We start from the raw sequence: 82,839 nt of genomic DNA, 5'->3' as shown, positions 1-82,839 counted from the left end.
AACACCGGCCAAGATTGCACCAACAATTGGAGCAATCCAAAACAATCCATAATTGAAGTATCGCCCAACCCGTCAGCAAAGAGTGCCACTCCTGTACTTCGTGCAGGATTGACTGAAGTATTAGTTACAGGAATACTGATAAGATGAATCAGAGTTAAACCAAGACCAATCGCAATAGGCGCAAGACCCTGCGGTGCTCTCTTGTCAGTAGCGCCTAATATGATTAATAGAAACATAAAAGTCATAACAACTTCTGTCACCAATGCTGCTATCAAACTGTAGCCACCTGGAGAGTGTTCACCATAGCCATTTGAAGCAAACCCACCAACCTCAACACCTGCTTTTCCTGTTGCTATAATATATAATACCGCGGCTCCGGCAATACCTACAGCAACCTGAGCAATAATGTATGGACCAAGTTCTGAACTAGAAAACCGACCTCCAGACCAAAGACCTATTGAAACTGCAGGGTTAAGGTGGCAGCCTGATATATGCCCAATAGCAAATGCCATGGTCAAAACAGTTAAACCAAAGGCTAAAGAAACTCCTAGCAACCCGATACCAACATTTGGAAAGGAAGCAGCAAGGACCGCACTACCACAACCGCCTAGAACAAGCCAAAATGTGCCAATAAATTCAGCACCCAATTTTTTTTACAATGACATAATCACTTCTCCTTAATTATTCCATAAATAAAATCAAATTGAGTGAAAGCATATCCTTTTAATTATAAAATAAAAGTATATCGATGTATGATATGAAACTACAATTCGATGGATTGTCGTATTCTAAAATATAAATTGCTGATTATCGTAAACTTAAACCCCTCTCAATTGTCTATACAAAGAATATTAACTTTTTTAGATGTACGTATCACCTGAAACTATCTCTTTAGAAGTTTGTTGTCCTGGATGCAAGAAAATATGATATTTCTAAACTGGCTTAACATTTCTGTTAAGTTACTTGACAAATTATATCATTTAACTTATATTTTTAACAGTATTTAGCTAGAAATATTTTGTCATCAACTGGTTGTAATCTGTGGGTCAATTATAAAAACCGACCCCACAAGGCATGGTTTGTAAAGGGAGTCAGAAGCTTGTCAGAGAACTTCCTTTTCGGTTTTGAACTTTAATTTCACTCGATTTAGGTTAAAGATTTTTTTATAAAAGAAGATTTAGGGTTAAGGATATTATATAAAGATGGAAAGTGAAAAAAAAGACATTAAAAAAATAAAAAAAACTTTTAAAATTACTATATCTGTTTTGTTATTAATTGCTGTCGCTGCTTGCATCCTGAGTTTTCATAGTGTCCCTAGTATTAAAGTTATTCCAAGCTCTTTGAATTTTAAAGACGGAGAAAATGAGAAGTTAATTACAGTTAGTAATAGTTTTAAGAAAAAAGGTGTTTTTGGGATCTTTAATTTTGGAATTTTTGATTTTGGAAAAAAATCGTCCACATTTAGAATAGAAACTGGTGAAGGTAGTTCCTGGTTTTTAGTTTATCCAACGTCAGGTGTTATTTCTGAAGAACCAGAGACTATAAATATAAGAATAGACAGGACCAAGCTATCCATTGGTAGTCACAAAGGTGCAATCAATATTAAATCAAATGGAGGAGATAAAACTATTACCTTATTGGCGGAAAGAGGAGAAGACGCTATAACCATTAATAATCCTTCAGCGAATACCGCACTTGAGATTGGAAGTGAAGTTACTATAAGTTGGAATGCGTCTATGGGCATATTTGATTTTGTTAACATTTATCTTCTTTCGAATGGTTGTGTAGTTGAAAATATTGCAGATTATTACCAATTTAGAAATGATGATGTAAGTCCTGGTGAATTTAAATGGCAGCTAACAAAAGACCTTCTTCCGGGTGGTCAGGAATATACTATTAAAGTTGAAGATGCTCAGAATAGTGAACTCTCTGATGAAGTATCACCAGTGGCGATTGAATATCAATTTGATAAGATCGTATTTAAGAATATTTATAGAGCACACCAGACTCCCAGCAATGTTCAATATATTTTTTCTCTACGAGATCAATATAATCATGCCATAATTATTAATCCGCAGGAGCTTGATTTGAACTCCTTGAAAATATGGGAAAATGGAAAAGAGATTGACTATTCAGAAAGCCGTGCTTTTCTTTCTTCTCAGGATGATTTTCAACTGCAAGTTATGCTGGTCTTAGATTTCTCTTCGTCAATGAAAAAGAACCATCATGGTGTTGAAACTATGATTGTGGGGGTAAAATCCCTGATAGATAGTCTCAAAGAAACTCATCAAATAGGTGCAATAGAGTTTCACAGACCTGATGCTGAACCATCAATTCTACAGTCATTTGTGACTAGCAAAAATGTGGCGAAAGACGCAATTACTAATTTTGCATCAGAGGAAATATATAGCGATTTCTCAAATTGCTGGGATGCCGTTTATATGGGTTTAGAGCAGTATCCTTCTAAACATAATCCCAGAGTTTTTCGATCTTTACTGTTTTTGTCTGATGGGTTTGATAATGGTAGTGTTGTTACTCCAGAAGACATAATAGAGCTAGCACTCATACGGAATATACATGTTTACAACATTGGGGTTGGCGAAGTTCATGAAGAAAATGTATTAAAAGATATATCTAGTCAGACAGGTGGGACATATGTCCATGCTAAAGATATATGTGTTTTATTGGAGCGTTTTCAAAATATTATTAGAGATTTGGGGGGGGCAATATAAAATAAGCTATATTACTCCAAAGAAACCGAAAGATGGAGTATTTAAAATCAAGTGTGACATTTTTTATAAGGGGCTAAAGAGTACTCCTCCTTTAATTGGTAAAATTGATGCCGCAAAAATATATGGAGATACCAGTAACGGCATTATCGATTTCTCAACTAGCTTAAATGTAAAACAAAAAAGTGCTGAAGTTTTTATGTGGTGTGAGCATACACCGAGATATGTCCACGAGTTTCGTTTTTATCTGGATAAAATTAAACCATACACCGTTGCACTGGTACCGGAAAAAGAAGGTGGACTGTGTGGAAATTGGAAAATCGTTGATGAAGGAAATGGTTGGTTTAAATTAACTTCACCTGATCCAACTGATCCAAAATATGATTTAGAATTTGGTAATTCCGGGACTGTATGCAAAATCATTGTTGACAAAATTAATGAAGCTAAAACAGTAATCCCTTTCAAGTTAGACAATTCAGTTTACACTTTGGGGCAATCCTTTTGCGGCAGACATGATTTTGAAGTTGATGCAAATGGAAATTGCAATACAAATATAAAAATTGTTGATTCTCATGAAAACGATGATCTTAAAATGTGGTAATTCTGGGGCCAGATGAAAAATAATTTTTCACAAATTTTGGTAATCTTAAAGCACTCATGATATTCTTGTCATCAATTTTACCGATCATCTTTGCTGGTTCTTCCTAACTTCTCACGGAATAAACCAAGGATGTATTGTAAGGCTTCATAGTCCAAAACAATTCCACATTTACTATCTTCAAGATGTTATTTTAATTCTTAATCAGGAAACTCTTTTCCCTAAATAGCCTTTAAAAACTCTACAGTATGAATACTATATATAATGAGAACACCTGCAAAACAAATTTCTCACAAGAACAACCCAGATAAACCGCTTTCATATCGATACTTACAACCTCAATATTTCATATACCAAAAACCCCTCAAATACACTTTTGGCATGGTTTGAGATCGGCTATAACGCTGAAGAAAAAATATATCCAAGAAATAAAATAGGAGTCAAATCTCCTCTTGGCTGCAAGTCGCTCTTGATATTACATAATTACATATTGTTTTTTTAATTTTTCTATTTTTCTTCATTCTCTTTTTCAAACGAAAATTACTTGAAGCTATCGTTTTGTATGATTTAATCTTATTTTTTTGCTATTTCGGTGAAACTCAATCCTGATAGCTCACGTGACAATGATATTGCAAATGGTCAAGGTACTTCACCACGCATCTTTTACATTTTATACTATATCGTTGAGTGTAAACTCCGTACAGGTTTTTCGAACTAATAGTCAATTCATAATTTCAGATTCAACTAGAAATTTTAGTCGACATACCATGAAAAAGCTAATTGACACTTTTTAAATAAATGGTATATTCCTTTGGTCTAATAGAAGTTGTGTTTCCGATGTTTGATGAGTGAGGAGCCGTTTCTGAGATTATCATGCAGATCCACACTCTTGTATGCTGCAAATGGGTGACTGAGGAGCGGTACTTACTCAATCCTGTTTTTGTAAATATAATGGAATCGATTGATTAATTAGTAACTGATTTAAAGGAAAGAATAATCTCCTTCATCCTCTCTTATTGTGAATGATAAAAGAGATTATTACCTGGTTAATTGATTGCGGGACCATCGTGGAGGGATACTATTTTTGCTTTTGATTATTATCCCTTTTGGTAACCCCATGATATATTCATTTGCTTTATCAGCCACTTTTCTGCATTATACACGGCAATCTTTACGGGTAATAGATTTTGTATTGAGGTCTTCATTAAAGATATAGTATCCATGGGAAAAGTTATTTCATTTATTAACTATAAAGGTGGTGTTGGCAAAACGACGACTACCTACCATATCGGTTGCGCACTTTCTCTTTATCATAATAAGAAAGTTTTACTTGTTGATGTTGATCCCCAGACTAATCTGACTTTTCTGTGTGTTGTTCCCGAACGATGGGAAGTGTTCAAAAGCGAGGATGGAACAACTGCCAGCCTCTTTGAGCATTATCTACAGGATAGTTTTGAAAAGTTTCCATCAGAAAGTATTATATGGAAATCGCCAATTGAATTATTTTCCGGCAGCAAGATCACAAAACATGTGGTAAGGGACCTGGATCTGATTCCATCGGATATAGATTTATTAGGTATTGATATTGATCTGGCCGCAAAAGTCTGGAGAAAAATAGAATCCGGTTTCATGCAGGAACCGATTTTTGTACTCAAACGAACATTGAAACGGGTAAAAGAAGCTCTGGGCCTAGATACGTCAAGCGAAATAAGGGATGCTCTTTTCTATGTGGACCAGCGCCGTATCCTCAGAGATTTTATCAACAGGGTTAAAGACTACTATGATTATGTCCTTATAGATTGTCCGCCAAATCTTTATCTTGTTACTCAAAACGCACTTGCTGCAAGCGATTATTATCTAATAACATCAATACCGGATCACATGTCAACTATAGGGATAAATATACTCATGGAAAAGATCAGGGAGTTGAACGCTACGATGCAGAGGAAATGCGACCTGGCCGGTTCTGAAATACATAATATCACCCTCAAAGGAATACTGTTTACTATGGTAAGAACTTTTGGACAGGGTGTGGTGAATACTCATAAAGACAAAATGAATGAACTTCGAAGGGATCACAGCGATCTGTGTTTTGAAAACTATATTTCATGGGGTGCAGGCTATACAGAGGCTGCGGCACAGGCTGTTCCGGTCTTTCTGCTGAAAGATGACAACTCAAAACGTGTAGCCGGGCAATACAAACTGGTAACTGAAGAATTTCTGGATAAAGTTGGTGGTTAAATATGGCAAGGGCAAAAAAGAAACTGAATATTCATGACGCATTGTCAAAAATACAAGAGTGTATCTCGCTGCTGCCCGGAGAGGACGATAAACAGAGGATCAGTAAGGACATACATGATATAATTACAGAACTTAATACATTAAAAAACAATATTTATCTCCTTCCCGACGAATCAGAGAAGCACCAACTCTCTCAGGCGGTCCACACACTTATCTCTTTTCTGGATTCATTAAATGACAAACCACATCTAGCCGATACTATTTTCCCAAAAGTGAAAAAGGCTGGTAAAGCAAAAATAAGTACCGTTAATTTTGATGATCTGCGGAAACATCTTGAAGAATTGCCGACAGATCAGCTTATGAGTGAGCTTTCAAAACATAAAAAAAATACTCTTCTCGAATTATGTTCAAAATTAAACATTACAACCAGTTCCAGACAAACTAAGGATATACTCATTGATAAGATATTCAAGCTGGGATTTGCAAACAGGAGAGGTTATGATTTGCTGAGTAACAGGCAGTCTTGATTTAGCGAAGGGGCGGGGGTATTCATAATGAAAATGTCTCCAGTGTATTGTTAATCAGCACATTGTCCCATCTATTCGGTTTCATCCACTCGGTACTGTTATATACCCATCACGAATTGGTTTTCAATCTTCTGAAAACCCTTTTTTTGTTCATACCTCTCTGTGAGGAACTTCTGGTATTAATCCATAACCGAATAATGTTTACCAAACCGGTGTCTGAATAACCGTATAGTTTCGTCCTTTTCAGACAGGTTTTTCTGGTATTCATTATCGATCTCAATCTGTTTATGAAGCCGCGATTTGAGGAGATAAATGGTTTCGTCTTTTTCAGACAAATCCTTTTGAAGTTCTTCCAGCTTTGTGGTCAGTTCATTATCACTGCATAACAGTTTATCGACTTGTTGTGTCAGTTCACTTATACGTTGACGTAGATGGACAGTGTCAAGTCTGTTCCTTATATTCTGTCCGTAAATGGCAAGAAGAGTACCTGCTGCAACCAGAGTGATACTTAAGAGGGTAATCCAATGCATAATTGCCTCATGAAAAAATTTTATAATAGTTTTGAAAAAACATTATTAAAGACGCCTGACTAATTCTGCCTGCTTACAGGAATGATGTCGAACATTTTCCTGTTTACTATCTGTTGGTGTAATATTTTATTACAATATTCCTGAGCGGTTGAAGATTGTTCAGTAACATCAGCTCTCTGTACAAATAATGATCTTACCGGCCTCACAAAGGTCGCGGCTGATCCAACATGACTCTGATTCATTGTACCGTTTACAAAGATTACAATCCACGCATTACTTCTACCGCATTTATCACCCGTCCACATTCCCCATTGCTTTTTGTCAAAGACAGGGTTTATAAAATTATTGTTCACCATTTTCTGCTCCAGTAATGATGACGCTTCCTCCAGAGTAGGCAGGCGCCAGTCATTATAACCTGCGTAGTTTTTCTGATTAGCCTTTTTTATCCATTTAATTGCTTTTTTCAAATTGATATAATCCTTTGATCCAGACTGGTGCCACATAAGTTCGGTAGTGTGATCAATGATTACCTTGCTTTCATTAATAGTTTTCTGTTCATAATCATGCTTGATTGTACTATGACAGTGAAATATCTGTTTATTCGTTTCATGTATTGATAAATGTGGTAAGGAATATACGTGGGAAACAGGTAATTGATCATAAATTGAACGTAGCCTGACTAATTCGTATTTGAGCATTGCAGATATAAGTGTTTCATTCCCTGATTTAACCGAAACAACTTCTTCCCAGGGTTTATACCCTTCCTTAACAATTCTCACGGTATATCTATCCGGTTTTAAATCTGTTATCCTGTGAGGAGTCAGACCGAGCGCATTACCATTGAAATAAATCGAGGCCATTGAAGGGTTACTCATGATTCTGATAGAGTCGATATACTTTTGAAGTGTTGCGGTCAAGGCATTCTCTTCACCTGCTTCAACCGTTATCTTTTTTCTCCAGGTATAGTACCCGTCCGATGTTAATTCCACCTCATGAATACCGGGGACTATATCCCGAATAATAGCAGGAGTTATACCAATTGCATTGCCATTTAAGAAAATCTTTGCCATTGCTGGTTCACTTACTATACTGACGACACTGGCACTTTTTTCAAGTACCGCGGTTAAGGCATTCTCTCGTCCTGCCTCAACAGTCACCTCTTTCCTCCATGTATCGTATCCGTCCAATGTTATTTCCACCTTATGACTGCCGGGAGGTATATCCCTGATAATATCAGGAGTTAAACCAATTGCATTGCCATCCAAGAAAATCTTTGCCATTGCAGGTTCGCTCTTTAGGCTGACAGCACCGGTTCTTTTTTGAAGAACCGCGGTTAAATCATTCTCTTCACCTGCCTCAACAGTCACCTTTTTACTCCAGGTATTGTATCCGCCAGTTTTGATTTCAATCTCATGAATGCCGGGGGTTACATCCCTGATAATATCCGGAGTGTAGCTGATGTTATTGCCATCCAGATAAATTTTTGCTGTTGATGGTTCACTCTTAATTCTGATGGAACCGGCACGTTTTTGAAGCAACACGTTTAAGACAATCCCTTCATATGCATCAACATGTACTTTTTTACTCCAGACATCATATCCGTCCAACCTGATCTCCACCTCATGGATTCCAGGAGATACGTTCCTGATACTATCCGGACTGTAGCCATTAGCTTTTCCATCTAAATAAATCTTTGCCGTAGAGGGTTCACTCTTTATTCTGATGGAACCAGTACGTTTACGAAACATTGCGGCAAAGAAATTTTCATCACCCTCCTCAATGTCCACATTTTCTTTCCAGACTTCACATTGCCCCTTTGTTATTTCCGCTTTATGAAAACTGGTGGCAAGACTCTTTATACGTTCAGAAGAGGTACCGGATAAGAGTCGGTAAAGAGGCTTTGGTTCGGTCTTTTCAACTGGCTGTTCCCACTGTCGTTTAATCCGTGATTTCTCTTTCAATATTCCCATTTTTTTAACCTCTGATAAAAAACTGCTTTAAAACAGCTGAATCCTCTTCAATTCTCGTATCTCAATAATATATAAGTTAGCGGTCTCAGTTAACACCTTCAGTTTTGCATTTTAACATGAGCAAATTGGTTGCCATACTTTGCTGTTTGTAATGTATTTTTACATGGTTTTTTTAACATAGTTATGATTTCGAGCTGAAACGTCAAACTATCTGCAGTGTGGAATAATGTATATTTGATGATAAGAAAAATGATTTGTCATATAAATACTTGATTAATCGTTGCTTATGGTTATCAATACAGAGGAAATGATTTCCAGTTTTTGTTTATCTTCATGAATAATGCTCTATGGTTTGTATTACTTTAGAGATAATAAATAGTAAAATTGTACCTTAACTGTCATACAGGTTATTAACAAAAAAGAAAACTCTGGCATCATATGTTGCTATTTTATACAGAATTTCACTGTTACGTCCAGCATGTTTTCTTCTTAGTGTAAACTCTGTTTACATGGCTCATGAGTCTGGAGAGATTCCCTTCTGGGGTGTGAATAACCAGGTGAAAATGTTATGGTGTAGTAAATAATTATGTGAAGCTTCACATAAATAATGCTTTCTCATAAGACAATAAGCGGAAATTTACACATTGAATAGGTCACACGCTTCTTTAAGTACATTTATGAGAAGCTCGTAATCGTCAGATTTAGAAAAAATCCAATTACGGTTTGCTCCCCGATTTATTACATGATACCATGCACCCGGATATTCAATTTGTAGAGGTCTTACCATGAAGAGTATTATAAAGGATTAGAAACATGCAGCCAAGAGGAGGGGTGACCCCTATTCTTTCTTTTGTGAATGTGTCGTGCCGGTTTTAATCACTTCTTCCAATAGATGTCTGCCAGTTGCTGATTCCAAACAGGTAGAAACTATTTTGTTGTCATAAGAGGTAGAAGCAGAAAACGTTGTTATTGTCGCCATGCCGGCAATAAACCAACGGATATTAATTGTATATACTGCAAATTGTAAAATTCCTACTGCTCCTTTACGTAACCAATGCCATTTTATTGTCAATGTCTGCGCTAATATGACCCTCCATACCGGTATCACTATCAGGTGCCAAAGAGTGAAGGCAGAGATAAAACAATAGAAAACAGCACCGGCAATCGAAAAATAAAAAGCAAATACAAAAATAAAACGTTCATCGAATAATCCGGTTAATTGTTTTGTTGCGGCGGCATATAAACCTATCGCAAGTGCAATTTCCCAATATCCCACGGTAAACGGCATTGCCCAAGCACCGTTAACCTGTTTTCTTATTACCAGGATAATAAGAAGCGGTAACCACCATAGCCCTATGGACCAGAAAAGCAGAGAAAATCCTTTCAAGAACGGAAGCAACTCTACAAATGGGCCTCCCGTCATCTGTACCTGTTGATGTAATGCCGCAGATACAATTGTTGTAATCGCCGCAGCTCCGATATTCATCCAATACGATGAAATCTCTGTATTGTGTGTAACCGGATAAAATAAAAGCCTCCATATCATGAACGTCATAAATATAAGATACAAAAATGTCCCGGCAGACCACAACGCAAACGAAAAGAATTGTATAAGCAGTGTTTGTTCTGTCACTTGTCCCGCAATATCTATACTCAACAAGGCCGTAAACTGTGTGCCTATCGTAACAAAGAACCAGCTTCCATTCAGGATATCTTCAAAGCTTCTTTCTTCCGGTTTACGGTATACAAACAAAATGGTGAACGAAGAGAGTGTGATACCTGCCCAGAGAACAATAGCGGCAAACCAGAAAACATATGCAATGGTATGCCAGCCAAACAGCCGGGAAACGCAGATGCCCGTGAGGCTTACCAACCCGACAAGAGAGTGAGAATACAGCATCTTTTCAGGATCGAGCAATTCGCTCAAGAGATCTTCATAGTATAGAACAGCCTTTATAATCATAAAAACTGTCACGATAAAAAATACTCCCAGGCCTGTAATAAAAAGATAGGGAACTACCGAGCTATAACCATATGACGAAGAACTGAGCGACATCATGGCAGTAGCTATGGCGACAATAAACCAACGGGTGTTTACCGAACACGATACAAGTTGTAAAATGTTTATTGTACCTCTACTTAGCCAATGCCATTTTATTAATAATGCCTGTAACGGTATTGCTTTCCATACGGGTATCGCTATCAAATGTGCAAGAGTAAAGACGGATACAAAACAATAGACAGCAGCACCGGCAATCGAAAAATACAAAGCAAATGAGCTGATGAAATTCTCATTAAATACACCGGTTAATTGTTTTGTACCGGCAGCAAATAAACCTATCGCAAGCACAATTTCCCAATACCCCACCGTAAATGGTATTGCCCAACCACCGTTAACCTGTTTTCTTATTGCCAGAATGATCAATAGTGGTAACCACCATAACCCTATAGACCAGGAAAGCAGAGAAAACCCTTTCAGAAACGGAAGCATCTCAACAAGCGCCCCCCCAGTCACCTCTAACTGTTGATATAATGCCACAGATACAATTGTAGTAATCGCTGCGGCTCCTATGTTCATCCAATATGATGACAGCTCTGTATCATGAGTGACTGGATAGAAAAGGAACCGCCAGATCATAAGCGTCATAAATATCAGATATAAAAATGTTCCAACTGACCAGAGCGTAAACGAACAAAACTGGATAAGCAGTGTATACTCTGTCAGCTGTCCAGCCACTTCTATGCTCAACAAGGCGGTAAACTGCGTACCTATCGTAACAAATAACCAACCTCCGTTCAGGACCTCTTCAATCCTTCGATCCTCAGCTTTACGGTACAGAAACAGAATCGTAAATGTCGACAGCGTGATACCGGCCCAGAGGACAATAGCCGCATACCAGAGAATAGATGCGACGGTATACCAGCAAAACAACCTGGATGCACAGATACCCGCCAGGCTCACCATCCCTACAAGCGAGAAAGAATAGTGAAGCTTTTCAGGATCAAGCAGATCGCGTAAGAGATCTTTATAGTACAAGGCAGTCTTTATGATCATAAAGACTGCCACAATAAAGAAAATTCCCAAACCTGTAACAAAAAGACAGGAAGAGACTTCGTTGTAGCCATAAGACGAAGAGCTGAGCGCCATCATGACCGTAGCCATGGCCGCAATAAACCAACGGGTGTTTACCGAATTTGACGTAAAATGTAATATACTCATACTATTTCTGCATTACCGGTTTCACTTTTTCATCAATACCTGTAACGATATTTTCATCCACATTCATTATACTATCAACCTCTGTAAAACCATTTTCCTCCTCTGCTATTTTATTATTAGTCTTTTTAAATGTCTTCTTTTCCATAAAAGAGAGGCACATCAGGCACACCAGAGATATGAAAATGAATCCTAATGAATTGTTGTTGGTATAATCTTTGATTGTACCCGTTATTATCGGGAGAAAGAAACCACCAAGCCCTCCGGCAGCTCCCACCATCCCTCCTGCCGTACCTGTGTCTTTTGGAAAATATTCCGCAACAAGCTTAAAAACAACACCATTACCTATACCTAATAAACATGCCATACAATAAAAAGCTGCAAGGGCAAACGTCAGAGAGCTGTTCATATTGAGATATAAGAGCACACCAATGAGTGAAAGGGTAAGAAGTGTCAGAAGATTCCTTCCAGAAAAGATGTCCCCCAGATATCCACCTAAGATCCTCATAAAAGTTGCAAGAAATACAAAGATCGAAGTTAACGTTCCCGCCTTTACCGGTGTCACATTAAACGTATCCAGGAGATACGAAGGCAACATCAAGGCAAAACAGACAAAAAAGCCGAAGGTCATAAAATAGAAAAGAGAGAAGACCCAGATTAAATGAGAAGATTTATATACCTTCAACTTATCATCCAATGTCTGAGGTTTCACATTCTCTGGTTTCGGTGCGTCAGTAGCAAAAAACCAGTAAACTACGGCCATAAAAAGTAATGGAATGGAGTAAAACATAAACGCCTTGTTCCATCCAATAGATTGTGCGATAAAAGGCGCTCCAAAAACTGCCAGAGCTGTGCCCACATTTCCCACACCAAAAATTCCAAGCGCCAATCCCTGTTTTTCTTTGGGATACCATTGTGATACCTGTGGTACACCAACCGAAAAAGATGCACCGGCAACACCAAAAAAGAAACCGCATACCAGTAAAAGCGGGTAACTATGTGCAAAACCTGCTAAGAACATGGGAAAGAAAGTAAATAGCATCAGCAAGCTGAAGACCTTTCTCCCACCGTATTTATCTGTCAAAATACCAATAGGCACTCTGACAATCGAGCCGAGTAAAACCGGTGTTGCAAGCAACAATCCTACTGCCGATGAAGACAGATTGAATTCTTCCTTCATATATACTGCTAAAGGGCCAAACAGCGACCAGCCGGCAAAGCATACAGCAAAAGCTAACGTAGCAAGTACCAACACCCTTGTGTTTCCTTGTAATGTGTCTCCAGGGTTATTCATAATACAATGTCTCCTGTAATCTATAATATATGGTAAAAAAAATATTCAAAGTAATCATAGTCTGGAATTACTATATGGACAGGGAAAGTTCGAAACTGGACTGAACCTTTGCAGGTAAATTGTAATGATGATGATCAACAATAATTTTACTGTCTTGTTTTATATAAAACAACCTGTCGTCTTTTCCTTTCATCAGAGTAAAAAATCCATTGACCTTTCCATCTCTTACCAGCATTGATAATGTCTTCTCATGATCATATGGATGTGCGTACAGTTCATTAATCTTTCTTCCAATTGCATCATTGGGAGACGCGAAACCGAGAAGTTTTGCGCCTTCAATATCAATATTCAACATGACACCATCATATGATGACTCATATTCAATCCATCCTTTCTTTATGTCTTTTACTGTAACTTCAGTTTTTGCATCCTGTTTTTTTACTTCTTTCTTTGTTGACAAAGTTGCATTGTCCATGAATTATTCCTTTCATAATAAAATAGTGTTCTAAAAATAGTAATGACAAACGTAACCATGCCCCACATCATTTTTAAAAACTTTAATCCCACAGTGCTAATTGTTTTTCTAGAGGGAAATCGTCTCCTTTTACAAACGCTTCTTCTCTCTTCTCCGGTAGAAGAAGATTTTCAGATTTCAATTTACGATACTCTTTCTTGAACTCTTGAATATTGTCTTCAACAAAGTCTCTTCCTTTTTCGGTAGAAATGGTACCGATTTCTCCAAATACACTGAAAGGATTGGCTATCTTGTATTGCTGCTCTCTACCATATCCACGCTCTTTATTCAGTTGATATGCATCCAGAATAGCGGTTAAGAAGCCTACCATTACAACAACCGCTACGCCAATTAAGGTTTTCTTGGGGAGTGCCATATTTTTTATCATGTAACCAAAACTCATCTTTCTATGTAACAATGATGCGATAACTATTGCAGGGATAATAATTACGAACATGAGGGACTTTATCATGGTATTAATGTTATTTACGGTAACAAATGCTTCATCCGTATCTATTTCCACCATGATTCCCATATCCAGATCTTGCAGCCACGACCATGCGCCGACAACCTTGATCCCACCATAATCACGATACCCTTCCAAGTCGTGACCGGTGCTCTTTTTTGTTACGCATGCACCTACCCCTTTGGTCAGCATATTTATGTCTGGGTCTTCAACAACGTGACATGTTCTGCAGGTATTATTCGTACCTTTCATATGATGGCGGGAAAATCGTGATTCTGTAACCATGATACCGTCTTCATTTACCAGATAGGCTTCTCCTGTCTTCCCTAAAACAAAGTTCTTCATTACATCATTCAGCTTTGACATGTCCATCCAGAGTAGAACAGCCCCAGCGACTCGATGGTCCTGTTTTTTAATGGGGTACGATATAAAAAGAGAAGGTGCTTCGGCATGTTGTCCTCTGGCGGTAATGATATCCGATGTATTTGGTGTGCTCTGCCATGGAATGTATGGTCGAGAAGGCATTTCCCTGTCGATATTATTGACAGAGAAGTGAGTAATACTGGAGATATATGATTCTCCATCATACAGAGTTTCCCTGACATTTTTAAAGATGTCCTCCCTCTCGATATCCATATCCATGAATGATTTTTCAGATGCGGTAGTCATATGTATTTTACCTGTAGCATCACACACAAATATTCCTTTATAGCCATAATCTGTCTTTGCACATTCCAATTGAGTTTTTAATCTTAAGTACTCCTTCTCGTTACCTTCATTTATTATGCTCACGAAATCTTTGTGATCGTAAATTAACTCGGTACTTTGAATAGCTTCAGAAATAGAACGCGCGTGTGATCTTCTCTCCTCAAGAAAGAATGTAAGAAGATTTTTCTGTTTATGCATCGCTTCATTCAGATTTGTTTTAATGTGTCGCTTCAATTCCCCCTTCGCATTAGGAAATGCCACGAATCTAAATAACATGAGTGGAAATAAAGCAAAAAAGACAAGGGTTATAGTAACGATGACTATACTTTCTTTAAATAACCTTTTCATATTCACACCTCTTCCAGGATTAAATTTCTATGGCAAACGTTTTATTCTTGCCAGGTTTTAAAAATCAATTATTTCGTTCAGGCACAACGTTATATCTTCCATGCTGAACGGTTTTCTGATTACCTTCCTTGCGCCTTTACCGATTGCTTTACTTTCCATAACTTTGCACGTATAAGCAGTTATAATTACGATATTACTTCCATCGCTTGCTTTATTTATTTGCTCTAATAACTCAATACCATCCATACCAGGCATCTTCATGTCTAATAATATCACTGTGTAGTTTTTTTCTTTCATTGCTTCTAACGCTTCAACTCCATTTGTCGCTACCGTGGTTTCAAAGCCTATATTAGACAGGGAATTTGACAATACCTTTCTATACCCTTCTTCATCATCAACAATCAGTATTCTTTTTGTTACCATTTTCATTGCCTTTATATCTTCTGTTCTTTATGGCACATTCGCAATTCTTAACCACTAACTTTAGCAACCAATATGCCTGAAAAAGTTATGAAAGCATAAATTCCCCATAAGTGTTTCATTTTCATGGAGATATATTTTTGAAATAATTAAATGAATGCTGTGTTTGAAAATAGTACTGTAACCTTTTTGTTTCGTGTTTTTTTTAAAATAAAGATAACCGCTTAATATAAAAAGAGATAGAAACAGAAAACAGAAAGACAATAAGTGGAACCAATTTGGTTGCAATTTTTGGATTAAAAACAAGAATTGAGCTGCAGGTTTATCCATAAATTATGAGTTTGCAAAAATATTTAATATTAGCTACTCTTTTGTCTGCAAATAAGACGAAGTTGAATTTAAGGAAAGAATCACAAATAAATATACTATTCAATAAGGCTTATGCAGTATTGAAAAGGTTGTTCGAGATTAGAGGTTTTAACCGATTTCTGAGTCATAAACTCATTACCGTAAACACAATTTTTGCTGGTTTCTATTCTTGAACAGTTGGTCAAGATGAGACATCACATTTGTGATGGTATTTGGCTCGCAAAGATCAAAATAAAACGAATATGAATTCAGATATTGCACAAACGATAGCAGATATCATCCTCAGAGAAGAGATAAAGAACGAGAAAAAGATTTACTTTGCTCGAATGATGATATTGGCCTTAATGGTAACTATGATGACGATCTCACGTCTGTGGATAGGAGAACCGGCGCATGAAACCTTTTTGGTGATTGCGCCTACTTCTCTTTTCTATTTGCTTTTTAGCTTCCTCTTACGGCATAGTTTTGTAAAGCAGGAACATCAGTCCATGGGAAAATATATTCATACTTCGTTGGATTTAATCTACGTGGTTGTAATACTTGTAGGGGTGTCTCGAATGGGCAAACCATATGTTTTTACTGGATTATTAGAGGCGCCGCCATTTTTTATCATATTTTTACTCAACGCTCTCAGCGGTCTCCGCTTTGATTTCAAGATCTCTCTCTATTGTGCCGTAGTCAGCATTTTAGTCGTCTTTGGACTGGGATTTTATGATATTTACAGCGGCTATCTCATTATCATAGGAGGGATCATGCATACTCTGTTCAAGGCCTCACTTGTAGGGGGGACTGCCCTGGTCTCCGGCTATATCGGTCATCGATCAAAAGAGTTGGTTATTCAGGCCATCACAGAAGAGGAGGAAAAAAAGTTTATCAAAAGCATATTTGGCCGTTATGCCACTGGAGAGGTAGTGGAAGATGTGCTAAGAAGAGATTTAAAGCTAGGTGGAGAGGAAAGGGAAGTTACGATCCTTTTCTCAGACATTAGAAATTTTACCAGTATTGCAGCGAGGTTACAGCCAAACGAAGTAGTAAGCCTGCTTAACGATTACTTTTCTGAGATGGTAGAAGTGATCTCCAGGAACGGAGGGACTTTGAACAAGTTTATAGGTGATGGTATTCTGGTTATCTTTGGGGCTCCGATACGTCATGGCAATGATGCTGAAAGAGCGGTAATGACCGCTCTGGAAATGATGAAAAAATTGGAAAAATTCAATCTAAAGCAAGCAGAAAAAGACAGGGAGGAGTTAAGAATTGGTATTGGTATTAACACAGGACGAGTTATTGTAGGAAACATCGGTTCTACAGAGAGGATGGAATACACGATTATAGGTGATGCCGTAAATTTTGCGTCACGTCTTGAGTCTCTTAATAAGGAATTGGGAACCAGTATAATCATCAGCCAGAGCACTTATCAGCATGTAGAAAAAATTGTTCATGCGAAAAAATTAAAACCGGTGAGGGTGAAAGGCAAAGAAAAAAGTGTCTGGGTTTATGAAGTGGTCAGATGAGAAAGGGACTACCCTTAAAATATTAAAAAAACGGGAATGAGTAAGGTGATTATTTTATAGAGCATGCACAAGTGCTCCTCTGTCTCTATATGTTTTTAGACTTCTTCTTGAAATCTCTAAGAATCTGGGTATGTGTAAATTTACGGGAATACGTTTTGTCATTTATTACCGGACTCTATGTTTTATTTGGTTTTTTTCTCTCATGAATAATGCTGATTATGCCTTCAATAAGTACAGATTTGCCGTCCTTATCCCTTGCCAGATGAGCAGTACTTTCGGTATAAAAACGTTCACCATTTTTCTTCTTACAAATAGAGACAAAGTTCTTCCATACACCATATTTTTCAAGTTTCTCAGCAAACAGCCATCTCTCTTCCTTGTCTACATAAATATTCTCTACCTTTGTGCCAATCATCTCCTTGGGATGTTTATAACCAAACATTTCCGCTCCGACCTGGTTTACCCAGGTAAACGATCCCTCTGCACCGGGTTCACATTGGTACACACATTCATTAAGAGAATTAAATAAATCTCTATAACGTACTTCATTTTCCTGTAACTCTTCCTCAAGCCGCCTTCTTCCTGTAATGTCCCTTATTATACCTTCAATAATAACAGGCTTGCCTTCTTCATTACTAACCAGATTCGTGGTTTGCTCTGTATACATATGTTCACCGTTTCTCTTCTTACAAAAAGAGACAAAATTTCTCCATATCTCATATTTTTTCAGTTTCTCTTTAAGTCGTAAACTATCTCCCGGGTTTACGTAAATATCAGTAACCTTTGTTCCTGACATCTCTTGAGGGGAATTGTAACCAAACATTTCAGCACAGGCATGATTAACCCAGGTAAAAACCCCTTCAGCTCCGGGTTCACATTGATATACACCTTCTTTGAGAGTATCAAACATTTTCCTGTACCTTTTCTCTGATTTTGTTGTCTCTTTCGTCCTCTCGAAAAAATTCTTTGTCATAGTATTGAAGGACGTTGCCAATGCTCCGATTTCGTTATTACTCTTTATCTCTGCCTTTTTGGTTAAATCCCCTTCGGTGATATCTTCAGTTATTTCCTTAAGCTGAATAATAGAACTGGATAGTTTTTTCCCAAAGAAATAAGCCACGAACAAGCAGGGAAACACGACAATCAACATCAATGCTATGACAATGTATTTAAGATTGTAAGCGGCACCATAGGCTTCAGCTCTATCGATTTCGGTAATAACGCCCCAATTAAATTCAGGTAACCAGTCCCATACTCCCAAAACAGATATGCCCGTGTAATCATTATATCCTTTAGAGTTAGAACCCACATTACCCGCCAGACATTGCTTAACACTATAGGTTAGTTCTCCGGTTTTCGGTTCAATTAATTTCAATTCCAAAGCACTTCTTTTTCTTACTAATCCGGTTTTTTTCAGTTGTTTTGTGAATCTGGATTCAGTAAGCATGCAGGCTTCCTTATTAATAAGATAGGTCTCACCGGTTTTCCCATACGTTTGACCATGTATTAAATTACTCAGTATGTCCACATGAACCATTAAGGTAACTACACCAATTACGGCCTCGTTCTCATCCTTCAGAGGTGATGCGATAAACATGGTGGGTAATCCAAATTCTTCCTTATCAAACTCATTTATAAGTGGAATTTCTGAGGGTATGATGCTTGATACAAAAGTCTTTCCCTGAGTTGCCTGTTTGAAAAAATCCATTTCTGATATATTTTCACCGAGACGATCTCCAGACGCAGCAATGGTAACCACCCCTTTATCATTGCAGACAAAGGCTCCCTTGTAGCCGCACTCAGCGACAAGCATATCCAGGTACCGAACAGTTTTTTGATACTCGCTATCCTTTAATGTGTCATTTACACTGTTAACCATACTGGGATTGTCTGTAATTAATTTCAATCCCAAAGCGCTCCTTCTTCTTACCAGCTCTATTTTCCTCAGCACTTTTATAATCCTCGATTCATCAAGCATGTGTGCGTCCTTATCAACAAGAGAGATCTTACCGGTTTTCCCATAGGTTTGGCCTTGTATTAAATTACTTAGCATCTCCACATCAACTCTTAAGGCAACAATACCAATTATGTCCTCCTTCTCATTCTTCAGAGGCGACGCGACAAATATGTTAGACAATCCCAATTCTTCTTCAAAGCAGTTTATAAGCGAAACTTTTGAAGGTATGATGCGTGATACAAAAGTTTTTCCCCTAATTGCCTGTTTGAAAAAATCAATTTGTGATATATTTTCACCGACACGATCTCCAGACGTAGCAAGTGTGATCACCCCTTTATCATTGCATACAAAGGCTTCCTTGTAACCATACTCTTCCACAATATTTTCCAGAAACCAGATAGTTTTTTGATACTCACTATCCTTTACCGTAAAATTTTTGCAGTTAATTATATAGGGATTGTTGGAAATCAGAATGAGATCCTTCTGTCTTTCATGCATCCAGGTATTCACTAAGTCTGTCTGCTTGTGACCGATGACTTTGAGGTTATCCATAGCCATAGTTTTGAAATCAGATTGTATTAATGGATACATAAAACATCTGAGTAAGGCAACTGGAAGTAATGTAGCAAAAATTAATAACAAAATGATATGTGTCTTTATCGAAATAAACACCTTGTCTCTCCTCGATTTAAATATAACATGGATAGCTCTTATTAATCCCTGATATTCTGTTTCATTATCATTCTGTCAAATGCTAAACACCACTTCAATTATTATCAGTTATAACGATTTTCATATGTCGATTTTAATACTTCTATCTCGTCTTCAGAAAGGCCCTTAACCCATGCGTGCTCCGGCTGCTGCAGCAATTTCTTAATTTTTTGTTCATATTTTATCTTCATCTTATCACTCTTCTGGGCAGCAGCTTTAATAACAGAAGGTAAAAATTTCACATAATAGTGTTTTGCCACCTCATATAATCCGTGCCAGTGAGCATAATCAGGACCCATCATACTTGCTCCATGTCGTGCTCTTCTACCTTCATGGTGCCATAATTCCCAAAAAACCCATTGTACTTCATGTTCAAACGGGGCATTTGTATTTAAGACTTCATCTTCAATCAGCGAATTCATCATTGCCTGTGCAGGTTTTGCAAATTTCTCGTTGTAAAGGTTCACGAAATTATCAAATTGATGGTAAAAATTATCGACGTGAGTTTGGTTATGGCAATTCCTACATACACCTTTCATTTTTTCGCGCCGTTCCTGCCAGGTCACAATTTCAACAACCCGTTTTGAAACAATTTTCGTAACTAACTTTTCCTCCTGTAAGTTTTTTTCTGTCACCAGAACCTCTTCGCCAATCTCAGGTAATTGCCGGGTATCAGGATAATCTTCCTTAAATCCATCTTCATATACAACCATATTTATCTTTGTACTGACTACCGGCCGAAGTGTCCAGCTTATTCGTTCTCCAACATCATGATTACTGGCTTTATGCTGTCCTTCAGACGTCATATAGCTGCTGATATGGCAGGTAGTACAAGTCGGGGCCGCCGAATAATCCTTTCCCAGCACCCAGCCGCCTTCTTTATCCAGTGCCATGTGATCAATATTAGCGGTATATGCAATTCCATGCTTTGACTCTCTATAAATTTCTATCTGTGGATGATCAGGGCCCATATGGCACTTACCACAATTTTCAGGTGCTCTGGACAGTTTTGCCTCAAATGAATGTCTCGAATGGCATGCGTGACACGAACCTTTTGAACCATCCGGATTTAACCGGCCTATCCCACTGTTTGGCCATGTATCAGGGTCAAATAAAGGTTTTCCTCCTTCCCGCAATATTTCACCATTATCATTACGTTGAAATCTAATTATACTTCCATGACACTGCCAGCATCCATTAACAGCATCTGCATTATTCCATGGAAGACCAATAACCTGTTCAGCAAGTACATTATCCATGCTGGCAAAGATTTCTCCAGCTTTTGCGTGATGGCTTCTTGAAAAATCTTTATACTCCTCTACATGACAGCTTGAGCAGTCTTTAGGTGTAACTAATGTAGAAATCAAGGCTCCCATGTGCTGCCAGGCGTCTATTTCTCCCTTGTCAGCATTGTGGCAATCAACGCACCCTACCCCTTCTTGAGCATGACGTGATCGCTCCCATTCCATTACCAGAGCCGGTGTCAGATTTTTATGGCATTCGACGCAGAATTGATTTGCCGCTGTTATGATCGGACTTAGCTTTACATCGGGCTGGTGCTGTTTTTCCTCTTCAACTGTTTTCTGCTGTACATATGCAAAACTCCCGGCCAAAGCCTGATTCTCTCTGTGCAACTCATGAGCCCCCGCACGCACGGTACCAAAAACTAACAGTCCTGAGAATGAAAACAGATAAAAAATCTTCAGCACGTTTGATTTGTTGCACATATGTTTAATTCTCCTATGATAAATGTCTACTCTAATTTTCAAACCGTCGACGACGAATATAACAATATTTGAATGAACCAACAATAGACTTCTCGTTAAAATCCGGTAGCAGTATACATTATATTAAAAACCATATCAATAAATCTCAACACAGAAGAATTTATTTGACTGAGGAAACAAATAAAAATAGATTAGTTAAACAAGCGTTTAGTTGATATAATACTAAAATCTGAATTATTTGAAAAATGTAAAAGGAGCGAGAAGGTGGCAGATAAAAAAAGTCAAGAGACCCAAAAAAACAGTAAGGAAATTATCCTCAGGTCTGCCAAAGTACTGTTTGCAAAGCAGGGTTTTGCATTGACTACTGTAAGGGAAATCGCCGGGAAAGCAGGTATTAATATTGCAATGGTCTATTATTACTTCAATACCAAGGAAGAGCTCCATCAGAATGTTATTGATGATGCTTTTAAAAGTTTTTTTCAGTCCCTGAAGGAAGGAGTTGCTCAAGGAAAAGAACCTGAAGAGAAGATATACGATATTATAAAGATATATATTACCTTCCTTCATCACCATAAAGACCTTCACAGGATTATTCTAAGAGAGACTATATCCCAATCAAAACACATTGATATCATTGTAAAAAAATATATTTCAAAGAATTTCGACCTTGTACATGACATAATCAAGGAGGGCATTCAGAAAGGGACCTTCAGGAAGCACGACTCAACGCTTTCAACATTCAGTTTGATAGGTATGATCCTTTACTATTTCACTTATGAACCCATCTTTACAAGACTGATCTCACCAGAAAAAAGGAAAAAACCTATTACTGAATTTCTTCCAGAACATATCTTTACCTTGTTTATGGAAGGAGTAAAAAGTTGAAACAAGTCATGAAACAGATTCTATGTAGTGTAAGTTTTCACAAGGATAATGTCAGGGGTGCATTAATGTTTAAAGCATTAATTATCAAGGTGTCGAATATACTTTTGGCGATAACCTGCACAACTCTTTTAACAACGATCACATTCGCTCAAGGTCAAGCTTCTGCAGTAAAAGTCAAACCGGTTGAATTCAAGAGCGCCGAAATACGCCGTACCGTTACCGGAAACCTGCGCGCATACCAACGCTCAGATGTTGCGAGCCAGGAGTCAGGTCTTGTCGTTACGGCTGACAGGAGGGAAGGGCAGATAGTAAAAAAGGGTGATATATTGGCAGAGCTCGATTCCCGGAAGCTTAAACTTGAAGTGGAACAGGCAGACCATGACGTTCAAATAAAACTGGCCACCATCGAACAGCGAAAAGCTGAGTTGGCAACCTATCAGGAAGAGTTAAACCGGAGAACCAAGTCGCAGAAATTAGCTGTAGGAGCAGTCAGTAAGGAAGCTATCCGGCGCGCAAAAATGGTTCTTGCCGTTGCAAAATCAGCACAAAAGGCAGCGGAAAGTGATTATGAACTTGCCCGCGCACGTCTTTCTCTCCTTAAGGTCAGAGTGGATGATACCGTGATACGCGCGCCTTTTGACGGAAATATTGTCAGAAAACACGCAGAAACAGGTGAGTGGGTTAATCCGGGCAGTCCCATAGTTACACTGATATCAAGCGGCTCTATTGAAGCCGTCTTCGAGGTGTCTGAGAATTTTTCAATGGAAAGGCTTCAATCTTTGAAAACAATTACTGTTAATTTGAAAGAGCGGAATATTCAGGTTGAAGCGGAGGATATTAAAGTCATTCCGGATGTCGACCCTCGTTCAAGACGTTATATTCTGATAGCCGTGCTGAAATCGAAGAAATATTTTTTTGCTCCGGGGATGAGCGTAACAGCCACAATTCCAACAAATGAAAAGGGTGATTATCTGGTTATTCCCACCGACTCTGTTATGAGGGATTCGGGAGGCGAGTTTGCATACAAGATAGGCAAGGGAAGCGATGGGAATTCTGTCGCCGTTCCCGTTTCTCTGCGCGTGCATTTTGCAATAGATGATGGCCTCTGTATTGAATCAAGCGATCTCAGGAAAGGAGATTTAATTGTAGTCGAAGGCAATGAACGTTTGCGTCCCATGTCACCGGTAACCATCTTAAAAGCGGATAAAAATGAATCTTATTAAAAAAGCAATTGAACAGCCCATTACCGTTGCCGTTGGTATTATACTGATAATCATTGCGGGTATTATTGCAATTACAAGAGTTCCTGTTCAAATGACTCCGGAAGTGGAGGATACCGTCATTGCAGTTACTACCCGTTGGGAGAACTCAAGTCCCCAAGAGGTCGAATCGGAGATCATTGATGATCAGGAAGAAAAACTTCAGGGATTGTCAAACTTGCGGAGTATGAGCAGTGTCAGTCAGCGTGGACAAGGTCAAATTCGTCTGGAGTTCGCAACAGGCGTTGACAAAGACACCGCTCTGCGCGAAGTAAGTGATAAGTTAAGAGAGGTTCCCAATTATCCTGTGGATGTTGACGAACCGGTTATAGATGCTACAGATCCTGAAAGTAATGACTACATCGCATGGTTTCTGATGAGAACCCCTGACCCTGATTTTGATATACAAGCCCTGAAAGATTTTGTCGAAGACAGGGTAAAGCCAATACTGGAAAGAGTGCCGGGGCTTTCAGAAAGTAATGTTCTGGGGGGAAGAGAACGAGAGACCCAGATTCACTTTGACCCGGTGCTGATGGCTCAACGCCGGATAACCGTTCCGGATTTCATTCGCGCTATACAGGCAACAAACCGTAACTTTTCAGCAGGCGCCATGGCACAAAGTAAACTGGATATCCGTGTTCGCGCCCTGGGCAGGTTCAGTTCACCTGATCAAATCCTTGATACTATAATAAGACAGGATGAATCAGGGTCGGTTTACGTACGGGATGTTGCAACGGTAGTAGAAACGCTCAAAGAGAAGACAGATTTTGTTCGATCCAACGGGCAAAATATATTGGCAATGAATTTCCAGAAAGAGCCTGGTGCCAACGTAATGGAGGTTATGGCAAAGCTGAAAGAAGAGGCAGAAAGGATTAAAGCCAAAGGCGGAATTCTGGATAGCTATGCAAAATCGTATGGAATCAAAGGAGGGTTAGAGCTCTTTCAAGTCTATGACCAGACCGATTACATCAATCAGGCATTTGATCTTGTCAAGAGTAGTATTGTTATTGGAGGAATACTTGCCGTGATCGCACTGCTCACCTTCCTGAGATCTCTTCGATCGATTGGCATTATCGCCATTGCTATTCCAATTTCAATAGTTGGTTCTATAGTAGTCATGGTCGCTCTGGGTCGCAGTATTAATGTTATAAGTCTGGCAGGAATGGCTTTTGCCGTTGGGATGGTTGTCGATAACTCTATCGTTGTGCTGGAAAATGTTTTTCGGCACATGGAAATGGGAAAATCTAAAACCAAAGCGGCTCTGGACGGTGCGACAGAGGTAAGCGGCGCGGTATTGGCGTCTACACTGACAACCTTGCTGGTCTTTATCCCCATCCTTTTAATACAGGAAACATCAGGGCAGCTTATGCGGGACATCGCATTAGCCATTATTGCCGCGGTAGGGCTAAGCTACATAGTGTCGATTACCGTAGTGCCATGCGGTGCAGCGCTGTTTTTGAAGGTGGGTGTAAAAAAGTACGTAGAGCAGAAAAAAACACAAATCGAAAAACCGATGGTTGTGTCACCCGGAAAACTTGCGGGAATCACCAACCTTTTCAGGACTGTCTACTACTATCTCTCTAACTTTTCCCGATATCTGTACAAACTGGTATATTGGTTGAATGGAAGCATGATGAGAAGAGTTTTGATAATTTCTGTTTTCATCATTGTGACTCTGCTGGGAATCATTGTAACTATTCCCCCTATTGATTATTTGCCTACCGGAAATAGAAATTTAACGTTCGGAATTATGATACCTCCTCCGGGATATAATGTGAAAAAACTTAGAGAGCTTGGAGAGCGTGTCGAAAAAAAAATACGCCCTTTTTGGGAAGCGGGAGCAAACCCGAATGGCATGGACAGTCAGTTGTATAAAGTACCTTCAGATATTGTTCCGAATTCTCCCTCTATCACCCCTCCGCCGATCAAGCATTACTTTCAGGGAGGAGGAAGAAAAGGAGCGACGCTTTTTCACGGGTGTATCAGCGCAGATCCCAGACGTGTCGTGGATCTGGTATCGTTATTTAAAGCTTCGACAACACAGGACACGCTTCCGGGTGTTTATTCCTTTGCGTTTCAAAGTCCACTATTTCGTATGGGCGGCAGCTCGGGAAGCGCCGTAAAGATTGATCTGGTTGGCTCTGATCTGGAAGATGTCAGTCAGTCCGCGTCAGCTTTGTTTGGGACATTGGTTCAAGAGTATGGATCCTTTGCCGTCCGTCCTGATCCGGTAAATTTTAATGTGCCGGCTCCGGAGCTGCAGATAATACCTGATCTTGACCGGATGACAGATCTTAATCTGACCGTTGAAGATCTTGGACTGACAATCCAGGCAAATAGCGACGGAGCACTTATTGGTGATTATGATCTTGGCGGAGATATCATAGATTTAAAATTGATTTCTAAGGACGCCATTGATCAAACCACGATTACAAATCTTGGTGACGCGAAAATGACTACTTCTGACGGGGTTATTCTGGACCTGGACACGATATCAGATTTTAAGTGGAGAAGAGCACCTGAACAAATTAAACGAGTAGACCGCCAGAGAGCCGTAACGCTCGAATTTACTCCACCGAAAGGCATGCCGCTTCAGAAGGCAATCAACGGGATAAACCAGAAGGTGGCTGAACTAAAGAAGGCAAATGCAATTCTGCCCGGTGTAGAGATTCAATTGGCAGGTGCCGCAAGCAAGTTGACCGAAGTGAAGGAGGCGTTGCTTGGAGACGGAAGCGCATCAGGAATGCTGTCAAGCGCGTTATTCCTCGCCGTTATGATTGTATACTTGCTCATGTGTATTTTATTCCAGAGCTGGATATATCCATTTGTGATCATGTTCAGTGTTCCGTTAGCCACTTTTGGTGGATTTCTGGGCTTATCATTAGTTCATTACTGGAGTGAAGTTGACCGTTACATGCCTGTACAAAACATGGACGTTCTTACTATTATCGGATTCGTCATTCTGGCGGGTGTGGTTGTTAACAATGCGATTTTAATTGTCGCTCAAACATTGAACTTTTTGCAATATGACAAGAAACTGGAACCACGCAAAGCAATTTCAATGGCGGTTGAAAGCCGTGTCCGTCCTATCTTCATGAGTATGTCAACCTCGGTGGGTGGTATGCTGCCATTGGTGTTAATGCCTGGTTCCGGTTCAGAACTTTACCGCGGATTGGGCGCGGTTGTGGTGGGGGGGTTGTTTATTTCCACTATATTCACATTGATTCTTATTCCAATTTTATTAGGCCTGATGTTTGATCTGAAAGATAAAATGAGATCTGTAACACGTTTTCAACATGTCACAGGGGCATTGCTGCTCATATTCACTTTCAGCGGCTGTGCGGTTGGGAAAAATTACATTCAACCTCGTACAATGGTGAGTGAGGATTGGCAGACCGGCCTGGAACGTGGATTGGTCTCAAAGCCATCTGAGCTGAAACATTGGTGGACAAGTTTTGAAGACACGCAACTAAATAAATTGATAAGAGAGGCGGTTGACGGAAATTACGATATAAAAATCGCGGTTGCCAGAGTAAGAGAGGCACGAGCCCGGCGTGCTGTCGCCAACGCTAATCTGTTTCCGTTAATTGATGCGTTAGGGTCGTACTCAAAAACCAGAAATTCAGAGACTACTGATACAGGCATTAAGAATGTCTCTTTTAACAAGAGACAAACGATTCCCATGGAAATCTATTCTACCGGATTCGATTCCGCGTGGGAACTTGATATATTTGGAGGCGTAAGACGTTCGGTTGAAGCAGCCACTGCAGAAGTGGACGAAATCCATGCCGAGCTGCACGATATTATGGTAACCCTGCTTTCGGAGCTTGCGGTAAATTATATAGAGTTAAGAAACACTCAGAACCGTTTAGGGATTGCCAAAGCCAATGTCAAAACTCAGGAAGAAACCTTGAAATTGACAAAGGCACGTTTTGATTCGGGGCTTACGGATGAACTAGATACCGCGCAAGCTGAAACAAATCTGGAAAACACACGCGCACAAATTCCTGTTCTTGAAGAACAACTGAATCATGCGTTAAATCGAATAGCCGTCTTGACGGGAAAACAACCGGGCGCGCTCAATATCCGATTAACCGGAATAGGTTCAATTCCGGTACCGCCAAAAGAAGTTGCGATCGGCCTGCCTGCCGCACTTTTACGAAGAAGACCTGATATCCGTATGGCTGAGCGGGCTTTAGCAGCGGAAACAGCCCGTATAGGAGTAGCTGAATCTGATCTCTATCCTAAGTTCTTTCTCAAAAATTCCTTTGGATTTAGCGCGTCTAATGGAGGAGATGTGTTTAAACCAGGGAGTCAGACCTTTGGAGTTGGCCCGTCAGTGACATGGCGCATATTTTCTTCCGGTCAAATCAGAAATAACATCAAGGCTCAAAACGAGCGGGAAAAACAGGCACTCTATCGTTTCCACAATACAGTTCTTTCCGCCCTGGAAGAAGTTGAAAGCGCTGTTATCTCATATTCCCGTGAAATGAACAGAAGAGATACTCTCCAGAAAACAGTCAAAGCTGCGGAAAAGACAGTAAAGCTGGCAAAGATTCAGTACACAAACGGATTAACTGATTTTAATAATCTCCTGGATGCGGAACGAACTTTATTTACCTTTCAGGATCAGCTTTCCATTAGCGAAGCCAGGGTAAGCAAGAATCTTATCTCATTATATAAGGCGTTGGGTGGTGGTTGGGACCTGGACAACCAGGGTTGATCTACATAAAGAAATTGGAAGAAAAGTATAATCATAAACAATAAAGGTCAATTCTGATCTTAAAAATACGCACGAATGCATTTAACGAGATAGAAACCCTTTCTTTTATTTCCACTGTCTCAGTTCAATATCAAATCCGTCAATGTCTTTAAACTCTGCCCTCACTGAATTTCCCAAATCCAATGGGGGCCCCAGGTTATCTCAACTCCTTTGCTTTCCAGGTATTCTGTCGCTTTCTCCCTATCTTCTCCTTCCAGGGCCATTGCCCGATAACCCGTTATTCACGGCGGTGAAGATTTTAAAGATGAGTTTTCTACTTTCGGTTCTCCAATTAACCTATACAATTGCAAGCCTCGGCTTTTTCGTAAGCATCCTTCGCGCTCTTTATCAGATCGTCGAATGGGGTGTTAAGCATTGACAGAACGTTTGCCTTGAATGTCTCAAAGCCTAGACGGGATATAGTCTTCGCGATCCTCTCATTTGGTTGAGCCTCCTTGTTGTAAACTCTCAGTACCGCCGCAAGGTACTTCGGCACATCATCAGGCTGTACTCTCGAAGCAAGTTCCTCCGCAATTACAGGAGATGCGCCCATCTTACCACCAACGAAAATCTTCCACCCATCAACCGTTCCATGAATACCAAAGTCGTTCAACTTGGTGTTTGCGCAACAGTTTGGGCAACCGGAAACACTAGTTTTGAACTTCATTGGCGTGGGAAGGCCGCGAAACATTTTTTCCAATTCGGTTGCCAATGGCATCGTACGCTGAAGTCCAAATGGTGAAAAATCCGCTCCCGTGCAACTCTTTACCTGACGAACGTCTTTGCCGATGGAACGAATTTCAAAGCCTGCATCAAGAACTGCCCGCTTGGCCTCGTAGTACTTGTGTTCCGGAATTCCAACGATAATCAGGCTTTGAGCTGTTGAGAAATGTCCAACGGAAGCAAATTTCTCAATAATGTCTGAGATTTTGCGAAATTGCGCTGCTGAAAAACAGGCTGTCGGGACACCAACGCACAGTGAATAGTTTCCGTCTCTCTGTTTTCCGAGACAACGATAGCCAGATTGTTTTTTGCGCTGAAGAGTCTCTTGCTTCAGTTCCGAATCAGAATTCACAGTGGTTTCCATCCATTTATCCTTTCCTTTAAATTATTTTCTACATCATTCATCATTCATCGTATAATCGTGTTTCTGTTTTCTCAATTTTGATCAGTAGCATTCGGTCATGTTTTTGGAGAAGTGTTTGTTATTTTATTAACTTTCAATTCACCTTCTAATTCCTTTTTAAATATCTCATGGCATTCATCACAAGACTCTTTCAGCATATCATAATCTCGTTGTGAATTACTGTCGTCATGATTTTTGCTGCAAAGTATTAGATTGTCTACCGCTTTGGCAAATTTATCACGCGAAGCTACGAATTCACTTGGAACATCATTGTTTTCAGCCCTATAAAGCTCCACACACTTATCGCCGATACCTTCTTTAATTTCATGTGTCCATATATCTATTTCCATCCAATCATTATCTTTTACCCCCCGGCTTAACCTCTTCATTGCCATGGCAGCTTTTTTCATTTCCTTGACTAATCTGAAATCTGTAAGATATTCATTTTGTCCGCTCTCAACGCTCTTAACATTCACTTCCTCTGGCTTTTTACAGGAAGTAATGGATATAGTAACCGCTATAATAATTATTACTGCTATCAATGATTGTTTCATTTCAATCCTCTCAAATTTTTTCAAAAAATAAACCAACAATACAATTTAACTGACTCTTAATACTTGTGATAAAATTCCAAAGCAGAGGTGGGGGTTGCTATTTAAAAAAAGCAGAAATATGAATGACTTCAACTCATTCGTTTCAGGATTAAACCATCGTCTATTTCCCCTCTCCTTTAATCATCCTGAACGCACTGTCGCCGCAAAACGTACTCGGGCATGACACGAGTTAAATGCTGCAAATCATTTTTTCAACTAAGGCTGCGGGGTCGTTTAAGACGCCTCTATTCATTGGCGCTTCACGCCAACAAATGGGTTAAAAAGTGTAAGTCATCATCAAGTAGAACCAATCGGAATCTTCACTGAGTGCGGCATTGTCCAGAAAATCACCTGTATAGAAGTGGCTAAATCCCGTTTCAATGTCAGTATGACGATTAAGCCGATGCTTTAAAGTCAGATCCGTTTCCGTGCCCACATACCTGTTGCTTCCCGTCCTTCCAGGGGCGATCACGCCGCCGGATACGCTATAGAGCGCATCCTGTTTTTCACTGCGCCAAAATATATGCTGATCAATGCGGAAAGTCGTGCGTTTTCCAATGCTAAAATCGATGCGGGGGCGCAGGTCCATAATATTGAAGCGGCCAATGAAATCCATAAATCCAAAAAATTTATGACGAGTCTGAAACATAGGGTCAAATGTCTGAACATCACCTCCCGGGTTGTTATCACCGCTCGCATAGTCAAAACCAATCTGAATCATTTTGAGGTCAACCGGGCCAACCGCGAGGGGAGTTCTCTGCGTTGGTTGATAGTTCAGCGCGACGGTAAACATACTGGCGTTGATATCCGCGTCCTGGCCCTGCCGGTGTATATTGCCAAACTCATACGCCCCTTCAATCTCATAACCAAACGAAGCCATGGGAAATTTGCCGTGAAGGCGTCCGCCAACAGCATAACGGTCAGAATTTCCGCCAGTTCCGTTAAAAACCTGATCATCATCTCTTCTAAGCACGTATAGATCGAGGCCCATAGGGCCGAAACCGATCGCATTACTTAGCAAGGAGGGAACGAAACCCTCACCATAAATTCCAAAGAATCCCGAATTGCTGTCGGGTAGGTTAAAATTATTGAAAGAATCGGGTTTGACTTCTCCAAGAGACAAGTCTCTGACAATGCGAAGCCCGAAGGCTGAAAACCTCCATCCACCCGCATACAGCATTGCGTTAATCCCATCAAAGGATTGACGTACATTGGCGAAATTTCTGCTGCCAATAAACCGCTCACTACCACGCGCCATTTCCTGACGACCGACACGCAGGACAATCCGATTGTCACCGGATAAAACTGCCCCTAAGGGTGAGGTGAAGTCCGCAAAGAGATTCTGTAGATCGATCGTGTCTCTGTCTTGCCTTCGCCTGTTACTGGGCAAACTTCGAAAGCCTTCGATCGCGCTTTTTAATTCTGCAAACAGGCGCAAATTGGGTCCCAGGTGCAAATCAACATTTGTACGAATACGATTGAGAACAAAGGCATCTTGATTATCTTTCGTCCCCGAAGGGTCAAACTGGAAATCGCTCCATTTTTCTACCCGAACCCGTTCTTCAAAGCCAAAACTCAGCCAGTTCGAGCCACTTTGGTTTAAAGGAATATATTTAACAGGGTCAAAAAAATCAGTTGATTTGAGTTGCTCTTTGTGGGCAAGTTCCGACCAGTCTTCATTGTAACGGAAGAGATTATAACTGGGGTGTTTGTCATCCGCCTCTGCTGAGAGCATCGATACTAACCCCATCATGATGATAATAAGAAATTGATTTAAATTATTTTTTTTATCGTATTCAATTCCAGATAATCCTGACAGGTTTAAAATTCGCAACTTAAAATTAATACTCGATAATATTTGAAATCTTTAAATTCTCTCAAACCGGTTATTCTTTAAATAGTTCTATGATGTGTTGAAATAATAATCAGATCGGTAACCTGTTTCGTTTTTGGCTCATTTACAGAGACTATTGGTGAAGTTAAGTTGTTCCGCGACGAAATACTATCCTTCGGCTCCCCGGCCGTACCGGCCGGGGAGCCGAAGTGTTATCAACAATGAAATTCATATACATTAAATCAGGAAAAAACAATATTGATTTATTTAAAGGAATCAATAATTTCCTTTGTGTGAAACTTGTTTCTCTCTTCTTCTTTACTGGAGATGCAAGCATTCAAATCCTTTAATAGACCAATTTCAAGGTTGTACACCCAGCCATGAACTGTCAACTCCTGTCCAGCGTCCCACGCATTCTGAACAATTGTTGTGTGACATATATTGTTTACCTGCTCAACTACATTAAGTTCACATAGCAGTTGATGTTTCTCGTTATCACTTAGATATAAGTCAAATTTGTCTTCATGAATGCGGTACACATCTTTAACGTGCCGTAGCCAATTATCGATCAGCCCATGTTGGTTATTATCCATAGCGGCTTTAATGCCTCCACAACCGTAATGACCACAAACTATAATATGTTTTACCTTTAATACATCAACAGCAAATTGAATAACTGATAAACAGCTCAGGTCGGTATGTATTACGAGATTAGCAATATTACGGTGTACAAAGATTTCACCGGGTAACAAGTCAATAACTTGGTTTGCGGGTACACGGCTGTCAGAGCAACCAATCCATAAGTAGTCAGGTTTTTGTTGTTTAGAAAGCGTTGAGAAAAAATCAGGATCGGTTTCTATTATTTTTTCTGCCCAGCTCCTGTTGTTATCAAAAAGATGCTTTAATACTTTCATATGAAAATTCTCCTATTTAGTTTTCGAAAATAACACTTCTCACCATTTAAAAAATGCGACTGAAGCTTCTGTTCGGTATTAAGTTTTGTACAAAACGTGAATTTTTTTTCTCACAACATTTCAAACGATCTTTATACCGGCTGTGCTTTCTTATTGACTGGTAGAGCTAATATCCATTTATCAAGTTTTCAGAATAGATATCTTCTTTACCATAAGTTTTCACCAATGGCGGTTTCAGTCTTACATTAATACCTCTATCGGTTGCTGATTTAATGAAATCTTCTACGACTTCTCTAACATCATAATCAATGCTATAGCATTTGCTCATATCGATGGTCAGATCTGTCTCTTTAGGTATTCTGGCCAGTTCTTTTATAATTGCCCCTTTATTGAGAAAGTTGACATCTTCAGCCATGGTAATTATTAACTGCTTTTCTCCTTCACCTGGGTGTATATGTAAGAAATGAGAATTTTTGTAGTTACGGATTAAGACAACAACAGCGCCTACTGAACACCCAAGTCCAAGCCCCACGAGTAGATCAACAAATACAATCCCAAGAATAGTGACGATAAACGGCAGAAATTGATCCCATCCCAGTCTATATGTCTCTACAAATATACTGGGCTTAGATAGTTTATATCCGACCATTATTAAAATGCATGCAAGAGCGGATAAGGGTATAAGATTAAGTACACTTGGAAGTAGCGCTACACATATCAACAGAAAAATCCCATGAAGAATGGTAGATAGTTTCGTTCTTGAACCGGCTTGCATATTGGCAGAGCTTCGAACGATTACCTGTGTAATTGGCAACCCGCCAATCATTCCTGAAAGCATGTTTCCGGCACCTTGGGCAAACAACTCCCGGTTGGTTGACGTAACTCTCTTGTGGGTATCCAGTTTATCAGTCGCCTCCACACACAAAAGTGTTTCTAAACTGGCAACAATCGCAATTGTGACAGCTAAAATATAAACGGCCTTATTGCCTAACTGGCTGAAATCAGGAAAGGTAAACAGGCCAAAGAATGATGATAAACTGCCGGCAACCGGCACACTTACCAGGTTCTCTGAACCTAAAGTAAATTGAGGAAAGTAATTTTTTGTTATCAACTGACAACAGATAGCAGCCGCTACTACGACGATTGGTCCTTGTATTAATTTAAACACATTTTGATATTTTTTTGTCAGATACAATTCCCATAACAACAAAATCGCTACTGAAATAGCAGCAATTAATACTGCTCCAGGTGTTATATGTCCAAGAAGAACTTTTCCAATTAATGTAAACGTGTTTTCACCGCCCAATTGGACAAAAGCATCATTACCCATCCACTCCTTATCATATCCAAACGCGTGAGGTATCTGTTTCAGGATGATGATGATACCGATACCGGAGAGCATCCCTTTTATAGCCGCAGAGGGGAAAAAATATCCGATAATTCCTGCTCTAGATAAACCCAGTATTATTTGCAGCGCTCCCCCTATGACAACGGCAAGTAAAAATATCTCGAAAGACATTGAATGCAGCGCTTCAAACACAACTACAGCCAGGCCTGCCGCCGGGCCGCTGACTCCATGGGCGGAGTCGCTTATAGACCCCACAACTATACCACCAATTATTCCGGCAATAAGACCTGAGAACAGAGGCGCTCCACTTGCCAATGAGATTCCGAGACAAAGCGGCAGTGCTACAAACAGTACTACAATACTTGCCGGAATGTCTTGTTTGAGATGAGAAAAAATCCCATGCTTTATTGTTCCTCTTTCAATCTTAGCCATTTATTGTATTACCTCCAAAAAGTTATCATTTAAATTTATAGCAAACGAAGTGATAAATATTTTGAAAAACTCAACCAGCAACAGGTTAATCTATGAAATATGTACCGCGGCACCAGGTTTACCCATTTGTTCACACACTGAAAGATTACGACATTTAACACTTATAATGTTCTTCCTTGCTTCATCTCTATGTATGTTCATTAATGTAATCAACCGCATCACCAAAAGTAAGTATCATTTCAGCATCTTCGTTTGATATTTCCAAATCAAATGCGACCTCAATTTCCATATGAAGCTCCGCTAAATCAAGTGAATCAGCTCCCAGATCATTTATAAATGCTGTTTCATGAGTAATACGTTCCCTGTTCACAGACATTTGTTTTTCAACTATTTCCATTATCATCTCTTCTATATTTGGTTTCTTCGCAAACATGTTACTCATCGGTTCAACCTCTTAATTATTCTGGTCGTTTTTTTATTATACTTGTAACTAAATCCTCATTTCTCTGCCAACTGAATGAACCCTTATGGCATTGTCAGCCTGTGGGTATAAAAAACTCGTTATGCTGTCTGTTACATGCTTTTAAGATAACTCTTTATCTTTTCCGCCTCTTCTATCGTTATAAACTTTCTTGCAGCCTTTGTATCGTGTGTGTAGTCAATAATGCTTGTCCACTCATCTGAGGTATATTCATTAATTTTCGGCAGTTCGTGGCATAGAACACATTTACTCTGGTAGAGATTCCTGCTAACCAAGTCCACTTCTGTCTTATGCATATTATCCTTTTGTAAACTTTTTGTCACTGTTGTCGAACAACCGGAAATAACCTGTTGTATAAACAATAAAAAAACAATCATAATAGCGTAAGCGGTACGGCTCATCATCAATTTAATTCACCTTTCTATAATCATTAATATTCATTATCAAATAAACAACCCCAGCACAGTAATGGATGAGGACTTATAGAGTGTCTATTCTCGTACATCACCCTTTTTCTTTAAACCGTTCATGGCAATCATCGCATGTTTTTTGTAATTTCTCGTATTCTATATTCATCTTCACCATTTCTCTTGATTGTGACGCTTCTGCCACCGCAAGTGACTGAAAATGGAATAAGGCATCCAGCATAACGAATTCTTTTGGTAGTTCTGTTTTGCCCTTACCGGTAAAGAGCAGTGGGGAAGTATTCTTAAGAAGCATTGCGTACTTGCCGATATCATCCCAACTTTGCCTTTCGATTGAAATTGCCAACTCATCATCATAGTCACTGAGAGATTTCATATGCATCCTGAATTTTGACGCACTGGTATAAAGTGACTCATTGTCATCATCTTTTTCTTCAACAATATTCATTCCTTCGTCTTTATCAATAGGAATTAGTTCTGATGCATTTTCTTTCTGGCGAACAATCTCTTCTTTTGCTTTCTTATCTCTTTTTCTTTTTGCTTCACGAGAAAACATAAAAAGTGGTAGAAGTATCAAAATCATAGCGAATATGATCCAGAATCCCTTTGTGCTTTTGTCCTCATTCATGTTTTGTTCTCCATATTGTAATACCAACTATTAAAATGGCCCGGCACATCTCCATGTTATGTACAAAATTTCAGGATATGCCATTCTTCAATATCTCTTGATCGGAGAAGGGTGTATCTTAATCAAGATTATTACTCGCAATGGATCCAGGGATCTTCCACCTAACATGTGAGAGGTAATTTCCGTACAAAAACATTTCTTATGCCGGGCAATAATTGGTATCAGCTACTTAACAATATCAAATCAACTTTTCTTTTATCAATTGCTCTACAATTAGCTAAAAATGTATATCCAATGTATATTCTGATTTTTTAAAGCTAATATTTTTCATTCAGTATATATATCGAGTATAAGCGTTATATTTTTTTGACTTATTTACCCCTTGTTACTATATTACACCAATTAATACAATTTTGTTTCCAATTGTAAAAATTTATTTCTTGTGGCTATGAATGAAACAAAAATCAGCATTAAGCTTGTTTTAGTAACAAACTTATATATTATAGAATTAAACTTTGTATTAAGCAGGCTACTAACTACAAAGAAAGACCATATAAAGCAATAAAATCTTCTTAAAAGTGCCAGGAAAACCTAATCATTGGTAGATATCTGCCAACTATCTTAAAAATTTAAGAACAAATTATTTTTGCCAGCAGAATAAAAAATATAATTCCATAATAATTTCATACGGTACATTTCAAACCAGCCTTTCTACTATATTTTTTTAAAGTATTATTTTATATAGACTTAAATGTGTTCTGGCAGATACCAACTTCTTAAACAAAAGTTGCCATAAGCATTTTTTAACATAAACAGGTTTAATTACTTTTGAGAATGGTATTTAATTCGCTAGTTTTGTACAAAAAGGAAACATGATTTTATTATGGTTTCAAAATGAAATTATTTTTAGATGAATAAAGCTTTATTCCATAATTATGAAACTAACGAAGAATGAAAAGGGCGTACTTAAACTGCTGGTAAAAGACCCTTTAAGTACCAACAGTGATATTGCAAATAAGCTTAAATTAACAGCACAGGGAGTAGGCAAGATAAGAAACCATCTCAATGAAAAGGATCTTATAAGAAGTTGTGAAATGCATTTAGACTATGAAAAACTGGGATTAGGTATACATGCAGTTGCCTTGATTAAAATATTACCAAGCGCATTTAATCGGTTCAAAAACAATGAATTAGATAAAGTTATTAAACCAAAAAATGCGATTAGATCTTATTCAATACAAAAAACTGATGTAACACACATAATAAAATACGCATTTAAAAATTTAACCGAGTACGACACGTATTTCAGATCTATCTTATCTGAATTTAGAAATTATGTTGAAATAAAAGATACTTTTATCTTGTCATCCGAAGGCATTATGAAGTCGTCATCTGCTGATCTGTTTTCAGATGTACTTGATGAGTTAGCAACTTGATAAAGAAAGAATTCAACGAATCTATAAGGAGCTACGTTAGCATCTCCTCATTCTTTTTGTTTTCTGAATCGTTCAACTGCTGTAAGAGATCATTCTTATCTTTTAATTCCTCAATTCCTTTTCATGCCAATATATATTCATTATTCAATCTATCAACATCCTCTAGTTTTAAGCTCCAACCCATTGCATCAAGATTCTCTTTCAGGTGGCCGGTTTTTGATGATTTCGTTACGGCAACAATCCCTTTTTTCGAAATCAGCCAATTCAGGGAAATTTGGGCCTGAGTTTTATTGTATTTTTTGGCTAATTCATCCAGGAGTTTAAACCCGGGCCTTGCCAGCTCACCTTTTGCAAGAGGCCTCCATGCAATAACGAGAATATTATTTTTCTGACAATAGGGAATTATCCGAGATTCCATATCATTGGTAACATGACCGCTATTTCTGGTAAGCAGGTTGTATTCAACCTGGTTAGCGACAATTTTGTTTTTTGTGTATCTCTGTGCTTCTTTTATCTGTTCAACAGAAAAATTACTCACACCGATAAAACGAATGAGTTTTAGTTCAATCAAATGATCCAAAGCCCGCATGGTTTCCTGGATTTGAATCTCCGGATTAGGCGAATGAATCAGATACAAATCAATGTAATCGGTCTTTAACCTTTTCAAACTCATTCTGGCAGATTCAATGAGATCATTATGTTTCAGGTGTTCAGGAGAAACTTTAGAAATAATAAATAAGCCGCTTCGATCAAAACCCTGAATTGCATTGCCAACCAATTCTTCTGCATGACCTTTTGCATATGATTCTGCGGTATCAATAAGAGTTATTTCCAACTTGATTGCAGTTTTTATTGCAGAAATATGCTCTTTATTCTGGGTGGTATCTGCTTCAACATTTCCTCCTATACGCCACGTACCGAGGCCTATTGCAGGTATTTTAATTTGATCTGTTAATTTTTTGTATTTCATGCCAGCCTTCTATTAAAGTATTACTCTATAAAAAATTCTTTCCCTATTTGCATGAGGACATGTTTTTGTAATTTTTTTCGCATCATTTGCAATAAAGATTGCCCCTTTTTAATCTCACACACCAAACTCTATAACTGGCCTCTTGATACCAGATAAAGATGTTTGGTTATTTTGCCTCCCTAGGATGCTGGAGGATAATATCGGATTTTCTTACGGCGGGTCAATGCCAGATCATAAGCCCGTCCAATGTCAGTGTCGCGCAATAAACCGACTAAACGGTTTGGATTATTGCGTGATACAACGGGTAATTGGCCAATGTTGCGTATTTCGATACGCTGCAGCGCTTCCGCTATCGTCTCATCGGGATAGGCAAGAAGCAGGTCTCGCGTACAGAACTCGCCGACGGTAGAAACCGCTTTATTCTCCTCATTGCTGGCGCGATCAATGTCTTGCGCGGTAAGAATACCGATTAATTCATCTGTGTTATTTACTACAGGCAAACCGCTGTTCCGTGTTCGTATAAATAAATCTATTGTTGTTTCTAACGAATCTGATTCTTGCAGGGGAACAACATCCGTAACCATAACTTCCCCTACGGTGATTGTGTCCAGGATGTCAATATCCCGTCCCTGTTTCAGACGTATACCTCTGCGTGTTAGCCCCAGAGTGTAAACCGAGTCTTTTTGTAAATGCCATGACAGGAATAAACTGGCATTTACTGCAAACATCAATGGTAGAATAATTCGATAGTCGTGAACCATTTCAAAGAGCAGGATGAAAGACGTTATTGGCGCATGGATTGTTCCTGCCAGAACAGCAGCCATCCCTACCATTGCAAACGCTGGCGGGGAAATATCGAGAAATGGAAAAAACTGTTGAATAACAAGCCCATATGCTCCGCCAAGCGCAGCACCAGAAAAAAGAGCGGGGGTGAACACTCCGCCGTAAAAGCCGCTGCCAATGCAAACAGGAGTTAGCGCTAGTTTTGCAAAAACCAGAAAAAGCAATAATGAAACAGAAAATGACTTACCGTTTAAAATATCTTCAATGGTTACATAACCGGTACCAAAGATTTGTGGTAAAAAAAATCCGGAGATCCCGACTGCCAGGCCCGCAATTCCTGGTTTGATCCATCGGGGGATATGCCATTTATCGAACATAGCCCGGGTAAAATGATGTAGGTAAACATAGAATGCAGCACAAGGTCCGGCCAGTAAGCCTAGCCCCAGATAAAACGGCAGTTCATATAGTGAGTTCAATTCATAAGCCGGAATCTGAAATGCAGGCTGATTACCCGATATCGCTTGCGTAACTGCAGAAGATATTACTGATGCCAGAGCGACAATACCAAACGCGTTAACGTTCAATTTACCTATGATAATTTCCAAAGCGAAAAAAAGACCGGCAATGGGCGCATTGAAACTGGCGGCAATACCCGCTGCTACACCCGCGGCAGCAAGCGAACGCACACGTTCATCAGAAAGCCGCATTAATTGTCCAGACATTGAGCCCAGTGTCGCTCCAATTTGTACAGATGGGTCCCCATGGCCAACTGACGCCCCGGAGCCGATTGACAAGGCAGAGGCAACTGTTTTTACCGGCATTTTCCTGCACTCCAGCCGTCCTCCATTTAATGCCGCTGCTTCCATGACCCCTGATATTCCGGGATATCGCTCTTTGCCGATAATAAATTGTGCGATTAATCCCACACTGATACCGCCAAGAACAGGTAGAAGAATGACTATCCAATTATGATGCAAGAGTTCAACAGGGATGTTAAATCCGCCAAATACCGTTCTAAATGGCAGACTGAACATCTGTTTAAAAAGCCATACTCCTGCTGCGCTGGCAACACCCACGATTATCGCTATGCCAGCAAGTGTGACGGGTTCTGAGAATGGTTGATGATTGAGACATTGTTTGGTTTTCCGCGCGAAAAAGAGCCTTAAGGATAATACTATTTTCTTCCGGGCTGCCTCTATACGATCATCAATGTTTTTGTTTTCAATGTTTTTCATGATAAAAACCGGGAAGACCAGGCAAGAGTTGTCTGTTTATTGTTGAAACATAATCTCCATTTAATTGGAGGAAACATATATAATTTCAACAAAGAATACCCTTGGATCTTTACACAAACGATGAATACTCAGTGCTAAATAGTTGGTAACTCCATTATTCCGGTATGCATACAATTACGGCACAAACTGTTTATCCATTCGTATGCAGATCCAATATAGAGAAACAGATATACCCTCTCCATAGATCTGGTTCTGTTTTTCAACAATGCACGTGACACTTAGATCAGTAACCCTTATATGAGATAACCAAATATTTTAAGTCGCATACGCTTATTGAGAGGAGCCTTCACTAATTCTGTTTTTTCAGGATCAATACAAATGCTTTCAGAACTGGTATTATTTTTTTTAAACAGAAGCTTCTTCATAAGAAAAGGACAGATCGTTGAGGTGAATACGATCGACATAATAATAGAAGAAAAGACCGTATCGTTAAATATTCCAACATCACGCCCTATGCCAGCTAAAATCAGAGTTCCCTCAAGCTTCATCGCCATTCCAAAACCAATAAGAAGACGATTTGTACCTTTCTCAATAGGGCAGATACCGCAAAACAGCTTTCCTAAGATAGCCGCACCTGTGATATTAAGACCCAGAAGTATAGCGTTCAAATTTAAAAAACTTTGTAAATCTACCTGTGCCCCTACTCTTAGGAAGAGTATCGGTACGAGAAGCGCGTAAAATGGCCTGATAAATGATTCAACGTTACGGTGTTCGTCTTCGTCACTGTTTCTCAACTTTACATTGCGCAGAAACAAACCGGCAATAAATGCCCCTATTACCGTATGGAGCCCGATCGATCCGAACATAAATGCCATTAAAAGAGACAAAATTACAATGATAGGTATGTTCAGTCCCTCTGTCAATCTGTTTGTCAGGAAATTACCAAATCTCTCACCGTACTTAAATATAATTATTACCGCAGTTATCAGCAAAAAAGTTGCGATGCCAAAGCTGATTGATATACCGAGCAGGGAGACACCGCCTTTAACAACAATCCCACTAACTATACCAAAGCTTAATATTACAATAATTTCAGTAAGAATCGTTGCGCCTGTTATCACTCTTCCCTCTATAGTATTCATTATTTTTAACTCATTTAAGATTGCAAATAACAACCCGGTACTTGTACTGCAAAGAATAATCGCTAAAAGTACCTTTGAGCCGGTAGAGCTGTCGGGGAGAAGGAAATGGCTTACGACAAGTCCCAGTCCGGCAGGAACAACCATGCCACCTAAACACACAAGAACAGAAGAGGGGCCTACACGAAATATTGCCCTTAGATCTGTGTGAAGGCCGGCTGTTAAAAGAAGTACCAATGTTCCAAAGTAAGATAACATCATCAGAAAAGGCATTGTCTTGAGAAAATCAAAATAATCGGAACCGGTAAGGAGATAAATATTTCCCAGGATCATTCCCAGTATTAATTTTCCCACAACTCCAGGAAACCCCAGCACCCCCGCTATCCATCCACCTAATTTTGCTGCAATAAGGGCTATAACAACCGCAAGAATGATACTTTGGGTTGGGTCAGTATGCCAGATTTCCCAAGCAGGCTTCACCTCATCACTTTCTGTTTTTTTCCTAACCTTTTCCTGTGTATCTCCTTCCTCACCAGCTGCTTGTGCACCTCTATTCAGTGGCATTGAAATATCCAACTTTCTGTAATCCGGAGATTCGTTTATTTTAGAAGTGATAGGAGGAGTTTCCTTTTCTTTAACGTCAGAAAGCAATTCCTTATCTGAAACAATCCCTTGTTTATCTTCACTGCCGGGAGACGTATCGTCTGTAATTTCACTATCATCTAAAGTCGTTAACGATACTCCACTTTGCTCTACAGGTAGCGCTTGTATCTCCGAAGTTGTTATTTCTCTAGGCGGTTCTTGCGAATCTGTTTCCTCATCGGATGTAATTACCTGCTGCTCACCAAAATCTTTAGACGTTTGCCACTCCTCTTCTTCTTCTTGAGCCAACGACTCTCTTTCGTCAAAAGAATGAGCGGGGATTTCTGCTCTGGATGAGGCAGAAGGGTTTTTCTTTTCTTTAACGTCCGAAAGCATATCCTTATCGGCAACAACCCCTTGTTTATCTTCACTCTCAGGAGACGTCTCGCCTGTAATTTCATTATCATCGATACCAAACTCAGAAACTGTTTTCTGTTTATGAACGGTTACCGGAAAAGATTCTGAAAAGGGGGAAGAGATATCGTCCTCTTCTCTATCCTGAGATTCTTTCTCTTCGGTGTTTATCAGGTGACTGATTGACGATCTCTCTTCTTCCAGAGAAGATGACTTTTTCTCATCAAATGAATTCTCCTGTTGTTTGTTATCTGTAACAGATGCATGATTATCCATTTCTTCCTCAACAGAGGGCATCTCTTCATTGTTAGCAAGTTTGGGGGGCGTTATCGGGGACGCGGCAGAAGAGGTTTCTTTCTCCGCAACAAACTTTTCATCCTCCTCTTTGGCAGAGGGATTCTCCTGAAGGTTCTTCTCATCTACAGCATCAGAAGAAGGAGTTTTATCCTCAACACTATCCGGATAAGGTCTATCATCTAATGTCGTTAACGATATTCCTCTTTGCCCTACTGGAAGAGCGTGTATCTCTTCTTTATTATTTACAGGAACCTGTTCCAAATCCTTCGTTATTGAGCCGTTTTCTGCTTTTCCCTGGGGTATCCATATCCCATAAGAGTAAAACAGAAATATTAGGAGCATGGTAAATACCTGCTTTAACTTTATCGTATGCTTGAATATAAAATAATCTAAATAGCTCATTGGTGTTGTAATTTTTTTGTAGTTGTCGGCAATTCAGCCAACCGCAACCAGGAATTAGAACGCTTAACATGAGTGTAATCCGGCATGACAACCGCTACATTCTCGACGAATGTCCTTATTCTATATTTTTTTCCGAATTTCGGCAATATCTCTTTGCGGAGTTGATCAAGAATATGTTCAGCTTTCTCCGGCAGAGCCAGGACTTCTATACGCACTCTATCTCTTTTTGAAGAGCCTAAGTAGCCACCGCAGACAATGGTAGTAAAGTCCCTTACCCCATGATAGTTCAATTCATGTTCAAGCAGAGATTGAAGGCATGAATCCGTAAATATAATTATACGTCTTATCTTCTCAAAGCCTCTCCTGTGAATACAAAGTGGATGGCTAGACAACGGCTTGTGATCGTCTAATCCAATTACTTCCAACTTGAGCCCCTCCTGTCTAAATTCATCTGTCATCTCATGAAGTTTTTTCATTACACTGTGATCTACCATTACGGTATCTGCCAAATCAACTTCAACGTTTTTGTTTTGAGCTAATCCTGCCTTTTCGACCAGCCTTTTAAATGGGAGCCAGTTACTGAAGTTAATCGACTGAGCGACCTTAATAGTGCATGTATCATCATTAATTTGAACGACATCAAGATAGAGTTTGAAAAATGAACGCAACGGTGTCCCATTTAAATAATGTATCAGTAACTTTATTCCTATCCCCACAGCAATACCGATAATCAGATCTGTTGCAAGAACGGCAATTACGGTAACCACAAATATAAATAACTGTATTCTTCCTATTGAGTAGACGTGAAAATACTCCCGGGGTGCCGTTAATTGAAAACCTGTGTATACGAGCATTGCCGCCAGGGCCGCGAGTGGGATATGATGCAACAAAAAAGGCACAGATCCCACAAAAAGAAGGAGAAAAAGCCCGTGATATAAATTGGCAAAACGGGTACGCGCACCGTTATCAATATTTGCCTTGCTGCGTACAATTTCAGAAATTACAGGAAGGCCTCCAACAAACGCACAGACGGTATTCGCGATTCCGACGGCAAGCATGTCACGATCAAGGTTGGTTTTGCGTTTCCAGGGATCTATGATGTCAATCGCCTTGGCGCTGAGTAGGGATTCCAGGCTGCCTATCAGGGCGAACATGATTACCCATTTCCACCCTGAAAAAGTTAATAATGACGAAAAATCAGGATGGGTCATTGCCTTAAACATATTACCCGGAACAGTGACAAGAAACTCTTCATCGACTTTGTATTCATGTCCTTCAAAAGAGTAAACATGTTCATGGGAAATGTTAAAATATATCCCTAACGGTATAGCAAACAACAGTACAAGCATGGGGGTAGGTATCATCTTGACATAGCTGTTCTTGATCAGAGGTATCCCGAACATAATTGCCAGGCTTCCGGCTCCAATCGCCGCGATACACGGATTCATATGTATTATCTTCGCGGGAACTGAAAAGAGTAACTCAAAAGGTTCTCCGTCGGCATTGCCGCCCATCACTATAGGAAATTGTTTGAGTATGATGATGATGCCTATTGCGGCGAGCATTCCGTGTACTACTGACAGGGGAAAAAATTCACCCAGAGATCCAACACGGAGCAGGCCAAAAATGATCTGGATACAACCCGCCGCAACACCAATCCCGAGAACGAGCTGGTAGGCGTGTAAATCTGCCGCAGGGTCCTGTCCTCCGGTAAATCCAAATTCTGTTATTGCACCGATAGCAATCACGATCAGGCCGGCAGCAGGCCCTTTAATTGTTAGTTCAGAGTTACTGATAAAGGAAGCAAATACAGCCCCTATTATAGCGGAAAATATACCTGCAATCGCCGGATATCCACAAGCCATGGCAATCCCCAGGCATAATGGAAGCGCTATTAAGAAAACCAGAAATCCGGAAACAATGTCTTTCTGGAAATTTTGCTTTATTCCCGCAATGCCTGTTTTTGGGGCTTGCAATTCAGTATCTAATTTTGACATAATTTGACTTTCTCCTCATTTTACCCACTAAGTATGGTAAATACCCGTTTCATCTTTATCGTATGCATAAATAATGAATAGAATTTATAATTATTTTCTACGGTTTTTGTAATTATATGCATTTTGCCAGACAGCAGACATAAGTATACTATTGTTTACTTATCTGTCAAGATAAAGTAAATGATCGTTTACTTATCAATGGGAATTTATATAATGAAATAACACAGATCATTAAGAAGTTGTTCCTTTAAAAAAGATTATGGGTATGCACTTGACCGAAGCTGTCCCAATATGTAGTATGAAGGATCACGGAGAATTACCCAAGAAACATCCTGGAGTTTGAGGAGCAATTTGCTTCGGAAGATGCATACCGAGGATATTTGTTTCAACTTCGGTGGTCTGATGGTTTTCAATGTCAACACCAGGAAGCATGGAAAACCAGCGAATATTTGTATAGTTGTGAATGCAGAGACATTGAAATAATATGACAGAAAACACGTTACGTTTAAAAAACAACTCAAAAATTGCTATAATTGGCGGTGGTCCCGCAGGAAGCCTTTTTGCAAATAAAGCCATACATTATGCAAAGAAATCTGGTATAAAGATACAGATAACAATCTTTGAGAGCAAAGATTTCAATCTGAAAGGCCCCAGAGGCTGCAACATGTGCGCCGCTGTAATAGCCAGTTCACTCCATGCAAAGCTCACCAGAGACGGCATTGACATACCTGGAAATATCGTACACCAGGAAATAAAAGGCTATTATTTTCAAACGAAAGAATCTGGTATTGAACTCTACAAACCGAATCAAAGTTCAAACAGAAAGATTATAACCGTTTATCGAGGTAATGGGCCTCTTTACAGCCCCAATACACAAAGCTACAGTTTTGATGATTATCTGTTAAAACACGTCATAGATAAAGGCGTAAATGTAATCTACGAAACGGTACAGAAGCTAATACTGCCAACTGATCGTGACTCTACAGCAACCATAATCTATGGGAAACGCAAACCTTATAATGAAATGAGTGTAGATCTTGTTGTTGGTGCTTTTGGTGTTAATTCCAGAATGGTTACGGCAGTCGAAAACTTACATTTTGGTTACTTGCCGCCAAAAACGATTAAAACGTGTATAGTGGAAATACCATTAAGTAAAACGTTTATAAAAAAGTCTTTTAATAACCGTGTGTATGTGTTTGCGCTGGGATTAAAACCCTTCAGATTCGCTTCAATAGTACCGAAAAGAGACTATGTTACCATAATTCTGGCAGGAAATAGAGATTTGAAAAAGGAAGATCTTATTAATTTTTTAAAGCATCCAACTGTTAGAGAGAAACTTCCTGAAGATTGGCAGTTACCTGATAAATTTTGTATGTGCATACCAAAGATAACACTTTCACACGCAAAAAAACCATTTACTGACAGGTTTGTTATTGTAGGTGATGCCAGCATTTCAAAGATTTACAAGAACGGCCTGGAATCAGCCTATATAACTTCGCAACTGGCTGCGCGTTCAGCATTTGAGAAAGGCATTTCAAATAAAGATTTTCAAAAATATTACTATAAACCAGCCAGGAAATTGCTTGCGACAGATAATGCACTAGGCACACTGATTTTGATTCTCAGCGATTTCGTTACAAAGCGTAATTGGCTGGTGAAAGCACGTTTATCATACGTTAAAGGGAAAAAAGATTCCTGGATTGCAAACCACCTTAACGCACTCCTCTGGAATATGGTTACGGGTGACGCTTCATATAAAAAAATATTGATACAGGCGCTTCATCCTCTTTTTCAGATTAAATTAATACCTGTTACGATAAAAGCTTTTTTCATAGATATCATTAAACGTATGGTTCGTCACAAAAATTTAATGTAAACGCATGTGTAGCTGATTGCCGGTAATCAGAAAAACTCATATCCATTTATTAGAAAAGGAGGTGCTGGGTGCAAACGAGAAAATCTACCGAGATCAGAAGGGAGCAGATTGTAAATATTATTCGAAATATAATTTCCTCTAAAGGTATTCAAGACGTTACCATAAATGAAATAGCTATACATATGGGAACCACCAAAGGGGCGATTTACCGACATTTCAAGAGTAAAAGAGATATATTGAATCTATTAATAAAGAATATTGAAGAAACACTCATGGACGTTATTGATAAATCAGCAGACAATGACCCGATTCAATATCTCAATAACATCCTGCTAAACCAGCTCACTCTGGCAAAAAATCGCCGTAAGACGTCATTGGTTGTTATTCTGGGAGCGATGCAATTCAGTGATCCTTCCATAAAAAAGAAGATTGCCAAAACAGTAGAAAAGTATTTATGTAGAATAGAAGAAATCCTTTCAAAAGCGGTACAGTTAAAAAAGGTAAATAGCAAAATTAATCCAAAAACATCTGCCATAGCCTTTTTTGGACTGATCCAATCCAGTATAACGATGTGGTCATATAAAAAGTTTAATTTTGTACCGAAGGAATTGCATTCGCAATTGTGGAGTATATATCATCAGGGAATTGATGTTTAGCTTTAACTATTTAATTTATAATCCCGACCCAGCCATCCTGACCTTGCATTTATGAAATTATCCATCTGCCGGATCATTTTTGATAATTCCATATTTTATTTACTGCCCTTATTCTTTTTCTGTTCTCAACGCTTCGAAGCCTGATACAATATCCAGAAGTTCGCTGGTAATTGAACTCTGGCGCTCGTTGCGGTAGAGAGCATTGAGCTGTTCGAGTCTCTCTTCAATATTTTTCTCAGCTGATTGCATGGACAATAGACGGGCAGCGTTTTCGGATGCCATAGATTCAGCAAATGCTCGATAAATAGAAACAAACATATACTGACGAAACAGTGCTGAAAAAAGGGAATCTCTATCCATGGTAAATGATGGCAGTGAATGACATGGCCATTTTTTTTGCCTGACTGAATCTATCCATGTCCGATCAAGAGGAAGAAGAGTTATATGGTGCGGCTTATACGAAATCTGTGATAACAGTTTATGGTGAAAAAGCATAACTCTATTTATTTTTCCCACTTCCTGCAGATCGGTAATTGCCATTACTACCTGTTGAACTATAGAAGTTACGCCTGCAAGTGATCCTGGCAGGGGAAAGACCTCTGCACCGTTTTGTTTTCCCTCCTCAAGTGACGCAAGGGTACGTAACCCTATGCATAAAATATTATTGTTTTCAACTGTATTCGAACTATTAATTCTTTCAAGCGCATAGGTGGTAATCTGCTCATTAAAACCTCCACAAAGCCTCTGGTCCGTTCCAAATACAATAGCGTAGAGACCGTTTTTCCTTTCTTCCTTCTGATCCAGTACTGCGACTTTTCCTCCTTTGAGTACAACCTGAAATCCCATTTCAATAGATCGGTAGTAATCACCTATCGACTTTACGGCCTGTTCAAAATGGTGAATATTTACTGCCGAAAGCGTCTGCATTGTTTTTACAATATCACGAAGGTCCTCCGATCTTTTTATATTCCTTCTGTTACTGACAGGAGTACGGCAATTTGATCTGTCACTGTCAAGGGTTTGTATTGATCCTGTTTTAGTACCTCACGAACTCGGCGGCCTCTTTCAACGAGTATCTTTCGAGTCTTTTCATCAAGTCTTGTGCGGAAACGGGCAAATTTCTCAAGTTCTTCAAACTGTGAATAAGACAATCTTAAATTGCCAGCGATTGATCGGTATACAGGAAGTTGTGTTTTTCCACCCACACGGGATACAGATTTGCCAACATCAACTGCAGGTAAAATACCCTTCTGGAAACGGTCAGGTGAAAGGTAGATCTGCCCATCGGTTATCGAAATGATATTTGTGGGAATATATGCTGCAACATTCTGTGCTTTTGTAGCAACAATGGGAAGGGCTGTCAATGAGCCTCCCCCAAGCTCTTTTCTCAGATGTGTTGAACGTTCAAGAAGTCGGGAATGGATATAAAAAATATCTCCCGGAAACGCCTCTCTTCCGGGAGGACGTCTAAGGAGCAGAGAAGGTTCCCTGTATGCAATTGCATGGTTTATCAAATCGTCATATACAATCAACACATCCCTCCCTTTTTCCATGAAATATTCCGCCATGGTAGTTGCTGAATAGGGTGCTATATACTTCATTCCCGGAGGATCTTCGCCGGATGTTGACACAACAATGGTATATTTCATGGCATCATGCTTATGCAGATCCTCAATAAGTTTTGCAACAGAAGAACTCCGCTGGCCGATTGCGCAATACACGCATAATACGTTCTTATCTTTCTGGTTTATGATAGTATCCAGGGCAATAGCTGTCTTCCCGGTCTGACGGTCACCGAGGATAAGTTCCCTCTGCCCCCTTCCGATTGGTATAAGAGCGTCAACTACCTTGAGTCCTGTCTGAAGAGGTACAGTAACTGGTTCACGTTCCATGATTTCAGGGGCTTCACGCTCTATCGGTTTGCGTTCGAAAGTATTAATTTGACCACTATTATCAAGTGGTATTGCCGTCGGGTCAACAACACGACCCAGAAGTGCTTCGCCCACAGGCACATCCATTACCCTGTCTATGCGGGTTACAGTAAAAGCATCACTTCTGGAAAGCATGACGACTCCAACCTCTTTCGGATTAAGATTGAATACCATGCCAAAAATCTTTCCGGGAAATATGATCAGCTCTTCGGACTTAACACCCGGCAATCCTTCTATACGTGAATGCCCCTGCCTACAAATTTTACCTTGCCGGTTTCATGAATCGTTGGCTCGTAATGATGTGTCTTGACGACATGATCAAAAGCGGTAAACACGTCATCCAGGCATGAACTCAACTCCTGTTTATCATCCAATTTCAATTTCCTTTTTCAACGTTTCAGTTTGCCGGTACCTGCTTCCAGCGCTTTATTAATAAAATAATTCCAGAATGGATTGGCAAAGAGCAGAATCATTGACACAACAAAACAGTAAATTGCCGAAGACTCAACCATTGCCAGTCCTACAAATAGTGTTCTGGTTATTGTGTTTGCCTCATCAGGTTGCTGTGCAATGGAGTGTAGAGCCTGAGAGACTGCAAGGCCTTCTCCAAGCGCGGGACCGATGGAACCGATCGCTATAGTAATACCTGCGGTGAAAATTGAAGCAATACCTATTAACCCAAGCACGTCCATAATCCTTTTCCTCCTTAACCCACCTTCCATAATGCCAAACAGAGGTGTTGCAACAAAAACACAAACGGCAAGCGCCACAGTAGTGGACAATGAGCCAGTAGGAGGCTTGTACCATGGAACAATGGCTAATAAATTTGAAGCGGCTATAAATATAAAAAGAGTGCCGACAAAAGGCAGATATCGGTATGTTTCACGTTGACTGATAGCTTGTATCTGTCCCTGAATCCACGTGATCAGTATTTCAAGGATATTTTGTCAACGTGAGAGTCTTGTTCCCGTGGAGAGACTTCTCGTCACTACCCACGAACCGATTGTCAATAAGGCTATGATTGCCCATGTAAAGACTATCGTGGCATTAAGCTTGATCTGTTCATGCTGCAGGAATATAATCGAGTCAGGGCTGATTTTCATCAGTTAATCCTCTCTCTTTTCAATCGACATTTTCAATCAATTATACCTAATCAGACAAGAAGCCTGATCATAATAGTTATTATAGTTATGTATTGTATTAACGTTTATCACTGTTTACCATGTGTTCAGTTCGGTATTTTATTCAAACGAAGAAACATTTTCTCCAGGTTTCAGCATACGCATCATTGTGTACTTTACCGTAAGAAACCCTAACAGGCAAACAGTAAGACGCACCCAACTGCTATTCATAACAAGATAAAATATAAATAGTGTTATCCCCATTCTGACATAATAACTTCCAATAGTCAGAAGGGCAGGTTTTCTTGATGAAGAAAGTGCCTTTACTGTCCACCAAAGTCCTATGTGAAATAACAAACCCGCAAATATACCTGCAATAAATGGCGTTACAAAATAATAAAATACGGAAGTAAATCCCATGTTATCTCCATTTCATTCACCCATACTTTGTTTCTTTACGCATTACCAGGCATTCAAACATCCTGTAATAACACCCATAATAAGAAACATAAGAGTCCACGAGTATTTTGAAGGTGTTTTTGGTGTCAATCCATATACCAATTCCAAGAAATAGTAACGTGGGAATCGCTACAGACCATCCTACTAGTCCAAACCATACACCTTTTTCCTTCTCAGCCCGTGCTTTTATTTTTCTGGCCTCTTTTTTTTCAATTTTCCTACTCAGGTCTGTCAACAGTCATTACCCTCCTTACTCATGTCCAATTTCAATAAACTTGCGCACGAGATTTGCTTCAAGCTTTGCCACTGCTGAACGTGCATTTATTTGCTTTTCGTCAATTATCATAAACTGTTTTTCTGCTGTTTCTTTCAGCATGCCCAGGTTTGGTCCCTGGACTGCATTCGCAGTTGATACGAGTACTTCTGCTCCGCACTTTACGAGAGTTCCTTCATCTACTGCGAGAAACTGTTCCCGTCCGCCAGTTGTTTCAAAAGATAGAAGCCCCGGAACAAGGGTAGCCACAAAATTCACGTGTTTAGGTTTCAGACAAAACGAACCGTCTTCTGCTTCAGCGATCACTTTTACAACCTCTTCTTCAATGAGCATCTCTGTAGGTAAAATCACCTTCAGATCTTCATAGAATGCAAGTGTTTTTTTGATTTCTTGGGCAATACGGTAATGTCTTTTACCTACAATATGTGGCATTAACATTGCGGAATTAGAATTAAGGGGGGTCTATTGCTGGATAAAAACCTTCACTTGCTCTCTTTCGTGAGAGAAGAGGAAAGATGAGTAAACGTATGTACAGCAGAAGGATCTGTAAAATCATCTGCCGGCACGTACACTGCCTGTACAGAGGTAATAGCACCGGTTTTTGTACTGCAAATCCTTTCTTCAAACTCGGAAAGCTCTGTTCCTAACGTCGGCTGGTAACCGACGCGGGATGGAATTTGTCCCATAATGCCTGAAACCTCAGAGCCTGCCTGAATGAAACGAAATATATTATCTATAAGGAGATGAACATTCTGTCTTTCGGTATCCCTGAAATATTCCGCTATGGTTAGTGCAGAGTGCCCAACACGAAATCGTGCTCCCGGAGGTTCATTCATTTGGCCGAATACCATAACGGTGTTTTCTAAAACACCGGCTGACTGCATTTCACGGTAAAGTTCTTCCGCTTCACGGCACCTTTCACCGATACCGCAAAACAAACTAACACCAGAATGCATGCCGACCATATTATGTATTATTTCTGTAATAAGAACAGTTTTGCCAACTCCTGCTCCACCGAAGAGGCCGGATTTACCACCCCTTTCAAGTGGAGAGAGCACATCGATTGCCTTTATACCGCTAAGAAAAATCTCCGAAGATGTTGTCCGGTGATTTAAGGGAACTGGGGGTTGATGTATAGAACGTTTTTCTGCTCCATCAATAGGGTCTCTTTTGTCAATAGTTTCTCCAAAAACATTAAGCATTCTACCTAACAATTGCCTTCCCACAGGAACAGTCAGCGGATGGCCGGTATTCTTAACAGGTGTGCCTTTGTAGAGCCCGCTTGTAGATGTTAATGCTATACCCCTGACAGTGTCGGGACTTAAGTGAGACATGACTTCAATAACCACGGCGTTATTACCCGCTCGCAGTTCACCATTTATAGGAGGTAGTTTGTGTAGAAATTGTATATCTACAACACTGCCCCTTACAGATATTACGGTTCCCGAATGTTGGTCATATTCTTGATAATTCAACTCAATCATAGCAAGTCTCTTCAGATGCAAAATACGCCAAAGCGTACTTATTCATTTTTAATATATATGTCTTATACTCAAATTAACTTGACAATATAAAATAAATCGTTAATCTGCCATTATAATTATCGAGAGTGCCGTATTATTCAGTTAAAAGAAATTATTTTTCTTGTGTACAAGGATGTACTATGGAATATAAGCCAAAGGAATATGAGCTAAAAAACCAGAGAGTGTACAAAGAGCTAGTATTAGAAAAAAAGCCTTAGTAACGAAGGATAATTAGATCTAATTATCCTTCGTTACTAAGGCTTTTTTGATTTAAGGAGTTTGGAAGATTGAGTGGTATGTCAAAAACAGTTGTATTAGTTGTAGCAAGATGCTTTGTGATGGTCGCTCTCTTACCGTGTTTTATGTTTTCAATTGCCTCCGCTCAATTAAATGAGAATTGCACTGTTACCGTACTGAATCGTACGGTTAATGTTAAACCTGACGGAAGCTGGCAATTGAATAACGTTCCATCCAATATGGGCCGGGTTAGAGTTCGGGTTACGTGTGTGGAAGATGGTAAAACAGTTTCCGGGCAGAGTGAGTATGTAACAATACAGACTAACGGCAATATTTCGGTTGAGGAGATGTTCTTCAATAATAGTTACGAACAGGTGCCGACCTCGCTTACAATTAATTCTGAGAAAAGCGTGCTTAGCGCTATTGGAGAAACAACTCGAATATCTGTCCTGGCTATGTACCCGGATGGTTCTACCAAGGACGTCACTTTGGGTGGACAGGGAACTGCGTATACGGTGTCTAACCAGGCGATTGCAACAGTAAATTCGAATGGCCTAGTAACCGCAATATCAAGCGGAAATATTATCATTTCCGCTTCAAACGAGATGGTATTGTCCTCTATTTTCTTATCGGTCCAGTTATCGGGAGATTCGGATGGCGATGGTTTGCCCGACGACTTCGAACTGACCAACGGCCTTAACCCGAATAACCCTGTTGATTCCCTGGAAGATATGGACGAGGATGGCCTTACCAACCTGGAAGAGTTTGACCTTGGCACAGGTATGAACAATGCCGATACCGATGGTGACGGCATTTCTGATGGGGAAGAGATTGTCGCGGGTGATGACGGCTATGTCACCAATCCTCTTCTGGGAGATTCGGATGGTGATGGAATTTGGGACGGACTGGAGGTGTCATCTGCCAGCGACCCTAATGACGCCGGTAGCTTTGACCTCGCCGCTACTCTGGATTTCATTAAAGTCACACCGTCAAATTTTGCGTTGACCTTTAACACCATAATGGGGGAATCGACTAAACAATTAACAGTTACCGGTACCTTTACCGATGGTAATACCATTGACCTTACTCCTACAGGTATTGGGACCAACTACAGTTCCAGCGATCTGGTAGTGGCCAACTTCGGTGTCACCGCCGGTCTGGTTTATGCGGGAACAGATGGGACAGCGGTTATTACGGTTACTAATAACGGATTTTCTGATACTGCTGTATTTACTGTCGAGACATTTTCGCCAACACCCCTCTCTTATGTGGATATCTCCGGGTTTGCAAACAATGTGGATGTTGGCGGTGATTATGCATATGTTGCAGCAGGGTCTACAGGGTTACAGGTTGTAGATGTATCGGACCGAGTTAATCCAGCAGTTGTAGCATCTGAAGATACTCTCGGGAATGCAAATGATGTGAAGGTCGACGGTGCTCTTGCATATATTGCTGATGGTGTATCAGGGTTACAGATCATGGATATAAGCAATCCTCTAGATCCTGTTACGGTAGGCTCGGTTGATACACCGGGTGATGCTTATGATGTTGCGGTCTCCGGTATTTATGCGTATGTTGCCGATGGGAATGCCGGATTACAGATAATCAATGTTTCCGTGTCTAACAACCCTGTAATAGAAGGTACAGTTGTTACCTCGAATATTGCTAAAGGTGTAGATATAGATCCGGAAGGCAACCTGGCAGTTGTGGCAGACGGGTCTGCCGGTGTGCAGGTCATAGATATTACTACTCCCTCTAATGCCGGAATTATTGGCACGGTGGATACAAATGGTAATGCCAGAGATGTGGTTTTGCGTAATAGTATCGCGTATGTCTCAGATTATACAGGTGGTCTCAAAGCGGTAAATATCAGTAATCCGACAACTCCAACTATTGCAAAGAGTGTTGAGGGTAACTATCTGATGGATGCGGCATTATTTGATAGCCTTGTATTCGGCGCTGATGTCTTAAGTTTCAATGCGGTTCCAGCCTATAACATTAGCATCCCGGATGATCCAGTTTTCACCGCTATCATTAATTTTGCTCAATTCCGAGATGATGATGGAACGGGGACAGATGCTGATAGTCGTTATCTGTACCTGACAACATCGAATGGTATCATGGAAAACGGTAGTAGCGGCGATACAAGATTATATATTGGACAATATAGAATGGTCCAGGATATCGCAGGGGTTCCGCCAACTGTCAGTATTACCTCTCCATTGGCTGGTATTGATGTAATAGAAGGGGCAAAGATTCAGGTTGCTTCTGATGCTGCCGACGACGTACAAGTTGCCTCGGTAAGTTTCATCATAGATGGTAATGTCGTCTTTACAGATACATCTGCTCCATATGAGTTTGATTACACGGTGCCTTTAGGCATATCAGGTGTCACCATTAGCGCGACAGCATTAGATCTTGCTAATAATGCAGGTGCGTCACCAGATCTGTTTGTCACTGTTATACCTGATCCTTTGACAACCATATTAGGGTCTTTAGTTGACATAAATGGGGGCCCAATGGGAGGAGTTACGGTTACAACCGTAAACAATCTTTCAACAACCTCACTGCCTGATGGCACGTTTTCAATTTCGGATGTGCCAACTGTCCAGGGAAATATTCAGGTAACGGCATCTACTAACATTAGTGGATGGCCTTATAGAGGAAATTCACCTTCGATTCCTGCTGTGCCAGGAGGAATGACAGACGCCGGCGTGATTATTATAGAAAGGGATGTTGTTTCTATTACGGTAGATACTACAATAGTCACTGGTAACCGGAGCATGGACTTCAAGGCCCTCACAGTAGACGGCGCTAATTTGACGGTTGAAGGTCCTCATACGTTTTACAGTATAACACTTCTCAATAATGCCAAACTAACCCATCCAGATACAACGACAACAGAAGAATACTCTCTTGATATAACTGTTTCAGATACATTAACCATAGACTCAGATAGTACAATAGACGTGAGTGGCAAGGGGTATCTGGGTGGTTACAATGGGCCTGGCAACTATAGTTATTATGGTAGAACATTGGGAAATACGACTACCGGAGGCAGCTATGTTAGAAGTGGAGGAAGTTATGGTGGCCTGGGTGGTCAAACCGGGTCTGATAGTGTAAATGGGGTATACGGTAGTTTTTACAACCCTAATGAGCTCGGAAGTGGTGGAGGGGGAAACTCATATACTAATGGTGGTTACGGGGGCAACGGAGGAGGTCTTGTAAGGATAACGGCCGCTGAGATAGTCCTTAACGGTAATGGCAGTATCAAATCTAATGGTGGAGATGGCGAGGATTCAGATTGGAATGGAGGAGGCAGTGGAGGTGGAATATATATAAATGTAGGCACGATACGCGGTGATGGTTCAGGGACAATTGCGGCAAACGGAGGTAAGGCTACAAGGTCATATAGTTCTACCAATGGAGGTGGAGGGGGCCGTATAGCGGTATATTATGATGATATAGCCGGTTTTGACATAAATAGTATAACTGCTTATGGAGGACTTGGCAGCTCAAATGACGGGGGTGCGGGAACTATTTACTTAAAAGATGTGGTCAATAAGAAAGAACAGCTTATTGGTAATAACTCTAATAATACAGGCAAGCCTACCCCTTTGGTATCAGAGGATGGTAATGGGTTTACGTTTGATGATCTTATCATTGGCGGGGGTTCGATATCTATTGACAAGCTGATTGTCAACAAGCTCACCCTTGATGCTGGAGATTCATGCATGGGAGAGTTGGTAGTAAACAATGTTGTTGTTGGTGATGGAGCGTTGATATTTGCAGAAGTTATGACGGTGGTTAATAATCTTACCGTTGATAATGGGGAATTGTCAGTAGTCGACCTGTCAGTAGGGAACAATGTTACCTTGCAGAATAATGGAATATTAACTCATGAAGCGGCAACGATGACACAGGCTTATAGTTCGACAATAGGGGTGGGTGGAACGTTAGCCATAGATTCAGGCAGTACGATAGACGTGAGTTGCAAGGGGTATCTGGGTGGTTACAATGGGTCTGGCAACTATAGTTATTATGGTAGAACATTGGGAAATACGACTACCGGAGGCAGTTATGTTAGAAGTGGAGGAAGTTATGGTGGCCTGGGTGGTCAAACCGGGACTGATAATGTAAATGGGGTATACGGTAGTTTTTACAACCCTAATGAGCTCGGAAGTGGTGGAGGGGGAAACTCATATACTAATGGTGGTTACGGAGGTAACGGAGGAGGTCTTGTAAGGATAACGGCCGCTGAGATAGTCCTTAACGGTAATGGCAGTATCAAATCTAATGGTGGAGATGGCGAGGATTCAGATTGGAATGGAGGAGGCAGTGGAGGTGGAATATATATAAATGTAGGCACGATACGCGGTGATGGTTCAGGGACAATTGCGGCAAACGGAGGTAAGGCTACAAGGTCATATAGTTCTACCAATGGAGGTGGAGGGGGCCGTATAGCGGTATATTATGATGATATAGCCGGTTTTGACATAAATAGTATAACTGCTTATGGAGGACTTGGCAGCTCAAATGACGGAGGCGCAGGGACTATTTACTTAAAAGCATCGATACAGACCTATGGTGACCTGATTGTAGATAATAATGGCAGTACTTCATTGGTTTATTCAACCCCTCTTGTGTCAGTAGGTACAGGGTTGTCTTCTGATTTAACCGCTAATACATTAACTGATTCCACAAGAAAGTGGAATGTGGATGGACTGATTGGCATTTTCCTTAATCCAAATACAAGCCAGGAGACCACTCCGGCAACTGTATTCCGAATATTATCTAATGACGTTACTTCAATTACTGTAGAGAATACACTCAATAATTTGACAGATGTCACCATATCAGGTAATTCATACATCGGCGAGCACTATTTTGATAACCTTACCATAATTAATGGCGCAAGAGTAGAAACACTTGACCGAATCAGTTTTAGCTATATTCTGATTACATCAGGTGGTGAAATACAGGCAGACAACTACTACCAGATTGGCAAGGCAGAAACGAGCCTGAAAGATAAACTTGCAAAATACCAAAAAAAATAATATGCCAAGAGCGAGGAGAGGCGAAGGGAGATTGAGGAAGGACGAGAGAGTATTAACGCTTGTAACTGATCGTAAATTGAGTGTTCAAAAAATTAAGTTTTCAACGCATGAACAAAAACATGATGAGGAAACATAGGCTAAAGGGTTAGTAGTAATTATGAGATAAGAAAAGAGGGTGTCGAGGTATTTAGGTGTTTTAAAAGACAAAATGGCAATAGGTTGGACGGATAGGGAAAATGCGGTAGACACCTTAATAAACTTAATACTGCCAACCTGTTAATGGTATCATATTCACCTATTACCATAGTTATTAATCAGTTCGCTAAGTCCGTCATTTATCCTCTTTCTTGTGTCGTTTTGAAGTTTTATGGATTTTTCTTTAACGCCGATACCTTCGTAATTTTCTGGATATAAAGGTTCTAAAACCTTTTCGTAAATCGTGCCTTTATTAAAACTCCATGTTCCTTTAGGGGTGATATCCAGGCCGCCGTAAGTTGCGATCGGAATAATTGGCAGGTTATGCTTTACTGCGATGCTGAACAAGCCGCGTTTAAATTCGTTCATTTTATAGTCTTTATCCTTTGTTCTTGTGCCTTCCGGAAATATAACTAAATAAGGGGTCAATGCTCCATTATCTAAATTGGTAGCTTTAATTTTTTTTGCTGCTTCCGAGAGAACTTTCCAGGTTTTTTTATCATCCTTATAAACTTTAACCATACCCAGGATTTCAATCCCTTTGCCGAAAACCCAGATCCTGAATAACTCGAACTTTCCACAGAACAGAGGTTTCCCTTTTACTGTATGCAATATAGCGGGAATGTCCATTATCGAAGTGTGGTTCTGGCAGATTATTGCTGGCCTGTTAATCAGGTTTTCCATACCTGATGCCTCTATTTTTACATGAGTGAGTTTTAAAAGTTTTCTTGTAAAAGAGTGAGCACGTCCAAAAATAAGATCGTGAGACCGTTTCCTGATCAGGTCATACTCAATTTGAAACCGGGCAATGAAAATGAGATAGAATATTCCCGGTACCTGGTATAATGCAGACTTCAGTGAAAACTTTAGCATAGTGAGTCTATTGCCTTTTTAAATTTTTATAAAGATCTTTTGAAGAATAGAAGCTATGTAATCATTTAATAAAACCCTTGTGGAACATTTTACCATACTTTTCCCGAAAAATTATACAAGTTTTTACAGACAAATTATGAGACAATCAACATTACGCATTCTATGCCCTGCGTTTCATTTGTAATGTAACTCCCTTTCTCTTTTACATATAATTAAACTTGACAAAAGTTTCATAGCAACGTAAAAGTATCATTAGCTTTAAAAACAGAATAGCAGGTGTATAGTTGTATAAGAAATTGTGTCGTTATCAGTACGTTTTTTATAGAAACTTTATACAAACCGGATAAAACATGTGAGGCTGATTACTCTTATTTGATAGTCATGAAAAAATCAGATCAATATACTAAGATAATTGAGTGGTATCCATATGCTGACAAAGTTCCTATCCGCAACCTTCATAAATCTGCCTTAGAGGGGAAGAGGGTCTTCTTAAGGGTAAACTACGATGTGGTAAGAGATGCCAGGATAATTGATGATCGGCGAATCAGGGCGACGGTTATGGATATTCGCCACATACTGAAACAGGGTGCAAGAACAGTCGTCATTGTCTCCCACAACGGTGTAAGAGAAAACTTCTTTAAAGACCAGAAAACTTCCGTAGGAATTAAAAATGATGGAGAGAGTCACCATAACTTCAGTTTGAAACCCGTGGCAACAAGACTGACAGAAATTTTGAGAGAAAGAAAACTTCTGCCGGAAGAGAGAGAGGTTATTATAACCGATGACTGCATTGGGGAGAATGTTAAATCAATTATTGATAACGATGGTATTTTTCTTCTGGAAAATGTCATGTTTCGAAGCGGTGAAACCTCAGAAGACGATAATGAGGTGAGCGAGTTTGCGAAACAACTTCATGATACTACCAATTGCAGTGTCTACGTGAATGCTGATCCGGTAACAGCCCATATGGGTCAGCACGCATCGCTCGGGCCAATAACGAGAATTATTACAGGTCCGAAAGTAGCTGGATTCCTCCTTACGCAGGAATTAACAGCGCTTGATAATTTCATGAGGCATCCTCATAAACCTGTAGTGGCCATTATCGGAGGCGCCAATGTCTCCGCAAAGGTCCAGGCGATGAAAAACCTTATTGTCTATAGAAAGGTTGACAAACTGATCTTTGTTGGAGGTATCGCATTTCCATTTCTCAAGGTACAGGGATACAATGTAGATAACTGTATGTTTGAAGTAGAGCAGGATTCACGTGCTCAGGCTCTTTACAATGCAGCTGTAGTACTGGAACTGGCGAAAGGGTATGGTGTCGATTTAGTACTTCCCGTTGATCACCTTATGGCAAAACCGACGGGGCTTAATCCTGAGAAAGTTAAAGTGAACAAAATCACAGGACGATTTGCAAGATTGAGAGCATACGACATTGGTCCCGGCACGCTATCTCTTATAAAGAAAAATATGATTGGTGCAAAAACCATCATCTTCAATGGAATTGCAGGGAAATATGAAGACGAAATGTTTTGCCATGGTACAAATCATATCCTGGATCTTGTGTTTGCATGTGAAGCGGAATCCAGGATTATACTTGGTCTCCACAGTGTAACCGCAGCACAAAAAAGGCTTGGGACAAAACCTCCCCCCGCAAGGACGTATCTTTTTACGATAGGAGAAGCCGCTTTAAAGTTTCTTGCCGGTGAGAGGCTAACAGCACTTAACCATTTAGATGATCTTCCCGTTAAGGGGCAACTCAAACCAAAAGAGCCCGCAAAGGAGAAAGTTAACCTTAATGCTGCAAATGAAGAAGAGTTGGAAAGATTCCTTGAAATAAAGAGAGGACTCGCAAAAAATATCATAAATCACAGAGACAATATAGGTGAATTCGAAAGGATCAGCCAAGTGTTCGCCGTGCCGGGAGTTACTATTAAGGAATATACAAAGATCCGAGAACATGCCGTGGCCATGCCGAGCCCACTTGAGGTAGCAGAAAGCCAATTCGCAGTCGTCTCGGATATTCTCAGACTCCCTTTATTTCTGAAAAAAAAATTACTTGCCCCTGAGCGAGTAGAGACATTGCGGCTTTCAGAAGAAGGAATAATTGGTTATCGGGTACATCACAATTCAGCACGTGGTCCGGCTAAAGGCGGATTCAGGGAACACCCGGAGGTGTCACTTGATGAGGTCAGGGCGCTTGCTATCTGGATGACATGGAAATGTGCCATCGCCGGAATACCATACGGTGGTTCAAAAGGTGGTATCATAGCAAGCCCGAGAAACCTGCTTGAACGAAAAGACGCATTGGTAATCAGAGAATACAGCCGAAAACTAAAGGAAAGAGGCGCGATTGGACCACATCTTGATATACCGGCACCGGACGTCAACACTAACGCGACAAAGATGGCGTGGTTTGTAGATGAATACCTGAAATCTTCAATCGAAAACAAAGACTCGTCTGATTGGCTGACAGGTGATACAGAATTGACCAAAAAAATCATGGATGATTTCACTTCTCTTCACAAACAACATTCCACTCCTATGGAAACTCTATACCTTGACAAATGCTTGCAAGTGCTGAAAGAGCATCCTGAAGCAAAATGCCATGCGCTTGCCGTTGTTACCGGCAAGCCTGATGATAAGGGAGGTTCTCTTGGCAGGGCCGAATCAACAGGTCGTGGTGTTTTTATCGCCCTTAAAAAAGCCGCCGAACATAAAAACATAAAACTTAAAGGCTCCACTGCTGCCATACAGGGGTTTGGTAATGTAGGCCAGCCACCGGCAAAATTTCTGCATGAAGAGGGGGCAAAGGTAGTCGCCATTACGGATGCCAGTGGCGGCATATACAATCCAAGTGGCCTCGATATAAACGCTGTTCTGGAGCATGTAAATACGACCGGTGCAGGTTTCTTGAAAGGATTCGAGGGAGGAAGAGAAATTGCCAATGATGGTATTTTTACGTTGGATGTCGACTTTCTCGTCCTCGCAGCACTTGAAAATGCCATAGACAGAAATGCTTATGGCGTAAAGGCCAAAGTTATTGTGGAAGGTGCAAACGGACCTGTTACCCCTGAGGGGGACAGGATTGTAACAGGAAAAGGCACATTTATAGCCCCTGATATCAGCACAAACCTGGGAGGTGTATACGTATCTTATCTAGAATGGGTACAAAATTTAAAGAATGAGCGTTGGGATTTAGACAAAATTAATAGATTACTTGAAGACAATATCTGCATGATATTTGATGACATAGTAAAAATATCTAAGGAGAGAAAGATTGAAATGAGAACGGCCGCTTCCATTATGGCAATAGGCCGTGTTGCCGTAGCCGAGCTCTCCAGAGAAATTGCTGACATGGTAATTGCGCCTAATCCTCATTTGTCAAAAGAGGGAAAGGGAAAAGCACTTTCAGAAAATACTATCGAAGTTCTACGGAGTTGTCTTACATATCTCCGTGATGATTTGATGAAGCGAACACCACTCGACTATTGGACACTTGTTATATTGCTATCAAATATGGAAAGTGTACTGCATGCCCACAACATTTCAGATGAAAGTATAATAGAAATAATAAAAGATGTTTACACGGAAGCCACACTCCTCTTCTCCTTATTTGTTAAAGCCAAACCGGACAACGATGACCTCTTGATGGCAGTGGCTGCTCTACCGGAAGAGGCGAAAAAACGAATATAATCTGTTAGAAAAGAAACATACTTTCCGGATGTAAATGTGAAACCCGTAGTGCCTGGCTGGATTGTTGCATTTTTTTCGTTTACACGAGGACAAGCTTAGCGGAGATCTAAGATGAGTTACTTACTGGTTCCATTTGTATGTTTTGACATCTTTAGAAAAAAATTTTATCTGAAGTGGTAATCAAGCATCTTGAGGAGAGTGTCTCAGCAGACATACACACCTATAAAAATATAAATAAATAGTCGTTAATTATGTATCAGGTTGTGAGGCAACTATAGGGTATCGTCTTAACAATGAAAGTATATGTGAAATATACGTTTCGGTGTTGTATGAAGACAGGTAGCAGGTTAAGGAATCGAACCTTCGACCTTTTCAAGACAACCGACAATACCTACAAAAGTCAAGTACATCATTGCGTTGTACATGAGTTAAATATCCCCAGATATCACATGGCAAAAAAGAAAAAAATAAAAACTAAATCATACAGAGGGAACTCCCTGTGAAGCACAATACCACAAAATTCGGGTATTGAACTCAATGGATAACGGGAAAATATAGTTGACTTCAGTCAATAATAAGACTATACAATTAGCTTTACGGGCAGTGGCCAGCCCATAAAGCTACTAAAATACCATATAATCACTTTGTATAAGTGGTAAATACAAAAGTACTTACTGTGTGGTTTAGAGTGGAAACTTGCAGGTATCACTTTACAGATAAGTAATATGTTATGGGGATTGGCGAATACATGTAGCAGGCGATAAGTGGAGAGGAACAGGTTTTTAAGCCTTGTTTAAGTTTTTACAGTATTTAATTAGGAATTCAGATTTGTTAGATGAAAGGGAATCTGTGCCTGAGAGTTTATACACTATTTTAAGAAAATTAAAAAGAGGAGGAGAAGAAATGAAAATGAAATGTCTCTTATTGTTTGCAATCTCGATGGTGTTTTTGTTATCTTGTGCTAGAAATTCTCAAGCAGCATCAATTACGAGTATCTTTGATTCAGATGCAGATGGATGGTTTGTGCAAGATGTTTTTCAATCCACAGGAAATCCTGGAGGAACATTTTCTGCAGGCTGGTCAGCAACTGGTGGGAATCCTGGTGGGCATATTTTCAAAGATGACCCGGGCCCTTTAGCGTTTTTTCTTGCAGCCCCAGGGAAGTTTATCGGCAATAAATCTGGGAGCATAGGAGGAACACTCAGTTTTGATTTAAGTACTTCGGCTACAAGCGTAGGAAACGTCGATAGTTTGATTTGGTTGCGCGGAAGCGGTGTGATTTTATCGTATGACGCATCGAAGCAAGTGGAAACGACTTTCACATCGTTCACGGCTCCACTCGATTCAAGTGGCAATTGGACTTACTATCAAGATGGCTTAGTCAATTCGAGGGCTGCTACTGATGCTGACTTCAATCTAGTTCTCTCAAATCTTTCTGCCTTGATGATCCGAGGGGATTACATCAATGGGGTAGAGCGCACAAGTTTAGATAATGTGGTTATGACTGGCAGTACGAATCCTGTTCCAGAACCTGCAACTGTCGCCCTAATAGGCATTGGCATCGTCGGAATAGCAGGCGCAGAAGCAAGACGTAGACGTAAAAAGAGAGCCGTTGATAATTACTAGTACAATGATTCCATAATAACATTGCAATATGGTTCTTTTTGTGGCATACTAACCTCAAGAAAGGAGGTATATATGCCATTTATCAGAAAAAGACCACTTATCATTTTGAACCGAGAAGAAAAATCTTATTTACAAGAATTAAGCCGATCACGAACAGAAACTGCCCAAAGGGTAGAACGTTCAAAAATAATATTATTGTACTCTGAGGGAGTGTCAGTATCTGCCATAGCTCGTCAGTTACAGACCAATCGTCCCAAGATAGAGCGATGTGTTGATAAGGTACTTCAGTTAGGAGTTGTGGTTGCCCTGCAAGATTACCAAGAAAAGGCAAGCCGCCGTCCATTACTAAAGAAGCTCTAGCTTGTCAAAAACCTGAACAAGATGGTTTTTATAAAAAAAATAAACAATTTTAACATAGGGAAGGGTTAATGATGAAAAAGAAGAAGATGGTGCTTACATTTGTGATAATGGCCTTCTGGGCTTGCGGTCAGGTACATGCATTTCCTTTAAGTGGGCTTGTGCACAAGGGGGGGGTCACATCTTTGATGTTTGATATTAGTTTTAATTGTTAAAATCTATCACATCAGATTCTAATTGCCTGACCAGTTTCTTAAAGGTTTTGTCTGTTTTTAACCGATCCTTAACCCTTCTACTTCCCAAACTCACTGCCGAAGGCCTGATACCTCCAAAGTGTTCACCTATTTCATAACACGTACTTCTAGCATACTTTCTCGACAGATATATCGCCATATCCCGGCCTTCATTTCCTTTACATCCCTTTACGCACATCTCCTCCTTTGAAACATCATACGCTTCGCATACAACTTTGCAAATTTCATTAATTCCTGGACCTGGCCGCGCATAAATCATACCTGAAATCTCAGCATCACTCTTCTCAGACTTTCTGTTTCTCAATTTCTCCCTCATTCGTTTTACAAACTGTGCTGTTCCTAATATTGCCCCAAAACTCATTTCTTTTAAAGGATTTCCCTCGTCTCCCATTATTACAAAGCGCCGGTATTCCTTTCTCTGCTCCTTCTCAGACACACCAAACATTTCAAGTGTTTGTTTCACATCAAGCCACTTCGGACATTGTCGTATTCCTAGATAATCCCGATAACTAGACCATCTATACTCCTCGGGCCTCCTCACAATACCCGCACGTACAGGATTCATGTGTATGTAACGTGATAAAACATGCAAATGTTCATCTGCTTCTACGAGCACACTCTTAAACCTTCCCTGAAACAGATGTCCCGTTCTCTTATACTCCTTATTTACATAACCGGCATAAACATGATTCAACCATTGCAAGGGCCTACTCAATTCACCACCTGGAGTTTCCAACTCCAGATGATAGTGATTTGTCATCCGACAATATCCATGGAATATTATTCCCCACTTCTCATGCAGGTCTCCCAGCTTTTCTAAAAACACCTTTCTATCGTAATCCTTAAAAAATATATTCTGTCTCCCAACACCTCTGGTAGTAATATGATAAAAAGCACCGGGATATTCTATGCGTAAGGGCCTTGCCATAATTAACAGACACATTCCTAAAACTTAAATTTTAATAATAAAAAAATTAATCTTATCTAAATTTATACATACGTAAATATCAAATTTCAAAGATGTGACCCCTATTCCTTAAATATTCATTCTGTATTCCTTTCTCAAGATAAAGTTGCATTTAAACTGATATTACTGTTATGTTTTCTACCGGCTTATTTTCTCATCTCCTTTCTTTACCATTACTGCATCTGGAGATAAGTTTAAACCCAAATTGAGCGGTTTTAATATTACGACAAAAAAAAATGAAATATATTCAATTTTTCTAGCCAAAATTGTTTCGGTTTGGCAATAAACCTTCGCTTACTAAAAAAATTCTTTTAGAAATGCATTTTTAGTACAATTTTCCGGAACATGGACATACCTCTCCCACAGATAACCTTGTTTTCAACTTCTTGTCACGCTTATATGATTATTGGTATGGGTTTTTGACTTCGTTGCCATAATATATCAAAGTGCAAATTGTCCATTACTGCCTGTGTTACTTTAAGGATTAACTGCCTGCCAGTGCCTATTATCTTTGCTGCAAAGTCTAATGCCTTTCTCCTTACAGTTGTTGCATAGCTGCCGATTGGCATTACTCCGTCTAATACATCTTCCTTATATGTTTCAAACAAAAAATATGATATGAGCATGCAATAATATACTACACTATTTGGTACAAATCTCTTAAACGGTAATTCTTCAAATCCAAAATCCTTTAACCCTCTATGCGGTAATTCATCTGCTCCTCTCATATGATGGCTCTCTATAATTGTTTCTGTATGCAACAATCTTCTCTCTTCCTCCTGAGTACTACAGTTGGCTAACACCTTTGGATTAACTCCTATATTCGTGAGAATTACATTATCTGGCCGCGCAAAGTCCAATAACCTTTGTTCTCCATCATGACTCAATCTGGTGTATATTGCACGATAAAACCTCTCCCACGAATCACATCTATAACCAAACTCCAAATACTTCCACTCTTGATTCCTATTGCTGTAGACATCCCATTGGTCCTCTAACTGGACACCTACATACTCCTTTACTCCCTTATACATCTTGCCAGTACAGATAAATCCTACTCCAAGATTGTCACATGCTTGTAATATTTTCTCATCAAAAAATCCACTATCAAGTCTGACTATTATCGTGACTGTCTCACTATATTCCTCACGGATTAACCGCACAAGGTCTCTCATCATATTCACCACGGTATTACCACAGTTGCTGTGTTTCTTTCCACCTCGGAAGACCGCATCCACTATCTTACCATTCCAAATTGCTTGTAAAGGCTGGAAACCTTTTACTTTCTTATAGGTGGGCTGTACTCCATAGCGCTTCTGTGCTTCATCGTTGTCCATTACCATTGTATCTAATGTTAAGTCTATGACCTCAGGGTTTTCTCGCCTTAACCTCCAAATAAACATCTTTCGTAATATCTTCCGAAATGGGCCTCCACATACCCATGAAAACGATTTATAAAACCGTTTTATCTGATGTGACGACACCATCTCTGTCTGAGAATTCTCTATTACTGATGCATAGCCCTCATCTGCTCTTAATTGATCAAATGAATTTAGGTGGCGACTCGTCCCATCATAAAACCAACAAAATATCTGTTTGAATATATTCCACACCGGAAGACCTTTGCCGCTTTTTCTGATATCTCCAAAAAACTCTTCTAATAACGGGTATATTTCTACACTACTTAAATATTTAACAAATAAAGACATGCCTCCTCTGCCGGTTAATGTGTCATTTGTTACTCCGATTTTGTTAATCTTGCACTTGCTTTTAAATACATTTTTCTTCATAATACTCTCCTCACTTAATGGGTGATGGATTTTGTTTTCTTGAAAATGTATTATAACAAATTACTATTGCCTTTTAAGTGGGTTTTAAGTCTTTTTAGCAAATACAAATCGCTCAACTTAGGTTAAAGTTAAATTTCATAAATTGTTTTCTTGTAAACAAGGAGGTGGTGGCTAAATCGGTTTAAAGTAAATCTTCCTAAGTGGGAGAGACGTCTTTTCGCATTGTAAATGAATCTGCTTTTGTGTGACAGAGACAACAGATAGGCTTACAAATAAAACCGCTAAAGTTACCCCATTAGTGTGTATACACCTTATAATGGTGAAAAGAGAGAACTATAGCCTTCAGGTTCGAATAATTTCTTATAGTATAGCGAAATTAGACTCTATTAAGTATGGAGTTGATAAACTGTAGATGTGTCTTTCGGTAGCTTCTTATTTACGTTCACTTATCTGAGTATAGAGTATAAATATAAATTAGCAAGGGTTTCAATAAATAAACTTTTTGTCAAATAAAACTACCACGGCTATTGCCCTCTGTGCTTCCAATGTCTGGAACAGCGATCTGGTTCACATGGCGCACGTTCGTAACAAAAACAGGTTACCATGTGGTTTTGGTTTTACTAACTTTGACCAGAAAGAATCATGTCATCCTTGCTCCTGGATAAGGCGTTATCATAAATGTCTTTAATTCAAATGTACCTCGACATAGTGTTCTCTGCGGTCGTCCACAAGGGGGATCATGCCTTGCGATTGCCCTGGCCCACCTACGCCGTCTCCATTTACCACGACACCGTCCAGCGTCACGCGGATCACATGCTCAGGCTTTTCACCGACGCGCTTGACAGTGATATGGTAGACCGTATCGCGAAAGCGATAGTGGATTTTGTAAGATTCCCAATGGTCAGGTATACACGGTGCAATGCGCAGATGGTCTTCTTCCAGCTGCAGACCCAGTAGTGTTTCCACAGTCAGCCGGTACATCCAGCCTGCGGCACCGGTGTACCAGGTCCAACCACCTCGTCCAGTATGAGGCGATGCACCGTAAATGTCCGCGCACATGACGTACGGCTCAACCTTGTAGCGCTCGATCTCATCCGGCTGACTGCCGTGATTGACAGGATTGAGCATAGCAAACAATTCCCATGCTCGTTCCTTGTCACCCATCATGGCAAACGCCATCGTGGTCCAGATCGCCGCATGGGTATATTGGCCACCGTTCTCGCGAACGCCTGGTACGTAGCCCTTGATATAACCAGGCTCAAGGGCTGATCTGTCGAAGGGAGGGGTGAGCAGTTGAATTAACGGTGCATCGCGGTGCACCAGGTATTTGTCTACCGCTGCCATTGCCTGGCGGGTTCGCAAGGGATCACCGCCACTCGAAATAACCGCCCAACTCTGGCTGATCGAATCGATTTGGCATTCTTCATTGTCAGACGAGCCCAGGGGTGTACCATCATCAAAATAGGCCCGTCGATACCACTCACCGTCCCAGGCATTCGCCTCAATATTGTTGCGCAGTAGCGAAGCCTGCCCGGTACAAACTTCGGCAAAGGCCTCGTCGCCTCGATTTCGAGCCAGGTCTGCAAACAGCCGAAGGTTTTCGTACAGGAACCACGCCAGCCAGATGCTCTCTCCCTTTCCATCACGACCGACGAGATTCATGCTGTCGTTCCAGTCACCGCAACCCATCAGCGGTAATTGATGTTCGCCAAAGCGTAAACCATGTTTGATTGAACGTACGCAATGTTCATAGAGGCTTGCTGCTTCAGCCGAACGTTGTGGAAGGTCGTAGTAAGCTTCCTCTTCCGGATTCAACTCGCGGCCTTCCAGGAAGTGTACGGCTTCATCGAGTACTCCCGTATCTCCGGTCGCCAGCACATAACGACAGGTTGCATACGGTAACCACAGATAGTCATCGGAGAAATGTGTTCTCACGCCTTGTCCGTTGGGTGGATGCCACCAGTGTTGAACGTCACCCTGGAGGAACTGGCGCTCTGCGCAACGGATCAACTGCTCGCGGACGAGCCACGGTGTCGTATGGATCAGAGCCATGGTGTCCTGCAATTGATCGCGGAAACCGTAGGCACCGCCTGACTGATAATAGCCACTACGGCCCCAGAGTCTGCAGGACAGTGTTTGGTAGACTAGCCATCCGTTGGTCAAAACGTTCAATGCGGGGTCGGGTGTTTCCACATGCACCGCACCCAAAGTATGGTTCCAGTGTTCCCACACCACTTCCAATGCCTGCCTCGCGCCAGCTGTTCTACCGAATCGCTGGATTAAATGTTGCGCTTCATCGGTGTTGCTGGCCGCGCTGAATACGAACACAATCTCACGCTCTTGCCCATCGGCAAGCTCGATCTGGGTCTGTATTGCGGCGCACGGATCAAGGCCAGCACCTGTAATGCCCGACAAATGCTTCCGACGCATAGCCGCAGGGCTGGCGAGTGTGCCGTTACGGCCAATAAACTCTGTGCGGTTTCCGGTCATCGTACGCTCTAGCTCGCTGACCTGCGCAAAGACAACCCGACTGGCGCATTCGCGACCATACGCATTGTGGGCAAACATCGCCCCGCTATGCGGATCCGTTTCGGTAACAATGTGCATCAGATTGGCGTGTCGCCACTCACCAAGTACCAGCTCCCAATACCCGGTAAGTGACAGTCGACGCGAACGCTTCGAATAATTGTGCAGCTTTACCACAACAAACTTCACTGGAGCGTCCATTGCGACGTAGGTGAACAGTTCCGAGGAGATGTCTGCTTCGTAATGCTCGAAAGCGCTGTATCCGAACCCATGCCGGCTTACATACCCGGATCGACCGAGGGCGGGCAACGGCGTCGGCGACCAGAATGCGCCCGTTTCCTCGTCGCGAATGTATAACGCCTCGCCGCTGTTGTCGCTCAGCGGGTCATTGTGCCACGTGGTCAGCCGGAACTCGTGCGCGTTTTCCACCCAGGTATAAGCGCTGCCGCTTTCGCTGACGACTGTGCCGATGTGCGGACTGGCGATAACATTTACCCATGGCGCCGGTGTGTTCTGACCAGGCTCAAGGGTGACGACGTATTCGTGCCCGTCGGGTGTGAAGCCCCCCAGGCCATTGCAGAAAATACGTTCGTGCTCTGACAGCTTATAGACCGATTCATCTGCCGGTGGTTGACGCAATGGCTCGAAACGGTCCGATACACGCTTTACCGACACACGGCGTTCCACCTGATCGAGCAATGTCTCAGCAGTATCGGTGAGCACGACGCGGGCAACAGTCTGGAACAGGACCCGGTCCTCCTCGGAAAGTTCTTCGGCACGCCGCACGAAGATCCCACCCGGTTTGTCGATAATTTGTGTTTCGGAACTCGCGTTGATCAATCCCATGATCTGGTCTTGCAGAACCGCTCGGTAGCCAGAGAAATCCTCGTTTACAATCAACAGGTCCACCTTCAAACCATTCATCCGCCAATAGGCATGAGCTTGCAGCACCTGTTTTATCAAGTTTAAGCGGTTCAGATCGCCGATTTGAACCAGGACAATCGGCAGGTCGCCAGAGACAGCAAAGCGCCAAAGACCTGACTGACCAAGCTGGTTGCGGGCGATGATACTGGGCGCAGCACGACGCAAGGCATTGCCGTAAATGACCGAGCTGGCCAGGCGGCCATAGACCTGTTCATCGGCTTCGGTTGCGTTGAGGTGGCGCAACACCTCCTGACTTTGAAACCATGCCATTTCAAAGGCACGCTCAACGAAGTGCCTGTCACAATACTTCTCAAGCACAGCCAATGCTGCCTCGCGTGTATCTGCAACACCGGTGATGATCTGAATGGTCGCTGATTCGTCAGGTAATAAGGTGATGGTGCGGCGGATCGCCACGATGGGATCGAGCACCGAACCATCAGTGTTCGACAGCGTCGACGGATTGTCACTGCTATCCAGTACCACCGGGTTGGCCGCCGTTCGATTCCGCCCGATGAATTTGGCACGGTCTGTCTCGTAAGACGGTTCGTCGGCAACCGCGCCAGGTGCAGCCAACAAGTGAAACAACCATGGCACCTGCTCCTCAGGTGTGCGACGGCGTCGCGTGCAGAGGATTGCCTGTCGGTCTGGCAGGATTTCGGTTTGCACGAACAGGTTGCTGAAAGAGCGATGAGCCAGGTCGGCATTTAACGCTGCCAACACAACTTCAGCGTAACTCGTCACCTCTATATGACGGGTACGGGACGACAGGTTGGTGAGCGTGACACGGCGGATCTCGACATCATCTTCAGGTGAAACGCTGATCTCGGTGTGCGCTTCGATCTCCTGATCACGCCGTCGGTATTCAGCACGCGCCTGTACGAAGATCGCCTCATAATGATCGGCCTTGCGCAGTGTCGGTTGATACGCGGTTGACCAATAACTTCCGGTTTCGTGGTCGCGTAAGTAAATGAACGTACCCCAACGAATAAGGTTAGATTGTGTGAGGGACGAACCACAATCTGAACCGTTTGTTGGACAAGCCCGTTGTTTGGGTGCTAAACATTGTATAAGAAAATATCTTATGAAGATTACTTCTCTTTTTTACCGCAGAAGCTATGAAGCCAAAGAAGTGGATTTTTCAATTGCTGTCGTCATGCTTTAGGAGCTACAGAACATGGTTTTTCGGCCATTTTACCTCAAATTTGGGCAAACGGGGGCCATCTCGACCCGATAATGCCGTTTTTGCAAATCTTAGATGCATAGCGGATTCGATTACATAACCAGAACAGCCTCCTCTTTTGTTAACTTGTAGGGGAAAGACCTGGATTTGTGTGATGGAGGTATCATCGTTTTTATGATCTTCATTATTCCTCCACAGCATTTGCACGTAAGCTTTGGACGCTCTCTGAACCAGGCTGACGACTTATTCGGGTTGATACCGGTAAGGTACTGAAGCAATGCAATCAAGCGTTTGCTATTAGGGTGGAGGAAACCAAAGTTCCGTGTTCGCCTGAAACCTTTGGGTAGAACATGCTGGAGAATCAACCTGAGAAACTGCGGGCCGGGAAGTGTTCTTGTGAGCATTTTTTTGCTCTTACTATCCTGGTAACGAAAGGTCACCTGACCATCTTTGCACGTAATAATATCTTTCTCTTGAATGACCCCTTTGTAGAGATAACGACCAAGATAGACCAGTGCCTTTTCACCGTTGCCGACAAATTTGCAATCGACGACCCATGTTTTGGGATAATTAACTGGAAGCGTAAGAGCCGCTTTGTTCACGGCATCGAGCATTTTTGCTCGAAACACTTTAGCCAGCGCTTTGTGATTGAAAAGGTACCGCGTCTTTCCTTCGCTTTTTTTGAAGCTCCAAAGCTTTTTCTTCTGATTGATGGCCCCGGCTGGCATTACCAGATGGATATGCGGGTGGTAATCGAGAGAGCGAGAGTGGGTGTGCAAAACAGTGATGGCTCCAGCGTTTCCTTGTAATACGCTGTCATTTTGGACAAAGGTTTTTACGGTTTCCCAACAACACTGTATCATTATCGAGTAAAGCAAGCGTTGATGCTGCCATGCTAATGATCGAAGCTCTTTGGGTATAGTAAAGGTGAGCATAAAATAGTCAGCAGGCACTTCTTTTTTCAGTTGACGCTCCAACCACTGCTGACACTCATGACTCTGACAATGAGGACAATTGCGGTTACCGCAGGAGTGCGGTACAAAAACCTGTTTTTCACAGTCATTACATTGGACCAGCATGACGCGGCTTTGCGTAGTGCGACAATCCTTCATGGCTGCCAGGGCTTTGAATTGACTTGGCAGGATCGAACCATGATAAAGAGTGATAAAGTCAGCAATGAAGGTCTCAATTATAGAGGAGAGAGATATCATATAACATTCCCCCATTCTATGGAAAAACCATTCATCAAATCATTAATTAATTGCAAGGCATTACGATTTGTATGAGAGGTCAGGTGGGTATATTTGGCAGTGGTTAAAATACTGTGGTGGCCGAGGATTTTTTGTACTTCAAGCAGATCAACACCCGCCTCAATCAGATGGGTTGCGTAGCTGTGTCGCAGACTGTGTGGTGTAATTTTTTTTTAATTCCACACTCCCGGGCTACCTTACGCAGAGTGGCCTGAACGCCATTTCTATTCAGAGGTGTTTTTGCCAGGTGGGCTGATTTCAAGCCACCATGACGGCCTGGAAATAGAAAGACAGGATTGCGATGAACAAGCCAAAAACGGCGTAAGAGATTCAGGGTTACCTTTGGCAGGGGTACGAAACGGTCTTTATTGCCTTTGCTATCGCGGATATGCACCCGCATTCGCTGAGAATCGACATCGCTAACCTCAAGACGTAGTCCTTCACCCAGGCGGAGACCAAGACTGTAAAGAACAAAGTAGAAGGCCCGGTAACTGAGTTTTCTCGTCACCTGGAAAAGTTGGTGGGCTTCATTAATGGTGACAATATCGGGCAAACGTTGCGTTTTGGGTGGTTTAATAAGATTTACTTGCTCCCAACGCTTATGAAGCACATGAGTGTAGAAAAACTTTAGTCCGTAGAGGTCTAATTTGACTGCGCTCCATGAATGGGTATTGAGGAGATTGGAAAAATAGTCAAGTAGTTGCTGTTCAGATAGATCGTGTATCTGATTGTCAAAATAATCACCGATCCGTCGGATGGCACGTGAATAAGCCTCGATTGTTTTTGGCCGGAGTCCTTTCAAGCGTAGGTGCTTTAGATGCGTTTGGTAATTTTTGTTGAAATCGGATTGAGATAATGTTTTCATAGACCTGTAACCTCCTATTTGTTAATAGATTCACCCTCCCGTTGAGGGTGTGAGGTTACATTATATAATAAATTTCCGATTTTGTTCTCCGCGATAGCTGCTTCGTCCAACAATCGGAAGTAGCATCCTCGCGCCAACGGGTAACTGCCAGGTCGCGACAGCGGCTGTAGCCTCCTCCGGCATTTGTTGCCATGACGTGGTATCTGCCGTTAGACAATAGGTGAACTTCAGGTATCGGCGTGTTCGGGTCGGTAAACACGCGCATGATCTCAACTGCTTCCGTGACGGGGGGACGTGCGGAGGCGCTCACTTCAGCAGCGTGCGGATGCAACGTAGCCCCCTTCTTTGGTACACGCTCCTGCAGTAACAATTCCGTCGCCCGTGCGAGGGGGTCAGACATGAATCGGCGCTGCATCGGCCGGTTGAGCAATACGTGCTCAAGGGCCAGGAGGCTCATGCCTTGATGATGCGCCATGAATGTTCGCACGATAGCGTGATTCTTACCCCTCGGTACTCGCGATGGTGTGTAATCGATCGACTCGTAGAATCCATAGACGCCGAGGAATCCGTTGGCGGCCATCGTCTGCAAGTTGCTACAGGCTTCCTGTGGCATCACCGTCAGCGCCAGTGCGCTGGCGTAAGGAGCGATGACCAGATCGTCTCCCAGCCCGCGCTTGAAACCCAGCCCGGGCACGCCAAACGCCCGATATTGGTAGACTTGATGCATATCAGTGGCATTATAGCAGGACTCCGAAATGCCCCAGGGTACAGCGCGCTGTCGGCCGTATTCTATCTGGCGTGACACCGCAGCCTTGCAGGTCTGCTCCAACAAGGTGTTCTCGTAACCAGGCATTAACAACCGCGGCATGAGGTACTCGAACATTGAACCGCTCCACGAAATCAAGCTCACGTTGCCGCCATGACTTGTCAGCAGGCGACCGAGTGAGAACCAATGCTCTTGCGGTACCTGACCCTGCGCAATGAGCAGAAAGCTGGCCAGGCGCGCTTCTGATGCCAGCAGGTCGTAGCAGGACGGATCGCGGCGCCGTTCTCCTACATCGTAACCTATGCTCAGCAAGCTGCGCGATGTATCGTAGAGAAATTTAAAATCCATCACCGCCAGTTCGCGGCAACGATCTACCAAATCGTCGATGATTCTAAGCCTCTCCTCTGCACCATTATAACGTGTTCCTGCCGCCGCGGCTGCCCCGGTTGATGACAACGTCTCAGTGCCCACTGCTCTCTCTCTGGCTAATTCGGTCAGTGTCGGGATTTTGCTGAAGTGCTGCGGTTCGGGTACCAGTAATCGAAGGTCATCTCGAAGTGCAAAGGATTGTAGGTAAAAAGCCTGCACCCAGTAATTCAGTTCGTCATCTATATCAATACCCATTGGCAGCCATCCAACCAGCTCCCCGCCGATATGGTGAATTTTATCCAGCAGGTTATCGACAGCAGCCAGTGTCTGTGGCTGCCCGTTCAGTGTGTCCTGTAGAAACTTGATCTTCTTCGCAATATCCGGTACTCGTGACGAGGGCACGTGTTCGACAAGCACCAGCAAGGTGTCCTGCAACCCCTGAAACGCGAACGAGGACAGCACCGGCTGATCTTTCAACTCAACCAGTCCCGCCTGCAAGGTAAGCAAGCTGCCGGCCAGGTTGCCGCTGTCCACCGAAGAGATGTATTGCGGGCAGAGAGGTTTTAGCGTGCGTGTGTCGTACCAGTTGTAAAAATGGCCTCTGTAGCGTTCCAGCTTTTCCATTGTGGCCAGTGTGTTCTCGACAAGCCGCAGGAATTCTCCTGCGCAAATGTAACCGAAATCGTACGCAGCCAGATCCGCCAGCAGCGACATACCGATGTTCGTGGGTGAGGTACGTGAGGCGATGGCCGGTGCCGGATATTCCTGGATGTTATCTGGAGGTAGCCAGTTGTCCTGTGGACCGACGAACTGTGCGAAGAAGCGCCACGTTCTCCGGGCCGATGCCCGCAGGAACAGTCTTTGATCAACGGTTAAATTCAGTACAGGGGGCGGAAGCGGTATACTGATCCACCAGCCGATGACCGGCGATACCAGCCAGAGTAATAAAAAAGGTACGCAGAAGAGCAACTCTGCTGACTGGCTGATCCACAATGCTAAGGCGAGTACCATTGCCAGCACAGGTGCTATCCACATCTCCATAAAAAAATCTGAAAGCGTACGGCACGCGTTGCGACTTGCATAGGACCGCATATGCCAGAGCAACAATCCGCGTCGAGTAAAAAACATTCGCACACCCGAGCGCAGGATTGCATCCAGACAAATCAGCGTGTCGTAGGGCAAAAGGATCAACGTCAGCAAAGAGAGCACAATCGGGCGGCTCGTAGATTTACTTGTCAAAGTCAAGTGTACCAACCAGTCACGTTCTTCAGGCTTACGGATGAGTTCAATCGCGGCTCCCAGCAAGGTGGGCAAGAACACCACACCTGCGACCAGCAGGTTCCAGAACAACGCCGATACCGGACCGAACAGCCAACCACCCGCCAGCAAGGTAAGCAACGACGGCGGCACGAGGCTGCGTCTGAGGTTATCTAAAATTTTCCACACCGACAAAGCTGTGAGCGGGTTCAGTTGCCGTTTAGCCTTCGATCCACTTGACCCGGGTGGCCCGGGCACGCGTGGGAGCAGCCAACCGGCAATCTGCCAGTCGCCACGTATCCACCGGTGTCGCCTGCTGGCCTCTATGGCGTAACTGACCGGATGTTCTTCAATGAGGTCAACATCAGTAACCAGTGCCGAACGCGCATACGCGCTTTCCAGCAAGTCGTGGCTGAGAATGAGATTCTCCGGAAAGCGTCCATCGACTGCCTGCCGAAAAGCGTCCACATCGTAGATGCCCTTGCCGATGAATGATCCCTCCCCGAAAATATCCTGGTAAACATCAGATACCTCTCGCGTGTAGGGATCAATGCCTGGTTCGCCCGCGAACAGTTTTGTAAACCGTGACTGGCCCGCACTTGTCAGGCTGATCGAAGCGCATGGTTGCAGTATCGCATAACCTCCAACAATGCGCCCCTTGTCGGCATCATACACGGGCCGATTGAGAGGATGCGCGATGTTTCCGATAAGTGAGCGTGCTGCGTCACGGGGCAGTTGCGTGTCGCTATCCAGGGTGATGATATACTTGATCGAACCGAGGATGGACGTATCACCGACAATATCCGAGAATGCAGTTTTCTTCCCTCCCCGCAGCAAGGCATTAAATTGCTCCAGTTTGCCGCGCTTGCGCTCATATCCCATCCACACCCGTTCGTATTGATTCCAAACCCTCGGTCGGTGAAACAGATAGAAAATACAGGGGCGGTCCTCGCTGTAGGTCTCGTTGAGCTCCTGAACAGCCGCGCGTGCGTGGGTGATCAATGCGGAATCTTCTGGCAGAGTACACTCAGGCGCGTCACGGAAATCAGTCAGCAAGGCAAAGAACAGATTGGAATCACGATTACCGAGATAGCGGATCTCCAGTGCTTCGAGAAGATCATCAATCTCTTCCGGCTTGCTCAGCAAGGTGGGGACAACCACCATAGTACGGTGAACGGATGGAATGCCCTGCGAAAAATTCATTCGTGGTAATACATGAGGAGGCAGGATGAGTGTGACTAACCGGTTCACCAGCGGGACAGCCAGCGCTGAGATGCCGATTATGCCAGTGAGCTCAAAAAACCAGTACCGCCAGTCAGTCAGCTCGAACCCACCGAATAAGAAAAACACAACTGATGTCGTCAGTACGGTGAGAAACAGGATTGGTCCGAGGTAAAGGAACAGGCTAAAATGCCGACTCGCACGGCTAATTCGCAATTTCCACGACAAACGGCAGCCGACCGTACGCTCCAGTATGTGCCGTCCGTGATCGATCAGGTAGTATCCGACATGCGCGGTGCGGTCATTGTTACTTAATAGCTTTGCAGCAGTCTTCGCGAGAACAATGGCTTCGCGTGCCACCTCCAACTCACTGTGCGAACTACCCCTCGCCACGTCTTCGATGACATGCCGATACCGGTCGCGGGTAGCAAAATCCTGGCCGGTGTGCATCCCGCTCGGGTCTTCACGCAATGTCTGTTCAACGACACTAAGCGACTCTACATAATCTTTCCAGTCCATTGTGTCGATGAAACGCAGACTACCGATGCTGTTTGCGATGGATATCTGGTTGCCACCAGACGTTCGTGCGGCTGACTCTGACAACTGCGTAGCGGTCACCCCTTGTTCTAGCAGTTTCTGCTCGACCCAGGTTTGAACGAAGGCCATAGCGGGACCCTGAGCCTGAAGTCGTGCGTAAAATTCCTCCACAAACGGCGCGGTCAGAGGCACATCGGCATTGGCAAACTCGGCTAACAGCTGGATAAGCTGTTTCGGTTCCCTTTCCGCCGTCGCAAGCATGCGGTCTGCCCATGTGATGGCCGCGTCGCGCTCCTCACGCCGACGAGCGATACGCAACCCGACGCGACGAAGGTTTTCCAGCAGCGCCAACTGCAGCATGATCGGGAATGCCCACAATTCACCCAGTTTTAATGGTTCAGCGGTCTGGTAGGCGGCGATGAAATGGGTGGCGTTGTCGCTGTCAACACGACCGTCCATGTGAGAGATTAACTCCAACGCTAAGTCATAGATCCGGGGGAAACCGGCTGACAAGCCATCAGCCAGTCGCGGCAACTGCCGGCTGTACCCGCGCGGCAGATGCCGACGCGCCAGAGCGATCTGCTGCTCGATTAGATAATAGTTGTCGAGTAACCAGGACTCTGCCGGTACGATCCGTTGTTCCGGAGTGGCTGTGGCTGTTACGACATCATACGCCGCCAGCAGAACGCGCGCATTGTCTGCCAACCGGGGCAGTAATCTGTCCGATCCCGGACGCGGATCGATGCTATGCTGCCCCGCCAGCTTTACCGCGTGATGCTTCAGTTGCTCGATACTGAACAACTCCGAGCGCAGCAACTCAGTATCACGGTCGTTATGCAGCGCATTTTGTGTGCGTTTCGATAATCTGAACTTTTTGATAATTTATGATATCTCCTCATTCGAACTCAGGGTAGTTAGCGCAGCACTGGCCTTATGGCCTGTGTTTGGCAGAAACTCATACCAAGTGCTTTCCATCAGTCGGTAACCTGCCAATCGTAACTTTCTTACGCTGTTTTACAAGTATATAAGTATGTTTAAATTAAGGTAAATATGGATCTTTCCGCAGAAGCTGCATTGCCTCAGGCGAAATGGCATTTTAAGCGAAGCTGCCAAGGGGTCAAGATATGAAACATGATTTACTAACAGAATAAATGAATCACATGTCATTGTTAGATTATAAGACCCACTGGCCTTAAATCAAAGAGGATTCTATATAAAAAGATAAACGGTAAATACACTAATAATTGTATAATTTTTATAATAAAATTTCTACGTCTTTTCATAAAATTAAGCTTGAGTCATCCTTAATACATCTCTATGCTTTTCTTGAAGAACTTTGTCACAAGATTCAACGTTTTCAATAGCATTATTTTTTATAAAATCGGCCTCCTCAGTAGAATCTGTGGGTGATTGGAGGCTCTGGTAATTTTCCAAGTGTATGATATAAAGCGACTTCAATTGATTTAAAAGTGCGAAAGCCAAAAGATTTTCTCATAGTCAGTTTGGCTTTTAGATTAAAACCCTCAACAATACCGTTAGAAAGACGTTCTTTGACAGAAAAATAATTCAACAAAAGCTCTTGATGCTTACGTAACCTTTTGGCTACTTTCTTCATTTCCGGCAATCTTGACCTCATAGCCCTGGTAGTCCAAGTCTTTAAGAACCGTTCGGCTCCCCAGCGTGTCTTGTAAGTCCAGAAATGCTGAAAGGCTTCTTTGAGTAAATAACAACGTACAGTCTTCAGATTATATTGAACCAGTTCACGTAGCTTGGCTAACTGTGATGTCTTCTGGTTTTTTTTGTTCTTTAGTAAACACCAACGAGATTTTTCAAGGATAGGTTCATAACCATCTCGTTTTAATTGGGCAGTCTCAGCTCTTCTTGTTTGATCTACTGCGTCATTAAGATATTTCATTACATGAAAGCGATCAAGAATATGGATAGCCTTCGGAGCTTTGCGTTTAACAACTTTCAAATAAGGTTTCCAAAGATCACTGCAAATTGCCTTTAATTTTCCAGATCGTTCTTTACCAAAATCAATAAAGAATCGCAACAATGTTTTAGCACATCGGTTCTGCCCTACAAATAACAATCTCTTACAGGCAGTGTCTATTTGAAAAACCAATGTCAGATATTTGTGTCCTTTTAAGTATTGTATCTCGTCTATACCTATTGCGTTGATATTATCCATGTTACGGTGCTTTAATCCATATTCAACAACATGCTCTACTGATTCAAATACGTTTCTCCATGAGACACGAAATTGTCTGGCTACTTCCTGCTAGGAAAGATACTTCGCCCAATGTGAAAGAAATATTCTGAAAGGTTCACAAATAGGACTTTTGCCCTGGGCCCATGGAATATGTTCTACGGTTACTCCATGTTCAGGACAACTTACGCGTCGCGGTTTGTATGCCAACATGACCATGTAACCCCACAAAGGTATAAAGCGAAAATATCGTTCATTTAGATGATCGTAAGTTGGCGCAGCTTCTTTGCACTGGTTACATAAACCTCTGGTTCCTTTACGTTCTTTTACTTTGACAGTAATTTTGGTATCAGACAATATAACATTGCCATAGATGAATCCCTTGACAGGGTAGCATTTATTGAGTAGTGTTTTTATAAGCATTGTTGTTTACTTGTAATTTGTTAATTATATTGTTTATAGAGAACTTATTTTAACAAATTGTAACAGCAATGCTTATTATTGAAATTTAAAGAAGGCTTTATTTTTTATTCCTTTTGGTGAGACTCCCTTTAAATAAAACAATATTTTTTTCTTTTTCTTGGCTTACTTTTACCCATAGATTCTGCAAAAGAGCCCTAAAACTTAAATTTTAATAATAAAAAATTAATCTTATCTAAATTTATACATACGTAAATATCAAATTTCAAAGATGTGACCCCTATTCCCCCGATAATCCAAGCAAGTAAACTGTTTTAAAATTCAAGGGTATAGGCAAAAAATTTGTCTTAACAAAGTTTTCTAGCACTCTAACACCATCATCAGAGATTGAACAAGAACCAATCATCGAAGAAAACGACTAACATACTGTCTTCTGCCATATTTTTTACGTTTTCTAAGCGCAGGCTTTTGTTCTGCCCGCTTTCTTAATTAATAAGAACTTTTTCTGTAAAAGAACATCTCGATCGATCATTTCATTTTCGACATGAATCTTATGACCCGTTTTTTTAGTTCCTGTATATGACAGTTCTCCGTATACATTTACATGTCCATGTTTTCAAAAAAATATTTTTATTTTGCAAATG

At 41.4% G+C, this 82,839-nt stretch carries 50 protein-coding genes and 7 pseudogenes; 17 read left to right on the top strand and 40 right to left on the bottom strand.

From position 1 onward, the window contains the following. A pseudogene (aqpZ, locus tag SCALIN_RS13210) lies at positions 1-647 on the bottom strand (aquaporin Z); the annotation flags it as partial. Positions 648-1,202: 555 nt separating this feature from the next. Between aqpZ and SCALIN_RS13205 the strand changes: the two are divergent. The 4 genes from SCALIN_RS13205 (at position 1,203) to SCALIN_RS13190 (ending at position 6,095) form a co-directional block, all read left to right on the top strand. Then, positions 1,203-2,732 carry a vWA domain-containing protein gene (locus tag SCALIN_RS13205; RefSeq protein ID WP_096894941.1) on the top strand — a complete coding sequence of 510 codons (1,530 nt, stop codon included), beginning with the start codon at positions 1,203-1,205 and terminating at the stop codon, positions 2,730-2,732. Continuing rightward, positions 2,662-3,330, top strand: coding sequence for a hypothetical protein (locus SCALIN_RS13200; RefSeq protein ID WP_096894940.1), 669 nt, complete (start codon positions 2,662-2,664; stop codon positions 3,328-3,330). The genes SCALIN_RS13205 and SCALIN_RS13200 overlap by 71 nt, the downstream gene beginning before the upstream one ends. A gap of 1,218 nt (positions 3,331-4,548) precedes the next feature. Continuing rightward, entirely contained in the window at positions 4,549-5,568 is a 1,020-nt protein-coding gene (locus SCALIN_RS13195) for a ParA family protein (protein ID WP_096894939.1), read from the top strand. A gap of 2 nt (positions 5,569-5,570) precedes the next feature. Beyond that, on the top strand, positions 5,571-6,095 hold the full coding sequence (locus SCALIN_RS13190) for a hypothetical protein (protein ID WP_096894938.1): 525 nt from the start codon (positions 5,571-5,573) through the stop codon (positions 6,093-6,095). Positions 6,096-6,274: 179 nt separating this feature from the next. Here SCALIN_RS13190 and SCALIN_RS13185 read toward each other — a convergent pair whose 3' ends face one another. The 7 genes from SCALIN_RS13185 to SCALIN_RS13155 all read right to left on the bottom strand — a co-directional run bounded on the left by SCALIN_RS13185 (position 6,275) and on the right by SCALIN_RS13155 (position 15,571). Further along, positions 6,275-6,625, bottom strand: coding sequence for a hypothetical protein (locus tag SCALIN_RS13185; protein ID WP_096894937.1), 351 nt, complete (start codon positions 6,623-6,625; stop codon positions 6,275-6,277). A gap of 59 nt (positions 6,626-6,684) precedes the next feature. Beyond that, positions 6,685-8,595 (bottom strand): PEGA domain-containing protein, encoded by a 1,911-nt coding sequence (locus tag SCALIN_RS13180; RefSeq protein WP_096894936.1) that lies wholly within the window; start codon positions 8,593-8,595, stop codon positions 6,685-6,687. 838 nt (positions 8,596-9,433) lie between these two features. Next, positions 9,434-11,815 (bottom strand): SLAC1 family transporter, encoded by a 2,382-nt coding sequence (locus SCALIN_RS13175; protein ID WP_096894935.1) that lies wholly within the window; start codon positions 11,813-11,815, stop codon positions 9,434-9,436. 1 nt (position 11,816) lies between these two features. Beyond that, entirely contained in the window at positions 11,817-13,106 is a 1,290-nt protein-coding gene (locus SCALIN_RS13170) for an MFS transporter (RefSeq protein WP_096894934.1), read from the bottom strand. 70 nt (positions 13,107-13,176) lie between these two features. Further along, on the bottom strand, positions 13,177-13,581 hold the full coding sequence (locus SCALIN_RS13165) for a hypothetical protein (RefSeq protein ID WP_096894933.1): 405 nt from the start codon (positions 13,579-13,581) through the stop codon (positions 13,177-13,179). A gap of 82 nt (positions 13,582-13,663) precedes the next feature. Then, positions 13,664-15,142 (bottom strand): cache domain-containing protein, encoded by a 1,479-nt coding sequence (locus SCALIN_RS13160; RefSeq protein ID WP_096894932.1) that lies wholly within the window; start codon positions 15,140-15,142, stop codon positions 13,664-13,666. Between the two features lie 57 nt (positions 15,143-15,199). Further along, entirely contained in the window at positions 15,200-15,571 is a 372-nt protein-coding gene (locus tag SCALIN_RS13155; RefSeq protein ID WP_096894931.1) for a response regulator, read from the bottom strand. A 602-nt stretch (positions 15,572-16,173) separates the two neighbouring features. Between SCALIN_RS13155 and SCALIN_RS13145 the strand changes: the two genes are divergently transcribed. Next, positions 16,174-17,442, top strand: a complete 1,269-nt coding sequence (locus SCALIN_RS13145) for an adenylate/guanylate cyclase domain-containing protein (protein ID WP_096894929.1) — start codon at positions 16,174-16,176, stop codon at positions 17,440-17,442. 175 nt (positions 17,443-17,617) lie between these two features. Here SCALIN_RS13145 and SCALIN_RS13140 read toward each other — a convergent pair whose 3' ends face one another. After that, positions 17,618-20,071, bottom strand: coding sequence for a PAS domain S-box protein (locus tag SCALIN_RS13140; RefSeq protein ID WP_096894928.1), 2,454 nt, complete (start codon positions 20,069-20,071; stop codon positions 17,618-17,620). A gap of 104 nt (positions 20,072-20,175) precedes the next feature. After that, the gene (locus SCALIN_RS13135) at positions 20,176-21,837 is read right to left on the bottom strand and encodes a multiheme c-type cytochrome (RefSeq protein ID WP_096894927.1); all 1,662 of its coding nucleotides are present in this window, start codon (positions 21,835-21,837) and stop codon (positions 20,176-20,178) included. 264 nt (positions 21,838-22,101) lie between these two features. Here SCALIN_RS13135 and SCALIN_RS13130 point away from each other — a divergent pair, with 264 nt between their 5' ends. From SCALIN_RS13130 to SCALIN_RS13120, 3 genes are all read left to right on the top strand, one after another. Beyond that, positions 22,102-22,722, top strand: coding sequence for a TetR/AcrR family transcriptional regulator (locus SCALIN_RS13130; protein WP_133111900.1), 621 nt, complete (start codon positions 22,102-22,104; stop codon positions 22,720-22,722). Positions 22,723-22,787: 65 nt separating this feature from the next. Continuing rightward, entirely contained in the window at positions 22,788-23,945 is a 1,158-nt protein-coding gene (locus tag SCALIN_RS13125; RefSeq protein WP_162532308.1) for an efflux RND transporter periplasmic adaptor subunit, read from the top strand. Beyond that, entirely contained in the window at positions 23,932-28,704 is a 4,773-nt protein-coding gene (locus tag SCALIN_RS13120; protein WP_096894924.1) for an efflux RND transporter permease subunit, read from the top strand. Before SCALIN_RS13125 ends, SCALIN_RS13120 begins: the two co-directional genes overlap by 14 nt. A gap of 331 nt (positions 28,705-29,035) precedes the next feature. Here the strand turns inward: SCALIN_RS13120 and SCALIN_RS13115 are convergent, their stop codons facing one another. The 8 genes from SCALIN_RS13115 to SCALIN_RS13080 form a co-directional block, all read right to left on the bottom strand. Then, a complete protein-coding gene (locus tag SCALIN_RS13115) occupies positions 29,036-29,830 on the bottom strand; it encodes a nitrite/sulfite reductase domain-containing protein (RefSeq protein WP_096894923.1) in 795 nt (264 codons plus the stop codon). Between the two features lie 95 nt (positions 29,831-29,925). Further along, positions 29,926-30,423, bottom strand: a complete 498-nt coding sequence (locus tag SCALIN_RS13110; protein ID WP_096894922.1) for a hypothetical protein — start codon at positions 30,421-30,423, stop codon at positions 29,926-29,928. Positions 30,424-30,739: 316 nt separating this feature from the next. Beyond that, on the bottom strand, positions 30,740-32,296 hold the full coding sequence (locus SCALIN_RS13105) for an alginate export family protein (protein ID WP_096894921.1): 1,557 nt from the start codon (positions 32,294-32,296) through the stop codon (positions 30,740-30,742). 263 nt (positions 32,297-32,559) lie between these two features. Beyond that, complete coding sequence (gene can, locus SCALIN_RS13100) at positions 32,560-33,210, bottom strand: carbonate dehydratase (RefSeq protein ID WP_096894920.1); 651 nt, start codon at positions 33,208-33,210, stop codon at positions 32,560-32,562. 166 nt (positions 33,211-33,376) lie between these two features. Then, entirely contained in the window at positions 33,377-34,990 is a 1,614-nt protein-coding gene (locus SCALIN_RS13095) for a SulP family inorganic anion transporter (RefSeq protein ID WP_203415489.1), read from the bottom strand. Between the two features lie 187 nt (positions 34,991-35,177). Continuing rightward, complete coding sequence (gene acpP, locus SCALIN_RS13090) at positions 35,178-35,423, bottom strand: acyl carrier protein (RefSeq protein ID WP_096894943.1); 246 nt, start codon at positions 35,421-35,423, stop codon at positions 35,178-35,180. A 140-nt stretch (positions 35,424-35,563) separates the two neighbouring features. Further along, a complete protein-coding gene (locus SCALIN_RS13085; protein ID WP_096894919.1) occupies positions 35,564-35,875 on the bottom strand; it encodes a hypothetical protein in 312 nt (103 codons plus the stop codon). Positions 35,876-35,975: 100 nt separating this feature from the next. Continuing rightward, a complete protein-coding gene (locus SCALIN_RS13080; protein WP_096894918.1) occupies positions 35,976-36,524 on the bottom strand; it encodes a hypothetical protein in 549 nt (182 codons plus the stop codon). 935 nt (positions 36,525-37,459) lie between these two features. Here SCALIN_RS13080 and SCALIN_RS13075 point away from each other — a divergent pair. After that, entirely contained in the window at positions 37,460-37,960 is a 501-nt protein-coding gene (locus tag SCALIN_RS13075; RefSeq protein WP_096894917.1) for an Lrp/AsnC family transcriptional regulator, read from the top strand. 121 nt (positions 37,961-38,081) lie between these two features. Here the strand turns inward: SCALIN_RS13075 and SCALIN_RS13070 are convergent, their stop codons facing one another. The 4 genes from SCALIN_RS13070 to SCALIN_RS13055 all read right to left on the bottom strand — a co-directional run bounded on the left by SCALIN_RS13070 (position 38,082) and on the right by SCALIN_RS13055 (position 45,779). Next, complete coding sequence (locus SCALIN_RS13070; protein ID WP_096894916.1) at positions 38,082-38,930, bottom strand: aldo/keto reductase; 849 nt, start codon at positions 38,928-38,930, stop codon at positions 38,082-38,084. A gap of 179 nt (positions 38,931-39,109) precedes the next feature. Continuing rightward, positions 39,110-40,948: a chloride channel protein gene (locus SCALIN_RS13065; RefSeq protein ID WP_096894915.1), complete on the bottom strand. Its 1,839-nt coding sequence runs from the start codon at positions 40,946-40,948 to the stop codon at positions 39,110-39,112. A 293-nt stretch (positions 40,949-41,241) separates the two neighbouring features. After that, the gene (locus tag SCALIN_RS13060) at positions 41,242-43,722 is read right to left on the bottom strand and encodes a cation:proton antiporter (protein ID WP_162532307.1); all 2,481 of its coding nucleotides are present in this window, start codon (positions 43,720-43,722) and stop codon (positions 41,242-41,244) included. Between the two features lie 56 nt (positions 43,723-43,778). Further along, positions 43,779-45,779, bottom strand: a complete 2,001-nt coding sequence (locus SCALIN_RS13055) for a SulP family inorganic anion transporter (protein WP_096894913.1) — start codon at positions 45,777-45,779, stop codon at positions 43,779-43,781. A 484-nt stretch (positions 45,780-46,263) separates the two neighbouring features. Here SCALIN_RS13055 and SCALIN_RS13050 point away from each other — a divergent pair, with 484 nt between their 5' ends. After that, positions 46,264-47,655 carry an NAD(P)/FAD-dependent oxidoreductase gene (locus tag SCALIN_RS13050; protein WP_096894912.1) on the top strand — a complete coding sequence of 464 codons (1,392 nt, stop codon included), beginning with the start codon at positions 46,264-46,266 and terminating at the stop codon, positions 47,653-47,655. 68 nt (positions 47,656-47,723) lie between these two features. Then, positions 47,724-48,311, top strand: coding sequence for a TetR/AcrR family transcriptional regulator (locus SCALIN_RS13045; protein ID WP_096894911.1), 588 nt, complete (start codon positions 47,724-47,726; stop codon positions 48,309-48,311). Between the two features lie 108 nt (positions 48,312-48,419). Here SCALIN_RS13045 and SCALIN_RS23630 read toward each other — a convergent pair whose 3' ends face one another. The 9 genes and pseudogenes from SCALIN_RS23630 to SCALIN_RS13010 all read right to left on the bottom strand — a co-directional run bounded on the left by SCALIN_RS23630 (position 48,420) and on the right by SCALIN_RS13010 (position 53,580). Then, the gene (locus tag SCALIN_RS23630) at positions 48,420-49,238 is read right to left on the bottom strand and encodes a F0F1 ATP synthase subunit gamma (RefSeq protein ID WP_304518449.1); all 819 of its coding nucleotides are present in this window, start codon (positions 49,236-49,238) and stop codon (positions 48,420-48,422) included. A gap of 41 nt (positions 49,239-49,279) precedes the next feature. Next, a pseudogene (locus SCALIN_RS23625) lies at positions 49,280-50,622 on the bottom strand (F0F1 ATP synthase subunit alpha); the annotation flags it as partial. A gap of 9 nt (positions 50,623-50,631) precedes the next feature. Then, a complete protein-coding gene (locus SCALIN_RS24075; protein ID WP_420885436.1) occupies positions 50,632-50,934 on the bottom strand; it encodes a F0F1 ATP synthase subunit C in 303 nt (100 codons plus the stop codon). A gap of 24 nt (positions 50,935-50,958) precedes the next feature. After that, positions 50,959-51,183, bottom strand: a pseudogene (locus SCALIN_RS24070) (F0F1 ATP synthase subunit A); the annotation flags it as partial. A gap of 6 nt (positions 51,184-51,189) precedes the next feature. Continuing rightward, the gene (locus SCALIN_RS22265) at positions 51,190-51,345 is read right to left on the bottom strand and encodes a hypothetical protein (RefSeq protein ID WP_162532306.1); all 156 of its coding nucleotides are present in this window, start codon (positions 51,343-51,345) and stop codon (positions 51,190-51,192) included. 138 nt (positions 51,346-51,483) lie between these two features. After that, positions 51,484-51,783: an ATP synthase subunit I gene (locus SCALIN_RS13025; RefSeq protein ID WP_096894908.1), complete on the bottom strand. Its 300-nt coding sequence runs from the start codon at positions 51,781-51,783 to the stop codon at positions 51,484-51,486. Positions 51,784-51,799: 16 nt separating this feature from the next. Further along, on the bottom strand, positions 51,800-52,057 hold the full coding sequence (locus tag SCALIN_RS13020; RefSeq protein WP_203415486.1) for a hypothetical protein: 258 nt from the start codon (positions 52,055-52,057) through the stop codon (positions 51,800-51,802). Positions 52,058-52,072: 15 nt separating this feature from the next. After that, positions 52,073-52,528 carry a F0F1 ATP synthase subunit epsilon gene (locus tag SCALIN_RS13015; protein WP_203415485.1) on the bottom strand — a complete coding sequence of 152 codons (456 nt, stop codon included), beginning with the start codon at positions 52,526-52,528 and terminating at the stop codon, positions 52,073-52,075. Between the two features lie 50 nt (positions 52,529-52,578). Next, on the bottom strand, positions 52,579-53,580 hold the full coding sequence (locus SCALIN_RS13010) for a F0F1 ATP synthase subunit beta (protein WP_096894907.1): 1,002 nt from the start codon (positions 53,578-53,580) through the stop codon (positions 52,579-52,581). A 335-nt stretch (positions 53,581-53,915) separates the two neighbouring features. Here SCALIN_RS13010 and SCALIN_RS13005 point away from each other — a divergent pair, with 335 nt between their 5' ends. After that, positions 53,916-58,913, top strand: coding sequence for an Ig-like domain-containing protein (locus SCALIN_RS13005; RefSeq protein WP_096894906.1), 4,998 nt, complete (start codon positions 53,916-53,918; stop codon positions 58,911-58,913). A 291-nt stretch (positions 58,914-59,204) separates the two neighbouring features. Here the strand turns inward: SCALIN_RS13005 and SCALIN_RS13000 are convergent, their stop codons facing one another. Continuing rightward, on the bottom strand, positions 59,205-59,981 hold the full coding sequence (locus SCALIN_RS13000; protein WP_096894905.1) for a lysophospholipid acyltransferase family protein: 777 nt from the start codon (positions 59,979-59,981) through the stop codon (positions 59,205-59,207). A gap of 381 nt (positions 59,982-60,362) precedes the next feature. On the opposite strand from SCALIN_RS13000, the gene pgk reads away from it, so the two are divergent. The 4 genes from pgk (at position 60,363) to SCALIN_RS22260 (ending at position 65,875) form a co-directional block, all read left to right on the top strand. Beyond that, positions 60,363-63,677, top strand: coding sequence for a phosphoglycerate kinase (gene pgk / locus SCALIN_RS12995; protein WP_096894904.1), 3,315 nt, complete (start codon positions 60,363-60,365; stop codon positions 63,675-63,677). 828 nt (positions 63,678-64,505) lie between these two features. Then, positions 64,506-65,303 carry a laminin B domain-containing protein gene (locus tag SCALIN_RS12990; RefSeq protein WP_133111894.1) on the top strand — a complete coding sequence of 266 codons (798 nt, stop codon included), beginning with the start codon at positions 64,506-64,508 and terminating at the stop codon, positions 65,301-65,303. Positions 65,304-65,375: 72 nt separating this feature from the next. Continuing rightward, entirely contained in the window at positions 65,376-65,663 is a 288-nt protein-coding gene (locus SCALIN_RS21725) for a helix-turn-helix domain-containing protein (RefSeq protein ID WP_133111892.1), read from the top strand. Positions 65,664-65,731: 68 nt separating this feature from the next. Next, a complete protein-coding gene (locus SCALIN_RS22260) occupies positions 65,732-65,875 on the top strand; it encodes a hypothetical protein (protein WP_162532305.1) in 144 nt (47 codons plus the stop codon). Here SCALIN_RS22260 and SCALIN_RS12980 read toward each other — a convergent pair. From SCALIN_RS12980 to SCALIN_RS12970, 3 genes and pseudogenes are all read right to left on the bottom strand, one after another. Further along, positions 65,865-66,857: a transposase gene (locus SCALIN_RS12980; protein WP_096894901.1), complete on the bottom strand. Its 993-nt coding sequence runs from the start codon at positions 66,855-66,857 to the stop codon at positions 65,865-65,867. The two genes, SCALIN_RS22260 and SCALIN_RS12980, sit on opposite strands and share 11 nt — an antisense overlap. A 419-nt stretch (positions 66,858-67,276) precedes the next feature. After that, entirely contained in the window at positions 67,277-68,671 is a 1,395-nt protein-coding gene (locus SCALIN_RS12975) for an IS1380 family transposase (protein WP_096894900.1), read from the bottom strand. A gap of 684 nt (positions 68,672-69,355) precedes the next feature. Beyond that, positions 69,356-73,102, bottom strand: a pseudogene (locus SCALIN_RS12970) (GH36-type glycosyl hydrolase domain-containing protein); the annotation flags it as partial. A 19-nt stretch (positions 73,103-73,121) separates the two neighbouring features. Between SCALIN_RS12970 and SCALIN_RS22255 the strand changes: the two are divergent. Further along, positions 73,122-73,283, top strand: coding sequence for a hypothetical protein (locus tag SCALIN_RS22255; protein WP_162532141.1), 162 nt, complete (start codon positions 73,122-73,124; stop codon positions 73,281-73,283). A 110-nt stretch (positions 73,284-73,393) separates the two neighbouring features. Here the strand turns inward: SCALIN_RS22255 and SCALIN_RS12965 are convergent, their stop codons facing one another. The 5 genes and pseudogenes from SCALIN_RS12965 to SCALIN_RS22800 form a co-directional block, all read right to left on the bottom strand. After that, positions 73,394-74,512: an IS91 family transposase gene (locus tag SCALIN_RS12965; RefSeq protein ID WP_096892569.1), complete on the bottom strand. Its 1,119-nt coding sequence runs from the start codon at positions 74,510-74,512 to the stop codon at positions 73,394-73,396. Further along, positions 74,509-75,416 (bottom strand): annotated as a pseudogene (locus tag SCALIN_RS12955) (tyrosine-type recombinase/integrase). The gene SCALIN_RS12965 and the pseudogene SCALIN_RS12955 overlap by 4 nt, the downstream one beginning before the upstream one ends. A 106-nt stretch (positions 75,417-75,522) precedes the next feature. Continuing rightward, positions 75,523-80,382: pseudogene (locus SCALIN_RS12950) on the bottom strand (glucoamylase family protein); the annotation flags it as partial. Between the two features lie 574 nt (positions 80,383-80,956). Further along, positions 80,957-81,832 (bottom strand): annotated as a pseudogene (locus tag SCALIN_RS12945) (ISL3 family transposase); the annotation flags it as partial. 15 nt (positions 81,833-81,847) lie between these two features. Continuing rightward, positions 81,848-82,198 (bottom strand): transposase family protein, encoded by a 351-nt coding sequence (locus SCALIN_RS22800; protein ID WP_203415483.1) that lies wholly within the window; start codon positions 82,196-82,198, stop codon positions 81,848-81,850. Positions 82,199-82,839 lie beyond the last annotated feature (641 nt).

The organism is Candidatus Scalindua japonica (assembly GCF_002443295.1).
GTDB lineage: Bacteria > Planctomycetota > Brocadiia > Brocadiales > Scalinduaceae > Scalindua > Scalindua japonica.
This window is presented reverse-complemented; position numbering and strand designations above follow the sequence as displayed.

What these genes read in the sequence shown, in the direction of transcription:
- SCALIN_RS13205 (WP_096894941.1), top strand. Translation starts at nt 1,203, where the DNA reads ATGGAAAGTGAAAAAAAAGACATTAAAAAAATAAAAAAAACTTTTAAA.
- SCALIN_RS13200 (WP_096894940.1), top strand. Translation starts at nt 2,662, where the DNA reads ATGCTAAAGATATATGTGTTTTATTGGAGCGTTTTCAAAATATTATTA.
- SCALIN_RS13195 (WP_096894939.1), top strand. Translation starts at nt 4,549, where the DNA reads ATGGGAAAAGTTATTTCATTTATTAACTATAAAGGTGGTGTTGGCAAA.
- SCALIN_RS13190 (WP_096894938.1), top strand. Translation starts at nt 5,571, where the DNA reads ATGGCAAGGGCAAAAAAGAAACTGAATATTCATGACGCATTGTCAAAA.
- SCALIN_RS13185 (WP_096894937.1), bottom strand. Translation starts at nt 6,625, where the DNA reads ATGCATTGGATTACCCTCTTAAGTATCACTCTGGTTGCAGCAGGTACT.
- SCALIN_RS13180 (WP_096894936.1), bottom strand. Translation starts at nt 8,595, where the DNA reads ATGGGAATATTGAAAGAGAAATCACGGATTAAACGACAGTGGGAACAG.
- SCALIN_RS13175 (WP_096894935.1), bottom strand. Translation starts at nt 11,815, where the DNA reads ATGAGTATATTACATTTTACGTCAAATTCGGTAAACACCCGTTGGTTT.
- SCALIN_RS13170 (WP_096894934.1), bottom strand. Translation starts at nt 13,106, where the DNA reads ATGAATAACCCTGGAGACACATTACAAGGAAACACAAGGGTGTTGGTA.
- SCALIN_RS13165 (WP_096894933.1), bottom strand. Translation starts at nt 13,581, where the DNA reads ATGGACAATGCAACTTTGTCAACAAAGAAAGAAGTAAAAAAACAGGAT.
- SCALIN_RS13160 (WP_096894932.1), bottom strand. Translation starts at nt 15,142, where the DNA reads ATGAAAAGGTTATTTAAAGAAAGTATAGTCATCGTTACTATAACCCTT.
- SCALIN_RS13155 (WP_096894931.1), bottom strand. Translation starts at nt 15,571, where the DNA reads ATGAAAATGGTAACAAAAAGAATACTGATTGTTGATGATGAAGAAGGG.
- SCALIN_RS13145 (WP_096894929.1), top strand. Translation starts at nt 16,174, where the DNA reads ATGAATTCAGATATTGCACAAACGATAGCAGATATCATCCTCAGAGAA.
- SCALIN_RS13135 (WP_096894927.1), bottom strand. Translation starts at nt 21,837, where the DNA reads ATGTGCAACAAATCAAACGTGCTGAAGATTTTTTATCTGTTTTCATTC.
- SCALIN_RS13125 (WP_162532308.1), top strand. Translation starts at nt 22,788, where the DNA reads ATGTTTAAAGCATTAATTATCAAGGTGTCGAATATACTTTTGGCGATA.
- SCALIN_RS13120 (WP_096894924.1), top strand. Translation starts at nt 23,932, where the DNA reads ATGAATCTTATTAAAAAAGCAATTGAACAGCCCATTACCGTTGCCGTT.
- SCALIN_RS13115 (WP_096894923.1), bottom strand. Translation starts at nt 29,830, where the DNA reads ATGGAAACCACTGTGAATTCTGATTCGGAACTGAAGCAAGAGACTCTT.
- SCALIN_RS13110 (WP_096894922.1), bottom strand. Translation starts at nt 30,423, where the DNA reads ATGAAACAATCATTGATAGCAGTAATAATTATTATAGCGGTTACTATA.
- can (WP_096894920.1), bottom strand. Translation starts at nt 33,210, where the DNA reads ATGAAAGTATTAAAGCATCTTTTTGATAACAACAGGAGCTGGGCAGAA.
- SCALIN_RS13095 (WP_203415489.1), bottom strand. Translation starts at nt 34,990, where the DNA reads ATGGCTAAGATTGAAAGAGGAACAATAAAGCATGGGATTTTTTCTCAT.
- acpP (WP_096894943.1), bottom strand. Translation starts at nt 35,423, where the DNA reads ATGTTTGCGAAGAAACCAAATATAGAAGAGATGATAATGGAAATAGTT.
- SCALIN_RS13085 (WP_096894919.1), bottom strand. Translation starts at nt 35,875, where the DNA reads ATGATGAGCCGTACCGCTTACGCTATTATGATTGTTTTTTTATTGTTT.
- SCALIN_RS13080 (WP_096894918.1), bottom strand. Translation starts at nt 36,524, where the DNA reads ATGAATGAGGACAAAAGCACAAAGGGATTCTGGATCATATTCGCTATG.
- SCALIN_RS13075 (WP_096894917.1), top strand. Translation starts at nt 37,460, where the DNA reads ATGAAACTAACGAAGAATGAAAAGGGCGTACTTAAACTGCTGGTAAAA.
- SCALIN_RS13070 (WP_096894916.1), bottom strand. Translation starts at nt 38,930, where the DNA reads ATGAAATACAAAAAATTAACAGATCAAATTAAAATACCTGCAATAGGC.
- SCALIN_RS13065 (WP_096894915.1), bottom strand. Translation starts at nt 40,948, where the DNA reads ATGAAAAACATTGAAAACAAAAACATTGATGATCGTATAGAGGCAGCC.
- SCALIN_RS13060 (WP_162532307.1), bottom strand. Translation starts at nt 43,722, where the DNA reads ATGCTCCTAATATTTCTGTTTTACTCTTATGGGATATGGATACCCCAG.
- SCALIN_RS13055 (WP_096894913.1), bottom strand. Translation starts at nt 45,779, where the DNA reads ATGTCAAAATTAGATACTGAATTGCAAGCCCCAAAAACAGGCATTGCG.
- SCALIN_RS13050 (WP_096894912.1), top strand. Translation starts at nt 46,264, where the DNA reads ATGACAGAAAACACGTTACGTTTAAAAAACAACTCAAAAATTGCTATA.
- SCALIN_RS23630 (WP_304518449.1), bottom strand. Translation starts at nt 49,238, where the DNA reads ATGCAGACGCTTTCGGCAGTAAATATTCACCATTTTGAACAGGCCGTA.
- SCALIN_RS24075 (WP_420885436.1), bottom strand. Translation starts at nt 50,934, where the DNA reads ATGGACGTGCTTGGGTTAATAGGTATTGCTTCAATTTTCACCGCAGGT.
- SCALIN_RS22265 (WP_162532306.1), bottom strand. Translation starts at nt 51,345, where the DNA reads ATGAAAATCAGCCCTGACTCGATTATATTCCTGCAGCATGAACAGATC.
- SCALIN_RS13025 (WP_096894908.1), bottom strand. Translation starts at nt 51,783, where the DNA reads ATGGGATTTACTTCCGTATTTTATTATTTTGTAACGCCATTTATTGCA.
- SCALIN_RS13015 (WP_203415485.1), bottom strand. Translation starts at nt 52,528, where the DNA reads ATGCCACATATTGTAGGTAAAAGACATTACCGTATTGCCCAAGAAATC.
- SCALIN_RS13010 (WP_096894907.1), bottom strand. Translation starts at nt 53,580, where the DNA reads ATGATTGAGTTGAATTATCAAGAATATGACCAACATTCGGGAACCGTA.
- SCALIN_RS13005 (WP_096894906.1), top strand. Translation starts at nt 53,916, where the DNA reads ATGTCAAAAACAGTTGTATTAGTTGTAGCAAGATGCTTTGTGATGGTC.
- SCALIN_RS13000 (WP_096894905.1), bottom strand. Translation starts at nt 59,981, where the DNA reads ATGCTAAAGTTTTCACTGAAGTCTGCATTATACCAGGTACCGGGAATA.
- pgk (WP_096894904.1), top strand. Translation starts at nt 60,363, where the DNA reads ATGAAAAAATCAGATCAATATACTAAGATAATTGAGTGGTATCCATAT.
- SCALIN_RS21725 (WP_133111892.1), top strand. Translation starts at nt 65,376, where the DNA reads ATGCCATTTATCAGAAAAAGACCACTTATCATTTTGAACCGAGAAGAA.
- SCALIN_RS22260 (WP_162532305.1), top strand. Translation starts at nt 65,732, where the DNA reads ATGATGAAAAAGAAGAAGATGGTGCTTACATTTGTGATAATGGCCTTC.
- SCALIN_RS12980 (WP_096894901.1), bottom strand. Translation starts at nt 66,857, where the DNA reads ATGTGTCTGTTAATTATGGCAAGGCCCTTACGCATAGAATATCCCGGT.
- SCALIN_RS12975 (WP_096894900.1), bottom strand. Translation starts at nt 68,671, where the DNA reads ATGAAGAAAAATGTATTTAAAAGCAAGTGCAAGATTAACAAAATCGGA.
- SCALIN_RS12965 (WP_096892569.1), bottom strand. Translation starts at nt 74,512, where the DNA reads ATGATATCTCTCTCCTCTATAATTGAGACCTTCATTGCTGACTTTATC.
- SCALIN_RS22800 (WP_203415483.1), bottom strand. Translation starts at nt 82,198, where the DNA reads ATGCTTATAAAAACACTACTCAATAAATGCTACCCTGTCAAGGGATTC.